Source organism: Bradyrhizobium sp. P5_C12, assembly GCF_054049735.1.
Genome location: NZ_JBFULU010000002.1, coordinates 229,731 through 312,632, shown reverse-complemented (window position 1 = coordinate 312,632; position 82,902 = coordinate 229,731). Strand labels below are relative to the sequence as shown.

62 protein-coding genes, 1 pseudogene and 2 riboswitches (1 of these 65 cut by a window edge) are annotated in these 82,902 nt (G+C 65.7%); of the genes and pseudogenes, 40 read left to right on the top strand and 23 right to left on the bottom strand.

Annotated elements, in window-relative coordinates; genetic code table 11:
- The first annotated feature begins 81 nt into the window (after positions 1-81).
- Entirely contained in the window at positions 82-1,659 is a 1,578-nt protein-coding gene (gene mmsA / locus ACXJMY_RS02960) for a multiple monosaccharide ABC transporter ATP-binding protein (RefSeq protein WP_456617817.1), read from the top strand.
- Positions 1,656-2,846, top strand: a complete 1,191-nt coding sequence (gene mmsB / locus ACXJMY_RS02955; protein WP_456617816.1) for a multiple monosaccharide ABC transporter permease — start codon at positions 1,656-1,658, stop codon at positions 2,844-2,846. Before mmsA ends, mmsB begins: the two co-directional genes overlap by 4 nt.
- Before the next feature lie 54 nt (positions 2,847-2,900).
- Here mmsB and ACXJMY_RS02950 read toward each other — a convergent pair whose 3' ends face one another.
- Positions 2,901-3,308 (bottom strand): hypothetical protein, encoded by a 408-nt coding sequence (locus ACXJMY_RS02950; protein WP_456617815.1) that lies wholly within the window; start codon positions 3,306-3,308, stop codon positions 2,901-2,903.
- 265 nt (positions 3,309-3,573) lie between these two features.
- On the opposite strand from ACXJMY_RS02950, the gene ACXJMY_RS02945 reads away from it, so the two are divergent.
- The 9 genes from ACXJMY_RS02945 (at position 3,574) to ACXJMY_RS02905 (ending at position 13,116) form a co-directional block, all read left to right on the top strand.
- On the top strand, positions 3,574-4,233 hold the full coding sequence (locus ACXJMY_RS02945; RefSeq protein ID WP_456617814.1) for an HAD family hydrolase: 660 nt from the start codon (positions 3,574-3,576) through the stop codon (positions 4,231-4,233).
- A 7-nt stretch (positions 4,234-4,240) separates the two neighbouring features.
- Positions 4,241-5,191, top strand: coding sequence for a sugar-binding transcriptional regulator (locus ACXJMY_RS02940; protein WP_456617813.1), 951 nt, complete (start codon positions 4,241-4,243; stop codon positions 5,189-5,191).
- Between the two features lie 343 nt (positions 5,192-5,534).
- Positions 5,535-6,848 carry an ABC transporter substrate-binding protein gene (locus ACXJMY_RS02935; protein ID WP_456617812.1) on the top strand — a complete coding sequence of 438 codons (1,314 nt, stop codon included), beginning with the start codon at positions 5,535-5,537 and terminating at the stop codon, positions 6,846-6,848.
- A 95-nt stretch (positions 6,849-6,943) separates the two neighbouring features.
- The gene (locus ACXJMY_RS02930) at positions 6,944-7,816 is read left to right on the top strand and encodes a carbohydrate ABC transporter permease (RefSeq protein ID WP_456617811.1); all 873 of its coding nucleotides are present in this window, start codon (positions 6,944-6,946) and stop codon (positions 7,814-7,816) included.
- 4 nt (positions 7,817-7,820) lie between these two features.
- Positions 7,821-8,651, top strand: a complete 831-nt coding sequence (locus ACXJMY_RS02925) for a carbohydrate ABC transporter permease (RefSeq protein ID WP_456617810.1) — start codon at positions 7,821-7,823, stop codon at positions 8,649-8,651.
- A 15-nt stretch (positions 8,652-8,666) separates the two neighbouring features.
- Positions 8,667-9,674, top strand: coding sequence for an ABC transporter ATP-binding protein (locus ACXJMY_RS02920; RefSeq protein WP_456617809.1), 1,008 nt, complete (start codon positions 8,667-8,669; stop codon positions 9,672-9,674).
- Positions 9,675-9,716: 42 nt separating this feature from the next.
- Positions 9,717-10,490, top strand: a complete 774-nt coding sequence (locus ACXJMY_RS02915) for an SDR family NAD(P)-dependent oxidoreductase (RefSeq protein ID WP_456617833.1) — start codon at positions 9,717-9,719, stop codon at positions 10,488-10,490.
- Positions 10,491-10,528: 38 nt separating this feature from the next.
- Positions 10,529-12,175 (top strand): FGGY-family carbohydrate kinase, encoded by a 1,647-nt coding sequence (locus ACXJMY_RS02910; RefSeq protein WP_456617808.1) that lies wholly within the window; start codon positions 10,529-10,531, stop codon positions 12,173-12,175.
- A 5-nt stretch (positions 12,176-12,180) separates the two neighbouring features.
- Positions 12,181-13,116, top strand: coding sequence for a carbohydrate kinase family protein (locus tag ACXJMY_RS02905; RefSeq protein ID WP_456617807.1), 936 nt, complete (start codon positions 12,181-12,183; stop codon positions 13,114-13,116).
- 6 nt (positions 13,117-13,122) lie between these two features.
- On the opposite strand, the gene ACXJMY_RS02900 is transcribed toward ACXJMY_RS02905, so the two are convergent.
- Positions 13,123-14,010, bottom strand: a complete 888-nt coding sequence (locus ACXJMY_RS02900; RefSeq protein WP_456617806.1) for a LysR family transcriptional regulator — start codon at positions 14,008-14,010, stop codon at positions 13,123-13,125.
- Between the two features lie 123 nt (positions 14,011-14,133).
- Between ACXJMY_RS02900 and ACXJMY_RS02895 the strand changes: the two genes are divergently transcribed.
- The 6 genes from ACXJMY_RS02895 (at position 14,134) to ACXJMY_RS02870 (ending at position 21,048) form a co-directional block, all read left to right on the top strand.
- Positions 14,134-15,555, top strand: a complete 1,422-nt coding sequence (locus ACXJMY_RS02895; RefSeq protein WP_456617805.1) for an amidase — start codon at positions 14,134-14,136, stop codon at positions 15,553-15,555.
- A gap of 84 nt (positions 15,556-15,639) precedes the next feature.
- Complete coding sequence (locus tag ACXJMY_RS02890) at positions 15,640-16,590, top strand: ABC transporter permease (RefSeq protein WP_456617804.1); 951 nt, start codon at positions 15,640-15,642, stop codon at positions 16,588-16,590.
- A complete protein-coding gene (locus tag ACXJMY_RS02885; RefSeq protein ID WP_456617803.1) occupies positions 16,587-17,480 on the top strand; it encodes an ABC transporter permease in 894 nt (297 codons plus the stop codon). Before ACXJMY_RS02890 ends, ACXJMY_RS02885 begins: the two co-directional genes overlap by 4 nt.
- Before the next feature lie 2 nt (positions 17,481-17,482).
- Complete coding sequence (locus ACXJMY_RS02880; RefSeq protein ID WP_456617802.1) at positions 17,483-18,496, top strand: ABC transporter ATP-binding protein; 1,014 nt, start codon at positions 17,483-17,485, stop codon at positions 18,494-18,496.
- The gene (locus tag ACXJMY_RS02875; protein WP_456617801.1) at positions 18,493-19,497 is read left to right on the top strand and encodes an ABC transporter ATP-binding protein; all 1,005 of its coding nucleotides are present in this window, start codon (positions 18,493-18,495) and stop codon (positions 19,495-19,497) included. Before ACXJMY_RS02880 ends, ACXJMY_RS02875 begins: the two co-directional genes overlap by 4 nt.
- Positions 19,498-19,551: 54 nt before the next feature.
- Positions 19,552-21,048 carry an ABC transporter substrate-binding protein gene (locus ACXJMY_RS02870; RefSeq protein ID WP_456617800.1) on the top strand — a complete coding sequence of 499 codons (1,497 nt, stop codon included), beginning with the start codon at positions 19,552-19,554 and terminating at the stop codon, positions 21,046-21,048.
- A 1,226-nt stretch (positions 21,049-22,274) separates the two neighbouring features.
- On the opposite strand, the gene ACXJMY_RS02865 is transcribed toward ACXJMY_RS02870, so the two are convergent.
- The 13 genes and pseudogenes from ACXJMY_RS02865 to ACXJMY_RS02805 form a co-directional block, all read right to left on the bottom strand.
- Positions 22,275-22,448 carry a hypothetical protein gene (locus ACXJMY_RS02865; protein WP_456617799.1) on the bottom strand — a complete coding sequence of 58 codons (174 nt, stop codon included), beginning with the start codon at positions 22,446-22,448 and terminating at the stop codon, positions 22,275-22,277.
- Positions 22,449-23,581: 1,133 nt separating this feature from the next.
- Positions 23,582-23,782, bottom strand: coding sequence for a hypothetical protein (locus tag ACXJMY_RS02860; protein ID WP_456617798.1), 201 nt, complete (start codon positions 23,780-23,782; stop codon positions 23,582-23,584).
- A gap of 178 nt (positions 23,783-23,960) precedes the next feature.
- Positions 23,961-24,071, bottom strand: a pseudogene (locus tag ACXJMY_RS02855) (SOS response-associated peptidase); the annotation flags it as partial.
- Positions 24,072-24,502: 431 nt separating this feature from the next.
- A complete protein-coding gene (locus ACXJMY_RS02850; RefSeq protein WP_456617797.1) occupies positions 24,503-26,056 on the bottom strand; it encodes a hydantoinase/oxoprolinase N-terminal domain-containing protein in 1,554 nt (517 codons plus the stop codon).
- 6 nt (positions 26,057-26,062) lie between these two features.
- The gene (locus ACXJMY_RS02845) at positions 26,063-27,169 is read right to left on the bottom strand and encodes a DUF917 domain-containing protein (protein ID WP_456617796.1); all 1,107 of its coding nucleotides are present in this window, start codon (positions 27,167-27,169) and stop codon (positions 26,063-26,065) included.
- Positions 27,166-27,852 (bottom strand): AroM family protein, encoded by a 687-nt coding sequence (locus ACXJMY_RS02840; RefSeq protein ID WP_456617795.1) that lies wholly within the window; start codon positions 27,850-27,852, stop codon positions 27,166-27,168. Before ACXJMY_RS02840 ends, ACXJMY_RS02845 begins: the two co-directional genes overlap by 4 nt.
- A gap of 2 nt (positions 27,853-27,854) precedes the next feature.
- Entirely contained in the window at positions 27,855-28,946 is a 1,092-nt protein-coding gene (locus tag ACXJMY_RS02835) for an ABC transporter ATP-binding protein (RefSeq protein ID WP_456617794.1), read from the bottom strand.
- Positions 28,943-30,007 carry an extracellular solute-binding protein gene (locus ACXJMY_RS02830; protein ID WP_456617793.1) on the bottom strand — a complete coding sequence of 355 codons (1,065 nt, stop codon included), beginning with the start codon at positions 30,005-30,007 and terminating at the stop codon, positions 28,943-28,945. The genes ACXJMY_RS02835 and ACXJMY_RS02830 overlap by 4 nt, the downstream gene beginning before the upstream one ends.
- A gap of 28 nt (positions 30,008-30,035) precedes the next feature.
- Complete coding sequence (locus tag ACXJMY_RS02825) at positions 30,036-30,839, bottom strand: ABC transporter permease (RefSeq protein ID WP_456617832.1); 804 nt, start codon at positions 30,837-30,839, stop codon at positions 30,036-30,038.
- A gap of 71 nt (positions 30,840-30,910) precedes the next feature.
- Positions 30,911-31,786: an ABC transporter permease gene (locus tag ACXJMY_RS02820; protein WP_456617792.1), complete on the bottom strand. Its 876-nt coding sequence runs from the start codon at positions 31,784-31,786 to the stop codon at positions 30,911-30,913.
- Positions 31,783-32,565, bottom strand: coding sequence for an IclR family transcriptional regulator (locus tag ACXJMY_RS02815; RefSeq protein WP_456617791.1), 783 nt, complete (start codon positions 32,563-32,565; stop codon positions 31,783-31,785). The genes ACXJMY_RS02820 and ACXJMY_RS02815 overlap by 4 nt, the downstream gene beginning before the upstream one ends.
- A 181-nt stretch (positions 32,566-32,746) precedes the next feature.
- Positions 32,747-33,373 carry an alpha/beta hydrolase gene (locus ACXJMY_RS02810; protein ID WP_456617790.1) on the bottom strand — a complete coding sequence of 209 codons (627 nt, stop codon included), beginning with the start codon at positions 33,371-33,373 and terminating at the stop codon, positions 32,747-32,749.
- A complete protein-coding gene (locus ACXJMY_RS02805; protein ID WP_456617789.1) occupies positions 33,370-34,308 on the bottom strand; it encodes a ring-cleaving dioxygenase in 939 nt (312 codons plus the stop codon). Before ACXJMY_RS02805 ends, ACXJMY_RS02810 begins: the two co-directional genes overlap by 4 nt.
- A 129-nt stretch (positions 34,309-34,437) precedes the next feature.
- Between ACXJMY_RS02805 and ACXJMY_RS02800 the strand changes: the two genes are divergently transcribed.
- On the top strand, positions 34,438-35,367 hold the full coding sequence (locus ACXJMY_RS02800; protein ID WP_456617788.1) for a LysR substrate-binding domain-containing protein: 930 nt from the start codon (positions 34,438-34,440) through the stop codon (positions 35,365-35,367).
- Between the two features lie 376 nt (positions 35,368-35,743).
- On the top strand, positions 35,744-36,220 hold the full coding sequence (locus tag ACXJMY_RS02795) for a hypothetical protein (protein WP_456617787.1): 477 nt from the start codon (positions 35,744-35,746) through the stop codon (positions 36,218-36,220).
- A gap of 98 nt (positions 36,221-36,318) precedes the next feature.
- On the opposite strand, the gene ACXJMY_RS02790 is transcribed toward ACXJMY_RS02795, so the two are convergent.
- Together ACXJMY_RS02790 and ACXJMY_RS02785 are read right to left on the bottom strand one after the other, a co-directional pair.
- A complete protein-coding gene (locus tag ACXJMY_RS02790) occupies positions 36,319-39,012 on the bottom strand; it encodes an ATP-binding protein (protein WP_456617786.1) in 2,694 nt (897 codons plus the stop codon).
- Entirely contained in the window at positions 39,009-40,055 is a 1,047-nt protein-coding gene (locus tag ACXJMY_RS02785) for an ABC transporter substrate-binding protein (protein WP_456617785.1), read from the bottom strand. Before ACXJMY_RS02785 ends, ACXJMY_RS02790 begins: the two co-directional genes overlap by 4 nt.
- 292 nt (positions 40,056-40,347) lie before the next feature.
- Here ACXJMY_RS02785 and ACXJMY_RS02780 point away from each other — a divergent pair, with 292 nt between their 5' ends.
- The 4 genes from ACXJMY_RS02780 (at position 40,348) to ACXJMY_RS02765 (ending at position 60,857) form a co-directional block, all read left to right on the top strand.
- Positions 40,348-41,097, top strand: a complete 750-nt coding sequence (locus tag ACXJMY_RS02780; protein ID WP_456617784.1) for a hypothetical protein — start codon at positions 40,348-40,350, stop codon at positions 41,095-41,097.
- A gap of 71 nt (positions 41,098-41,168) precedes the next feature.
- The gene (locus ACXJMY_RS02775; protein ID WP_456617783.1) at positions 41,169-57,920 is read left to right on the top strand and encodes a leukotoxin LktA family filamentous adhesin; all 16,752 of its coding nucleotides are present in this window, start codon (positions 41,169-41,171) and stop codon (positions 57,918-57,920) included.
- Positions 57,921-57,931: 11 nt separating this feature from the next.
- Positions 57,932-59,626 carry a ShlB/FhaC/HecB family hemolysin secretion/activation protein gene (locus ACXJMY_RS02770; protein WP_456617782.1) on the top strand — a complete coding sequence of 565 codons (1,695 nt, stop codon included), beginning with the start codon at positions 57,932-57,934 and terminating at the stop codon, positions 59,624-59,626.
- 115 nt (positions 59,627-59,741) lie between these two features.
- A complete protein-coding gene (locus ACXJMY_RS02765) occupies positions 59,742-60,857 on the top strand; it encodes a hypothetical protein (protein ID WP_456617781.1) in 1,116 nt (371 codons plus the stop codon).
- 58 nt (positions 60,858-60,915) lie between these two features.
- On the opposite strand, the gene bluB is transcribed toward ACXJMY_RS02765, so the two are convergent.
- From bluB to cobU, 3 genes are read right to left on the bottom strand one after another with little or no spacing between them, the layout of a single operon-like run.
- Positions 60,916-61,548: a 5,6-dimethylbenzimidazole synthase gene (gene bluB, locus ACXJMY_RS02760; RefSeq protein WP_456617780.1), complete on the bottom strand. Its 633-nt coding sequence runs from the start codon at positions 61,546-61,548 to the stop codon at positions 60,916-60,918.
- Positions 61,549-61,552: 4 nt separating this feature from the next.
- Complete coding sequence (gene cobS / locus ACXJMY_RS02755; RefSeq protein WP_456617779.1) at positions 61,553-62,335, bottom strand: adenosylcobinamide-GDP ribazoletransferase; 783 nt, start codon at positions 62,333-62,335, stop codon at positions 61,553-61,555.
- A complete protein-coding gene (gene cobU / locus ACXJMY_RS02750; RefSeq protein ID WP_456617778.1) occupies positions 62,332-62,835 on the bottom strand; it encodes a bifunctional adenosylcobinamide kinase/adenosylcobinamide-phosphate guanylyltransferase in 504 nt (167 codons plus the stop codon). Before cobU ends, cobS begins: the two co-directional genes overlap by 4 nt.
- Positions 62,836-62,959: 124 nt before the next feature.
- On the opposite strand from cobU, the gene cbiB reads away from it, so the two are divergent.
- Together cbiB and cobD are read left to right on the top strand one after the other, a co-directional pair.
- A complete protein-coding gene (gene cbiB / locus ACXJMY_RS02745; RefSeq protein WP_456617777.1) occupies positions 62,960-63,901 on the top strand; it encodes an adenosylcobinamide-phosphate synthase CbiB in 942 nt (313 codons plus the stop codon).
- Positions 63,902-63,912: 11 nt separating this feature from the next.
- On the top strand, positions 63,913-64,878 hold the full coding sequence (cobD, locus tag ACXJMY_RS02740) for a threonine-phosphate decarboxylase CobD (RefSeq protein ID WP_456617776.1): 966 nt from the start codon (positions 63,913-63,915) through the stop codon (positions 64,876-64,878).
- Here cobD and ACXJMY_RS02735 read toward each other — a convergent pair.
- Positions 64,867-66,315, bottom strand: a complete 1,449-nt coding sequence (locus ACXJMY_RS02735; protein WP_456617775.1) for a cobyric acid synthase — start codon at positions 66,313-66,315, stop codon at positions 64,867-64,869. The genes cobD and ACXJMY_RS02735 overlap by 12 nt on opposite strands.
- 12 nt (positions 66,316-66,327) lie before the next feature.
- Positions 66,328-66,963, bottom strand: coding sequence for a cob(I)yrinic acid a,c-diamide adenosyltransferase (gene cobO, locus ACXJMY_RS02730; protein WP_456617774.1), 636 nt, complete (start codon positions 66,961-66,963; stop codon positions 66,328-66,330).
- Between the two features lie 40 nt (positions 66,964-67,003).
- A riboswitch (cobalamin riboswitch) is annotated at positions 67,004-67,223 on the top strand.
- A gap of 95 nt (positions 67,224-67,318) precedes the next feature.
- Here cobO and ACXJMY_RS02725 point away from each other — a divergent pair.
- From ACXJMY_RS02725 to cobJ, 7 genes are read left to right on the top strand one after another with little or no spacing between them, the layout of a single operon-like run.
- Positions 67,319-67,693: a DUF1636 family protein gene (locus ACXJMY_RS02725; RefSeq protein ID WP_456617773.1), complete on the top strand. Its 375-nt coding sequence runs from the start codon at positions 67,319-67,321 to the stop codon at positions 67,691-67,693.
- A complete protein-coding gene (gene cobW, locus ACXJMY_RS02720) occupies positions 67,690-68,739 on the top strand; it encodes a cobalamin biosynthesis protein CobW (RefSeq protein ID WP_456617772.1) in 1,050 nt (349 codons plus the stop codon). Before ACXJMY_RS02725 ends, cobW begins: the two co-directional genes overlap by 4 nt.
- A complete protein-coding gene (gene cobN, locus ACXJMY_RS02715) occupies positions 68,739-71,987 on the top strand; it encodes a cobaltochelatase subunit CobN (RefSeq protein ID WP_456617771.1) in 3,249 nt (1,082 codons plus the stop codon). Before cobW ends, cobN begins: the two co-directional genes overlap by 1 nt.
- Positions 71,984-73,147 (top strand): precorrin-3B synthase, encoded by a 1,164-nt coding sequence (gene cobG, locus ACXJMY_RS02710; RefSeq protein ID WP_456617770.1) that lies wholly within the window; start codon positions 71,984-71,986, stop codon positions 73,145-73,147. The genes cobN and cobG overlap by 4 nt, the downstream gene beginning before the upstream one ends.
- A complete protein-coding gene (locus ACXJMY_RS02705) occupies positions 73,147-73,776 on the top strand; it encodes a precorrin-8X methylmutase (protein WP_456617769.1) in 630 nt (209 codons plus the stop codon). The genes cobG and ACXJMY_RS02705 overlap by 1 nt, the downstream gene beginning before the upstream one ends.
- Before the next feature lie 2 nt (positions 73,777-73,778).
- Entirely contained in the window at positions 73,779-74,510 is a 732-nt protein-coding gene (locus ACXJMY_RS02700; protein WP_456617768.1) for a precorrin-2 C(20)-methyltransferase, read from the top strand.
- Positions 74,507-75,241: a precorrin-3B C(17)-methyltransferase gene (gene cobJ, locus ACXJMY_RS02695; RefSeq protein WP_456617767.1), complete on the top strand. Its 735-nt coding sequence runs from the start codon at positions 74,507-74,509 to the stop codon at positions 75,239-75,241. Before ACXJMY_RS02700 ends, cobJ begins: the two co-directional genes overlap by 4 nt.
- On the opposite strand, the gene ACXJMY_RS02690 is transcribed toward cobJ, so the two are convergent.
- Positions 75,217-75,963: a cobalt-precorrin-6A reductase gene (locus ACXJMY_RS02690; protein WP_456617766.1), complete on the bottom strand. Its 747-nt coding sequence runs from the start codon at positions 75,961-75,963 to the stop codon at positions 75,217-75,219. The genes cobJ and ACXJMY_RS02690 overlap by 25 nt on opposite strands.
- Between ACXJMY_RS02690 and cbiE the strand changes: the two genes are divergently transcribed.
- The 8 genes from cbiE to cobT all read left to right on the top strand — a co-directional run.
- Positions 75,962-77,143 carry a precorrin-6y C5,15-methyltransferase (decarboxylating) subunit CbiE gene (cbiE, locus tag ACXJMY_RS02685; RefSeq protein WP_456617765.1) on the top strand — a complete coding sequence of 394 codons (1,182 nt, stop codon included), beginning with the start codon at positions 75,962-75,964 and terminating at the stop codon, positions 77,141-77,143. The two genes, ACXJMY_RS02690 and cbiE, sit on opposite strands and share 2 nt — an antisense overlap.
- The gene (locus ACXJMY_RS02680) at positions 77,140-77,508 is read left to right on the top strand and encodes a cobalamin biosynthesis protein (RefSeq protein WP_456617764.1); all 369 of its coding nucleotides are present in this window, start codon (positions 77,140-77,142) and stop codon (positions 77,506-77,508) included. Before cbiE ends, ACXJMY_RS02680 begins: the two co-directional genes overlap by 4 nt.
- The gene (gene cobM / locus ACXJMY_RS02675; protein WP_456617763.1) at positions 77,505-78,287 is read left to right on the top strand and encodes a precorrin-4 C(11)-methyltransferase; all 783 of its coding nucleotides are present in this window, start codon (positions 77,505-77,507) and stop codon (positions 78,285-78,287) included. The genes ACXJMY_RS02680 and cobM overlap by 4 nt, the downstream gene beginning before the upstream one ends.
- Positions 78,287-79,597, top strand: a complete 1,311-nt coding sequence (locus ACXJMY_RS02670; RefSeq protein WP_456617762.1) for a cobyrinate a,c-diamide synthase — start codon at positions 78,287-78,289, stop codon at positions 79,595-79,597. Before cobM ends, ACXJMY_RS02670 begins: the two co-directional genes overlap by 1 nt.
- Positions 79,594-80,325: a uroporphyrinogen-III C-methyltransferase gene (gene cobA, locus ACXJMY_RS02665; RefSeq protein WP_456617761.1), complete on the top strand. Its 732-nt coding sequence runs from the start codon at positions 79,594-79,596 to the stop codon at positions 80,323-80,325. The genes ACXJMY_RS02670 and cobA overlap by 4 nt, the downstream gene beginning before the upstream one ends.
- Positions 80,326-80,370: 45 nt before the next feature.
- Positions 80,371-80,589: riboswitch (cobalamin riboswitch) on the top strand.
- Between the two features lie 37 nt (positions 80,590-80,626).
- The gene (locus ACXJMY_RS02660; protein WP_456617760.1) at positions 80,627-81,304 is read left to right on the top strand and encodes an energy-coupling factor ABC transporter permease; all 678 of its coding nucleotides are present in this window, start codon (positions 80,627-80,629) and stop codon (positions 81,302-81,304) included.
- 45 nt (positions 81,305-81,349) lie between these two features.
- Entirely contained in the window at positions 81,350-82,099 is a 750-nt protein-coding gene (gene cobF, locus ACXJMY_RS02655; protein ID WP_456617759.1) for a precorrin-6A synthase (deacetylating), read from the top strand.
- A 10-nt stretch (positions 82,100-82,109) separates the two neighbouring features.
- Positions 82,110-82,902, top strand: the 5' portion of a protein-coding gene (cobT, locus tag ACXJMY_RS02650; RefSeq protein ID WP_456617758.1) for a nicotinate-nucleotide--dimethylbenzimidazole phosphoribosyltransferase. Its footprint extends 260 nt past the window's final position; the window shows 793 of its 1,053 coding nt (coding positions 1-793); it begins with the start codon at positions 82,110-82,112; its stop codon lies off the right edge, out of view.

The window sequence follows — 82,902 nt, the reverse complement described above, 5'->3', positions numbered from 1 at the left end:
GGATCGCATCTTGCGATGCGATCCGACCTCTCCCCGCAAGCGGGGAGAGGTTAGCTAACAGCGATCGAGGGACGTGAAATCATGACCGCCATGCTGGAGATGCGCAACGTCAGCAAGAGTTTTGCCGGCGTGCAGGCGCTGCGCGACGTCAACTTCTCGGTTCACGCCGGGCAGATCCACGCGCTGGTCGGCGAGAACGGCGCCGGCAAATCCACCCTGATGAAGGTGCTGAGCGGGGTCTATCCGCATGGCAGCTACGAGGGCACCATCGTCTTCGAGGGCGAGGAACGGCGCTTCCGCGACATCAACGATTCCGAGGCGCTCGGCATCATCATCATCCACCAGGAGCTGGCGCTGATCCCGCTGATGTCGATCGCGGAAAACATCTTTCTGTCGCATCCGCCCGCGCAATTCGGCGTCATCGATCGCGATCAGGTCTACCGGCGCACGCGCGAGCTGCTGGCGCAGGTCGGCCTCAAGGAATCGCCGGATACGCTGATCACCGATCTCGGCGTCGGCAAGCAGCAGCTGGTCGAGATCGCCAAGGCGCTGTCCAAGCGCGTGCGCATGCTGATCCTGGACGAGCCGACCGCGAGCCTGAACGAGGCCGACAGCGCCGCGCTGCTCGAGCGCCTGATGGCGTTCCGCGCGCAGGGCATCGGCTCGATCCTGATTTCGCACAAGCTCAACGAGGTGGCCGAGGTCGCCGACCACATCACCGTGCTGCGCGACGGCCGCACCGTCGACAGCATCGACTGCCGTGCCGAGCCGATCCAGGAAGACCGCATCATCCGCAGCATGGTCAACCGCGATATGGCTCACCGTTTCCCGGAGCGTAGCGCAAAGATCGGCGAACCGGTCCTCAACGTCGAGAACTGGTCGGTCTATCACCCCATCCATCCCGAGCGGCAGGTGATCAAGAACGTCGATTTCAGCGTCAAGCGCGGCGAGGTCGTGGGCATTGCGGGACTCATGGGCGCCGGCCGCACCGAATTCGCGATGAGCCTGTTCGGCCGCTCCTGGGGCACCAATGTCAGCGGCCGTATCCGGCTCGAGGGCCGTGAGATCGCGCTACCCAGTGTCGCGGCCGCCATCGATGCGGGTCTCGCCTATGTCACCGAGGACCGCAAGCAGCTCGGGCTGATCCTGGCCGACGACGTCCGCAAGAACATCACGCTGGCCAGCCTCGACCAGGTCGCGCCCGGCAAGGTGATCGACGACATCGCCGAGCTGAAGGTCGCCAGCGACTATCGCAATCGCATGCGCATCCGCTGCTCCGACGTCTACCAGGAGACCGGCCAGCTCTCCGGCGGCAACCAGCAGAAGGTGGTGCTGTCGAAATGGCTGATGACCGACCCCAAGGTTTTGATCCTGGACGAGCCGACAAGGGGCATCGACGTCGGTGCCAAATACGAGATTTACTGTATCATCAACGAACTCGCGGAGGCCGGTCGCGGCGTCGTGGTGATCTCCTCGGAGATGCCCGAGTTGCTCGGCATCTGCGATCGCATCTGCGTCATGAACGACGGTGCCTTCGTGGGCGAGTTCCCGGGTACTGAGGCGACGCAGGAGAAGATCATGCGCGCCATCATGCGCAACCAGAGAAGCAACGGAAACGGCGTGCCTGAGGCCGCGGAGATGGGAGGATCGCAGCCATGACCGACAAGACGGTGTCGCTGCCCGAGGAGCGCCGGCACGGCAGCTTCATCAAGAACAATCTGCGCAACTACGGCATGCTGATGTCGCTGATCGCGATCATGCTGTTCTTCCAGGTCATGACCGGCGGCACGCTGCTGCAGCCGCTCAACCTCACCAACCTGGTGCTCCAGAACAGCTACATCGTCATCATGGCGCTCGGCATGCTGCTGGTGATCGTCACCGGCCATATCGACCTCTCGGTCGGTTCGGTCGCGGGCTTCGTCGGCGCGGTGGCCGCCGTGCTGATGGTGACCTACAAGGTCGACTACACGCTCGCCTTCATCGCCTGTCTCGTCGTCGGTGCCGCGATCGGCGCGGCGCAGGGCTATTGGGTAGCCTATTTCAAGATTCCGTCCTTCATCGTGACGCTGGCCGGCATGCTCGTGTTCAAGGGCCTCGCGCTTGCGGTGTTGCAGGGCCAGTCGCTCGGGCCGTTCCCGGCGACCTTCCAGAAATTGTCCTCGGGCTTCATTCCGGAGATACTGCCCGAGGCGGGCACRCTGCATCCGACCTCCATGCTGATCGGCGCCGTGCTCGCGCTCGGCCTCGTCTATGTCAGCGCCAAGGGCCGGTCGCGCGAGCAGTCGCACGGCATCGAGGTCGAGCCTTATGCCTTCTTCCTCGGCAAGAGCATCTTGCTGGCCTGCGCCGTGCTCTACTTCACCTATCTGATCGCCTCGCATCGCGGCCTGCCCAACGTGCTGGTGATCATGGGCGCGTTGATCGCGCTCTACGGCTTCGTCACCCGTCGTACCGTGATCGGGCGGCAGATCTACGCGGTCGGCGGCAACGCCAAGGCGGCAAGCCTGTCGGGCATCAAGACCGAGCGGTTGACCTTCTTCACCTTCGTCAACATGGGTGTGCTGGCCGCGCTCGCCGGCCTCGTCTTCGCCGCGCGTCTCAACACCGCAACCCCCAAAGCGGGCCTCGGCTTCGAGCTCGACGTCATCGCCGCCTGCTTCATCGGCGGCGCCTCGGCGTACGGCGGCGTCGGGCGGGTCGGCGGCGCCGTGGTCGGCGCCATGATCATGGGCGTGATGAACAACGGCATGTCCATCCTCGGCATCGGCATCGACTACCAGCAGGTGATCAAGGGCCTGGTGCTGCTCGGGGCCGTCTGCATCGACGTGTATAATCAGCGGAGATAGAGCGCGATCGACTGCGCCGGCCTGGCCGCTCGTGCGCCGGCGTCTATCGCTTCGTCAGCGGGAGCGCTTTGGCAATTTCTGGAGTTTGGCCGGGTCGAATGTCGCTGCCGGCCCGTTCGTCGCCGGCGCGGGCGGCTGGTCTTCACTGAGGATGAGCGTTCCTTCAAGCAGCACGCCGGGGAACTGCTCGGCCGTGCCGGTGTATCGCGCGATCTTGCCGGCGCACGTTCCTTCCAGCGTCAGCTTGAGTTCATCGTCGGTTCCGAACACCGTCGGCAGCTGTTCGGTATGCCTTTTGGTCAGAACGGTCGCGGTAAATCGATCGCCGTCGATTGCGATGGAGCCGCTGTAGGTCATGACCCCATCACAGCCCCAGATAACCCCGTCCGCGACATGGGCGATGCCGGTGCCCTGACCGGTCGGTGTCTTGAACCACGCCCTGTATGTGCCGTCTTTGAGCATGCGATTCTCGCGCGTCGCGGCTGAGACGAGCAGATCATTGGCACAAATTTAAGATTCCGTTAAGTCCGCCTAGTTCCCGTCCGATCATCGTCGGTAACATCAGGCGATTGCCTGCGGCGCTGCCGGCGATCTAGCGGCAAGTGGCGAGGTGTGGAGAAGCCGCCCCCGACACTGGGGCAGTTGCATAGATGCGGTTACCTCGGCCCGCGACACCATGTTTGGGTGAACTATTGCTCATCGATTGGGTATATGATCGAATGGCCCGATGGTGAACGGTGGCCCCGATCTGATCATCTTCGACTGCGACGGCGTGCTCGTCGACAGTGAGCTGTTGAGCTGTCGGTGCCTGTCGGAGGTGCTGTCCGAGTTCGGATTCGAGCTTGGCGTGGATCAGGCGCTCGAGCTTTTCCTCGGGCGCAGCACGGCTGCGATCGGACAATACTATCGCGCCCGCGGACAGATCTTGCCCGACGGTTTTCTTCCGCGCCTGAAATCGCGCGTCCTGGAGACATTTGCGGCTTCACTGCAGCCGGTCTCCGGGGTGAACGCTGTGGTGTCCGAATTGAAGGCGCCTGTTTGCGTCGCGTCTTCGAGCGATCTCGACCGGGTCGCGCTCTCACTCGACGTCACGGGTCTCGCATCGCATTTTGGCGACCGGCTCTACACCGCGCAAATGGTCGAGCATGGCAAGCCGGCGCCGGACCTGTTTCTCTACGCCGCCGGGAAGATGCAGATCTCACCCGCCCGCACCCTGGTGATCGAGGACAGCATCAGCGGCGTGCAGGCGGCCAGGGCCGCCGGCATGACCGTCTGGGGATTTGTCGGCGGCAGCCATTATCGCGGACGCGACGGCCACGCTATATTGTCCGGCGCCGGGGCCGATCGGGTCTTTGCGCGCATGACCGATTTCTGGAAGGACGCGTAGCGCCGCCATGGCCGCCGAGAACGAAAAATCCAGGCTCGACGATGCCGCGCGCGCCGGCTGGCTCTACTTCATTGCCGGCCACACCCAGGACGAGATCGCAAAGATGCTCCAGGTGTCGCGGGCCTCCGCCCAGCGGCTGGTTTCGCTGTGCCTCGCCGAGCGGCTGATCACCTTCCGGCTCGAGCATCCCATCGCGGCCTGCATGGAGTTGGCGGCGCGACTGAAGCAGCGCTTCGATCTCGCTTATTGCGAGGTGGTGCCGGCCGATCCTGCGGCGCCGCAGGCCACTGCAGGCATCGCCGAGCGCTGCGCCAATCTGCTCGACGCGACCTTGCGCTCGGAGACGCCGGTCATCGTCGCGCTCGGGACGGGGCGCGCGGTGCGTGCCGCGGTCGAGCGCGTCACGCCGATCGACCGGCCCAACCACCAGATCGTGTCGCTGGTCGGCAACATCTCCGCCGACGGCTCGGCGAGCTTCTACGATACCGTCGGGCGGCTCGCCGACCGCACCGGCGCGCGGCACTATCCGATGCCGCTGCCGTTCCTGATGTCCTCGGAGGACGAGCGCAACAGGATGGTCCGGATCGAGCCGATCGCGAAGGTGAAGGCGGTGGCGGCCAAGGCCGATCTGCGTCTCGTCGGCATCGGCCAGATGGACCAGAAGGCGCAGGTCCATGTCGACGGTTTCGTCACCCGCGATGAATTGTTCGAGATGATGCGGCAGGGCGCCATCGGCGAGATCACCGGCTGGGCCTATGACGCCAAAGGCCGCCTGCTCAAGGCGGGCACCAACAAGCGCCTCACCAGCATTCCGCCGGAAGTGCCGGCGAAGACCACGACGATCGGTGCCGCCGTTGGCGCCGCCAAGGTGCCGGCGATCGCGGCCGCGCTGAATGGACGCCTGATCAACGGGCTGATCACCGACGAGGCGACCGCAAGGGCGATTCTGGAGCGCTGAGGCCGTTCGCCGTAGCCGCATCGGGACCGCGCTCCCTCTCCCGCTTGCGGGAGAGGGGTGGGGAGAGGGTGTCTCCGCATTGGGGCTCCCCAAGAGGAGAAGCCCTCACCCGTATCGCATCTTCGATGCGATACGACCTCTCCCGCAAGCGGGAGAGGTGGAGCAAGCCGCGGGCGCTCGGTCCGAACAACTGCCACCGCAGCGCACGAGAGCCTCTCCCGCACCGCAGCACTCATAAGTTGCGGGAACACTCGCGCGCCTGCTTGACAAGCGCCTTCCCCAAGTTGAACATACGCCCAACGCGTGGGCATATGCTCAAAAGCGCGAGTTGAGGGAGGTCACCGTGAAACACGTCCTCGGCGCCGTCTGCGGCGCGTCTTGCCTGCTGCTGTCCGTCCCGGCGATGGCCGAAACGACCCTGACTATCGCCACCGTCAACAACGGTGACATGATCCGCATGCAGGGGCTGAGCAACGAATTCACCGCGAAGAACCCCGACATCACCGTGAAATGGGTGACGCTGGAGGAGAACGTGCTGCGCCAGCGCGTCACCACCGACATCGCCACCAAGGGGGGGCAGTTCGACGTCCTCACCATCGGCACCTACGAGGTGCCGATCTGGGCCAAGAAGGGCTGGCTGGTGCCGCTCGCCAATCTCGGCGCCGACTACGACGTCGCCGACCTCCTGCCGAAGATCAAGGACGCGGTCTCCGTCGACGGCAAGCTCTACGCCGCTCCGTTCTACGGCGAGAGCTCGATGGTGATGTATCGCACCGACCTGTTCGAGAAGGCCGGGCTGAAGATGCCGGAGAAGCCGACCTGGGAGTTCGTGGTCGACGCCGCCAAGAAGCTGACCGACAAGGCCGGGGGCGTCTACGGCATCTGCCTGCGCGGCAAGGCCGGCTGGGGCGAGAACATGGCGTTCCTGTCGGCGATGGCGAATTCCTACGGCGCGCGCTGGTTCGACGAGAACTGGCAGCCGCAGTTCAACACGCCGGAATGGAAGACGACGCTCACCACCTATGTCGACCTGATGAAGCAGGCCGGCCCTCCCGGTGCGAGCTCCAACGGCTTCAACGAGAACCTCGCGCTGTTCAACGCCGGCAAATGCGCGATGTGGATCGATGCGACGGTCGCGGCGTCCTTTGTCAGCAATCCGAAGGAGTCGAAGGTCGCCGACAAGGTCGGCTTTGCGATGGCGCCGAACACCGGACTCGGCAAGAACGCCAACTGGCTGTGGGCCTGGAGCCTTGCGATCCCCGCGGGCTCGAAGAAGACGGAAGCCGCCGAGAAGTTCATCGCCTGGGCGACCAGCAAGGACTACACCAAGCTGGTGGCGTCGAAGGAGGGCTGGGCCAATGTGCCGCCGGGCACGCGGACCTCGCTCTACCAGAATCCTGAATATCTGAAGGTCGCGCCGTTCGCCAAGCTGACGCTGGCCTCGATCGATGCCGCCGATCCGAACAAGCCGACCGTGAAGCCGGTGCCCTATGTCGGCGTGCAATACGCTGCGATCCCGGAATTCCAGGGCATCGGCACCCAGGTCGGCCAGCAATTCTCTGCCGCGCTTGCCGGATCGATGACGGTCGATGCCGCGCTCACCGCGGCGCAATCGGTGACCGAGCGCGAGATGAAGCGCGCCGGCTACATCAAGTGAACCCGAGCTCTCCCTCCTGAGCTCAAACTGGCGGCCATCCATCAGCCCAGCCCCGGATGGATGGCCGCCTTCTTCTTCCAGCGGAGAAGCTAGCGATGGCAACCCGGCAGACGCAATTGCTTGCGCGGTCGCTCCTGACCCCGGCCGTCGGGCTGCTGTTCATCTGGATGATCGTCCCGCTCGCGCTGACGATCTATTTCTCGACCCTGCATTACAGCCTGCTCGATCCCGGCTCCGAAGCGTTCGTTGGCCTCGAGAATTTTCGCTACTTCCTCACCGATCCCGCCTTCCTCGCCTCGCTCCAGAACACGCTGGTGCTGGTCGGCTCGGTGCTGGCGCTGACGATCCTGCTCGGCATTCCCCTGGCGCTGCTGCTCGATCAGCCCGTGATCGGCCGCAACATCGTGCGGCTGATGGTGATCGCGCCATTCTTCGTGATGCCGACGGTGAGCGCGCTGGTCTGGAAGAACCTGCTGATGCATCCGGTGTCCGGGCTGTTTGCCTGGATCGCCAAGGTGTTCGGGCTGACGCCGATCGACTGGTTCACCGACGCGCCGCTGCTCGCGGTGATCCTGATCGTCGCCTGGCAATGGCTGCCGTTTGCAACCCTGATCCTGCTGACGGCGCTGCAATCGCTCGATGAGGAACAGAAGGAAGCCGCCGAGATGGACGGCGCCAGCGCGGTCTCGGCCTTCATCTACATCACGCTGCCACATCTGGCGCGTCCGATCACGGTGGTGATCCTGATCGAGACTATCTTCCTGCTGACGGTGTTCGCCGAAATCTACGTCACCACGGGCGGTGGGCCGGGCCTTCAGACCACCAACATCGCGTTCCTGATCTATGCGCAGGCGCTGATCCAGTTCGACGTCGGCAGCGCGTCCGCGGGCGGCCTCGTCGCGGTGGTGATCGCCAACATCGTCGCCTTCTTCCTCGTCCGTATCGTCGGCCGCAATCTGGAGGCATGAGACCATGGCGCGGATGGCAACGACGCAGCGGGTGGTGGTATCGACCATCGGAGCGTGGTTCTTCGGCTTCCTGATTTTCTTTCCGATCCTCTGGATGGTGCTGGCGAGCTTCAAGACCGAGCTCGAAGCCTTCGCCATTCCGCCGTCCTTCCTGTTCTTCCACTGGACCACCGAAAACTACGCCACGGTGCAGGAGCGCAGCGACTATCTGCACCATGCGATGAACTCGATCATCATCGCCGGCGGCTCGACGCTGATTGCGCTGTTGATCGCGATCCCCGCGGCCTGGTCGATGGCGTTCTCGCCGACCAAGCGCACCAAGGACATCCTGCTCTGGATGCTCTCGACCAAGATGATGCCGCCGGTCGGGGTGCTGGTGCCGATCTACCTGATCTACAAGTCTTTCGGCCTGCTCGATTCCCGCATCGGCCTCGTCTTCATCCTGTGCCTCGGCAATCTGCCGATCGTGATCTGGATGCTGTTCACCTATTTCAAGGAGATCCCGCGCGACATCCTGGAGGCCGCGCGCATGGACGGGGCCACCATCGGCCGCGAGCTCGTCTATGTGCTGACGCCGATGGCGATCCCGGGCCTCGCCTCGACCATGCTGCTCAATCTGATCCTGGCCTGGAACGAGGCGTTCTGGACACTCAATCTGTCAACCTCGAACGCCGCGCCGCTCACCGTGTTCATTGCGTCCTATTCGAGCCCGGAAGGGTTGTTCTGGGCAAAGCTGTCGGCGGCCTCGACGCTGGCGATCGCGCCCATTCTCGTCCTCGGTTGGTTCAGCCAGAAGCAGCTCGTGCGCGGGCTCACCTTCGGCGCTGTGAAGTAAAGGGGCTGCCGGATCATGGGTCAGATCACACTTCAGGACGTGCAGAAATCCTTCGGCCCCGTGCACATCATCAAGGGCGCCGATCTCGACGTCGCGGATGGCTCCTTCGTGGTGTTCGTGGGCCCGTCCGGCTGCGGCAAGACCACGCTGCTGCGGCTGATCGCCGGGCTCGAGGACGTCTCCGGCGGCAAGATTTTGATCGACGGCAAGAACGTCGTCGACACGCCGCCGGCCAAGCGCGGGCTCTCGATGGTGTTCCAGTCCTACGCGCTCTATCCGCATATGAGCGTGCGCGGCAATATCGGCTTCGGGCTGAAGATGGCGGGCCTGGCCAAGGACGAGATCAACCGCAAGGTCGAGGCGGCGGCGGCGACGCTCAACCTCGCGCCCTATCTCGACCGCAAGCCGCGCGAGCTCTCCGGCGGCCAGCGCCAGCGCGTCGCGATCGGCCGCGCCATCGTCCGCGAGCCCAAGGCGTTCCTGTTCGACGAGCCGCTGTCGAACCTCGACGCGGCCTTGCGCGTGCAGATGCGGATCGAGGTGACGCGGCTCCAGAAGCAGCTCGGCACCACCGCGATCTACGTCACCCACGATCAGGTCGAGGCCATGACCATGGCCGACAAGATCGTCGTGCTCAACGCCGGCAAGATCGAGCAATACGGCTCGCCCCTGGAGCTCTACGAGAAGCCGGCCAATCTCTTCGTCGCAGGATTCATCGGCTCGCCGAAGATGAACCTCGTCACCGGCGAGCCCGCCAGGCAGCAGGGCGCGATCACGATCGGCGTGCGGCCTGAGCACCTCAAGATCGAGCGCGACGGCGGCGGCGGCTGGCAGGGAACGATCGCGGTCGCCGAGCATCTCGGCAGCGATACTTTCCTTTACGTCGATGCCGGGCCGCTTGGCATGCTGACCGCGCGCTACATCGGCGAATTGAGCCTGCATGCCGGCGACCGCGTGTCGCTGGTGCCGGAGCCTGCGCGGATCCACCGCTTCGATGCGAGCGGCAACGCCATTCGGGGCTGACAAGAAACGGCAAGAGACGGCAAGAGACGGAAAGTGACCAACATGTACCTGGAAAAATTCAAGCTGAACGGCAAGACCGCGTTCATCACCGGCGGCGGGCAGGGCATTGGGCTCGCCTGCGCCGAGGCGCTCGCCGAAGCCGGCGCCAGGGTCGTCATCGGCGACCGCGACAGCAAGGTCGCCGACAGCGCGAAAGCCAGCCTGAAGGCGAAAGGCTACGACGCCGAGACCGCGATCATGGACGTCACCGACACCAAGCGCGTGGCCGAGGTCGCCAACGACCTGGTCGCCCGCCATGGCAAGGTCGACATCCTGGTCAACAATGCCGGCATCGCCCGCAGCGAGACGCCGGCGGAGACCGTCACCGACGAGCACTGGCTCAACGTCATCGACGTCAATCTCAACGGCACCTTCTGGTGCTGCCGCGAATTCGGCAAGCACATGCTGAAGGCCAAGAGCGGCGTCATCGTCAATGTCGGCTCGATGTCCGGCTTCATCGTCAACAAGCCGCAGGAGCAGAGCTTCTACAACGCCTCCAAGGCCGGGGTGCACCACCTGACCAAGTCGCTTGCCGCCGAATGGGGCGCCCGCGGCATCCGCGTCAACGCGGTGGCGCCGACCTATATCGAGACGCCGCTCAACGCCTTCGTGAAGAGCAATCCCAGAATGTACGACGCCTGGATCGGCGGAACCCCGATGGCGCGGATGGGCCAGGTCGAGGAGATCGCCTCCGTCGTGCTGTTCCTCAGCTCAGAGGCCGCGAGCCTGATGACCGGCAGCATCGTGCTGGTGGATGGCGGCTACACTTGCTGGTAGGCTTGCGTCAAAACTGACGGGAGCGACCGGGAGCAACAATGCCGCGAGCGTATATCGGCGTCGACGTGGGGACCACGAGCACGCGGGCAGGGGTGTTTGACGAGGCCGGCACCCTTCTGGCGACCGCCCGGCATCCGATCAGGATCTGGCACGAGGCCGGCGACATCGTCGAGCAGTCGTCCTCCGACATCTGGGAGGCCTGCGTCAAATCGGTGCGGGCGGCGATGGCGGAAGCTGCAATCGCGCCCGACAGCGTCAGCGGCATCGGTTTCGACGCCACCTGTTCGCTGGTGGTGCTCGATCCCCAAGGCGGGCCGGTCACCGTCAGCGGTTCCGGCGACAGGCAGCGCAATGTCATCGTCTGGATGGATCATCGCGCCACGGCCGAGGCGCGGCTGATCAACGAGACCGAGGACGCGGTGCTGCGCTATGTCGGCGGCTCGATCTCGCCCGAGATGGAGATGCCGAAACTGCTGTGGCTGAAGCGGCATCTGCGCGCGAGCTTCGACGCCGCCGGTCATTTCTTCGATCTGGCAGATTACCTGACCTGGCGCGCGACCGGCTCGCTCCAGCGCTCGACCTGCACCGTCACCTGCAAGTGGAACTATCTCGCTCATGACGGTGGCGGCTGGAGCGCGCAATTCTTCAAGCGCATCGGCCTGTCGGACTTCGTCAACGAAAATTACGCGCGTATCGGCACGGACATCGTCGCGCCCGGCACGCGGCTCGGCGCGGGGCTCACGCGCGCGGCGGCGGCCGAGCTTGGCCTGTCGCCCGGCACACCGGTCGGCGCGTCGCTGATCGACGCGCATGCCGGCGGCATCGGCGCGATCGGCGGCCGCGACGGATCGGGCGCGGCGACGGACGTCTGCGACCGCCTTGCCTACATCATGGGAACGTCGGCCTGCATCATGGCGACGACGAAGGAGCCGTGCTTCGTGCCCGGCGTGTGGGGCCCTTATTACTCCGGCATGGTGCCGGACTTCTGGCTCAACGAGGGCGGCCAGTCGGCGGCGGGGGCGGCGATCGACCATCTCCTCAAGGCGCATCCCGGCTTTGGCGAGGCGAGCGCCGCAGCGCGCAACGAAGGCCTCGACCTCATCGAATTCCTCGAGCGGCGCATCATTGCGCGCGCCGGCGACGCCAGCCGCGCCGCGCTGATCGCGCGCGACATTCACGTGCTGCCCGAGTTCATCGGCAATCGTTCGCCTTACGCCGATCCCGACACCCGCGCGGTGATCGCGGGCCTCGATCTCGACACCGATATCGGCGCGATGGAGCGGTTGTTCGTCGCCGGTCTCTGCGGGCTCGCCTATGGGCTCGCCGAGGTGATCGAGGCCTTTGCCGCGCACGGCGTTCATTCCAGCATCATGATCATGGGCGGCGGTGCCAGCCGCAGTTCGCTGGTGCGGCAGATCATGGCCGATACCACCGGCCTCGCTGTCGCGCTGCCGCAGACCAGGGAGCCGGTGCTGCTGGGCGCGGCGATGCTGGGTGCGGTCGCTGGCGGTGCCTATGCCTCGATCGGCGAGACCATGGCAAAGATGTCGGCGCTCGGACGTCTCAGCGAGCCGACCGCGCCCGACCTGGCCGCGTTTCACGCCCGCAAGCGCGACGTCTATAAGCTGTTGCGCGAGGTCGATCGCGGCAGCCGCGCGGCGATGCGCGGAATGGCCGGAGGTTGAAACGGATGCTGATGTCCTGCGGCGACGCACTGATCGACTTTGTGCCGACGCGGAGCGGCGACGGCCGCGAGGCGGTGATGCCGGCCGTCGGCGGCTCCTGCCTCAACGTCGCGATCGGCATGGCGAGGCTCGGTGCGCCGACGGGCTTCATCGGCGGCATTTCGACCGACATGTTCGGGCGCATGATCGCGGACCACGCAACCGCTTCGCATGTCGAACTCGGCCTCGCCACCCGCAGCGACCACCAGACCACGCTCGCTTTCGTGCGCATCGTCGCGGGCGAGTCGCATTACGCTTTTTACGATGCCGAGACCGCGACGCGGAACTGGGCCTACCGGCGCGGGTCGATTCCGTTCGATACGGTCGAAGCCCTCCATATCGGCTCGACCACGCTGGTCAATGACCAGGGCGCGGCCGAAACGAAAGCCCTGATCGCGGACGCGCGGATATCGTCCACCATCTCGTTCGATCCGAACTGCCGCCCCAACCTCGTCAAGGACAAGCCGGCCTATCTCGCGCGCATGGTCGAATTCGCGCATGGCGCCGACCTCATCAAGATGTCGGACGTCGACTTCGCCTATCTCTTCGGCGAAGAGCCGTATCAACAGCGCGCGAGCATGCTGCTCGGGCAGGGCACGAGCCTCGTCGTCATCACCCGCGGCAACAACGGCGCCATCGCCTGGCACGCGGGGGCAGGGCAGATCGAAGTCACAGCGCCCCAGGTCGCGGTCGCCGACACCATCGGCGCCGGCGACAGCTTTCAGGCGGCGCTGCTGTTCGCCCTGCACAAGCAGGGACGCCTCGCAAGGCGGCAATTGAAGGACATCAGCCCCGACGAGCTCCGCCGCGCGCTGTCCTTTGCCGCGAACTGCGCCGGCCTGACCTGCACCCGCCCGGGCGCCGATCCGCCCTGGAGCCATGAGATCAATTGGAGCTGGTAGCCCCCGTCACAGCCGTGCCACGACCTTCTCGGCGCATTTGAGGAAGGTGCGGATCAACGGACTCTGGGAATCCCGACGCCAGCAGACCGCGATGTCGAAGGAGTCGGTGGCGTCCCGCAGCGGCCGGAACACGACGCCGCGCGGCGCGCCGAGCTGCGCGCAGGCGGGCAGGATCGCAAGGCCTTCACCGGCGAGAACCAGGCTCATCGCCGAATGCACCGTCTCCACCCGGCCGGCGATCGGCATCACGATCTGATGCCGCCGCAGCAGGGCCGCGACCACGGAGGAGGAGGGGTCCTGCTCCGGAGGCGGCAGCGCGATCAGCGGACGGCCCTGTAGTCGTGCCATCGGCACCGTGCTCAGGCGCGCAAGCGGCGAACGGTTTGGCATCGCCAGCATGAACGGTTGCGTGCCGATCCGAGCCACCTGGATCTCGGGATGGTGGATCGCCGGCATGCATAGCGCGACGGTGACGCTGCGGTCGAGCAGCCGCGCCTCGCGCGTCGAGGCACTGAGCTCGGCGAAGTCGAGATCGACGCCGGGAATGGATCGCCGCAGCTCGGGGATGAGACGCGGCAGCATCGCGTTCGCCAGCACGAACATGTAGCCGACGGACAGTCGACCACGGCTGCCGGCCGCGACCGCGCGCGCGGCTTCGACGCCGTCGGCCGCAAGCGCCAGCGCCTCGCCGGCGCGCGCCAGCAGCGCCTGGCCCGCCTCGGTCAGGTCCATGCCGCGCGTGCCGCGGCGGAACAGCGGCGCGCCGACCTCGGCCTCCAACTTGCGGATCTGCACCGAGAGCGGCGGCTGGGCCATGCGCAGCCGCTCGGCAGCCTTGCCGACGCTGCGCGCCTCGGCCACGGCGACGAAATAGCGGAGCCGGCGAAGATCCATTGGCATACCGAAAACGTATGGGTTGGTGTCAAAAATCGTATTGGACGGCGAGTTAACAAAACTGTCATCATCGCTGTCAATGCTATCGGCCAATGAGGGCCGGCCTCGGAGCATGACCTGACGATGAACGGCGATCCCTGCCTGCTGTCCGCAACCGAACTGCGCGGCCTCATTGCCGGAAAGCGGATTTCGCCCGTCGAGGTCACCCGCGCCGTGCTGGCGCGCGCCGAGGCGCTCCAACCCGAGCTGAACTGCTTCATCACGATCTGCGGCGACGAGGCGATGGCGCAGGCGCGCGAGGCCGAGCGCAAAATGATGGCGGGCGAGCCGCTCGGCCTGCTGCACGGCATCCCCGTCACCGTCAAGGACATCGTCAACACCAGGGGCGTGAAGACCACCTTCGGCGCCGTTCCCTACAAGCACAATGTGCCGGCCGAGGATGCCGTGGCGGTCGCGCGGTTGCGCGCCGAAGGCGCCATCCTGATCGGCAAGACCACGACGCCCGAATTCGGCAGCAAGTGCCTGACCGACTCGCCGCTGTTCGGCCGCACCCGAAACGCGTGGGATGCGTGCCGTTCCTCCGGCGGCTCCAGCGGCGGCGCGGCGGTGGCGGTGGCCAGCGGCATCGCGCCGCTCGCGATTGCGACCGATGGCGGCGGCTCGACGCGGATTCCCGCCGCCTGCAACGGCGTGGTGGGCTTAAAGCAGAGCAACGGCGTGATCCCGCACAGCCAGGCCATGGATGTCTTCGGCAACCAGACCTATGTGACGCCGACCACCCGCACCGTCGCCGATACTGCGCTGATGATGCAGGCGATGGCCGGCGAGGATGCCTGCGATCCCTGGTCGATCAGCGTCCCCGTGCCCGATTTCATCGGCACGGCCGCCCCGCGCGGCGATCTGCGCGGGCAAAGGATCCTGTTCTGCGCTTCGCCGCCCGGGCGCCCGGTGTCCGCCGAAGTCGCGGCCAGCTTCAAGGCCAGCCTCGACCGGCTGGCGGGCCTCGGGGCCGAGCTCGAGGAGTTTTCCGGCGACGGCTTCGACATCGAGCCGATCTGGCGCGCCATCAACCACACCGTCTGGCGCACGCGCTTTGCAAAGCTCGCGGCCGAGCACAAGGACGAGCTGAGCGAAGCCTTCCTCAAGCAGCTTGCGCTCGCGACCGAGGTCAGCGGCGTCGACTACCAGGAGGCGATGTTCGCGCGCACCGCGCTGTTCCGCCGGGTGCAATCGCTGCTTGCGCGCGGCGATCTGCTGGCGATGCCGACCCTCACGCGCACCGCGCTGCCGATCAAGCAGGATCTGTTCGGCACCATCGAGATCGACGGCAAGCATTTCGACAGTGTCCGGCCGCATTGGTTCCCCTGGACCATGCCGTTCAACATGACCGGGCACCCCGCGGTCAGCCTGCTCAGCGGTTTCGCCCGCGACGGCCTGCCGATCGGGCTTCAGCTGGTCGGCCATTTCCGGGCTGATGCGGAATTGCTGCGCGTCAGCGCGCTGTTCGAGGCCTCGCACGACCTTCTGTCCCGCTGGCCGGCTTGAGGGGATGCGCATGCGGCAAAGCTCTTGCTTCCGGCGCCCGGACATGTTGATCGTGCCGCGGATGAGCCCTGAAACCGAGCGCGCATGAGCGTATTTGTCCTCCGACGCGTCCTGACCTTGCTGGCGACGCTGGTTGGCGCATCCCTGATCATTTTCCTGGTGCTGGACGCGCTTCCCGGCAACGCCGCGCAGATGCTGATGGGCGCGGACGCCTCGCCTGATGCGGTGCGCGCGCTCACCGTCAAGCTCGGGCTCGACCAGCCGCTGGCGGTGCGCTATTTGCAGTGGATCAAGGGGCTTCTGGTCGGCGATCTCGGCAACTCCTATGTCTACGGCACGCCGGTCGCGAGCCTGATCGCCGAGCGGCTGGTGCTGACGATTCCGCTCGCGATCATGGCCATGACGATCACGGTGACGCTGGCGCTCTCGGCCGGTATCTACACCGCCGCCAACCACAACAAGCTCGGCGATGTCGGCGTGATGGCGCTGACGCAGGTGGGCATTGCGCTGCCGAACTTCTGGTTCGCGATCCTCCTGGTCCTGCTGTTCGCGGTCAGGCTGCAATGGCTCTCCGCGGGCGGTTTTCCCGGCTGGGACGACGGTGTCTGGCTCGGCGTCAGATCACTGCTGTTGCCGGCGGTCTCGCTCGCGGTGGTGCAGGCCGCGATCCTGGCGCGCGTCACGCGCTCGGCCGTGCTTGAGGTGCTGCGCGAGGATTTCGTTCGCACCGCGCGCGCGAAGGGCCTCGGCAAGCGCGAGGTGCTGTGGAGCCACGTGCTGCGCAACGCCATGATCCCCGTCATGACGGTGATGGGCCTGCAATTCGCCAATCTGCTGGCCGGCACCATCGTGATCGAGAACGTGTTCTATCTGCCGGGTCTCGGCCGCCTGATCTTCCAGTCGATCGCCAATCGCGACCTCATCGTGGTGCGCAACTGCGTGATGCTGCTCGCGACCATGGTCGTCATCGTCAATTTCGTGGTCGACGTGCTCTATGCCTTCATCGATCCCCGCATCAAGGTGCACGACCTGTGAGCGCGCCGCTGACCACCCTCGTTGACGCGCCGGCCGTCACGCGTCCTCTGCCGGCCCGGACGCTCTGGCGCCGCGCGCTGCGTCATCGCAGCTTCGTGCTGGGCGGCGCACTCAGCCTGCTGGTGCTCGTCTCGGCGCTGCTGTCGCTGGTGTGGACGCCCTGGTCGCCTTACGAGATCGACATCGCCGCGAAGCTCAAGCCGCCGTCGGCGGCGCACTGGCTTGGCACCGATTCCTTCGGCCGCGACATCGTCTCGCTGCTGCTCGCCGGCGCACGCTCCACCATCATGGTCGGCATCATCGCGGTGAGCATCGGTCTCACCTTCGGCGTCTGCCTCGGCTTGATCGCATCGGCGCGGCGCGGCTGGACCGAAGAGATCATCATGCGCTTCTCCGACTTCACCTTCGCCTTTCCGGCCGTGCTCTCCGCCATCATGCTGGCCGCGGTCGTGGGCCCGGGCATGGTGACCTCGATCGTCGCGATCGGCATTTTCCAGGTCCCGACGCTGACCCGGCTGACGCGCGGCTCGGCCAACGCGATCTGGGCGCGCGAATTCGTGCTGGCTGCGCGCGCCTCGGGGAAGGGCAAGTTTCGCATCACCATCGAGCACGTGCTGCCCAACATCCTGTCGATCCTGATCGTGCAGGTCACGATCCAGTTCGCGCTCGCCATCCTCGCCGAAGCCGCCTTGTCCTATCTCGGGCTCGGCACGCAGCCGCCGCAACCGTCCTGGGGGCGGATGCTGAACGACGCGCAGAGCATGCTGTTCCAGTCGCCGATGCTCGCGGTCTATCCGGGCGCTGCGATCGCCATCGCGGTGCTCGGCCTCAATCTCCTTGGCGACGGATTGCGCGATCTCCTCGATCCACGACTGGCCCGGGAGCGATGACGATGGCTGAGCGCTCCAATATGCCGCTGATCGAGGTCGACAATCTCGGCGTCCGCCTCAACACCAGCCGGGGACCGGCACAGGCCGTGCGCGGCGTCAGCTTCGCCTTGAAGCGCGGCGAGACGCTGGGGCTCGTCGGCGAATCCGGCTGCGGCAAGTCGGTCACGGCGCTCTCGCTGATGGGGCTGTTGCCGGACAGCGCGGTCGTCACCGGCAGCATCCGGCTCGAGGGCCGCGAGCTCGCCAGGCTGCCGGACGCGGAGTATTGCCGCTTGCGCGGCAACCGCATCAGCATGATCTTCCAGGAGCCGATGACCGCGCTCAATCCGATGCACACGATCGGCCATCAGGTCGCCGAGCCGTTGCGGCGTCACAAGAACTATTCGGCGGCGCAGGCGCGCACGGAGGCGATCGCCTTGCTCGATCGCGTCGGATTGCCCGACCCGGCACGGCGCATCGATGCCTATCCGCACCAGTTCTCCGGCGGTCAGCGCCAGCGCGTCACGATCGCGATGGCGCTTGCCTGCGAGCCCGATTTGTTGATCGCGGACGAGCCGACCACCGCGCTCGACGTCACCATCCAGGGCCAGATCCTCGACCTCATCGCCGATCTCGTCGAGGAGCGGGGCATGTCGATGATCTTGATCTCGCATGATCTCGGCGTCATCGCCGAGAACGTCCAGCGCATGATGGTGATGTATGGCGGCGCCGTCGTCGAGAGCGGCCCGACCGACGAGGTGTTCCGGCGGATGGGACATCCCTACACACAGGGCCTGTTCCGCGCCCGGCCGAAGCTCGGCGCGCGCAAGGGGACGCGGCTGAAGACAATCTCGGGCACCGTGCCGGAGCTCGCGGATCTTCCGGCCGGCTGCACCTTCTCCGAACGATGTCCGCTCGTGATCGATCAGTGCCGTGCCGCACTGCCGCCGATGGTCGACGTCGGTCCCGGTCATGTCGTGCGCTGCGTGCGCACCGATGTCTCCATGGCCGAGAACGTCGGAGCGCTGTCCGCATGAGCACCGCGCCTCTTCTCGACGTGAAGGATCTCGAGCAGCGCTACACGCTGCCGCGGGAAAGCCTGTTCCGTCCGCCCGGGCAGGTGCGCGCGCTCAACGGCGTCAGCGTGCAGGTCCAGGCCGGCAAGAGCCTCGGCATCGTCGGCGAGTCCGGCTCGGGCAAGTCCACCTTCGCGCGGGTGGTGATGGCGCTGGAGCGGCCGGCATCGGGGCAGGTCGCGCTGCTCGGCCGCGACCTCAACCGCCTCCCGGCCGATGAGCTGCGCCGCGCGCGCCGCGATTTCCAGATGGTGTTCCAGGACCCCTACGGCTCGCTCGATCCGCGCCAGACCATCGCCCGCATCGTCGCCGAACCTTTGACCGTGCTGGACGGCGCTGTTCGCACCACGTTCCGGGAACGCGTCGCCGCGGTGCTGCGCCAGGTCGGCTTGCGCGATGCCGACATGGACAAATATCCGCACGAATTTTCCGGCGGCCAGCGCCAGCGCATCGCGATCGCGCGCGCCCTGATCACCCAGCCGAAGCTGATCGTCGCCGACGAGCCGGTCTCGGCGCTCGACGTCTCCGTGCAGGCCCAGGTGCTGAACCTGATGCAGGATCTCCAGGAGCAGTTCGGCCTGAGTTATGTCCTGATCAGCCATGACCTTGCCGTCGTCGACTATCTCTGCGACGAGGTCGCGGTGATGTATCTCGGCCGGATCGTCGAGCAGGGGCGGCCGGAGGACCTGTTCGAGCGCTGCGCCCATCCCTATACGCGCGCGCTGCTGGACGCCGTGCCGCGTGCGCGTGCCGGCGGAGGCCGGCGCCGGCGCGGAGCCCAGGCGATTGCCTCGCAATCGGCGGCCGCGACCGGATGTCCCTACGTCTCGCGTTGCGCGCTCGCCGACCAGCATTGCCGCGAGGCTCCGCCTGCGTTACGCAAGGTGGGCGAGGCGCATCTCGCCGCCTGCCACAAGGCGGAGGCCGTGATGGCGTTGCCCCCGGCGGCCGCGGAGGGTTAGTCTCGCGGACAGGATTGGCGTAGACTGGGACTAGAGAAGGCAGGGGAGTTACGCATGTTCAGGACACTATCCATCGTCGCACTCGTCGCCGCGTTCGCCGCGGCGCCTCTGCCGGTGCTGGCACAAGGCAAGAAGGACAGCGTCGTCATGGCGATGGCGCTGGAGCCGCCGGGGCTCGATCCCACCAACGCGGCCGCCGCGGCGATCGCCGAGGTCACGCTCTACAACATCTATGAGACGCTGACCAAGATCAACGAGGACGGCTCCACCTCGCCCCTGCTGGCCGAGAGCTGGACCGCATCGCCCGATCTGAAAACCTACACCTTCAAGCTGCGCAAGGGCGTCAAATTCCACAATGGCGAGCCGTTCGACTCCGCCGCGGTGAAGTTCTCGTTCGAGCGTAACGGGGTGCCCACCAGCACCAACAAGGACAAGAGCCTGTTCCAGAGCTTCGAGTCCGTTGCCGCGCCCGACGCCGACACGGTCGTGATCACCCTGAAAAATTCCCAGCCGAACCTGCCGTTCCTGATGGGCCAGGCGAGCGCCTCGATCGTCGAGCCGAAGAGCGCTGCCACCAATGTCACGCAGCCGGTCGGGACCGGACCCTACCAGCTCGGCGCCTGGGCCAAGGGCTCCTCGATGACCCTGACCAAATGGGCCGACTACCGCAACGCCGCCGCGATCAAGCTCTCGAAGGTGACGATCCGCTTCATCTCCGATCCGTCCGCGCAGACCGCGGCGCTGCTGTCGGGCGACGTCGACGCGTTTCCGCGCGTCGCGGCCCAGCGCACCATCGCGCAGTTCAAGGCCGATCCGCGCTTCACCGTGCTGGTCGGCGGCTCCCGCGCCAAGACCATCGTCGCCATCAACGAGCGCAAGAAGCCGCTCGATGACGTCCGCGTGCGCCGCGCCATCCTCGCCGCGATCGATCGCAAGGCCATGATCGACGGCGCGGTGGACGGGTTTGGCACGCCGATCGGCAGCTTCTACGTGCCGGGCGCGCTCGGCTACGTCGACACCACCGGCATCAACCCCTACGATCCGGAGAAGGCCAAGAAGCTCCTCGCCGAGGCCGGCGTCACCACGCCGCTCGAGCTGTCGCTGAAGCTGCCGCCGCCGTCCTACGCGCGGCAGGGCGGCGAGATCCTCGCGGCCCAGCTTGCCAAGGTCGGCATCATCGCCAAGATCGAGAACGTCGAATGGGCGCAATGGCTGTCGCAGGTGTTCGCCGGCAACGGCCCGCATAATTTCGACCTCACCATCATCAGCCATGTCGAGCCGTTCGACCTCGTCAAGATCACCGAGCAGGACTACTATCTCGGCTACAACAACGAGGCGTTCAACGCGCTCTACCAGCAGATCGTGTCGACGCCGGACGAGGCCGCCCGCGCCAAGCTTCTCGGCGACGCCCAGCGCATGCTGGCCACCGACGCCGTCTCCGCCTACATGTACCAGCCRCAGCTGATCACCATCACCAACAAGAAGCTGAAGGGCGTCTGGAAGGACGTGCCGCAATACGAGAACGATTTTTCGACGTGGTATTGGGAGTAGGGGGCGCGAGGCACCCTCGTCGTTTGGGGCGCGTGCCGCCCGTTGCTGTGCCCTCTCCCCTTGTGGGAGAGGGCAGCTCCGCTGATAGACACGGACTCGCAGGGGTGAGGGGTCTCTCTCCGCACTCGAATCTCGCGAGTTGAATTCGCAGAGATCGYGATGATAAGCCGATCATCCAGTGGCGGTCTCCAGAGCCGTCGCCTCAGCCTACGGCGCGCGCATCCAGACATCGCGCTCGTTAAGGAACTGGTTACTAGTCACTGTCACCATTTGCATATAGCTCGTCGCCATAAGCGGCGGCAGCGCATTCTTAGAACGGCTTGATATTTCGACACGCCCGGTTGGCGGTCTCTTTCAGGAGAGGCCCAATGTTTAAGGGCTTTGCTGCGGCAGTTGTGGCGCTGATTAGCACAGCGCAACTGGATCGATACCTAACCAACGGTCGGTACACCGACGCGGCCATGGATATGCTGCGGCAAATCAGGCACGCGTTTGGGTTTTGAGATACCCTTGGGGACAATTTTGAGGCGCGCCATGGAAGGCATCTCATGGGCTGATCTCGACGCGGATGAGCAACGCGCCCTTGCGATATTGGGAGCCGGACTTTCTATCGAGCTGTGTGACCCCGTTGCTCTCCTGACTTTAAGGCGGCTCGGTCTGATCGCAGGCCTTCATTTGACGGCTGCTGCGCTCAAGTTGCGGAGGGGCGTTGTTTTAGACGAACTCGGGGCGCGTGATTGCATGATGTAACCAAGCGCACGACCGCGAACAGGCGGTCGAAAGTCCTCGCCAACGACAAGCGGGATGCAGGATCGCTCAGGTCAATAGTATCGGTCAGTCATGCCCTGTGTTGGAGCTGGAGATAATCCTGGCACGCCATCKCTCTTCGAAAGTGTCAGAGCCCACTTTCAGTGCCAACGCTCGTGCATCTAAGGGATTGCCAGGCTTGCTAGCTATGACAATGCCTGTAGCTTCTCCGCGAGAACCGAGTTCGGGGGCCCGCTCTACAGGCCATTCCAGCAATGCCTTCGACAGCATGGGCTTACCGGCGTACCAGCATTTTCGTCCGTTGATGAGACGATAGGACCACCATTGCCCTTGCGGATTTGGCGGCATTGCGGCGCTGCATTGTTGCTTAGCATGCACGCTCGTCATTTCGAGCGATGAGAGCGCAGCAATGCAAACGGTTAAAGCAAACGATTGAAGCGGTTTGCTCATAGGCGCGCTCAATTGCCCTGTTGCTGCAATCGACTCACTGCAACGATCAAGGCAGGCCGTTCGAGAACTTCCACCAACTTTTCAAGGATACGCGCATTATCCTTGGGACAGGGTTGAAGGTATTCTTCCAATATGAGTTGCGCGTCGCTAATCGCTTCCAGGGCTAATTGCTGATCAGTCATCACTGCTTACTCATCAATTAGTTGCGCTGAGGAAGTCAGCGAAGGGAGAAATCAAGTCAGCTTTGAGGAATATCCCCGCTCTTCTTTTCACTTTTTATTTCAAATTCTCGGCTTCCCACCGTGTGTCCGCGGTGTCGTCTCGGTCAATGTGCGCAAATAGTCCCGCGAAGGCGTGTCGCGAGAAGGGATCACGGCGACCAGGTAGACCACTGCTCGATCTTCCTTCTCCACCCCGCGCATCACGAAGCGCATCATCGGCAACGGCCGCTGCAACGCCTTCCTCATCCCACAGCGCGCGCATCCAGCCTTCGCGTTCTCCATCCGCGTCGGTCACCGGCATCACCTTGGCATGGATCGGCTCGCAACCGCATGAGGCGTTGTGGACAGGAAGCCAAAGACGAGATGCGGGCCTGAAGGTACCGCGGTCCGCCCGGCCGCCGACAGTTCGGTGGCGATGTGTGCCTGTGTGCTAATTCCCACACTCGCGACCAAAAGGACTTGTTTGTCACTTTCCGAACAGACAGCCAAATCCACTCCGTTCCAACTTCACTGTTGGAATTCGGTTTGGAGACGAAATGGAACGTTCCCCGTTAATTGAGATGATGCGCGACAAATATGTCGAGCCGCACACTGGATGGATGAAGCCTTGGGGGTGGAGATGGCGCACTACCGAGCTTACCTTTTGGATCGCGACCACCACGTTATAAGCGTGGCCAATTTGCAGTGTGCCGACGAGCAGGAAGCACGGGAATGTGCTGAGCAGCTAGTTGATGCCAACGACGTCGAGCTATGGCAACTCGATCGGCGTATTGCAGTGTTTGAAGCTGCCACTAGCCGACCCTCGAATGCGGCGAGACAGGGAGGGAAGCAGCGAGCGCCGCGCTCTACAGACAAATGAAGCGCAAGTAATCCATTCAAGCCGAACGGGCTTGCGCCCGCGGATCATCGCAGGTGACGCTGTTGGTCTAAGCATTCAATCTAGGACCAAAAGAGCCGCTACACCGCGCGAGTGGTAACGCCATTCCGTCTCACAGGACGAGCTCACCACGCGGAAGTGCGATAGGATTGCGGCTTGGTTGTTGGTGATGCTGTAGAGATTGCACATAAGAACACGAGCCGCCGACGTACTCGACCTAGATCAATCCCTTCTCGGTAGCCCGCAAGCTACGAACGTAATAGCCTTGGCTCTGAACAGCTGACTTGATCGCGGCGCTGACTTTGAAAACTCTTTTTCTGCTCTTGCGCCACTTATTCCGAGGGCCGAGCAGGGGTATCGCAGAGCCTTTGCTTAGGACGAGCAAGTCGCGTTTTTCATTGCGATAGACATCAAACATCTTTCACCCTCACTGATCGTGCTGAAGTAAATAATGAAATATTGTTCGGTCTCGATCAGGCAGCTTAACGGCTCGGATGTCTAAGCGGGTTGTAAATGTGCAACGCTCCCTGCTTCTTTTTCCCGCGGTTCCAGAAATGGGAGCGAATTGACGCAAGCCCGGCAGTCTTAGCGGGATCATCCGGGAAGACGCCGGGCATTGGCGGCAAGTTGCCGACGTAGCGGTTGACCACGCGGAGGAACGCTAGGATAGCGGCTTTGTTGGTGTTGATGCTGTAGAGGTTGCACATAGGTGAACAGTGCTGTTCGTCCGGCGGATCCTTCTCAAAATCAAAGATTGGCTTGGTCGCCTTCCTTCTTCCTTGCACAAGACGTCGGACGCGCGGATCGCGTATTTGCCGGGGGCCGACAAGTGCTCCTGAAATTGCCAACGCCGCTTTGATGGAAAAATGCTCATGCAGTTCAAGGCCAGATTTGCTTAGGGGGTTCTGGCTTATCATCTCAATGATGTCGTCTGCCCCCGTGCCAGCCGCTTCTATTTCGATGTTGCTGTGCGAGACGCGCTGGTTTCATATTTCGGAATAATAGCATTATGCCCGTGTTTTGCCCGACGGGTCAAGTGGCTTCGCTGCCTGCGTAAGTCATTGATCTTGCTATCACCGGCTACTGTGCATGGGGTTGTTTTCGAGTTTTTTGCTGGACCGGAGGCGCACGGTGCCTGCTACGCCGCCGCCGGCAAATCCGGATCGGCGATCGCCCCTGCAACGCGGACGCGCACCCGCAGTGCGTTGCCGGGCAGATAGGCGATCGGCATGTCCTCGACGTCGACGGTCTTGAGGCTGTCGCGCGCAGCACCGGCCTGGACGGCGCGGTCCGCTGCGATATCGCGTGCGGCTGCGATCGCATCCTCGCGGTTGAGGTCGCGGAATACCTGGTCGGCTTCGCCAGAGACCTGTGCGATTGCGGCGCCCACCGCATTGGCGCAGTCGCCATGCGGCACGCGCACGATCTCGGAGATGCCCGGCAGGCGATCCGGCACCAGGAAGGCGCCGCCCCCGACTGCGAGCAGCGGCACATCGCCGGCTTCGGTCTTCATGCGGTCGATGTCTTCCTCGAGCTTGCGCCAGGCGTCGCGCAGCGCGGCCTCGATCAGACGCTTCGGCAATTTGGCGACGCGCGAGCGGTCGCCGATGTCGATCAGGCCGGCCGCCACCGCAATGTCGGTGGCGGTGAGGCGCGAGCCGCCGAACACCAGCGCATCCGACGTCAGCCGGTAGCCGACGCTGAGCGGGCCGACGCGGACCGGGTCCTCGTCGACATGGCTGCCGCCGCCGAGCCCGATCGACAAGAGGTCAGGCATCCGGAACAGCGTGCGGACGCCGCCGACCTCGACCACGGCATTGGCCTCGCGCGGAAAGCCGTGCCGGAGCTGGCCGATGTCGCTTGTCGTGCCGCCGACGTCGACGACCATGGCGTCGTCGAGGCCGGACAGGTGCGCGGCACCGCGCATGGAATTGGTGGCGCCGGAGGCAAAGCTCATCACCGGGAAGGCGGTGGCGATCTCGGCCTGCATGACGGTGCCGTCGTTCTGGGTCAGGAACAGCGGCGCATCGATGCCGCTGTCGGCGATCGCCTTGCGGAAGGCCGCGACCGTGGTGATGGCGAGGTCGTGCAGGGAGGCATTGAGGAGGGCCGCGTTCTCGCGTTCGAGCAGGCCGATGCGGCCGAGATCGTGCGACAGCGTCACTGCGACGTCGGGGCAGATATCGGCAAGGATCTCGCGTGCCGTCGTCTCGCAGGAGGGATCGAGCGGGGAGAAGCTCGAGCACACCGCGACCGAGCGCAGGCCCTTGTCTCTGATTTTTCGCGCGGCGTCCTTGAGGGCGGCGACGTCGAGCGGCATGAACGGGCGGCCGTCGTAATCGTGGCCGCCCTCCAGCATGAAGATGTCGCCGTTGACGAGCGCGGCGAGGTCCGCCGGCCAGTCGCAAAACGGCGGCAGCGAAGCGCTCGCGGGCATGCCGATGCGGATCGCGTCGATCTTCTGGACGTGGCGGCGCTGCACCACTGCGTTGATGAAGTGCGTGGTGCCGATCACGACCGCGTCGACCTTCACCGCGGCGGCCGGGTTGGCGCGCAGCGCCTTGAGCGCATCCAGGATGCCGGATGTCACGTCGGCCGTGGTCGGGCGCTTGACGGAGTGGACGACCTTCTCGTCGACGATCAGCACGGCGTCCGTGTTGGTGCCGCCGACATCGATTCCAATACGCTTCATGGGATCTTAAGCTCCAGCCTCAGCGGGCGCGAACAGGGAACGGTAGTCGAGGTCGTAGCCGAAGGCGCGCGGGCCGACGAATTCGAGACCCCGGGGACTCGTGAGCACGGCCGGGGCCGGCAGCGCCACGACGGTGACGCGCTGGCCGTAGCGCACGGTCTCGGTGCCGACGCCGTGGCCGTTGACGCTGTCGAGCACGCAGATCAAATCGGGCGATGTCGCGATCGCCTCCTCGCCGCGCCAGGCCACGATCCATTCGTTCTGGAACGAGAGCTTGAGCCGGCTGCCGCGGTCGGCATCGCTGCCTTCGATCATGGCCGAACCGCGCAAGAATCCTTCGGTCGTGCGCCGGGCCACGTCTATGATCTTGCCGGTGAACAGCTTCTTGCCGCCCTCGGCTTCGAGCAGCGCGGCGATCGGGTCCTCGTGACGGCGATTTGCCTCCTGCACGGCGCGGCCGATGCGGATTGCCTTGGTGGTGGTGAAGTGGATGCCCCAGTCCTTCACCTCGCGCCCGGTGCGCGGTGCCTTGCTGGTCGAGGCGATCGAGCCCATCTCGACGCAGATCTTGCGGCTTGCCCGCTCCATCCACTTCCAGCTCGGCACTTTCGTCACCACAGCCTCGATGCCGCGCGGATCGTAGAGCGTGCACGGGTAGGGGCGCAGGTCCCCGATCGCGACCGACGTCATCTGCGCCTCGGGGAAGGCGCGGCCCATGCAGTCGGCGTCGACCACGGGAATGCCGAGATGGGCGGCCGCCATCAGCGCCTGCACGCCGTTACCGCCGCCGATCTCGACCGACATCACGGCGCGGAACTTGATGCCGTTGATCTCTTCCTGCATCCGCACCGCGCGCGCGATGTTGCGGCTGTCGGCGAGGCGTTCCTGCCCGACCAGTGGCGCGCCCATGTTGGAGACCACCGCGACCCAGTCGTCGTCGTCAAGGTCGAGCGGTGACATCAATTGCACGCGGTGCCCTTCGGCATAGAGCCGGCGCAGATTGAGCAGGCCGAGATAGGGGCTGCCGCCGCCGCCGGTGCCAAGGATCCAGGCGCCGACCGCAAGCGCCTCGATCTCTTCGAGGCTGATCGTCTTCAATTCCGGCTTGCTCACGACACCAGCTCCTCGACGATGCGGGCCGCGGCGGCAATGCCGAGGATCACCGGGCCGGGATAGGCCGTGCGCACACGCGCCTTGTTGGCGCTGGTGTAGCTGATGCAGTCCATCACCACGAGATCGGGCTCGAGGTCCGCCATCGTGCGCGCGGCCTCGTCGACCACGGCATCGTTGGAGCCGGGACGGAGCGTGATGCCGACGACCTCGACGCCTTCGCGCTGCCACTTCTTGTCGATCAGCGCGGTCTGCTCGGGCAGCGGCGAGAACACGCCGAGGCGGCCTTTCGGCAGCACGGCCTCGACGAGATTATGCAGGATGGCCGAAGGCAATATGACAAGGCCATCGGCCGCGAGATTGGGAAATTTGCCGGTGCAGGCCATCAGCGTCACGCCGACGCCCTCGTGCTTGAAACGGGTGATCTGCTGGCTGGCGCGCCGCTCCACTTCCTTCTTGCTGATGGTGACGCCGTCGCCGCTCGGCAGCAGCGTGAACAGCGTGTCGTAGCCGTCCATCGGCGGAATGGCGTCGATCTCCGCACGGCTCATGCCGTCGAGCGCGCCACGCAGCTCGATCTCGATGCCCGGCGACAGCACGGCTGCGATTTCGGAGGCAACGGTGGGACGCGGGCTCTGGCCGATCACGACCACCCCGATGCGCTGGTGCTTCAATGGCATGTTCATGTCTAGTCCTTCAAGACGACGAGATCGGCCGGCGTCCAGTCGAGCGTGACACCGTTGCCGGGAACGAACAGGCGGCTCGCGCCTGCATTGGGCTGCTGCACGAGGACGCGATGGCCGCCCTCGAGCACGATGCGGTAGAGCACCGCGCCGCCGAGAAAATTGGTGTTTTCGACGACACCGTGCGCGCAGGAGCCCGACGCGCCGCCTGCGGCATTGCCACGCGGCGAGAGGCTGATTTTCTCGGGACGCAGCGCCACCGAGAGCACGCCGGTGCCCTGCGTGTCCGCAGTGGGCGGCAATGCCAGGATCAGGCCCTTGCCGACGTCGAGAGCCGCGCCGGCGGCGCTTGCCGTGATGCGCTCGCCGCGAAATATGTTGGTGTCACCGATGAAGTCGGCGACGAAGCGGGTCGTGGGCTGGTTATAGATCTCGGCGGGCGTGCCGACCTGTTCGACCCTGCCGCCGTTCATCACGGCGATGCGATCGGACATCGCCAGCGCCTCTTCCTGATCGTGGGTGACGAAGACCAGGGTCAGGCCGAGCTTCTTCTGCAGCTGCTTGAGCTCGAACTGCATCTGCTGGCGCAGCTTCTTGTCCAGCGCCCCTAACGGTTCGTCGCAGAGCAGGACGCGCGGCGCGATCACGATGGCGCGCGCAAGCGCCACGCGCTGCTGCTGGCCGCCGGAAAGCTGGGCAGGTCGGCGATTCTCCAGGCCGGACAGCTCGACCATGGCCAACGCCGCCTTCACCTTGGTGGCGATGCTCGCCTTGTCGAGCCCGCGCATGCGCAGGCCGAAGGCGACGTTCTCGGCGACGGTGCGATGCGGGAACAGCGCGTAGTTCTGGAACACCATGCCCATGTCGCGCTTGTGCGCGGGCACATGGGTGATGTCGGCGCCGTCGACGCGGATCGCGCCCGAGCTCGGCGTCTCGAAGCCGGCGATCATGCGCAACGTCGTGGTCTTGCCGCAGCCGGACGGACCGAGCAGGGAGAAGAACTCACCCTGCCGGATGTCCATGCCCACGGCGTCCACCGCAAGCACGCCGCCGTCATAGACCTTGCTGACGCCGGCGATCTCGATCGACGCGCTCATGCGCGGAAGATCCGGTTGACGCGCTGGTCGATCTCGTCCTTGCGCTCGTTGTACCACTTCCAGTCGACCTGGATCAGCTTCGAGACTTTTTCCGGCGTGGTGAGCAGCTTGGCGTCATATTTCGCGTCGAGCTTCACCTTCTTGTTGGCCGGCGAATACCAGACGGTCTCCGCAAGACGCTTCTGCACCTCGGGGCGGAGCATGTAGTTGACGTAGGCGTTGGCGAGCTCCTTCATCTTGCTGCCGGGCGTGATGGTCAGGACCTGCTCCAGCGACAGCACGCCTTCGCTCGGCGCGACGAAATCGGTCGGCTGGTTCTGGCCGTCATAGCGATAGATGCCGGAATCGTGGATGACGCAGAGGCCGACCTCACCCGACAGCAGCATCTTCTCCATCGCACCGGTGAAATCGACGATCTTGATTGGCTTCAGCTTCTCCAGTGCTGCATAGGCCGCGTCGAGATCGGTCTGGCCCTTGCCGAACAGCGTGCCGCACATCATCAGGAAGGCCTGGCCGAGGCTGTTGACGGGAATGACGTAGCCGCCGCGAACGCCGTTGTATTTCGCGTCCCACAACTCTTTCCAGGAGGTGACGCCGGTATAGCCCTTGTCGGTGCGCATGCCGAGCCCGATGGCGCTGGTGAAGATCGAGACGCCGACGATCTTGTCGCTGATCGCATAGGGATAGACGTCGGCGAGATTGGGCACGAGCTTGGCGTCGATCTTGGGCTCGACCAGGCCCATTTCCGCTGCGGCCCACTGCTCGTTGGAGTTGGTATGCAGCACGTCATAGATCGGCGCCGAGCGCGAGCTCGCCTGGAGCTTTGGCAGATAAGGGAAAGCGGAGTCGGTCTGGAGCTTGCACTTGAACTCGCTCTCGAAGGCCGGACCGATCTCGGCCTTCATGATATCGCCCCACTTGCCGCCCCAGCCGGTGATGCGCAGCGTGGGATCGTCGGCGCGCGCGACATAGGGCGCTGCCATCGTGCCGATGCCGAGCGAGGCGCCCGCGAGCAGAAGGCGGCGGCGGCTGAGCCGAGAGGATTCCAGAGCTTTCACCATGTCTCGATTCCTTTGGGTGCAATGAGCGTTACAATTTGACGTAGGAGCGCAGGCCGACGGTGCGGTCGAGCCCGATGACGACGACAAAGGCGAGCACGATCGAAACCACCGAGGCAGCGCCGATGGTGCCGTCCAGATCGAACTTGAGATAGTTGAACAGCGTGACCGGCAGCGTCTCGTTGCCCGGGCTGACCAGGAACAGCGAGACCGGAAACTGGTCGAAGGAGACGATGAAGGCGAAGATCGCGCCCGCAAGCACGCCCGGCTTGATCAGCGGCAGCGTGACCTCGAAGAAGGTGCGCAACGGGCTTGCGCCGAGATTGCGCGCGGCCTCTTCCAGCCGCAGGTCGAAATTATGCAGCACCGCGAGCGTCGTGCGCACCACATAGGGCAACGTCACCAGCGTGTGGCCGGCGACCAGGCCCCAGGTCGGACGTCCGACGTCGAGCAGCACATAGGTCTGGAACAGCGCGAGACCGGTCAGGATCGCCGGCAACATCAGAGGCGAGAGCATCGTCGCGACGATCAGCCGGGTGCCCGGCAGGTTGCCACGCGCGAGTGCCAGCGCCGCGGAAGCGCCGAGGATCGTTGCCGATATGGTGGTGAGGACGGCGACTTCGAGGCTGAAGCCGAGCGCATGCATGAAGTCGCGCGAGGCAAAGAATTTCTCGAACCAGCGCAAGGAGACGCCGACCGGCGGAAACTGGATGAACGGCGTCGGGTTGAGCGCAAAGACGACAACGACGGCGATCGGTGCCAGCAGGAAGACCAGGATGGCGATGTTGATGGTGAGATAGACGTACCGGCCATAATGTCGAGGAGCGGCGGCCATACGCACGGGCGCTGCAGCGTGGTCGGGCGCGAGTGATGGACTGTGCGAGGTAGAGGCTCCCATCGTCGGCCTCACTGCAATTCGCGCTGGCCGGAGACGAGGCCGAGCGCGTGGTTATAGGCGATGACGAGGATGAGCGAGATCATGAGCAGGATGATGCCGAGCGCTGCCGCGAAGCCGACGTTGAAGTTCGCCGAGATCTGCTGGTAGATCAGGATCGGCAGCGTCATGATCTGGAAGCCGCCGAGCAGGATCGGCGTGACATAGGCGCTGATCGCGAGCGCGAACACCAGCAGCGAGCCGGCGAGGATGCCGGGCAGGCTGAGCGGCAGCGTCACCTCGATGAAGGCGCGCAAGGGGCTGGCACCGAGATTTTCAGCGGCCTGCTCCAGCCGCTCGTCGATGCGGCCGATCACGCCGGTGAGGGTCAGCACCATGAAGGGGACGTAGATGTGGACGAGCCCGACCACGATGCCGGTCTCGCTGTACATCAGCTTCAGCGGCTGGCTGATCACGCCGAGCGAGATCAAGGTCTGATTGATCACGCCCTTGTCGGAGAGCAGCGTCATCCAGGCGAAGGTGCGGACCACGATGCCGGTCAGCATCGGCGCCAGCACCGCCATCAGCAGCAGCGCATGTCCGGTGCGGCTCCTGATCCGGGCCATCCAGTGTGCCAGCGGATAACCGATCGCGAGCGCGACGAGGGTGGTCACGAGCCCGATCCGGATCGTGGTCCAGATCACCTCGAGATAATAGGGATCGTCGACGATGCGGGCGTAATGGCGCGTGGTGAAGGCGACCTTCGGCGCCACCACCGGATTTCCGGTGAGCACGCTCATCAGCGCCATCAGCCCGATCGGGAGGAAGAAGAACAGCGCAAACAGCAGCGCGCTCGGCAGAATGAAGAGCGCAAGGCCGTTGGGACGCGTGGTCGCGGCGCCGCTCATCGCGTCCCCGTCTGAATGCGCGTTGCATCCTGATCGAGCGAATCGCCGGTCATGCGCCTGAGCTTTGCGGCCATCGCCGCCAGCTCGCGGCGGACATTGGCGCGCTCGGCGGCGGTGGTCGCCTGCACCGAATAGGACACCGCGATCCCGATCATCTCGCCGGTCTCGCCGCTCTTCAGCGCAAAGCCTTGCGAGCCGACGCCCTCGATCGATTCATCGGCTGCCTCGGACACGCCGATGCGGCGGATCTCGTCGAGGCGCGTCATCAACTGCTTGAAGTTCTGCGGCGAATTGCCCGGCAGTTTTGGGTAGGTGGCCGGCACCCGTGCCCGGATGTCCTCGTCCGGGAGGCGCGCGAGCATGGCGCGGCCGTTCGAGGTGGCGAGCGCCGGCGTGCGCTGGCCCGGCGGGTTGACCACGCGAAGCGGGTTCGAGCCCGGCACGATCCGGAGCACGACCTGCTCGTAGCCGTCGAGCACGGCGATGTAACCGGTGTGCCCGGTGCGCGCGCAGACCTCGCGCAGCTCACGCTCGGCCATGCTGATGAGATCGTCGTGGGCGCGGTGCAGCCGGCCGAGCTCGAAGGTGAGGAGGCCGGGGCGGTAGCGGCGGGTGTGCGGATCCTGCTCGAGCAGGCCGCAGTCGCGCAAGGACCGCAGCAGCCGCGAGGTCGAGCTCTTCGGCTTGCCGGTCAGCGCCATCACGTCCGCGAACGACAGATCAGGCCGCGCGCTGGAAAAGCAGCGCAGGATCTCGATCGCGTTGGTGAGAGCACTCATGCAGGCTGGCCCAAGGGAGTTCCAATTTTCGGAACCTTGTCCCAAATTCTAAGCCTGACGCGGAAACGGGCAAGCGGAAATTTCCGGCAGGGTGGTGCCCGATTGCGCAGATGCGGCGGAAGGTCGCTCGCAGGTCTTCGAAGCGGCGCACCGAGGGCGAACGGTGCGCCGCTTCTTGGGATCAGGCCGCTTCGGCCGCGACGTTGCCGATCCAGTCGCGGGCGAGCGTGACGTCGGCCTGCGACAATTGATGGCCCGCCGGCAGAACCTTGTGAGTCACGCTGGCGCCAGCCTGCGACAGCAGCGCAGCGAGCCGTGCCGAGTTGCTCGCCGGCACAATTGGATCAGCCTGCCCGGACAGGAGCAGGACGGGTTTGCCGTCGAGTGCGGCCTTTGGCGGATCCGACAGCGGCACCATGGCGCGTAGCAGGATTGCGCCTGCCAACGCGTCCGGCTTCAGCAGCAACAGCGCGGCTGCGATGTTGGCGCCGTTGGAAAAGCCGACCGCGACCGGCGCCGTGACGCCGTAGCGTTGCCGGGCGTCTGCGACGAAGTCGCCGAGTTCGAGCGCGCGGCGGCGAACATCCTCCTCGTCGAACACCCCTTCGGCGAGGCGGCGGAAGAAGCGCGGCATGCCGTGCTCGAGCACGCGGCCGCGCGGCGAGAGCAGGGCCGAGCCGGGCGAGATCATCTTGCCGAGCCCAAGCAGATCGTTCTCGTCGCCGCCGGTGCCGTGCAGCAGCAGGAGCGGGGCCGAGCCCGCGCTGGTCGCGGGCTCGAAGCGATGGATGAACGCACTCTCGGTCATGACACGCTCTCTTCCAGGCTCGGCAAAACGCCTTCGATCTGCTTGCGGTGTTGTTCGAGGAAGCTCGGCAGCTTCAGATCACGTCCCAGCGTCGCCACGGGTTCGTCGACGGCGAAGCCGGGGATGTCGGTCGCGATCTCGAACAGCACGCCGCCGGGCTCGCGGAAGTAGATCGAACGGAAGTAGTTGCGGTCCCGCTGCTCGGTGGGGTGCAGGCCGTGATTGCTTACGAGCTGCTGCGCCATCTTGCCTTGTTCAGCGTCGTCGGCCGCGCGGAAGGCGATGTGGTGCACCGACCCGCCACCCTGATGCCCGCGCAGAAAACCCTTGGCTTCGTAGATGTCGACGACGCTGCCCTCGACGTCACCGGGCGCCTTGAAGCGGATCACCGAACCTTCACGCGCGGTTTCCTTGAAGCCGAACACGTCGGTGAGGACGGCAGCCGTCTTCGCCGCGCTGTCGAGCAGCAGCGTCACGCCATGGAAGCCGCGGATCGCGTGCTCGGCCGGGACGTCGCCATTGCTCCAGCCCGGCTCGTTCTCGGCGCCGGGGACCCCGACCAGGGCCAGCGCCATGCCGTCCGGATCGGTGAACGGCAGCACGGATTCGCCAAAGCGCTTCTCCAGCGCTTCAAAAGCGATGCCCTTCTCGATGAAGCGCTGGGTCCAGTAGCCGAGCGAACGCTGCGGCACGCGGAACGCGGTCTGATGGGTCTCGCCGACGCCGCGGCGTCCGGCAGGCGCGCCAGCCCAGGGGAAGAAGGTCAGGATGGTCCCGGGACGGCCGGTCTCGTCGCCATAATAGAAGTGATAGGTGCCGGGGTCGTCGAAATTGACCGTCTTCTTGACGAAGCGCAGCCCAAGGTCGCGGGTGTAAAAGCCGAAATTACGGATGGGGTCGCCGGCGATCGCGGTGACGTGGTGCAGTCCAGACATTGTCGTCCTCCAGAATTCGGGGAGCGGTCTTGCTCTGGCGGGAAATATCGTTCCGCTTTGGATTGGAGACAATCCGTGCAAATATGACGTCTATGTCTACGATTTGGAAACAATCGCTGGAGCGGGCGCTTGGATAAGGTCGCCAGCCTCCGGGCCTTCGTGAAGGTGGTCGAAAGCGGCAGTTTTGCCGAAGCGGGCCGCCAGTTGCGCCTGTCGCGCTCGGCGATCAGCAAGTACATCGCCGATCTCGAGGAGAGCCTCGGCGTCCAGCTCCTGAACCGGACCACTCGCCACGCGAGCCCGACCGAGAACGGTCAGCGCTATTTCGAGCGCGCGGTCGTGATCCTCTCGGAGATCGAAGCCGCCGACCAGGCGGTAGCGCAGGCCCAGTCGGCACCGAGGGGGCTGTTGCGCGTCAACGCGCCGATGTCGTTCGGCACGATGCGGCTTGGACCCGTGCTCGCCGATTTCATGGCACGCTATCCGGAGCTTCAGCTCCAGATCGTGCTCAGCGACGATCTGCTCGACCCCGTCCAGGACGGTTTTGACGTGACGCTGCGGATCGCGGAGCTGGAGTCCTCCAGCCTGATCGCACGGAAGATCGTGCCGGTGGCGCGCATGATCTGCGCCTCGCCGGATTATCTGGCGCGTCACGGCACGCCAAACCATCCGCAGGATCTGYGCGAGCATGCCTCGCTGACCTACGGCTTCCTCCTCACCGGCAATCAGTGGAAGCTCACCGGCACTGATGGCGATCACTGGATCCAGCCGGCCTGGTCGCTCTGCGTCAACAATGCCGAAGTGCTGCGAGATGTTGCGATCAAGGGCAGGGGGTTGGCGCTGCTCCCCGAATTCATTGCCGCGGAGGCCTTGAGAAAGGGCGAGCTGCGCGCCGTGCTGGACGATTACTCGGCGCCGCCGCTCGCGCTCTATGCGGTCTATCCGCCGACGCGGCATCTGTCAGTGAAGGTGCGGCTGTTCATCGACTTCCTGGTCGAGCATTTTGGCCGCGAGGAGGGGACAGGTGGCGGGCGCAGACGTGCGGAGGCTCGGTCGTGAAGGCATGAATCTGCCGGGCTACGGTGCGGTGGGCGGCATGAGTTCTATTCATTCGTCAACATTGGTGACAGTAATTCGCTCTTCCGCGAACGATTGGAAGAAGTCCGGCGACCAGCAAAGACCATGAGGATTGTGCCTGTGCTGAGAGTCCCCGCGCTTTGGCTGGATACGATTATACCGTGACAGAAACCTGAACTTTCTTCCCGTCGCTTGGGACTCATATTTGCGTCCCGACTTTGCGCCTTAGGACAGAGTGCTTCAGCCGCTGCCGGGGCGTTGCCAAGGGCTCTCTTCCGTGCCACCGCGAAGAGCCGGGGCATGACGAGTAGCTCGCCAGCACTTCTCAACTTGATTTCAACAAGCGCAGGAGGAAGCTATGCGGAAGTCTCTCACCTTTTTCCTTTCTGGCGTGATATTGGCCGTCGCGGCGTCAACAGCCGTAGCCGGTGAGCGGATCCTCGAGTTCAAGCTGGTCACGAAGCCGATCGACCTCAAGGTCATAGAGGCCGCAAACATCGAAGGACAGACGGTTGTGTCTGGCAAATTCTTTGGTGTCGCCGTATTCAACGATGGCCGTATCGGAGTGAAAGAGTTCGTCAATACTTCGGACCTGCTCAAAGGGTCGGGCCCCTTCTTCGGCTATAGCACCTACACGTTCGAGGAAGGCTCGATTACGGCGCGCTACACCGGTTCGGCCAAAGACGGCAAATCGACGGGCGAATACACAATCCTGTCGGGCACCGGTGCCTATGCGAACGCCACGGGTACGGGAACAATCGAAAGCGCTCCGAACCCATTCAAGGGCGTCAACCTGCTCAACATAAAGCTCGTCGTTAAAACCTCGGGCTCGTGACAGCTGTACACAGGTCCCGCGCAAAGGAGTTGATCCCTTGTGTGGCGCGTTGGCCCGGCCGGAAGCACATCGCCGGCCGGGCTCCAATCTGAGCGAATCTAGCTGCCCGAACCTTGTTCGGCGGGCTGAAGCAGATCGTCCAGCGCGCGCATCGACGCCTGCTGAAGCTCGGCGAGTTCGCGCGCAGCATTTTGGTGCTCAGGCGGTGACATCGCAGGCGCTGCCAGCTCGATTTCGCGGCAGCGTTCGAACAGGCGGACGAGGCCGAGCGCGCTGGCGGCGCTGCCGAGTTGATGCGCGGATCGCGCGAGCTGCTTGTGATCGCCAATCGCCGCGGCCCTGGTGACGTCCTCGATCAGCCTTTCGCTGGTCTCTCCCAGCAGATCATGGAGCTTTGCGATTTGCGCGGCGCCCAGCAGCTCCTTCTGGTCATCGAGAAAGTGCTGGTCGATCAGCGCGCCTGCGGCGAGTTGCGTCGCGGCCGGTTCGACTTCCGGATCGTCCTCGATTGCCTCGCGAAGCGCGTTGATCAGGATCGGCTTGCTGACGACCTTCGCGATCCCGGCGTCTGCGAGCCGCTCGCGCGCGCTGCGCGAGACGTCGGCGGTCACGGCGATGATGCGCGGCATCCGCTGCAAGCCGAGCGCCCCGATCCGCGACGCCGCCTCCACGCCATCCATGTCGGGCATGTGCAGGTCCATCAGGACGATATCGAACGATTGATTCCGTGCGAGTTCCACGGCCGACGCACCGTTCCTTGCGATCACGGGGCGATGGCCGAGCCGGTTCAGGATCGCTTCGCCGACTTCGCAATTGACGGGATCGTCGTCGACCAGCAGCACGCGGAGCTGCCGCGATGGCGGCTGGACGGCGCCTTGAGCTACTCCGCTCGCGGCACGACCGAGCGGCACCGTCAGCATGAACGAGCTGCCCGCGCCCGGCGTGCTCTCCACCGTCAGCTCGCCGTGCATCAGGCGCGCGAGGCGGCGCGCGATCGCAAGTCCGAGGCCGGTGCCGCCGAACCGCCGCGCGATGCTGTCATCCGCCTGCACGAAATCCTCGAAGATGCGCTCATGCATGTCGGGCGCGATGCCGATGCCGGTGTCGCGAATCGTGATGGAAAGCACGACATGATCGTCATGCCGCGTGGCGGTCGCTTTCAATCCGATGCCGCCACGCGGGGTGAATTTGATCGCGTTGCCGATCAGGTTGAGCAGGATGCGATTGAGCCGGACGGGATCGCCGTGCACCGATGTGTTGACGGTGGCGTCAGAGACGAGGTCGAAGGTCAGGCCTTTGCCGAAGGCCTGCGGACGCATCAGATCGGCGGCGGCCTCGATGAGTTGGTCGAGGCGGAAGCCGCGCGTCTCGAGCGTTTCGGCGCTGGCCTCCAGGCGCGCATATTCGAGGATGGCATCGACCAGGGCGATCAGCGTTTCGCCCGAGGCGGCCGCCGTCGCCAGATGGCGGCGCTGGAGCTCGCCGAGGCTGCCGTCGTCGAGCAGTTGCAGCACGCCCATGACGCCGTTGAGCGGCGTGCGCAGCTCGTGGCTGACCACCGCAAGGAAGCGCGATTTGGTCTCGTTGGCAGCAACCGCCGCGCTACGCGCGCGTTCGGCCGCGTCGTGCTCGGCAAGGGCGTGATCGCGGGCCTTTTCGAGTTCGGAGGTGCGCTCGGCGACCTTGCGCTCGAGCGTTGCGTAGGACTCGCGAAGATGCGCGGCCATCCGGTTGAACTGGTCGCCGAGCGCTTCCAGCTCGTCGCCGGTCTTGATCGCGAGCCGCAGGCCGAGATCGCCGCTTTCGATTCGCCGCGCGCCCTGCATCAGCATCTGGATCGGCACGGTCATGCGCCGGCTGAGCAGGAGCGAAACCAGGACCGCGAAGGCAAGCAGGACGATCAGCAGAAACGTCGAGCGGCCGATCGATGCATAGATCGTGGCGTAGGCCTCGCTGAGCGGAAGCTCGACGAACACCACCCAGCCGAGCGAGGGCACCGTCGCATAGGTCGACAGCACGCGTTGACCGGACAGGTCCTCCTTGACCAGGCCCCCGGAAGGTGGCCCGATGCCATCGAGTGCGGCGCGGACGTCCGCATGCGAGGAGAGATCGCTGCGGCGTAGCGCCGGCCACAAATCGGGATGCGCGATCAGGACGCCCATACGATCGATCACATAAGCCTTGCCGGTGTTGCCGACCCTGATGCCGGCGACGAGATCCCAGATGAACCTGAGATTGACCTCGGCAACGACCACACTGGGCTCGCGGCCGGTCCCGCGCGTGGCGATCGTCATGAACGGCTCGGTATCGCCGAAGAAGTAGACCGGCCCGTAATAGGCCCGACTCTCATTGGCGCCGCGGAAGGCGGCCGAAGCGGAGATGTCGATCTTGCTGCCGACCCTGTCCGCGACGCGGCGCGAGACGCGCACCTGCTCGCGGCCCTGCGCGTCAAGCTCGGTAATCTCCGCGATTGCGGGTGAGAGGCGCAGGAGGCGGATGGCGTTGAGGCGATCGTCTTCGTTGGTCGACAGCTCCGGAGGCAGGCGCGAGAGCCACCTGATCTGGTTTTCGATCTGACCGATGAACTGCCCGATCTGAATGGCCGCGCTTGCTGCCTGCTCGCGTTGGGTCGCCGCGAGGAGCTGCTTCTGCTCGCGATAGGAGAACCACACGTCGAAACCGGTGTTGATGGCGAGCGCGGCAAAGGCGAGGGCGACGATCGAGTAGAGATATTTTCGGAACAGCCGGCCGGGAGGCGTCGGCAAATATCCCTGGTCGGTCGTCTCGTTCACTCGCGGATCTCGTCGGCGCGCGCGAGCAGCGTGAATGGTATCGTCAATCCAAGCGTGCGTGCGACCGTGCGGTTGATCAGGAGCTCGTATTTCCGCGGCGATTGCACCGGGAGATCGCCGGCCTTGGTGCCGCGCAGAATGAGATCGACATAGTCGGCCGAGCGCACCTCCAGCGTCGGCCCGTAGCTCATCAACCCGCCTGCATCCATGAAGTAGTGAAAGGGATAGATCATGGGGACGCGATGTTTCGCTGTCGCCGCGATGATCGCCTGCCGGTTGATCACCAGAAAGCTGTCGACGAGCGCGATCATCGCCGCCCTCGGCGGCCCGGCAAAGCGGCTGATTGCCCCCTCGATGTCCGCCGGCGCGCCGACGGGGGCGAGCACCACGCCCACGCCTGCTGCCGAAGCTTCCTGCTCGACGGACTCGAGGTAGAAGCGCCCGCCGCGGGGCGTTGTCGCCGGATTGTACAGGACACCCACGCGCGCGATGTCAGGCACGGCCTCGCGGATGAGCTGTAGCCATTTGCCGCCCATCTCGGCGGTGCTGCTGGTGAAGCCGGTGACGTTGCCGCCGGGATGCGCGAGGCTCTCGACGAAGCCGTTGCCGACAGGGTCGTTTGCCGTCGCGAAGACGATCGGTATCGTCTTGGTGGCGGCCATGACGGCCGCGGTTTCGACCGTCGAGCCGGTCAGGATGACGTCCGGCTTGAGCTCGATCAGCTCCTGCACCGCGGTCTTCATCTTGTCCGGTCCCCCGAATGTCGAACGAAGCTCGAAGCGATAATTGACGCCTTCAACCCAGCCCCGCTGCTTCAAGCCTGCGATGAGCCCACCGAGGCGAGAGGTCACGTTGCCGTCAGATATGTTTCTTCTGGTTAACTCGTCGTCGAGCGACAGACTGGTCAGCGAGGCGACGATGCGCATGCGATCCGGCGTTGCGCCGAGCGCAAGGAAGCCCGCGGCAGTTGTGCCGGCCAGGCGAAGGAAATCGCGGCGGGCGACCGCCGGCACAACGCGGGCAGGAGCGGACCGCTCAATCATGAAATGTTTCGCAAAAATTGTCCCTGGCCGTGTGCATATCGCGAAAGCCTGGCGACGACAATTGATGAAAAAATGCGCTTGTGAATGTTCATTCGCAGCCTTCGGCAGTTCGATACCGTATTCCTACGCCGCTGAGGAGTCGCTGTTTCGAGCCTTGTCTGCTCCGTGATGTTTCGTAACGCCTTGTGGCATCGCAACATTTTCCGTCCCGGTTGCGGCGGCGGTTCGGGGAAGCCGATTTCGTGACTGCCGATTTTTGAGTCGTTGTTTCAGGTTGTTTCGAAGGTTTGCGATGCGCAGAATCTATCTTGTCCCGGCCCTCGTGGGCCTCTTCACCTCTGTTGCAGCGGGTCCATTGGTGGCTCAGGGCGCCGTGCCGAAGCAGAAGGCTGCTCAGGCACCGAAGGCCGCCACCGCGGCCGGTGCTGCCCCTGCCGCCGCAGCGCCCGCCACCGCTGCGACCGAAGCGCCGAGCGCCGGCTCGGAAGACAAGATCAAGGCGATCGACGGCTTCCGCTCCGCCAAGTTCGGCATGAGCGAGGCCGACGTGCGCGCGGCGATGACCAAGGATTTCAACGCCAAGCCGGACGCGATCAGGGCGCAGGACAACGCGTCCGAATTGACGCACAGCCTGTTGCTCTCCGCTCCGGAGCTCTTGCCGAACGGCGGGACCGCCGAGCTCTCCTACGTGTTCGGCTACAAATCGAAGTCGTTGATCCAGGTCGGTGCGGTCTGGTCGAAGGGCACCGATACGGCGATGACGGCGGAGAAGCTGTTCTCCAACGCCAACATCCTGCGCGCACATTTCATGGGCGAAGGCTTCAAGCCCGATTCCATCGCGGTCAACATGCCGGTTGCCGGCGGCATCGTGATGTTCCGCGGCAGCGATGCCAAGGATCGCTCGGTGATCCTGCTGCTGCAGGGCACGTTCGAGAACAAGGAGAACAACCAGCGTGTGCTGACGCCCACCAGCCTCTTGCTGTTCTACGTGGCCGACGCCAAGAGCCCCGACATCTTCAAGCTGCCGCCCGGCCAGTTCTGATGCCGGTCGACGTCACGACATTCTCCCACCCGGTTGTGGATCGGCGCCAATGCCGATGACGAGGATCTGAAATGCGCGGACCATCTGCGACGCGAAATAATGACGAGCTGACGCTGCGGGGGCTTGCGCGCTTCCGTTCGATGTCACTGCTCTGCGCGATGCAGATGGTCTTCCTGCCGGTGTTCAGCGTCCGCCTTCAGGCCCAGACGGCGAACGTGATCACGCCGGACGGCCGCACGGGCACGTCCCTGCAAACCTCCGGCAGCGTCACCAACGTCACGACGTCGACCGTCTCGGGCAACAACGCCTTCAACTCGTTCTCGCAATTCAGCGTAGGCCAAGGCAACACCGTCAATCTGCAACTGCCGACCGGCACGCGAAACCTCGTCAACATCGTTCGCGACGCGCCGGTCTACGTCAACGGCACGCTGAACTCCTACATGAACGGCGCGATCGGCGGTAATGTCTATTTCGCCGACCCCAAGGGTTTTGTGGTCGGTCGTTCCGGTACGGTCAACGTCGGCAGCCTCAACGTCTCGACACCGACGCGCGAGTTCACCGACAGCCTGATCGGCGCGGGCGGGGCGATCAACCAGTCGGCCGTCGGCAACCTCATGGCGGGCTCGTTCCCGGTCTCGCGAGATGGCAACATCCGCATCTACGGCCGCGTCAACGCCCAGGACGGTGTGCGGCTGACCGGCCAGAACGTCTATGTCGGCGGCGCCAGCCAGCGCGACATCGCCAATCTCGATCACGCCGCGAAATTCGCGGCCTCCGTCAACTCCAAGGGGCTGCGCAGTGCCAGCGCCATCACTGTCAGCAACGGCTCGATCCATATCGGTGCGGTCAACAATGCCAGGATCAACGGACGCCTGACCGCGCGCAGCCAGACCGCGACGCCGAGCAACATCACGGTGCAGGCCGGCAATAATATCGATGTCGGCAAGAACGCCAGGCTCAGCGCCGCCAGCAAGACGGGCGACGCCGGCGACATCCGCCTCAAGGCCGCCGAGAACCTGACCGTGAAGGGCGGCGCCAAGTTCGACGCCAGCGCGAAGACCGGCAATGCCGGCCTGGTCGAGTTCAGCGCGAACGGTATCATCGATGTCGGCAATGGTGTCAGCATTAACCTTGCCGCGCCGAACGGCAAGGCCGGCACGCTGCTGATGGACCCGACCGACGTGGTGGTCGGTGATGCGAGCCAGGGCGACACCGGCGTGACGCTGTCGAACACCTCGATCGCGAATACCATCAGTGGAATCACCGGTGGCTCCAGCGCCACCTACCTGATCCAGGCGAGCAATTCGATCACCTTGGCGGCACACGCAGTGGTCGATACCCGCCATCTCGACGTCAATGGTCATTCGACGGGCAATGCCAACCACATCACCATCGACGCGCCGAACATCGACATCAAGAATGGTGCGCAGATCCTGGCCCAGGCGGTCAACTTCGGAGGGACCACCTATTCCGACGGCAATGTCACGCTGACCGCAACGGCGAGCGACATCAAGCTGTCCGGCCAGGCCACCGCCGAGACGGCGATCACGGTCGACGGCAAGATCACCGGCGGCATCGTCTCGATCACCGCAACCTCGACAGCCGTGTCGAGCTTCCTGAACGGGTCTGTGGCCGGTGATTTCGCGCTTGTCGGCTCGACGCTGGCCGCCTCGCTGCTCGGGCTCAATGGCGGCTATGTCGCGGCAAGCGCCACGGCGACCATCAACATCAACAGCCATGCCGACATCAACGGCCACGGCGATGTCACCATTTCCGCGCATGCCACGGAGACCGCGTCGGATCCGGCGGTCGCCTCCACTTTGCTCGGCAGCCTCACGCCGGTCGCGGCCGGTGTGGTCGTCGGCAAGATCGACGGCACTGCCACGACCAACGTGGCCTCGGGCGCGACGGTCAACGCCGGCGGCAACCTCGAGATCAAGGCGCTCAACGATGCGACCATCGCCATCGCGGCCCTCGCGGCGTCGACCAGCGCGCAAATCGTCCCGACGGTGGCCTATTCCACGGGATCGGTGACGACGACCGCCAACGTCGCGACCGGCGCGCATCTTGCTGCCGGCACGGTGAACACGAGCGGCAGCACCCTGAAGGTGCGCGCGATCAACAACAACTCGTTCTCGACCAGCGCAACGTCGGTTGCGGCGCCCGGAACGGGGGCGAGCGGTGCTGTCGGCGGCGCGTTCGCCATCAGCGACATCACAACGTCCGCGACCGCAACGCTCGGCGCATCGCTCGGAACCGATGTCAACACGCGGATGAACGGATCCGTTCTGGTCGAAGCGACGTCCGACACCACGCTAAATTCCACGATGGCTTCGTCCATCGCCGGCCTGCCGGCGCTGATCGCGGCGATCGAACGAGGACTGCGCGCCGTCACCTCGCCGACGTCGATCATCAGGGACCATATGGGCTCGCTGATGCCGTTGAGCTTCGATTTCAAGGTCGCAGGCGCGCTGTCGCTGGCCAACAGCACCCAGAGCGCGACCGCTGCGATCGCGCAGAATCCGAGCGGCGGCGCGCCGAGCATCTATGCCAGCGGCAACGTTGCCGTTGCCAGCAATGTCATCGATCGCGGCGTTCGCAGCAATGCGACGTCGAGCGCGATCACGAAGGATCCGGTGTCCGGCGAGAGCACCGCGATCAGCGCGGCCGTCGCCTGGGGCAATTTCACGCATAATTCGAACGCCTATGTCGGCAATGGCACGCTGATCAACGCAGCGAACATCGCCGTCGATGCCACCACCGAACTGCCGATCACCAATTCCTGGCTGAAGTGGGATGGACTGGGTGCGGTGCTGAGCCACCTCAACGGCAATCTCGGCGTCGGCGGCAACATCCTGACCAGCTACGCCAATGCCACCGCGGACGCCGGCGACACGATCGGCATCGCCGGTTCGCTGAATCATTTCGTCGTGAACAACAACACGACGGCGTGGGTGGCCGGCAGCGCGAGCCTGACGGCGACCTGCGCGACCGCGGCCTGCGGCAGTGGCACCGGCTGGTCGGTCGGGATGGACAATGGCGACGTCCATACCTACAACGCCAGCATCCAAATCGCGGCCACCACGACCACGGCGTCGATCGACGCCGCCGGCAATGTCGGCACGCTCGGCTTCCTGTTCGGCAACACCTCGGGCGGCTCCTCCGTCGGCGGCGCGCTCAATCTCGTCCAGTTCAACACCAATACCATCGCCGGCGTTTCGGACCGCGCGACGCTGCGTGCGGCGGACGACATCGCCGTCGACGCGATCACTTCCGACCGGTTCGTCGCTGTCGCACCGTCGTCGGGCAAGGCTGCCGGCACGCTGGCGCTGAATGGCATCACTTCGCTCGGTTTCCTGAACAACACGACGCATGCGTCGATCTCGAGCCAGGCCACGGTCTATGCACCGACCGTCGGCATCCTGGCGCAGCAGGATCTGTCGGTCGTGACGCTGTCCGGCGCGATGAGCTATAACGGGAGCGGCGGTTCGGCGGTCGGCTTGTCGGTCGCCTATCTCGGCGCAAATACCGACACCTCCGCCTATATCGGCGACAACCATTCCGACATCCGGCCCGGCGTGTTCAGCTCCAACGATCCGTTCGCCGGCACCAGCGGCGGAAGCGGGGCGGTCAATGTCGACAATCTGACACTCAGCGCGACCACTTCGGGACGCATCACGGCGGCCGCCGTCGCGGCAGCCGTCTCCGACCCGGCGTCGTCGAGCTTCTCCGACAAGGCGGGCGCCGCCGGTGCGGCCTCGACCGGGGGCACCGCAGGCGTGACGACGGCCGCGAGCAAGATCGGTTCGACTTCGGGATCGAGCACTAGCGGCTTCAGCCTCGATCTCGCCGGCAGCTCGTCGGTGACCGACGTCTCGCTCGGCACCAGCGCCTATATCAAGAACACGACGGTCAACAAGTACACCACGACCAGCGCCGTTCTGACCAATACGATCGTTCAGGCGCTCAACGACACCATGCTCAACAATGGTTCCGGCTCCGGGGCGCTCAATCTGGCCGGTGGGTCCGCCCAAGGGGCTGCGATCGGCGGCGCGATCGCGGCGGCGATGTCGAACAACGCGACGCTCGCCTATATCTACGGCACCACCATGAACAACCAGAGTTCGGTGACGGTGCAGGCGCTCAATGGCGGCTCGGAGACCGTCGTCGCCATCGGCGTGGCGGGATCGAAATCCAACGCGGCGTCGCTGTCGGCTTCCGTCGGCATCGTGACCGACAGCGCCAATGCCTATATCGAGAGCTCGACGATCACGGGGCAGGCCACCGGCGTCAACCGCGCGCTCGAGGTCGACGCCTACCAGACGACGAACATCGCGATCGGCGGCGGCTCGCTCTATATAACGGGCGGCCAGGCCGGCGTCGGCATCGGGCTGACCTATGCCTCGATTGCCGATCCCACCGGCGGGAATGCGACCGACGCGCATATCCGCAGCACCTCGATCTCGAACTACGACACTCTGCTGGTGCTGGCCGACAGCGCCAGCGTGATCGCGGCCGGCACGGCCTCGGGCGGGGCGGGGTCCAACGGGCTCGCCGGCGCGATCGTCGTCAGCGAGATCTCGCCCACCACGACCGCCTACATCAACAGCGGCGCAACGGTGAACATCAACGTTGGACGCGTGACGGTGCTGGCGGACAGCGGCGCGGTGTCGGCGCTGGACACCGCGCTCGGCAACCTCGTCAAGAAGTCGAACAACAATCATCTCGCCACGGACACCTGCACGGTCGCCGGCGGCACGGGCGGGCAGAACTGCATCGACTTCAGCGCGGCTGCGCTCAACGACGGCACGGGTAACGGTCCGGGGGCCAGCATCGTCTCCGTTGCGGGCCTCATCCAGGCCGGCAAGAACAATGTCGGCGCCTCGATCGTCTACGACACGATCGCAACAACGCATTCGGCCTATATCGCCAACGTCCTGATGACGGCCGGCAGCAACGGCAATGTCAGCGTGAGTGCGGTCGACTCCTCCAAGATCCAGTCGGTCACCATCGGCTTTGGTCTTGCGACCGGACAGTTTGCGGGCGTCGGCGGCACCACGATCAGCAGCATCTCCAATACCGTTTCGGCGGCCATCGGCAACGGCCAGTCCAGCGCGTTGCAATCGAGCGTCACGGCCAAGAACATTTCCGTCGCTGCGACCGACAATTCCAGCATCACCGGAACCGCCGCCGTCGCCGGCGCCTCGACGCAAGGCAGCGCCGCGGGCCTGGCGCTGGTCTACAGCAGCATCGCCAACAATGTCAGCGCCGGCGTCACCGGGTCCAAGCTGACCGCATCGGGCAACGTCGCGGTCGGTGCGAACTCGAACGCCAGCATCTCGACGGTCGCCGTCGGAATCGCGCTGTCCTCGCAGGTCGGGCTGGCCGGCTCGGTCGCCACCAATCTGATGGGGACCAACGTCACCGCCAGCATCACCGCGGCCGGTACCAACGGCATCAATGGCGCCGACGTCACCGCCACCAACAACGTCTCCGTGATCGCCGGCAATAACGACAAGGCAGGCGTGTTCGCCGGCGCCGTGTCGATCAGCAAGGGCGCGGCCGGCGGCGCGGGCTCGCTGGTCACCAACCAGATCACCGGGACCACCGCGGCCTATATCAGCGGCGCGAATACCAAGGTCGACGCGCTCGGGACCAGCAGCACCGATACGCTGTCGGTCAACAACGGCTCGCTGGTGCATGCCTTCGATCTCGGCACCGCGCATGCGCCGACTGACACCACCCCCGACCTTACCGAGAACCAGGACACCGTGCGCGGCCTTGCCGTCGTCGCGAGTTCGCATCAGGCGGTCGTGACCAACGTCGCGTCGCTCGCCGCGAGCAGCGGCATCTCCATCATGATCAACCCGATCACCAACGTGATGAGCGGGGTGACCAGCGCCTATATCGACAGCGCTGCCATCGACACGCGCCTGGCCTCGTCGACGCTGAAGCCGCAGATCGAGGTCGCTGCGTCCAGCTTCTCCTATTCCGGCGCGTTCGGTGCCGGCATCGTGGCTCCGACCGGCAACGGCGGCGGCGGCGCCACCATCATCAGCACCACGATGCAGCGCGGTACGTTCGCCTACATCACCAACGCCACGGTCGGCGGCGTGCAGTCGTCGAGCGCGACGGTCGGCGCCGTCACCGTGAAGGCCAATGCTGAGCAGGATGCATCCTCGATCGCGATCGGGTTCAACACCGGCTCGGTCGGGCTGAACGTCTTCCAGGCGACAACGGAAGCCTATGTCGACGGCGGCGCGCTGACGGCCTCGTCGCTGACGGTGAACGCCACCAACAACACCGGCATCTTCTCCGCGAACGGCTCCGGCGCCTACGGCAGCCAGGCCGCGATCGGCGCGGCGTTCCTGGTCCAGGTCTCCTCGAACCGGACCGAGGCCTATGTCGGCGACGAATTCCGCTATCAGGGCAATGGCGCGGCGCACACGACCGCGCTCAATCTGAGCGGCGCGCTCGACGTCGAGGCCAACACCAAGAACCGCTTCGAGGCCTATGCGATCGGCGGCGCGCTCTCGACCGGCACGGCGGCGATCGCCGGCATGGCCAACATCGAGATCGCCAACAACACCACCATCGCCGGCGTCTACGACACCACGCTGCAATCGGTAACCGGCGGTGCGGCTGGCGCGGTCACCATCAACGCGACCGAGGACGTCGCGATCAAGGAGATCGCAGGTGCGCTCGCGGTCGGCGCGAGCGGGGCAGGTGTCGGCGTCGGCGCCGCCGCCAACGTCATCGTGTTCAAGAGCCGGACCGTTGCCGAGAGCTGGAACAGCAATCTGAACTCTTCCGGTGCGATCAATGTCAGCGCGCTCAGCACCAAGGAGGTGCTGTCCTACGCGGTGACCGCCGGTATCGGCGGCAGCGTCGGCATCGGCGCGACCGTCGGCGTCATCATCATCGGCACCAACACCGCCGATGCCGACACCCAGGGCCAGCAGTCCGGCCAGCTCAATCAGGGCAACAACGGCACCATCGCGTCCGTGAACAACGGCACCAACAACGCGCATGGCAGCAACGCGGTCGCCAGCGGCACGGCCGGCAATCCGAACAGCGCCAACGTCAGCTCGACCTACGACGTCAGCAGCGTGCTGAGCGGCGGCAATGACGCCGTCGTCGCGCAGATCGCGGGCGGTAACGTCACGGGCACGCAGGTCAATGTAAGTGCCACAAGCGCCAATGCCGCCAAGATGTATCTTCTCGGCGCCGGCTTTGCGAAGAATGTCGGCATCGGGGCCGGCATTGGCTACACCAGCGTCAACAGCACCGTGCTCGCCAATCTGAGCGACTACGGACGCAACGGCTCCGGCGCGCTGGTGGCGGCAGACACGCCTTTGGCCGTTTCGGCACCGATTGTCACCGTTGCGGCGGTCGTCAAGGACGCGACCACTGGACCTTATGCCGGCAAGACCATCGATACCGAGGCGATCGCCGGCGGTGCGGCGCTTTACTTCGGCGCCGATGCGGCTGTCGCGATCGGCAATGTCAGCAACTCCGTGGTGGCGCTGCTCGGCGGCCAGATCACCGGCGCGAGTGGCACCGGCAATGGCGTCGCCGTCATGGCGATGGATTCGACGACTCAGGTGGTTTTCACCGGCGGTGTCACGGGCGGTGCCGTGGCCGTCGGCGCGTCGGTCGCAACGGCAAGCCGAACGAGCTCGGTCGCAGCACGGGTTCTGGACGGCTCCACCGTCAACGTCGCGACTCTGGCAGTTGGCGCAAGCGGCGCCGGCACGTTGACGACGACGGCCACCGCGCTCGGCGGCGGCATCGTCGCGGGCGTTGGTGCGGATGCGGAGGCCCACGAGAACTCATCCGTGCTGGCGGAGATCGGCAGCAGTGCCTCGATCACGACGTCCGCAACCGGCGTCGGCACGCTGGTATCGGCGTCGATCACGCCCGATCTGTCGAGCGAGGCGATCGGCGTTTCCGTTGGCGGCGCCGCCGTCGGCGTCGCCATCGCCAGGTCCACGGTCGGCGCCACGGTGACGGCCGATGTCGGCGACAACGTCAGCTTCTCGGGCGGTGCGCTCGCGGTGACCGCGATGGCATTGGTTCCGACCGACGGCACGACGACGTGGGCCAAGGCGCTCGCCGGTGGCGGCGGCTCGCTGATCGGCGCTCAGGGCAGCCTGGCCCAGGCGTCCGAGAACGCGACGGTGAACGCGTATGGCGGGACGGGGATCCGGCTGCCCAACGCCAACGTCACCATCGCGGCTGAAAACGACAGCGCCCAATATGCCGAGGGGACCGGCCTTTCGACCGGCTTCCTGGCGCTCGGCGCCACCGTCGCGCAGACGTCGTCGAGCGCGCACACCTATGCCTATCTGGGTGCGCCGGCCGACATGGACGCGACCCATCTGAACCACACCGACTACATCGGCATCCTCCGGATCACCGCCACCGGCACGGACGCCAATGTTTCCAACGCGACGGTCGGCGCGGGCGGCACCTATGCCGGCGCTGCGGCGGTTGCTACGACCAGCTCGACCGCCGTGACCAATGCGCGGTTCGACGGCGGTGCGACGGATGACACGCTCTATTTCGGCGGCCTCAGCGTCAAGGCCACGCACACCACCAATTATGCGGCCAGCGGCGATGCCTATCAGGCGTCCACGGCCGGAGTCTCTGCCGGTAAGGCGCAGAATGATGTCACCTCGACCACCACGGCCGAGATCGGCACGCACCTGATCATCAACACGGATGGCGGCAACATCGTCGTCATCTCCAAAGACAACGTCAACCAGGCCGGCGGAGGCGCGCGCTCGGGCTCCGGCGGCTCGTTCTCGGGTGCTGCAGCGCTGAGCGACTCTCATGTGACCCAGTACGTCACCACCAATATCGGCGCCGGAACGATCCTGAGCCTCAACGGCGATCCGCGGACGGCGACCGGGGTAATCGATATCGAGGCCTACAACACACTGAGCACGACCGACACGGCGAGCCTGGCCACGGCCAGCTTCTTCGCCGGCGGTGGCGCAGAGTCCAACATGACGGCGAACGCCACACTCGCGGTCAATATCAATGCCCGCGAATTGTTCAGCGTCGGCAAGATCTTCGTCGGCACGGCCGCGACGATGTCGGCGTCGAACTACGCCAATGCCAGTCTCTACGGCGCGATCGCCGGCGTCGGCGCCAGCACCAACAGCTGGGTCCATGCCAACCAGGCCGTCAACGTCGGCAGCAGCACGACAATCGAGGCCTGGCGCGACATCAACATCTATGCCGGCATGTCCGGCGATACCATCACCTTCAGCAGCGTGCAGGCGACTGCGACGACGGTAGTCTACAACAACACTGCCATTCCGATCTCCACGCTGTATCGCGGCACGGCCAATGCCGCGAACGACTCAAGCCTCACGCTTGCCGACAGCTCGCGTGTGCTCGGCGTACGTGACATCTACCTTGGCGCAACGCAAGGGCAGGTCACCGCGTCCGGCAACGGCAGCAACTACAATCCGTATCTGGACATCTTCAGCGCCAAGAACAGCGACAACCACAGCCATACCAGCGGAACGGGCGATGTCGCGCTCAACGGCCTGGTGGTGGCGGGCATCAACAACGACGTGACCATCACGATCGATCTCGGTGCAAGTGCGCCGACGCTGAGCACGACGAGTCCTTACTCGCCGCTCAAGCCCAATCTGTCGTCGCCGCCCACGCTCGAATACGTCGCCGACGTCGATCATTTCAGCCCGGTGAAGAGCTGGAACCACCAGACGATCCAGTACACCATCGTCGGCGGCTTCAATCCCTATGACAACATCGTCAACCAGCTGGCCACGCTGACGGGCCTGACCGCGACGCAGATCCGGACCCAGCTCTCGACGTCGACGTCCGCACATCCCGCCACGATGGCGCCGTCCGGCGCCGATCCGACCGGCGACGTGCAGCGCCAGATCAACGCGCTGATCCAGCAGGCGCCCTATACGTCCGACGCCCCTGGCAACGCCTTCGCGTTCGGCGACATCCTGGTGTCCGCCGGCAATGTCTCGATCCTCGCGCAGAAGCTGACGGGAAACAGCCTCTCCGGTCACACGGCGCCATCGGTGACCGCGCAGAGTTCGCCGACGATCAGGGTCGAGAACCGCGGTCTCGACTTCATGGATTTCGCGAACCTCACGGTCACCAATGTGACCGGTGGAAACATCACCTATCGCCAGATCGACCATGTCGACCCGGACTCGCATTCCAACGTGACCTTCACCGCCACGCCGAGCGCGACGCCGATCATCGACATCTCGGCCACCTATAACCGCGTCGATCCCAGCACCGGGCTCGGCGTCGACGGCAACGGCAACCAGCTGACGCGCAAGCCCGACATTTATTTCGACGGCATCGTCACCAACGAGAACGGCCTGCTCAAGATCACCAGCCAGCTCGGCAGCGTCGTCGCGTCGCAGTCGCTCAATGCCGCGACCATCCAGATGGTGGCGCCCAACGGCTCGTTCATTTTCCTCGGCGGCGTCGGCAGCTTCTACAACTCCAACCACGATGTCACCTCGCAATGGGCCGGTGTCGAATACAAGCCGGCCGACAACGACACGCTGACGGCGGTGATGGCGGCGGCGACCTATCTCGGCGCCTATGGCGAGTACGCGTACAGCCCGCATATCGGCGATGGCGGCCAGCACCCGTATTTCTATTATTGCTGCGTCGACGGCCATGGCGGCGTCCAGCAGACGGCCGCCAACAGCACGGTCTTCACCGCGCGCATGCTGATGACCTATTACGACGGCCTGTCGCTCTATTCGGCGATTTTCCTGCCGGCGGGCAACGGCACGCCCAACGGAGGCGGCGGCAGTGTGGGCAGCACCGCCACGCTTGCGGCGATGGAAGGCCCGACGGTCCAGCAGATTTCGACCGCGCCGTGGCAACAAAATACCTATGCCGGCCAGGGCGTTTTCAGCAACACGACCCACGACACCGTTACAACACACCCCGACGGTTCGACCACGACCCACACGGACACGTACTACTCGCCGTTCAATTGCGTGGGGTGCTCGGCCTACTTCCAGGTCGTCAATATCCAGAACGACGTGATCACGCCGAGGACCGCGAACACCAACGCGAGCTCGAACTGGGCCTCGACTACGCCTTCAGGGTACCAGAACCCCACGGATCGGCCCTTCATCCTCGGCCAAGCGATCATCATCTCGGCGGGGGTCATCAACGTCAACGGCCTCATCCAGAGCGGCACGAGCAGCAATTACTCGGTCGATATCGGCGGCGGAGTGCTGTCCGCCATCAACAGCCTCAAGACCAGCAACAATGGCGCGGACTTCGCCCAGGCCCAGGCCAATGCGCGGAACGGCAGCTATTACGACATCACGGCGGCTGCGACGACGCAGTTCTCCAGCGATATCAAGATCGGCGTGAAGTACAACGCGCTCACCGACCAGATCATGGTGAACGGCGTGGTGCAGGGCTCGGGCGGCTACGTCTATCTGAACGGCAAGATCATCTCGACCTCGACCGACGGCACCGCCCAGGGCACGATCGCGGTCAAGGGTGGTGCGGGCACGATCACGGTCAACAACACGACCGGGCTCCAGCTCGTCACCAACACCATCAACACCGGCGTCAGCGCGCCCAGTGTGATCCAGATCGTCGATCAGCTCCAGCAGCAGACGACGTGGTACGTCTACAATCCCTCCGCGTCGGGCGGCCAGCAGGTGTCGACGTACAGGACGGCCGGCGTCAATGCGAGCTCGTACACCGCCGGGATGCTGAGCGGTATGAGCGGAACAGCGGGCATCCAGTATGCCGTGAAGCCCAACATGTACTACCAGTGGGTCGACACGGCGACGCTCGATCGTCCGACCACCAGCACGCAGTTCGACTATGGCTGGCACTACACGCCGAACGCGTCCGGAGACAACTGGACCCGCACCGTCAGCCTGGTCGAGAACGTGATGCAGGCCACGGGCGGTGGCGGCAACACCGGCCAATTGCAGACCGCGAACTTCCAGGAAGTGGTCACGGCGACCGGCAGCTATCATAACGGTGGCTACAACACGACGGCTGGCGCGTGCTGCGGTGCGGATGGTCACTACGACTGGTTCCAGCAGATCTACGATCACCTGACCCTGACGCTCACCAACACGGTCAAGGCGTCGAACCCGATCAACATCCAGTTCAGCGGCGGCGGCGCCAGCACTGTCAATGTCAGCTCGAATTCCGGCATCGTCATCAACGGGCCGATCAACAACCTCTCGGGCGATACGACGGTCATCGCGACCGGCGCAAATTCGGCCATCACATCAGGCGCGAACGCCAACAATCCGATGATCTCGGGCAAGAACGTGACGCTGTCGGCGGATGGCGGCATCGGCACGCGCGGCACCAATGGCGCTCCCGTCCAGGTCCAGGTCTATGGCGGCAGCCTAAAGGCCGATACGATCGACCGCGACATCGCGATCGCGGCCACTGGCTCGCTGTCGATCGACCACGTGAAGGTGAATTCGGCAGGCGCCACGCCGCAGGGCAGCGTCTTCCTCTCGGCGACGGGCGACATCAACTCGGCATCGGCCTACAACGTCGCCAATCCCGTCGTGATCGGCAAGAACATCGAGATCAACTCCACCGCCGGTGCCATCGGCGCGACGAGTGCCGTCGTCAACGGTGCCTCCACCCTGACCAACATCAATCCGCTGGTGATCCAGGCGACGGGGACGATTCAGGCGGGCGGCGCCGTCGATGGCGGCGTGCTCGACAGCGCCTCGGCCACCGGCACCTACATCGTGCAGTCCAAGGGCGATCTCCGCCTCGGCACGATCCAGTCGACCGGTGGTCCGGTCTTCCTGGAAGCCGCCGGCTCCGACGGCAACCAGGCCAGCATCCTCAATGGCCGGGCGGCGGTCGGTCTCACCCAGGCGCAGAGCCAGCATCTGCAGGACGTCTGGGCCAGCCTCGACCTGCTCAGCGGCAACGCCGCCACCAACGCCGTCAACAGCTACCAGTCCATGGTGACGTCGGCCTATAACGACTACTTCCAGCTCAAGAACATCGCCTTCACGAACGGCAGCACCTACAACCCGACCTCGGTGGGGCTGACCGTGCTGCGGGCGCAGGTGGCTGCCAAGCTCGGCATCGATCCCGCCAATGTCACGACGACGCAGATGCAGGTCGAGGCCACGACGCGGTTCCTGAGGGATCAGTTCCTGCTCGGTAAGATCAGCACCGCCGAGCTCAAGAGCTCGCTGACGACATTGCTCGGCACCGCGCCTACGGATCCGCTGGGGACAGTGTTCGGCAGTTCGCTCTCGACGACCCTGTTCACCAAGCTGTTTGACGGCGTGGCAACGGATCAGCAGTTCCTGCCGACCAACGCCGCGCTCCAGGCCGCCCTGCAACCGGGCCACTTCAACGCGAACTACAGCTACACGCTCGCTTCGACCGAGCGGGTCTACAGCATCATCACCGCGGGCTCGCAGTGGACGCAGAGCCAGCTCGCCTACACGGTGTCGTCGTCGGCCGTCGGCGCGGCACCGCCGCCGATCGACGAGAACGTCGTGGCCAATGTCAGCGCCAACCAGATCATGCTGTACGCGCCGCGCGGCTCGGTCGGCAATTCGGCCGCGCCCCAGACGTTCACCTTCACCAGCGTCGATTCCTCGTCACTGACGCCGGAGCAGAGGGGATTGCTCGCCACCGCCGGTCCCGGTCAGCTCACYGTCGGTGCGGTCACGGACCCGACGACCCATGTCACGACCTACACGGTCAGCCTGTCGCAGCAGAACCTCGTCGTCGTCGACAACCCGGTCGCGATCTCGGCCAAGGCGCTGACGAATATCTATCTCGGCAGCAAGAACAGCCTCGCGCTCGGCGGCGTCACCGCCAGTTACGGCCCGATCGCGGCCGCGCAAGCCAACGGCATCCAGGTGACCGGCCGCGGCGACGTCAAGCTCGACGCCGTGACCAGCATCTCCGCCAATGTGAGCGGCGCCGTGATTTCAGGTGATATCGGCAACCTGACCCTGATCGCCGAGCACGGCAATGTCGGCGCCCCCGGGGCCGCCGGAAGCAATCCCGCGACCAACACGAACGCGCTTCAGATCGCGTTCGCCGATCCGAGCAACGATCAGCTCGACCAGGTTTCGTCGGCGCAAGGCATCTATGTGAAGCAGACCACCGGCGATCTCATCCTCGGCAACATCTCGGCCGGCAATGCGATCCAGCTCGCCGCGGCCGGCAGCATCTACGCCGAAGCCGACTTCACGGACCGTACGGCGATCCACATCCTGGGCGCCGACCTCGATCTGCGCGCCGGCGGCAACATCGGCTTCAACGGCTCGACCTTCCAGCCGCTGCAGGTGAATATCTCCGGCGCGGTGACCGGCTCGGCGGTCGGCGACCTCAGCATCCTCGCCGTCACCGGCGATCTCGCCGTCGGCACGAGCGGTCCCTATGGGACGCTGACGGCCGGTGGCGCCCTGACGCTGAACGCTGCGCGCGGCGCGCTCACCATCAATACCAGCATCACCAGCGACGGCCTGATGCAATTGCTCGCCAACCGCGGCATGACCTTCGCGGCCGGCACCAGCACGGCGCCCGTGGTTGCGACCAGCAGCTCGGGCGGTGTGACGCTGGTCGCTGCGACGCTCTCGATGGGCGCCTATTCGGCCATCAACGCGGCCGGCCTGATCTCGGTGACCACCACGGGCGATGCGACGATCGGCCAGCTGAATTCGTCGCTGTCCTATGCGGCGGCTTCGAACGCGCCCTCGATCATCGTCACCGCCGGCGGCGTCGCCTCACTGGGCGCGATCAACGACAATGGCGACGGCCAGACCAAGTTCGCCGCATCCGGCGCGGGCGCCGAAGTGTCGCTGAGCGCATCGAATGGTATCGGCAGTGCCACGAGCCGGCTCGCCTTCAACGCCGCGCAGCTGTCGGCAAGCGCGAGTGCCGGCGGCATCTACCTGAAGGCGCTGACCGACACCGAGGCGAGCCTGCTCTCCGCGGTGAAGGGCAGCGTGGATATTCTCGGCACCGGCGGGCTGACGCTCGACCAGGTGCTGGCGGGCACCGCGACCGGCGCGAACGGCAGCTTCAGCGCCGTCACGAACAACGGCAATATCGTCATCGGCACCGCCGACAGCAGCGGCTCGCAGACGGTCCATGCCAGCCAGAACGTGACCTTCAAGTCGCTCACGGCGACCGGAAACGCCGGCGACACCGGCAACATCAATGTCACCGCCGACAACGGCTTCATCCTGGCGCAGACGGTGACGTCTGGCGGCGCGACGACGCTGGGCTCGGTCTCGGCCCATGGCTCGGCGACGCTGCTGGCCGCCACGACCATCACCGGCAATATGCTCGCCGCCACGACAGGCGCGGGCCTGCTGACCGCCAGCGGTCCGATCAACTGGAACGTTCTCAACGTCGGGACGACGCTGGGCGCGACCGCGAGCCAGGGCAGCATCACCTTCCAGACCGCGCAGAGCGGCGGCACGCAGACCATCCACGCCCGCGACAACGTGACGTTCAACGCGCTGACGGCGACCGGCATCAACGGCGATGCCGGCAGCATCAATGTCAACGCCGACAACGGCTTCATTCTGGCGCAGACGGTGATGGCCGGCGGCGTGCCGACGCTCGGCTCGGTCTCGGCCAACGGCTCGGCCCGGCTGATCGCGGCAGGGACCAACACCGGTCACAACCTCACGGCCTCGACCGGCAACGCGGTCTTGAGCGGCACGGTCGTTCGTTGGGATAATCTCAACGCGGGCGGCAGGCTCGACGTCACCGCGACGGCCGGAGGGATCACCGTTGGCACCGCCATCAGCGGCGGCACGCAGACCCTGCATGCCGTGAACGACATCGTCTTCAGCCAGCTCACCACGACGGGTATCCCGGGCGACGCCGGCGACCTCAACGTCAAGTCCGACACGGGCTCGCTCCGCGGCGGATCGATCTCGGCGCACGGCGATACGCATTTCGAGGTGGCCGGATCGGTCTCGCTCGACCGGATCAGCGGCGACACCGTCAGGATGACCTCGTCGGGTGACCTGACGATCGGCTGGGTCAGCGTCGTGAGGGAGCTCGACCTCGCGGCTGACACGATCAACGTCAAGGGCGAGCAGATCCGTTCGAATCCGGCGATCCCGTTGATCATGAACATCACCGGCTATAACGGCGGCGTCGCGAAGTCCGCCAACATCTCGATCGATCCGGACAGCATTATCGTCAACCAGTTCAGGGTGGTGGACGCCAATTTCTGGACGGACGCGCATGCCGTCGCGATCCTGAACGGCTACGTGCCGGGCCAGCTGATGCTCACCACGGCCACGCAGCAGGTGCTGCTTAACAACCGTTCGCCGGCGCCGACCAACTGGCCGACGCTCCAGCTCTACCAGCCGGGCGGCGTGTTCACGATGAGCCAGGTCGGCAACGCCAATGTCAGCAACGCCTATGTGGTGTTCTACACCGGCGACATTTCGGCGACCGTCACCAATTACGGGCCTACCCACACCTGCTGCAACGATTTCACCGGCGCCAGCATGATCCGCAACATCTCCGTCGACGGCGAGGGCAGCGAGAGCATCGAGACCTGGCTCGCGAAGAAGGACGGCGGGACGTTCTACCTGCTCGGCCTCTCCGGCCAGGCACGGCTCGATGCGCTGCTGACGCCGCGGCCGGTCGAGACCATCGGCTCCGGTCCCGCCGTCAACATCGAGGGGCTGAGCGACATGCGCAAGCTGCGCCGCGGGGGTCAGCGCGCGGGGCGCACGGGCTGGAAGGATGCGGCGGTTGAGATGGCGAAGCCGGCCGTTGGCCGTCTCGCACAGGCATGGTAACGGGATTCGGGATGCGGATTCTGGGGGCTGCATTGGGGGTCGGGTTAGCAGCTTGCTGCATCGCGTCCGCGCGCGCGCAGGTGCCCTCGATCAATCCCGGCGTGATCCAGAACGACGTCGACCGGCAGCGCCGGCAGCTCGAACAGCAGAGCGCGCCGCCCAAGCTCACCGGGCCGGCGGTGATCGGCGGCGAGCGGGAGAAGTCCCAGCTCCTGAAGCCGGGCGGTCCAAAATTCCGCCTACGCAAGGTCGAGTTCGACGCGTCGAAGTTCATCACGCCGGCAGAGCTTGACGAGATCGCGAAGAAATATGTCGGCAAGAATGTCGACATCGCGGCGCTGTTGCAGCTCGTCGCCGACATCAATGCCATCTACACCGAGCGCGGCATCGTCACGGGAATCGCGACCCTGCCGGAGCAGGATCCCAAGGACGGGGTGGTTCGGATCAAGCTGACCGAGGGCCGGCTCCAGAAGACGACCATCGAGGGCAACAAGCAGACCCGCACCGATTACATCCTTCAGCGCGTCAAGGAGCCCGAAGGCGAGGTCCTCGACGTTCCAAAACTCAATCGCGACGTGATCTGGTTCAACCGCACCAACGACGTGCAGATCAAGGCACTGCTCCAGCCCGGCACGAGCTTCGGCCTGACCGACCTCCAGTTCGCGGTGATCGAGCCGCCGATCGACACCCTGCAGCTCTTCACCGACAACCAGGGCGTCGAGAACACCGGACGCTGGGAGGGCGGGGCCTTCTACAAGCGCCACGGCCTGTTCGGCGTCGATGACCGCCTGACCTTCTACGGCGTCCGCTCCGACGGCAATCTCAACGGCAATGTTGCCTACAGCATCCCGGTCAACCCCTGGGGCGGCCGCGTCGGCGTCAGCTACACCGAAGGCAAGATCAAGATCATCCAGGGACCGTTCGTCGCGCTCGACGTCACCGGACGCTCGAGCCAGGCCGCCGTCAATTTCAGCCAGCCGGTCTGGGTGACGCAGAACTGGCTGGTGCTGCTCAACGCCGCCGAGACCGAGGGCAAGACGGTCAGTCGCTTCGCCACGGTCTCGGTGACCGACGATCGCTACGACAAGGCCACGGCCGGGCTCTCGGTGACCAATTCCGGCAACACCTATTCGATCACGGTTTCGCCGGCGGTGAACTACGTCGCGTGGCATGACTATGTGCTCGGCAACAACCGCGCGTTCAACACCTATACCGGCTCGCTGATCGCGACCAGCGCCGCGGGGCCTCAGAATTTCAGCGCCAACGTGCTGGCGAGCTGGCAGTACACGCAGGAAAAGCTGCTGCCGGGCGACCAGATCTTCTCGATCGGCGGTCCCACCACCGTGCGCGGTTATCCCTCCAACTCGGCGTCCGGCGACAGCGGCTATTATTTCAACGCCGAGCTGCACTACAACTGGTCGTCCTGGCTTAGGGGATTCGACACCTACATCTTCACCGACTGGGGCGCGGTGTATTCGACATTCCCCGGGGTCACCGAGCTGGGCTCGGTCGGCGTCGGCTTCTCCTGGACCTACGCGTCGTTTCTGACGTTCGAGGCAAATTACGCGACGCCGTTGAAGATGGCGGTCTCGACCCAGAACCACTACGAGGCCTATGGCCGCGTCATCTTCCGGCCGTTGTTGATGTTCGAGAAGCAGCAAAACGTCGCGCCTGTGGCGGCCGTTGCCGGCAAGAGCAAGTCGTAGCCTAGCCCCGGGCCCGGTGCGCCGGCCAATCGGTCGCAGGGCGAAGTTCGCGGTTGATTAAATCGACGCCTTGGGGTTGCATGAGCCAGTTCCGCTACCGGTTGAGCGAGCGCAAATGGCCGCCACAGATCCGAATGCCGAGCAGGTCCCGCAGAGCCTCGAGCGTTATCGCCTGCGCCTCGGCTTCTGGCAGGCGATCTGGGGCACGCTGATCAGCGGGGGCGTCGCGGTCGCCATTCCGGCCGGGGTCGAAGCCTACAAGGCGCGGCTTGATCTTGCCATCAAGACGAAGGAAGCCGAGAGCAAGGCCCAGGACCTGCACCAGACCTATATCTCGAAATTCATCGACACCGCGCTGAACCAGGACATCGAGCTGCGCCTGCGCTTCTCGGAATATTTCTCCTATGTCTCGGACAAGGAGACCAGGGATCAATGGAGGTTGTATCATGAGGGGCTGGAAAAGCGCCGTGACGCGATACGACTGAGCATCAATGACAAGGAGACACGCGCGGCGCACTTGGGCACGCTTTCGAAGCCAAATGAGACCGAGCAAATTGAGATCTACAAGCTGCGGCGAGAGCTTGACTGGAACTACGCGGAGGTCGGATACGCAAGGCAGGACAGCAACATTACGGTACCGACCTCGTCGGCTTCTTCCTCGCGGTTCGATTCGAAGGCCATTCAGTCGGAAGGCGAGCAGCTTTTTGACCAGGCGGTCATCGATCCGTCGCGTATGTCCTATTTGGACAAGGTCGCCGAGCGCATAAGGACGGGCAAGGAGCGGTATCAGACGATCGAGACTAAAACGCGCGTGCCGTGGTATGTCGTGGGATTGCTGCATCACCGCTGCTGCGACGGTGATTTTTCATATCACCTCAACGGTGATCCGCTGACCGACAGGACCGTGAGGGTGCCGAAAGGGCGGCCTGCGGAAGGCAATCCTCCGTTTTCCTGGGAAGACAGCACAGTCGACATCGTCAACATCTATCGCTGGCAAGACACCGATTGGTCCAGCGTCGGTATGGTCTTGTACAAGCTGGAAAGCTTCGATGGGTTTGGCTACCGTAGTCGCAATGTCAGATCGCCATATGTCTGGGGGTGCACAAATCTGTACGTGTCCGGGAAGTACGTCAGAGACGGCGTATTTGATCCCAATATGAAGGACCCTCAGTGCGGTACAGGCGCGCTATTGAAAGTGCTCGCGCAGGAGAAGATTGTTGCACTACAATAGGAGCAGGCCAAGTTCGGCCATACTTGCGGCCTCCCGGCTCTGTCGATCTATGCCGCGCTCAGCGCCGCAGCGTGAACTCGCTCGCTCCCCGCCGCTGTTCCCATTTCGCCTGCTCCAGCTCGGGCTGATCGCATTCGGTCTCCGGATAGCCGATGCAGAGATAGGCGATGAACTTCCAGGCTTCCGGCACGTCGAGAATGGTGTGGATGCGCTCAGGGTTCAGGATCGATACCCAGCCGAGGCCGATGCCGTCGGCGCGCGCGGCGAGCCACATCGCGGTGATCGCGGCGACCACCGAATATTCCGTCGTCTCCGGCATGGTCGAGCGGCCGAGGCCGTGGCCGATGTCGTTCGCCTTGTCCGCGAACACGGCGAGATGACCGGGCGCCTGTTCGAGACCGGACAGTTTCAGCGTGGCATAGCGCGCGGCGCGCTCGCCGGCGTAGGAATTCAGTGCATCGGCGTTGCATGCTTTGAAGTCGTCGATCACGTCGCGGCGTCGTGCGGCATCTTCAACGACAACGAAGCGCCAGGGCTGGCTGAGGCCGACCGACGGTGAGAGGCAGGCGGTCTCGATCAGGCGATCGATGGCGTCGTCCGGGAGCGGATCGCTGCGAAAGCGGCGCACGTCGCGGCGCCACACGAACAACTCGCGCAGATGTTGGCGGAAGGCGTCGTCGAACTCGACCATGAGATCAACCTCCCATCCGGAAGGATGCCGCTACCAGCAGAATGAGGATCTCGCCGATCTGCTCGTAGGCGCCGAGGATATCGCCGGTCTGCCCGCCGATCTGGCGGACGGCAAGCCGCGCCAGGATCAGCCCGGCGAGCGACAGCAGGATCAGGCCGACCAGCGCCTTGCCCGGCCCGAGCGCGAGGGCGAGCGCGAGTGTTCCAACAGCAAAGGCGATGGCGACGCTGCGGCCCGGCGGCGATCCGGCGCTTGCCGACAGACCATCAGGCCGCGCCGGCGGAACCAGCGACATCAACGCCGGCACGCCCGCGCGGGCCGCCGCATGCGCGGCGCACAGTGCGAGCGCCACGGCCCACGGATTGGCGATCGCCGCGAGCGCGCTCCAGCGCAGGCCGAACGACAGGATCAGCGCGCAGACGCCATAGCTGCCGATCCGGCTGTCGCGCATGATCTCGAGCTTGCGCTCGCGCGTCCGCCCGCCGCCGAGCCCATCGGCGGTATCGGCGAGGCCGTCCTCGTGCAGCGCGCCGGTGACGAGGACGGTGGTGGCCAGCGCGAGCAGGGCGGCAGGGCCCGGTGTCAATCCGAGCCTGCTCGCGATCGCATAGGCCGCGGCGCCCGCGAGGCCGACCAGCAGCCCTGCGACCGGCAGCGCCCAGGTTGCGCGTGCGACAGCGCCGTCACCGGTGGGCTTCGACGATGCCACCGGCAGGATCGTGACGAAGGACGCCGCGATCCTGAGATCGGCGATGACGTCTCGCAGAAGTTCGATGCGCGGCATCATTTCAGCTTCATCGGCAGGCCCGCGACGACGAACTCGACCTCATCGGCGACACCAGCGATGATCTGGTTCATGATCCCGGCGGCGTCGCGAAAGCTGCGCGCCAGCGCGTTGTCGGGCACGATGCCGAGGCCGACTTCGTTGGTGACGAGAACGACCGGGCTCTTGAGGCGGGGCAGGGTGCCGGCAAGCTCTCTGATCTCGCTCTCCCAGTCGCGCTCCGCATGCATCAGGTTGGAGAGCCACAGGGTCAGGCAGTCCACCAGCCTTGCGCCGCCGCCATCGGTTGCGACCAGTGCCTGCACCAGATCGAGCGGCACCTCGCGCTCGATCCAGTCGGTTCCGCGCCGTGCACGATGCTTTGCGATGCGCGTCTCCATTTCGCCATCGAGCGCCTCGGCCGTCGCGATGTACACGGGCTGGCCCGGAAGGCTGCGCGCACGCGCTTCCGCGCGGGTGCTCTTGCCCGATCGCGCTCCGCCCGTGATCAAGATGACGGCCATAAAAGTCTCCTGTCGGCCAGCACTAATCACCAAACGCGACCAAAGACAAAGCCGAAATCCGCTGCCCGGGGGCTTGCGCTCGGCCCGGGCTTTGCGCAACAGGGGAGCGAGATGGGAGACGTGCGTGGGCTTTGCGGGGGCGATGGCTGTGGCGATGGCGGTGGATGCCTTGGCGGGCTGGCCGTCGTGGCTGTTCGCGCGGATCGGCCATCCCGTGACCTGGCTCGGCCGGCTGATCGCTGGCATCGACGCCGCCTGGAATCGGCCGTCCGATCCACCGGCACTTCGTCGCGCCGCGGGTATTGCCGGAGCGCTCGCGGTGATCGCGCTCTCCGTTGCGCTGGGTTGGACGGTTCAGGCGTTGCTTCCCTCGGGCTGGATCCAGATCGTGCTGGTCGGCGTCCTGGCCTGGCCGCTGGTCGCGCTACGCTCGCTGCATGACCATGTCGCGGCCGTCGCGAAGCCGCTGCAAACCGGCGACATCGCCGGCGCGCGCGAGGCGGTCTCGCGCATCGTCGGGCGCGATCCGGCCGCGCTCGATGAAGCCGGCATTGCGCGGGCGACGATCGAGAGCCTGGCGGAGAACGCTTCCGACGGTATCGTCGCGCCCGTGTTCTGGGGCGCGCTGTTCGGCCTGCCCGGGATTGTCGGCTACAAGGCGATCAACACGCTGGATTCCATGATCGGCCATCGCACCGAACGCCACGAAGCCTTCGGTTGGGCTGCTGCACGCATCGACGATGTCGCCAATTTCATTCCGGCGCGCCTGACCGGTTTTCTCTTCGTGCTGCTCGCACCGCGGCGATCGGAGGCGCTGTCGTGCATGACTCGGGATGCACGCCGTCATCGCTCGCCCAACGCCGGCTGGCCGGAGGCGGCGATGGCCGGCGCGCTCGGCGTGCGGCTCAGCGGTCCCCGCATCTATCACGGCAGCGCGACCGACGAGCCCTGGCTCAACGAAGGCGCGCGCGATCCGCTCGCCGCCGACATCGGGCAGGGACTGACGATCTACCGCCGCGCCATGCTGCTGCTCGCAGGCCTCCTTGCGATCCTGGCTTTCACGTGAAAGAACGGGGCATGCGCGAGCACGGTGGAAATCTGGATCAAGCCCAGCAGCGTTTTGGCGGACGCGCCGAGGACTGGATCGATCTCTCGACGGGGATCAACCGGCTGCCTTATCCGGTGGGCGAGATCGGCTCGCATCATTGGAATGCATTGCCGTCGCGATCCCTGATCGAGTCCCTGCATCAGGCGGCGCAACACGCCTATCGCACCAGCGCGCCGGTCGTGGCGATGGCGGGCGCGCAGGCCGCCATTCAACTGTTGCCGCAATTCGCGCCGCGCGGCCGGGCCCGCATTCTCGCACCGACCTATAACGAGTATGCACCGGTCCTGTCATCCGCCGGCTGGGAGGTCGAAGAGGTCAGCGAGCTCGACGCGCTGGCAGGCGCCGACCTCGCCATCGTCGTCAATCCCAACAATCCCGACGGCCGGTGTCATCCACCAAAGGATTTGTTGGCGCTGCTGCCGCGCATCGGGCGCCTGGTGATCGACGAGAGCTTTGCCGACGCTGTTCCGCATCTGTCGCTTGCCTCCGAAGCGGGCCGCGAAGGGCTGTTGATCCTGCGTTCATTCGGAAAGTTCTACGGACTCGCCGGCCTGCGGCTCGGCTTCGCGCTTGGCCATGCGGCCGACATCGCCAAGCTTGCTGCGGTGTCCGGGCCGTGGCCAGTATCAGGAGCGGCGATCGCGGTCGGCTGCCGGGCCTTGCGCGATGACGATTGGGCCAGAGCGACGTCAGCGCGCCTCGTGCGCGACAGCGTTCGGCTTGATGCCATTGTGCAATCGCAGGGCTGGCAACTTGTCGGCGGCACGCCGCTGTTTCGTCTCTACGAGACCGATGACGCGCTTGTCGCGCAGGCGAGGCTGGCGCGTGGCCATATCTGGTCCCGCGTCTTCGCGCCGAAGCCGACTTGGCTGCGCTTGGGGCTGCCGGGCAGCGAAGCCGAATGGGCGCGCGTGGCCGAGGTGCTAGCGCGCTAGCGTGAGCAGGCCTTCGACGTCGAGATGCTTTTCGATGTGATCGGCGAGGGCATCAAGCGCGCTTTCGACCTTGGCGTGATACGGCTCGTCGCCCGCGGGAATGTCGAGCCTTGCGAGATACGCCTTGCGGAAATCGTCGGACGTGAACAGGCCGTGCAAATAGCTGCCTTGCACGTGCCCATCGCGCGAGATCGCGCCTTCCGGCGCGCCGTCGAGCTTCGAAAAGGGCCGCGCGCGATCCGGCCCGTCGGTGCGGCCGATATGGATTTCGTAGGCCTGGATCGGCTGATCCGTTGCCGCATGAACGGCGGAAACGCGTGTCAGCGTCTTCTCTGCGCTCATCACAGTCGTGACGTCCAGAAGCCCGAGGCCCGGCGTGTCGCCAGCCGGTCCCTCGATCCCATCGGGATCGGCGACGCTGCGTCCCAACATCTGATAGCCGCCGCAGAGGCCGAGCACATGGCCGCCCCGGCGGTGATGCGCCACGAGATCGATGTCCCAGCCTTGCGCGCGCAGGAAAGCAAGGTCGCCGCGCGTCGATTTCGAGCCGGGGATGATGACGAGACGGACATCGCCGGGGATGGCTTCACCCGGACGCACCATCACCAGGTCGACGCCCGGTTCGAGCTTCAGCGGATCGAGATCATCGAAATTGGCGATCCGCGACAGCGCGAGACAGGCGATCTTGCATTGGCCGGGTTTTCGCGCGTCGCTGAGGCCCAGCGCATCCTCGGCCGGCAGCTCGCCGGCGTGCGCAAACCACGGCAGCACGCCAAAGCCGCGCCAGGATGTTTTCTGTTCGATCAACCGGTAGCCGTCATCGAACAGGGTGGGATCGCCGCGGAACTTGTTGATGACAAAGCCCTGGATCATCGCGGCGTCATCCGGATCGATCACCGTCTTGATCCCGACGAGCTGGGCGATGACGCCGCCACGATCGATGTCTCCGACGAGCACCACAGGCACGTCAGCCTTGCGCGCAAAACCCATATTGGCGATGTCGGCCTTGCGCAAATTGACCTCGGCCGGACTGCCGGCGCCTTCGACCAGCACGAGATCGGCGCGCGCCTTCAGCCGCTCAAAGCTCTCCAGCACGGCGCCCATCAGCGAAGGCTTCATCGCCGCATACTCACGCGCCCGCGCGGTCGCGATGCGCTTTCCCTGGACGATGACCTGCGCACCGACATCCGTTTCGGGCTTCAGCAGCACCGGGTTCATGTCGGTGTGCGGCTCGACGCCCGCGGCGAGCGCCTGAAGCGCCTGCGCGCGGCCGATCTCGCCGCCATCAATGGTGACCGCCGCATTGTTCGACATGTTCTGCGGCTTGAAAGGCATCACGCGCAAGCCGCGACGCACAAAGGCGCGTGCGAGACCGGCGACGATGAGCGACTTGCCCACGTCCGAGCCGGCCCCCTGGATCATCAATGCGCGCGCCATCGCTGAGCCCAATCAGAACTCGACGCCGGCTTGCGCCTTGATGCCGGAGCGGAAGGGGTGCTTGACCAGCGTCATCTCGGTGACGAGGTCGGCGATCTCGATCAGCTCGTCCTTGGCATTGCGCCCGGTGAGGACGACATGCGTCATCGGCGGCTTGTGCGTTGTCAGGAAGTCGACGACCTCAGTGATGTCGAGATAGTCGTAGCGCAGCGCGATGTTGATCTCGTCGAGCACGACCATGCGCAGATTGGAATCGAGGATCAGCTCCTTGGCCTTCTCCCAGCCGGCGCGGGCTGCTGCGATATCGCGGGCGCGGTCCTGCGTCTCCCAGGTAAAGCCTTCGCCCATCGCATGGAACTGGCAGAGATCGCCGAAATGGCCGGTGAGCAGGCGCCGCTCGCCGGTGTCCCAGGCGCCCTTGATGAACTGCACGACGGCGCAGGGGAAGCCATGGGCAACACAGCGGACGACCATGCCGAAGGCGGAGGAGGACTTGCCCTTGCCGGCGCCGGTGTGGACGATGATGAGGCCCTTTTCGCCGCTCTTGGTCGCCATGATCTTGTCGCGGGCGACCTTCTTCTTCGCCATTTTCGCAGCGTGGCGGGCGTCGGTTTCCTCGGCCGTCTGGGGATCCGGTTCAGGCGTCATCGGACAGGGTCCTTCGGCTTGACAAGTGGCGGCCGGGGGCAAATGGTGGGCCGGCGTTGGTTCCTGTCCTATGACAGGCGAAGAGGGAATGCGATAGGGTCCGAATCGGCAAGATTTGGGTCCAAAATGCAGCCGCCCCCGCGACCGTGACCGGAGAGATGCCCAAAGCCACTGATCCCTCGCGGGATCGGGAAGGCGGGGATCGTAGGGCAAAACCCTGCTCCGCAAGCCGGGAGACCTGCCAGCGCGGAAGTTTTGGACCGGCGGACGGGGTGTTCCGCGACGGGGAAGCGGGCCTCCGCAAGTCAGGGTCCGTGCGCCTCATCGCCTCCCGCTATTTTTCCTGGAAGGGGCGATGACCGTCACACTTCACGTCTGCATCACCTGCCGTGCCGGCCAGACGCTTAGCGAGGGCGAGATCGCGCCGGGCAAGCGCCTGCATGGTGCGATCCTCGACGCCGGCGTACCCGAGGGCGTCAACGTGGTTCCCGTCGAATGCCTGTCGGCCTGCAGCCAGGGCTGCTCGGTCGCGCTGAGCGCGCCCGGCCGCTGGTCCTATGTCTACGGCCGCCTGTCCGATGCCCATGCGAGCGACGTGGTCGCGGGTGCTGCGGCGTATGCGGCCGCGCCCGACGGCATCGTGCCATGGCGCAGCCGTCCCGAAATCTTCCGCAAGCAGTCGCTTGCCCGCATTCCCCCCATTGCCGTTGTGCCAGAGGCCGCAGAATGAACTCGCTCGCAAAAGTCCCGGTCACGGTCGTCACCGGTTTCCTCGGCTCCGGCAAGACGACGCTGATCCAGCATCTGCTTGCCAACGCCAACGGCAAGAAGCTCGCGGTACTCGTCAACGAGTTCGGCAGCGAAGGCGTCGATGGCGAGATCTTGAAATCCTGCGCCGACGCCAATTGCCCGGAGGAGAACATCGTCGAGCTCGCCAATGGCTGCATCTGCTGCACCGTCGCCGATGATTTCATCCCGACCATGGAGCTGCTGCTGGCGCGGCCCGTGAGGCCCGATCACATCCTGATCGAGACCTCGGGACTGGCGTTGCCGAAGCCGCTGCTCAAGGCATTTGACTGGCCCGAAATCCGTTCGCGCATCACGGTCGACGGCGTGATCGCGCTCGCCGACGCGGAGGCCGTTGCCGCCGGACGCTTCGCCCCGGATCCCGACGCCGTCGAAGCGCAGCGCGCGGCTGACGGGAATCTCGATCACGAGACGCCGCTGTCGGAAGTGTTCGAGGACCAGATCGCCTGCGCCGACATCGTGCTGCTGACCAAGGCGGATCTTGCCGGCAGCGCCGGGCTCGAAATGGCCAGGGCGGCGATCATCGCCGAGATGCCTCGCCGCGTGCCGATGCTGGCGATCACCGACGGTGCGATCGATGCGCGCGTCATCCTCGGTCTGGGAGCTGCGGCGGAGAATGATCTTGCCGCGCGTCCCTCGCATCATGACGGCGAGGAGGACCACGAGCATGACGACTTTGCCTCCGTCGTGATCGACCTTCCGGAGGTCACGGATATCGATGCGCTGGTCGCATCGATCCAGCGTCTCGCGCGCGAGCAGAACGTGCTGCGGGCCAAGGGTTATATTGCCGTCGCGGGCAAGCCGATGCGCCTGCTGCTTCAGGCCGTTGGCGAGCGGGTGCGGCACCAGTTCGACAAGCCCTGGGCTGCCGGCGCGCGGCGGTCAAAGCTCGTCGTGATCGGCGAGCACGGCGATATCGACGAGGCCGCGATAAGAGCGGGACTTGGTATCTCAAGGCTTGGTATCTGATGCACGTCGTCTTCCGCGAGAGCCGCGGTCTCGAGGAGACCGCGACGCCAAGGGACATCGGCCAGGATCCGGCCGATCTCGTGGTGCTCTCGTTCTCGGACTCCGATCTGGCTGCGTTTGCGGCAGGCTGGCGCCGCGGGCGCGACAGCCTGCCGTCGCTGCGGCTGGCCAATCTCGCGGAACTGCGTCATCCACTCTCGGTCGACACTTATATCGAGCGCACGCTGTCGCAGGCGCGCGGCATTCTGCTGCGCCTGATCGGCGGTGAGTCCTATTGGGCCTACGGACTTGCGGCCCTGCATCAACTGGCGAAGGACCGCGGCATCGTGCTGGCGGTGCTGCCGGCCGATGGCCGTGACGACACGCGCCTGGACGCATACTCCACCTTGCCGGTTTCGACGCTGCGGCGGCTCAAGGTGCTCTGCGACACCGGCGGCCCGGTCGCAGCCCAAGCCGCGATCGCGCAGCTTGCGCTGGCTTCGGGCCTGTATGCCGGTCCGGTCGCCGGCGAGATGACCGTGCCCGAGATGGGTTTTTACGATCCCGCACGCGGCGTCATTGCAGCACCGCCGAGCTCCGATGCAAGGCCGCGTGCGCTCGTGACCTTCTATCGCTCCTATCTCACCGCCGCCGATACCGGCCCGGTCGATGCGCTGATCGCGGCGCTGCGCGAGAAGGGCTTTGACGCCTATGGTGTGTTCGCCACCTCGCTGAAGGCTGCAGGCGTTGCGGATTGGCTGCAGGCGCATCTTGCGCAAACGCCTCCCGCTGCGATCGTCAATGCGACGGCGTTTTCGGCGGTCGGCGACGACGGCACGACGCCGTTCGATGCCGCTCCGTGCCCTGTCTTTCAGGTCGCACTCTCCACCGCGCGGCGCGAGGACTGGAGGGAGTCGCTGCGCGGCCTGTCGCCCGGCGATCTCGCGATGCATGTGGTGCTGCCCGAGGTCGACGGCCGCCTGTTCGCGGGCGTGGTGAGTTTCAAGTCGGCCGCGATGCGCGATCCCGATCTGCAATTCTCGCATCTTGCTCATCGCCCGGACGAAGAGCGCGTGAAGGCTGTCGCGGCGCGCGTGGCCGCCTGGCGGCGGCTCGCAGACAAGCAGACAGGTGAGAAGCGGCTGGCGATCGTGCTTTCGAACTATCCGGGACGCCCGCACCAGATCGCGCATGCGGTTGGTCTCGACGCGCTTGCCTCGGTCGAGGCATTGCTGGTTGACCTGGCCGAGACCGGCTTCGATGTTGAGCCGGCCCCTGCGCTTGGCGAGACCATGCTGAAGCGGCAATTGACCTGGAGCACTGCCGACTACCGTGCGGCGGTGTCGCGTCTTCCGCAAGCGTTGCAGGACGATCTGGCGCAAGCCTGGGGCGCGCCGGAGGATGATCCGAACTGCCGCGATGGTGTGTTCCATTTCGCCGCGATTCGATGCGGCCGATCGATCATCGCGGTTCAGCCTGAGCGTGGCGAAGCGAGCACGCGCGATGCCGACTATCACGATCTCGCCCGCACGCCGCGCCACGCTTATGTCGCGTTCTATCTCTGGCTCAGGGAACAGGGCATCGATGCCGTCCTGCACATGGGCGCGCATGGCACGCTGGAATGGCTGCCCGGAAAATCCGTGGCGCTGTCGCCGGCCTGCTGGCCGGAAGCACTGGTCGGCGATCTCCCCGTCATCTATCCCTTCATCGTCAATGACCCCGGCGAGGCCGCGCAGGCGAAGCGGCGCACTGGCGCGGTTACGATCGGCCATCTGCCGCCGCCGCTTGCGGCGTCCGCCGTGCCGGACGGCCTGCGCCGGCTCGAACAACTGCTTGACGAATACTCGACCGCCGATGGCCTCGATCCCGCCCGCCGCCAGCGCCTGATCGCTGCGATCCGCGACGAGGCCCGTGTGGCAGGGCTTGAGCACGATCTCGGCCTCGATGCGTCGGCCGCGCCGGCCGAAGCCATCCCGCGGATCGATCGCTTCGTCTGCGACCTCAAGGAGAGCCAGTTCGGTGACGGCCTGCACGTGTTCGGCCGCGGCGCCTGTGGCGAGGCGGAGCGGGATGCGCTACGCGCCGCGCTTGCGGGACGGCGCGTTGCGCCGGGGCCGTCCGGCTCGCCCTATCGCGGACGGCAGGACGTGCTGCCGACGGGACGCAATCTCTTTGCCGTTGATCCGCGCGCGGTGCCGACGCCGTCGGCGCATGCGCAGGGAATCAAACTCGCGGAAGAGCTGCTGCGGCGTCATTTGCAGGATCATGGCGACTGGCCGAAAGGCCTCGTGATCGACCTCTGGGGTTCGGCCACGATGCGCACGGCCGGCGAGGAATTCGCCATGGCGCTGCATCTGGCCGGCCTTGCGCCGCGCTGGGATCACGCCTCCGGCCGCGTGACCGGCTACGACATCATCGCGCCGGCCGAGCTTGGCCGCCCCCGCATCGACGTCACGCTGCGGCTGTCGGGCCTGTTCCGCGATGTCTTCGCCGGCCTTGCGCAATTGTTCGAGGCGGCGGCCGAAGCGCTTGCGGCGCGCGAGGGTGAGGGCGACGAGAATCCATACCGGCATCGCGCATCCCGCGTGTTCGCGCCGCGCCCCGGACAATACGGCGTTGGGCTGTCGGCGATTCCCGATGACTTCACATCCGACACGCGAGAGGCCGCCGGCGAGGCCTGGCTGTCGGCCTCGTCCTGGGCGTTCTCCGCCGACGGGGCGATCAAGCCCGATCGCGCCGGCATCGAACAGCGGCTCGCATCTGCCGACGCCTTCGTCCACGTTCAGGACCTGCCGGAAACGGATCTGCTGCTCGCAGCCGACTATGCGGCGCATGAAGCAGGCATTGCCGCCGCCGCCGAAAGGCTCGGCGCGTCTGCGCCGTCGCTCTATCATCTCGACGCGACGCGCCCCGAGCAGCCGCGCGCACGGACTCTGACGGAAGAAATTTCACGCGTCGTCCGTGCGCGTGCGGCCAATCCGGCCTGGATTGCCGGCATGATGCGCCATGGTTTTCGCGGCGCCGCCGAGATCACCGCGACACTCGAGCACATGGCCGCCTTCGCCCATCTGGCCGGCGCCGTGCCGCCGCATCTGTTCGATCTCTACTACGACGCCACACTCGGCAGTGACGACGTCCGCGACTTCATGGCGCAGGAAAATCCGGCGGCTCTGGCCGCGATGGAGATCTGCTTCACGCGACTGCATGAGGCTTCACTCTGGCGAACGCGCCGCAATTCGATCGCGGCCGCGCTGCGGGAGGCGTCATGAGCGCCGTTGCGATCAAGGGCTGGTGTCCCGGTGCGCTGCGGCCGATGCAATCGGGCGATGGGCTGGTGGTCCGGGTGCGCCCGTACGGCGGACGGCTCGATGCGGCGCAGATCTCCGGGCTTGCGCATCTGGCCGAACGTCATGGCAACGGACTGATCGACGTGACCAGCCGCGCCAATCTCCAGATCAGGGGCGTCAGCGACACCAGCCATCGGCTGCTGCTCGACGGGCTCGCGCAGCTGGCGCTGCTCGATCCGGACGCCGATACCGAAGCGCGGCGCAACATTCTGGTGACGCCGTTCTGGCGCGACGGCGACGAGACCCAATCGCTCGCCGCCGAGCTCGAAGCGGCGCTCGAGGAGAGCGTGCTTGCGCTTCCAACGAAGTTCGGCTTTGCGATCGATGACGGCGCCTCGCGCGTGCTCGCCGGCGATTCCGCGGACGTGCGGATCGAGCGCGATCGCACCGGCGGACTGCTGGTGCGGGCCGATGGTGCCAAGTTCGGCCACTCCGTCGGACGCGGCGAGGCTGTGACTGCCGCACTCGCGCTTGCCAATTGGTTCGTGACATCGGGCGGTGCCAGGGGCGGGCGAGGGCGGATGGCGACGCATCTTGCCGCAGGCGGTGTCCTGCCTGACGCGTTGTGCGGTGAGGTCGAGCCGGCGCCGATCATGGCCGCGGCGCGCCCCGACCTTTATCCGCAAGGCGCGATGGTCGGCGTTGCCTTCGGGCAAATGCCGCATGCGACCCTCAACCAGTTCGCCGGTTGCGGACATGCGTTGCGCATGACGCCATGGCGCATGGTGTTGAGCGAGGGCAAGCGGACGATGCCGTCTGCGGCCGGCCTCATCACCGAGGCCTACGATCCGGCGCTGCGTGTCATCGCCTGTAGCGGCGCGCCGCGTTGTCGCGAGGCCCATGCCGACACCCGCGCTCTGGCGGCGGCGCTTGCGCCGAACATCGGCGCAGCTGCGCGGCTTCACGTCTCGGGCTGCGCAAAGGGCTGCGCCCATTCCGGCGTGGCCGCGGTCACGTTGGTCGCGACCGGCGCGGGCTTCGATCTCGTGCGCGGCGGATCGACGCGCGATGAGCCTGTCATGCGTGGATTGAATCGCGACGACATCGTCAGAAATCCCTCCATTCTGCTGGGAGGGCACTGATGCCGCATGTCTACGAGACCGATGGCGCTGCGATCTACCGGCAATCCTTTGCCACGATCCGGGCCGAGGCCGATCTGTCGCGCTTCACGCCCGACGAGGAACAGGTCGTGGTCCGGATGATCCATGCCGCCGGCCTGGTGGGCCTGGAGGCGCATGTCCGCTTCACGCCGGGCATGGCCGCATCTGCGCGCGCCGCGTTGCAGAAGGGCGCGCCGATCCTGTGCGACGCGCGCATGGTCTCGGAGGGAGTTACCCGTGCAAGGCTGCCGGCGGGCAATGAGGTCATCTGCACGCTCGGCGACGCGGCCGTTCCTGCGCTTGCGCAATCCATGCGCAACACGCGCTCGGCGGCGGCGCTGGAGCTGTGGCGGCCGCATCTCGACGGAGCGATCGTCGCGATCGGCAACGCGCCGACCGCGCTGTTTCATCTCCTCAACATGCTGGAGGACCGCGACTGCCCGCGGCCGGCGGCGATCATCGGTTGTCCCGTCGGCTTCGTCGGCGCCGCCGAATCCAAGGCCGCGCTGATGGCAAATCCGCCGGTGCCGGCGCTGACGGTCGAGGGCCGCCTCGGCGGCTCCGCGATCACCGTTGCCGCCGTGAACGCGCTGGCGAGCCGGAGCGAATAGCGATGGGACGCATCATCTGCTGCGGTCTCGGCCCCGGTGATCCCGATCTGATGAGCGTGCGCGCTGATCGGACGGTGCGCGGCGCGAAGCACGTCGCCTATTTCCGCAAGAAGGGCCGGCCCGGCCAGGCCCGCCGGATCGTCGAAGGCATGCTCGCAGGCGACGTCACCGAATACCCGATGGAATATCCGGTCACCACGGAGATCGCGTTCGATAGCCCCGACTATGTCCAGCTGCTCGCCGGCTTCTACGACGAGTGGGCGGAGCGCCTGGCTCGTCTGGCCCGCGCGGTCGACGTCGTCGTGCTCTGCGAGGGCGATCCTTACTTTTACGGCTCCTTCATGCATCTGCACACGCGCCTGCAAAATCGCGTCGAGATCGAGGTGATCGCGGGCATTCCCGGCATGGTGGGCTGCTGGAACGGCGTCGGCCAGCCGATCGCGCTCGGCGACGACGTGACGACGGTGCTGATGGGGACGCTGGCCGAGGACGAGCTTGAACGGCGGATGCGGGATTCCGATGCGCTGGTCATCATGAAGACCGGCCGCAATCTTGCAAAAGTGCGCCGCGCGTTGGCTTCCGCCGGCCGGCTGGATGATGCCTGGCTGGTCGAGCGCGGCACCATGCCGGGCGAGCGTGTCGCGCGGCTTGCCGAGATCGATGCTGCCGAATGTCCCTATTTCGCGATCGTGCTCGTGCACGGCAAAGGCCGGCATCTGGACGCCGCCGAATGACGGGCACCCTGACCATCGCGGGCCTCGGACCGGGCAACGAGGCGATGGTGACGCCGGAGGTCTCCGCCGCGCTTGCGGGCGCGACCGACATTCTGGGCTATGCGCCTTACGTCGCGCGCGTCGCGCCGCGGGTGGGGCTTAACCTCCGCCCGTCTGATAACCGCGAAGAGTTGCTGCGCGCGCGCGAGGCTTTGCAGCTTGCGGCCGAAGGCGGGCAGGTCGTCGTTGTGTCCTCCGGCGATCCCGGCGTGTTCGCGATGGCTTCCGCCGTGTTCGAGGCGCTCGAACAGGCGCCGCAATGGCGCGAGCTTCCGATCCGCGTGCTGCCGGGCATCACCGCGATGCTGGCGGCGGCCGCGCGCGCGGGTGCGCCGCTGGGGCATGATTTCTGCGCGATCAATCTCTCCGATAATCTAAAACCGTGGGCGGTGATCGAGAAGCGGCTGCGGCTCGCCGCGGAAGCCGATTTTGCCATCGCGATGTACAATCCGCGCTCGGCGAGCCGGCCGGAGGGATTTGGTCGCGCGCTCGCGCTGTTGAAGGACGCCGGCTGCGGCGAACGCCTCGTGATCTTCGCGCGCGCGGTCAGCGCCGCTGACGAGAAGATCGAGACGGTGACGCTGAACGAGGCAATACCCGAAATGGCCGACATGCGCACGCTCGTGATCGTCGGCAATTCGCAGACGCGCCGCGTCGGCCGCTGGGTCTATGCGCCGAGGCAGGTCCGATGACCGAGCCACTGCATCACTTCGGCGACGCTCTCCACCCGCGATCTCTCGGGCAATCGCGGTCGCGAGATCAGGATCACGGGCAGGCCGAGCGCGCGGGCGGCGTCGATCTTGGCGCGCGCGCCGGCGCCGCCGGAATTGCGGGCGACGATCCAGGTGATGCCGCGCGCGCGCATCATCTCCAACTCGGCGTCAAGCGTGAATGGTCCGCGCGACACGATCACGTCCGCCGCAAAGGGCAGGGGCGCTTCGGGCGGATCGACGAAACGGAGCGTGTAGGCGTGCTGCGGCTTGCTCGCGAACGGTGCGATGTGCTGGCGACCGATGGCGAGGAACACCTGCGCCGGAGACTCTGGCAGCGCGGCGACCGCAGCGTTGACGTCAACGACCTCGATCCAGTTGTCGCCGGGCGCTTGAACCCACGGCGCGCGCTCGAGTGCGATCAGGGGTGTGCCCGTTTGCGCGCACGCCTGGACCGCGTTGCGGCTCATCTCGGCAGCAAACGGATGCGTCGCGTCGATTACATGCGTGAAGCCTTCATCGCGAATATAGTCGGCAAGACCGCTGACGCCGCCGAAACCGCCGATGCGGGTCGGCAGCGGTTGATGGGCGGGCGCGCGCGTGCGGCCACCGTAGGAATAGACGGCCTTGATCCCCGCGCGCGCGATCTCTGCCGCGAGCAAGCTCGCGTCAAGCGTTCCGCCCAGAATGAGGGCGTGCGTCATGGCTGATCCCTGGCTGACCATCATCGGTATCGGCGAAGATGGCCTTGCAGGGCTGTCGGAAGCAAGTCGAAAGGCGCTTGCCAAGGCAGAAACGATATTCGGCGGCGAACGTCATCTTGCGCTGGCCGGCGTGACTAGTCGTGGCCGCGCGTGGCCGGTACCATTCGATGCGGATGTCGTGCTGAGCTGCCGCGGCCGGCCGACCGCGGTGCTCGCCTCCGGCGATCCGTTCTGGTACGGCGCCGGCGCGGGCCTTGCCGAGAAACTCGACGCGGGCGAATGGATCGCATATCCGGCCCCGTCAACCTTCTCGCTCGCCGTCGCGCGGCTGGGCTGGCGGCTCGAATCCGTCACCTGCCTCGGACTCCACGCCGCGCCGTTCGAGCGCCTCGTGCCGCATCTCGCGCAAGGTGCGCGGATCATCTGTCTCGTGCGTGACGGCAAGGCGGCCGGCGAACTCGCAAAATGGCTGAGCGAGCGCGGGTGGGGTGCGTCGGCATTCTGGACCCTCGCCGCGCTTGGGGGGCCGCGCGAAACCATCGCTGAGCATCGGGCCGACGGCCTTGCGGGCGATTTCGCTGGAAACCTCGTCGCGGTGGCGATCGAGGCAAGGGGAGGCCAAGGCATTTCCCGCAGCTCGGGCCTTTCGGACGATCTCTTCGTTCACGACGGCCAGATCACCAAGCGGCCGATCCGTACGCTCGCACTCTCCGCGCTGGCGCCACGTCCCGGCGAACGGATGTGGGATATCGGCGCCGGTTCGGGCTCGATTTCGGTCGAGTGGACGCTGTGCGGTGGGACCGCGATTGCGATCGAAATGCGTGAGGATCGTGCCGCCAACATCCGCAGCAACGCGGCGGCGTTTGGACTTGCGCATCGGATCGACGTCATCGCAGGGAATGCACCCGAAGCTCTGGCCGCGCTGGAGACCCCGGATGCCGTCTTCATCGGTGGCGGCCTCGACAGCGCAATGTTCGATGCCGTCTGGTCGCGCCTCACGCCGGGCACACGGTTCGTCGCGCACGCCGTGACGCTGGAGACGGAAGCGCTGCTCGGCGAGCTGCACCAGCGTCATGGCGGCGAGTTGATGCGGGTCGAGATCGCGCATGCCGGCCCGCTCGGCCGCTACCGGTCCTGGGAAGCGGCGCGGCCGGTGGTGCAGTGGAGTGTGGTCCGATGAAGGTCGCTGGGCTCGGGTTCAAACGGGACGTCACGCTGGCCTCGTTGCGCGAGGCGCTTCTGGCGGCTGGCGGTCCCGCAGGCCTTGCGGCGGTGGCAACGGTCAGCGACAAGGCCGACGCGGAGGTGCTGAAGCTGCTCGCGCGCGAATGCGGGGTGCCGATCAAGGCTGTTCCGCCCGACGTGCTCGCGGGCGTCACGACGGCGACTCAGTCAAAGCGGGTCACGGAAATGTTCGGCACGGGATCTGTCGCCGAAGCTGCGGCACTTGCGGCAGCCGGGCCCGGCGCGCGGCTGATCGCGACGCGGGTGGTCTCACGGGATCGGACCGCGACGGCGGCGATCGCGGAAGGAGACGGCGCATGACGGTGCATTTCATCGGCGCAGGACCGGGCGCTCCCGATCTGCTGACGTTGCGTGGGCGCGACCTGATCGCCGCTTGTCCGGTCTGCCTCTATGCCGGCTCGCTGGTGCCCGAAGGCGTGCTGGCGCATTGCCCGCCGGGCGCGCGGATCGTCAACACCGCGCCGCTGTCGCTTGACGAGATCATCGCGGAGATCTCTTCCGCGCATGCGGAAGGCAAGGACGTCGCGCGGCTGCATTCCGGAGATCTCTCGATCTGGTCGGCGATGGGCGAACAGCTCCGCCGCCTGCGCGCGCTCAACATTCCCTGTACGGTCACGCCGGGCGTGCCGGCGTTCTCGGCAGCGGCAGCAGCCCTCGAAGCCGAGCTGACGCTGCCCGGTCTTGCACAGTCCGTGGTCCTGACGCGCACGCCGGGCCGTGCCAGCGCGATGCCGGAAGGCGAGAAGCTCGCCGCCTTTGCCGCCACCGGCGCGGTGCTTGCCATCCACCTGTCGATCCATCTGCTCGACAAGGTCATCGCCGAGCTCACGCCGCATTACGGCGCGGACTGCCCGGTCGCCATCGTCTGGCGCGCGAGCTGGCCCGACCAGCGCATCGTCCGCGCCACGCTGGCGACGCTCGATGCGGCCGTGGATCGCGAGCTCGAGCGCACCGCGCTCATCCTGGTCGGCAAGACGCTGGGCTCGGCGGATTTTTCCGAGAGCCGCCTTTACGCCGCCGATTATGACCGCCGCTATCGGCCGGTCGGCGCCGAGCCGCGCTTTCCGGAGGCGTCGTGATGGCGGCGAGCCTCATCATCTCCGCGCCCGCCTCCGGCGTCGGCAAGACGACGCTGACGCTGGCGCTCGCGCGCGCCTGGCGCAATCGCGGATTGCGGGTGCAGTGCTTCAAGAGCGGGCCCGACTATATCGATCCTGCCTTCCATGCGGCCGCCACAGGACGCGCCTCCGTCAACGTCGACAGCTGGGCGATGGACCGCGCGACCATCGCGCACCTCGTCGGTCGCGGCGCGGACGCCGATGTCGTGCTCGCCGAGGGCTCGATGGGCCTGTTCGACGGCGTCGCCGCGCGCGGTGTCTGCGGCACCGGCGCCACTGCCGACATCGCGGAGATGCTGGGCTGGCCGGTGTTGCTGGTGATCGATCCGTCCGGGCAGGCGCAGACCGCGGCCGCGATCGCCGCCGGCTTGCGCGACTATCGCGCGGGCGTGCGCCTTGCGGGCGTCGTGCTCAACCGCGTCGCCAGTCCGCGCCACGAGAATCTCGTGCGGCGCGCGCTGCTGGATGCCGGCATTGCCGTATTCGGCGCGCTGCCGCGTCATGCCGAGATCAGCCTGCCAAAACGGCATCTCGGCCTGGTGCAGGCCGAGGAGCAGACGGAGATCGGCGGTCTGATCGACGAGGCCGCGCGCTTCGTCGCTGAGCATGTCGATCTCGATGCGGTGCTGCGATCGGCCGCGGCGTGGTCGCCGCAACCGGCGGGAAACGGCCTGAACGTGACGCCGCCCGGTCAGCGCATCGCGCTCGCCCGCGACGCCGCTTTCTCCTTCGTCTATCCGCATATGCTGGAAGCCTGGCGCGCGGCCGGCGCCGAAATTTTGCCGTTCGCGCCGCTGGCCGACGAAGCGCCCGATGCGAGCGCCGATGTCTGCTGGCTGCCCGGCGGTTATCCCGAGCTTCACGCCGGCCAACTCGCCGCCAATGCGCGCTTTCGCGCCGGTTTGCGCGCTTTCGCCGAAACGCGGCCGGTGCATGGCGAATGCGGAGGCTATATGGTGCTGGGTGCGGGCCTCACCGACGCCGACGGCGTCGGCCATGAGATGGCGGGCCTGCTCGGCCTGGAGACGAGCTTTGCCAAACGCCGCATGCACCTGGGCTATCGTCTGGCCGAACTCGCCGCGCCGATGCCGGGGCACGACGCCGGTGCACGCCTGCGCGGCCACGAGTTCCACTATTCGACCATCGTCGCCCAGCCTGACACGGCGCTGGCGGTGGTGCATGACGCGACGGGTGCGGTCATCGCCGAAACCGGCTCGCGCCGCGGCCTTGCCACCGGCACGTTCTTCCATCTGATCGCGGAGGACCGGTGAGCGGTTTTGTCACTTTCATCTCCGCCGGTCCCGGCGATCCCGAACTCCTCACGGTGAAGGGCGCGGCGCGACTGCGCGAAGCTGACGTCGTGCTCTATGACGATCTCGCCTCGGGCGCGATCCTCGATCTCGCCCGGCCCGGCGCCAATCTCGTGGCGGTCGGAAAGCGGGCAGGGCGGCCATCGACCAAGCAGCACCATGTCAACCGCCTGCTGGTCGACTATGCCGCGACCGGCGTGCGTGTGGTGCGCCTGAAGTCGGGCGATGCCGGCATTTTCGGCCGGCTCGAGGAGGAGCTCGAGACCCTGCGCGACGCCGGCATCGGCTACGAGATCGTCCCCGGCGTCACCTCGGCCTGCGTCGCGGCTGCCCAGGCAGGGATCCCCCTGACCCGGCGCCACACCTCGCGCCGGGTCCAGTTCGTCACCGGGGCCGACGTCACCGGCGAGCTGCCGCAGAATTTGAACTGGGCGGCGCTGGCCGATCCGGAGGCGACCACCGTGGTCTATATGGGCCGGCGCACCTTTCCGGCGCTTGCCGCAAAATTGATCGCGCATGGGCTCGCCCCAAGCACCCCGGCGCTGTTCGCCGAATCCCTCGGCCGTCCCGACGAACGGCTGGTCCGCACCACCATTGCCGAGCTTGCCGAACAGCTTGCGCGGGGCGGGGCGGCTTCCACGGCCGCCGTCATCCTGTTCGGCGCACTGGCGGGAGAATACCCGTCATGATGGTCTCAATCACCCTTCAGCCCTTGACGCCCAGCTGGCGAAAGGGGCACACAGGACGGGCATGGTGCTCGATGCGGCGCAAAGCGCCGGAGCATAATCGGGAATGGGGATGGGCGGACCCAGTTGCGGCGCCCCAAACCCCAGCCGCCCCCGCGACTGTAAGCGGTGAGGGGCTCCGATCAGCCACTGGGCCGCAAGGCTCGGGAAGGCCGGAGATCCCAGTGAACCGCGAGCCAGGAGACCGGCCGTGCGTGTTTTGAGGCCAAGGCCGTCGGGTGTGACGGCAGGAAGGAACTGAACCATGCATATCGAACCCGGAGTCGTATCGGGCGCCAAGCTCGTGTTGAGTTACGCAACCGGCATCGCCGTAGGCGGCGTCGCGCTGAAGCTTGCGGTCGAGACCGTGCGCGAGCAGGGCATCACATCGTTCGCGGCGCGGACGCTCGCCACCACGGGCCTGGTGTTCATCTTCTTCGAGATCCTGCCGCACTTCCCGGTCGGGGTGTCCGAAGTGCACTTCATCCTCGGCTCGACCCTGTTCCTGTTATTTGGCGCGGCGCCTGCGGCCTTCGGCCTCGCGTTCGGACTGCTGTTCCAGGGCATCTTCTTCGAGCCACCCGACCTGCCGCAATACGGCATGAACGTCACCACGCTGCTGGTGCCGCTGTTCGCGATCCAGGCGATCGCCACGCGGATCATTTCGCGCAACACCGCCTATGTCGATCTGCAATACCGTCAGGCGCTGGCGCTTTCGACGACCTATCAGGCCGGTGTTATCGCCTGGGTGGCGTTCTGGGCGCTCTATGGCTCCGGTTTTGCCGTGACCAATCTCGTCAACATCGCGACCTTCGCGGCCTCGTATGCGCTGGTCATCGTGATCGAGCCGCTCGCCGATCTCGGCGTGCTGGCGCTGGCGAAGTCGCTGCGCGGCGTCACCGCGCCCGGCCTCGTTACCCCGCGCCTGCACAACGCGGCCTAGAGACAAGCGAAAGGGCGGCCAATGCGGCCGCCCTTCGCGAACACGATGCTCACCCTCTCCCTGATAGGCATCGGTTGCGGCGATCCCGAGCAGCTCACGCGCGCCGCGATTCGCGCCATCAATGCCGCCGATCTCGTCCTGATCCCGCGCAAGGGGAGCGCAAAATCGGATCTCGCCGAGTTGCGGCGGACGATCTGCGCGAACGTACTCACCAATCAATCGACGCGCATCGCCGAGTTCGACCTGCCGGTGCGTGATGCGGGCGAAGCCGACTACCGCAAGGGCGTAGACGATTGGCACGATGCGGTGGCCGCGACCTGGTCGCAGACGATTGCAAGCCATCTCAAAGGCGAGGGCAAGGTCGCGTTGCTGGTCTGGGGCGACCCCTCGCTCTACGACTCCTCGCTGCGCATTGCGCGGCGGCTCGATCCCTTGCCGAAGATCGCGGTGATCCCCGGCATCACCTCGATCCAGGCGCTGTGCGCGGCGCATGCGCTGCCGCTCAACGACATCGGCGAGCCCTTCCTGGTCACGACGGGACGCCGCTTGCGCGAAGGCGGCTGGCCGCAAGGCACCGACACCGTGGTCGTGATGCTCGACGGTGGCACGGCATTCCAGTCGCTCGATCCGGTTGGCCTGCACATCTGGTGGGGCGCCTATCTCGGCATGCCCGATCAGATCGTCATGTCCGGCGCGCTTGCGGAGGTCGGCGCGCAGATTGTCGCCGCGCGACAGGACGCGCGCGAGCGGCATGGCTGGATCATGGACAGCTACATTCTCAAGCGCAGACCGTAAGCGAGGCAGCATGCTCCCCGACTGGGTCACCCAAAAATGCCCCGATAGCTCCGCGGTCCATCGCGTAGCGGCGATCGCGCGTCAGGCGCAACTGACGAAGCCGACCGGCGCGCTCGGCAGGCTCGAGCAACTCGCGATCGAGCTTGCGGGCCTGCAAGCGACCGAGCAGCCCCGCGCCGGCCGCGCGCCGATCATCATCTTCGCCGGCGATCATGGCATCGTCGCGCAGGGCGTCTCGGCCTATCCGCAAGCGGTGACGATTGCGATGATGGCGAATTTTACCTCGGGCGGCGCCGCGATCTCGGTGCTGGCGCGCGAATTGGGGGCGAGTCTGGAAGTGATCGACGCCGGCACGCTGGCGCAGGAGAAGATGGCGGGCGTCGTCACCGACAAGCCGCGCAACGGCACTCGCGACTTCAGCGTCGGGCCGGCGCTCGAACCGGCGGAGCTGGCATTCGCCTTCGAAGCCGGCCAGCGCGCGGTCGCGCGCGCGGAAGCGAGCCAACCGGATCTCTTGATCTTCGGGGAGATGGGCATCGGCAACACCACGGCGTCGGCGGCGATCGCGGCCAGCCTGCTCGGCGTCAGCGCCGAGGAGATCGCGGGCAGCGGGACCGGTGTCGATGCGGCTGGCCGCGCGCACAAGGCGCGCGTGATCGATGCCGCGATAGCGCGTCACGGCGTTGCGGGTGCGCCGGCCGAAAAGATCCTGTGTGCCGTCGGCGGCCTCGAAATTGCGGCCATCTGCGGCGCGATCATTGCGGCCGCGCAGCGCCGCATTCCGGTGTTGATCGACGGCTTCA

Bases quoted from the DNA above. Each gene is read 5' to 3' on its own strand.
- mmsA (WP_456617817.1), top strand. From the start codon at position 82: ATGACCGCCATGCTGGAGATGCGCAACGTCAGCAAGAGTTTTGCCGGC.
- ACXJMY_RS02950 (WP_456617815.1), bottom strand. From the start codon at position 3,308: ATGCTCAAAGACGGCACATACAGGGCGTGGTTCAAGACACCGACCGGT.
- ACXJMY_RS02945 (WP_456617814.1), top strand. From the start codon at position 3,574: ATGGTGAACGGTGGCCCCGATCTGATCATCTTCGACTGCGACGGCGTG.
- ACXJMY_RS02940 (WP_456617813.1), top strand. From the start codon at position 4,241: ATGGCCGCCGAGAACGAAAAATCCAGGCTCGACGATGCCGCGCGCGCC.
- ACXJMY_RS02930 (WP_456617811.1), top strand. From the start codon at position 6,944: ATGGCAACCCGGCAGACGCAATTGCTTGCGCGGTCGCTCCTGACCCCG.
- ACXJMY_RS02925 (WP_456617810.1), top strand. From the start codon at position 7,821: ATGGCGCGGATGGCAACGACGCAGCGGGTGGTGGTATCGACCATCGGA.
- ACXJMY_RS02920 (WP_456617809.1), top strand. From the start codon at position 8,667: ATGGGTCAGATCACACTTCAGGACGTGCAGAAATCCTTCGGCCCCGTG.
- ACXJMY_RS02915 (WP_456617833.1), top strand. From the start codon at position 9,717: ATGTACCTGGAAAAATTCAAGCTGAACGGCAAGACCGCGTTCATCACC.
- ACXJMY_RS02910 (WP_456617808.1), top strand. From the start codon at position 10,529: ATGCCGCGAGCGTATATCGGCGTCGACGTGGGGACCACGAGCACGCGG.
- ACXJMY_RS02905 (WP_456617807.1), top strand. From the start codon at position 12,181: ATGCTGATGTCCTGCGGCGACGCACTGATCGACTTTGTGCCGACGCGG.
- ACXJMY_RS02900 (WP_456617806.1), bottom strand. From the start codon at position 14,010: ATGGATCTTCGCCGGCTCCGCTATTTCGTCGCCGTGGCCGAGGCGCGC.
- ACXJMY_RS02895 (WP_456617805.1), top strand. From the start codon at position 14,134: ATGAACGGCGATCCCTGCCTGCTGTCCGCAACCGAACTGCGCGGCCTC.
- ACXJMY_RS02890 (WP_456617804.1), top strand. From the start codon at position 15,640: ATGAGCGTATTTGTCCTCCGACGCGTCCTGACCTTGCTGGCGACGCTG.
- ACXJMY_RS02880 (WP_456617802.1), top strand. From the start codon at position 17,483: ATGGCTGAGCGCTCCAATATGCCGCTGATCGAGGTCGACAATCTCGGC.
- ACXJMY_RS02875 (WP_456617801.1), top strand. From the start codon at position 18,493: ATGAGCACCGCGCCTCTTCTCGACGTGAAGGATCTCGAGCAGCGCTAC.
- ACXJMY_RS02865 (WP_456617799.1), bottom strand. From the start codon at position 22,448: ATGACTGATCAGCAATTAGCCCTGGAAGCGATTAGCGACGCGCAACTC.
- ACXJMY_RS02860 (WP_456617798.1), bottom strand. From the start codon at position 23,782: ATGTTTGATGTCTATCGCAATGAAAAACGCGACTTGCTCGTCCTAAGC.
- ACXJMY_RS02850 (WP_456617797.1), bottom strand. From the start codon at position 26,056: ATGAAGCGTATTGGAATCGATGTCGGCGGCACCAACACGGACGCCGTG.
- ACXJMY_RS02840 (WP_456617795.1), bottom strand. From the start codon at position 27,852: ATGAACATGCCATTGAAGCACCAGCGCATCGGGGTGGTCGTGATCGGC.
- ACXJMY_RS02835 (WP_456617794.1), bottom strand. From the start codon at position 28,946: ATGAGCGCGTCGATCGAGATCGCCGGCGTCAGCAAGGTCTATGACGGC.
- ACXJMY_RS02830 (WP_456617793.1), bottom strand. From the start codon at position 30,007: ATGGTGAAAGCTCTGGAATCCTCTCGGCTCAGCCGCCGCCGCCTTCTG.
- ACXJMY_RS02825 (WP_456617832.1), bottom strand. From the start codon at position 30,839: ATGGCCGCCGCTCCTCGACATTATGGCCGGTACGTCTATCTCACCATC.
- ACXJMY_RS02820 (WP_456617792.1), bottom strand. From the start codon at position 31,786: ATGAGCGGCGCCGCGACCACGCGTCCCAACGGCCTTGCGCTCTTCATT.
- ACXJMY_RS02815 (WP_456617791.1), bottom strand. From the start codon at position 32,565: ATGAGTGCTCTCACCAACGCGATCGAGATCCTGCGCTGCTTTTCCAGC.
- ACXJMY_RS02810 (WP_456617790.1), bottom strand. From the start codon at position 33,373: ATGACCGAGAGTGCGTTCATCCATCGCTTCGAGCCCGCGACCAGCGCG.
- ACXJMY_RS02805 (WP_456617789.1), bottom strand. From the start codon at position 34,308: ATGTCTGGACTGCACCACGTCACCGCGATCGCCGGCGACCCCATCCGT.
- ACXJMY_RS02795 (WP_456617787.1), top strand. From the start codon at position 35,744: ATGCGGAAGTCTCTCACCTTTTTCCTTTCTGGCGTGATATTGGCCGTC.
- ACXJMY_RS02785 (WP_456617785.1), bottom strand. From the start codon at position 40,055: ATGATTGAGCGGTCCGCTCCTGCCCGCGTTGTGCCGGCGGTCGCCCGC.
- ACXJMY_RS02780 (WP_456617784.1), top strand. From the start codon at position 40,348: ATGCGCAGAATCTATCTTGTCCCGGCCCTCGTGGGCCTCTTCACCTCT.
- ACXJMY_RS02770 (WP_456617782.1), top strand. From the start codon at position 57,932: ATGCGGATTCTGGGGGCTGCATTGGGGGTCGGGTTAGCAGCTTGCTGC.
- ACXJMY_RS02765 (WP_456617781.1), top strand. From the start codon at position 59,742: ATGGCCGCCACAGATCCGAATGCCGAGCAGGTCCCGCAGAGCCTCGAG.
- bluB (WP_456617780.1), bottom strand. From the start codon at position 61,548: ATGGTCGAGTTCGACGACGCCTTCCGCCAACATCTGCGCGAGTTGTTC.
- cobS (WP_456617779.1), bottom strand. From the start codon at position 62,335: ATGATGCCGCGCATCGAACTTCTGCGAGACGTCATCGCCGATCTCAGG.
- cobU (WP_456617778.1), bottom strand. From the start codon at position 62,835: ATGGCCGTCATCTTGATCACGGGCGGAGCGCGATCGGGCAAGAGCACC.
- cobD (WP_456617776.1), top strand. From the start codon at position 63,913: ATGCGCGAGCACGGTGGAAATCTGGATCAAGCCCAGCAGCGTTTTGGC.
- ACXJMY_RS02735 (WP_456617775.1), bottom strand. From the start codon at position 66,315: ATGGCGCGCGCATTGATGATCCAGGGGGCCGGCTCGGACGTGGGCAAG.
- cobO (WP_456617774.1), bottom strand. From the start codon at position 66,963: ATGACGCCTGAACCGGATCCCCAGACGGCCGAGGAAACCGACGCCCGC.
- ACXJMY_RS02725 (WP_456617773.1), top strand. From the start codon at position 67,319: ATGACCGTCACACTTCACGTCTGCATCACCTGCCGTGCCGGCCAGACG.
- cobW (WP_456617772.1), top strand. From the start codon at position 67,690: ATGAACTCGCTCGCAAAAGTCCCGGTCACGGTCGTCACCGGTTTCCTC.
- cobN (WP_456617771.1), top strand. From the start codon at position 68,739: ATGCACGTCGTCTTCCGCGAGAGCCGCGGTCTCGAGGAGACCGCGACG.
- cobG (WP_456617770.1), top strand. From the start codon at position 71,984: ATGAGCGCCGTTGCGATCAAGGGCTGGTGTCCCGGTGCGCTGCGGCCG.
- ACXJMY_RS02705 (WP_456617769.1), top strand. From the start codon at position 73,147: ATGCCGCATGTCTACGAGACCGATGGCGCTGCGATCTACCGGCAATCC.
- ACXJMY_RS02700 (WP_456617768.1), top strand. From the start codon at position 73,779: ATGGGACGCATCATCTGCTGCGGTCTCGGCCCCGGTGATCCCGATCTG.
- cobJ (WP_456617767.1), top strand. From the start codon at position 74,507: ATGACGGGCACCCTGACCATCGCGGGCCTCGGACCGGGCAACGAGGCG.
- cbiE (WP_456617765.1), top strand. From the start codon at position 75,962: ATGGCTGATCCCTGGCTGACCATCATCGGTATCGGCGAAGATGGCCTT.
- ACXJMY_RS02690 (WP_456617766.1), bottom strand. From the start codon at position 75,963: ATGACGCACGCCCTCATTCTGGGCGGAACGCTTGACGCGAGCTTGCTC.
- ACXJMY_RS02680 (WP_456617764.1), top strand. From the start codon at position 77,140: ATGAAGGTCGCTGGGCTCGGGTTCAAACGGGACGTCACGCTGGCCTCG.
- cobM (WP_456617763.1), top strand. From the start codon at position 77,505: ATGACGGTGCATTTCATCGGCGCAGGACCGGGCGCTCCCGATCTGCTG.
- ACXJMY_RS02670 (WP_456617762.1), top strand. From the start codon at position 78,287: ATGGCGGCGAGCCTCATCATCTCCGCGCCCGCCTCCGGCGTCGGCAAG.
- ACXJMY_RS02660 (WP_456617760.1), top strand. From the start codon at position 80,627: ATGCATATCGAACCCGGAGTCGTATCGGGCGCCAAGCTCGTGTTGAGT.
- cobF (WP_456617759.1), top strand. From the start codon at position 81,350: ATGCTCACCCTCTCCCTGATAGGCATCGGTTGCGGCGATCCCGAGCAG.